The organism is Streptococcus suis (assembly GCF_002960445.1).
GTDB classification, from domain to species: Bacteria; Bacillota; Bacilli; order Lactobacillales; family Streptococcaceae; genus Streptococcus; species Streptococcus hyiners.
Window position 1 is genome coordinate 115344 of the sequence record NZ_POJD01000142.1, and the last position, 115343, is coordinate 230686.

Below are 115343 nucleotides of genomic sequence, written 5' to 3' on the forward strand. Positions count from 1 at the left end.
CAAGAAGGTTTATCTGGCTATGGAACGGATAAATATACCCAATCTGCTATCGAAAAAATTAGACTTGCGACCAACTGTCCTCACGCACAGGTTACTTTTTTGGCAGGTGGTACGCAGACCAATCAAATCCTTATTTCTTCAATGTTAGCTTCTTATGAGGGTGTGATTGCCGCAGATACAGGCCATATTTCTACACATGAGGCTGGCGCCATTGAATTTTCTGGTCACAAGGTGTTGACACTGCCGCATCATGAAGGGAAAATAACGGCAAGCGAGGTTGATAACTTCATCAAAGATTTCTATGCTGATACTAACCATGCTCATATGGTTCATCCAGGAATGGTTTATATTTCCCACCCGACTGAATATGGTACGCTTTATAGCAAAACAGAGCTAGAGGACTTGTCCCAAGTTTGCCGGCAGCACAATATTCCGTTCTTTTTAGACGGTGCTCGCTTGGGTTATGGGCTTGCTGCACGCGATACGGATCTTGATTTGCAGGCCATAGCAGAGCTGACAGATGTCTTCTACATTGGCGGGACAAAACTTGGTGCCTTGTTGGGAGAAGCTCTTGTATTTACAAAGAATAATCAGCCAAAGCATTTTGTATCTATTGTCAAACATCACGGTGCCTTGTTAGCTAAGGGACGATTGATTGGGGTCCAGTTTGATCGATTGTTCACTGATGACTTGTATCTTGAATTGGGGCGTCATGCTATCGCAATGGCAGAGCAACTCACACAGATTTTGGAAGAAAAAGGATTTCAATTCTACCTCAAATCACCAACCAATCAGCAGTTTGTCATCGTCAAAAATGAAGAGTTGCCTAAACTGACTGAAGCAGGAATTGCTTATAGTTTCTGGGAAAAATATGACGAGAATCACAGTATCATCCGCTTTGCAACTAGTTGGTCAACTAACCAAGAAGATATTGATGATTTAAGAAAAATACTTTAGAAAACTAAAAAGAGGCTGGGACAAAAGTCCTGGCCTCACTAGTTTTTTCTAAATAGTTAAACTTGATGCAGTGGTTGAGTGGGCTATCATTCGCTGATGTTATCAGCTTTTATAGTCCTACTCAACTGTGCGGAGCTGGGCTAACGGCTCATCGAACCCTTCGGGTTACCGATTTTTGTCCCACTCTCTTTTCATCTGTAAATAGTGATAGCGATAGACGGTATAGCGTTCAATAAGGCGGTAGCCTATTCCACCTAAAATAGCTTTGATGATAAAGACAAGGTGTTTTGATAGGGGTGCCTGGACAGTCAATCCGAAAAGGATACCCAAGATAATCCAAGCAAGTACCGCCCACCATAACTCTTTGAATAGAGTGTATTGTCCATCTCTTTCTTTGACTTCATTCGATACTCTAACTGCACAGCTAGATAAGATAACTATGGGAAGAAGAGAACTGGTGTTAAACGGTTCTGGTAAAAATGATGCTAGCAGGAAGATTTCAATGAATGAAAATAGCAACAACCAAATTAAAATAGGTATTCTAAGAATAAAACATTTCATACAGCACCTCCTAGATTTAGTATATCAAACCAAGAGCAGTTGTGCAAATATTTATCTGGTTATTCTTGGGAAGAACTTGTGGATGCCAACTTGTACCATAGTAAGTTCTACCTTATTTCTTTGTCTCAGTCTAATTTCCAGTTTTTAAGACAGACTAGAACTTACTTTTGGAATTTAGCATCATAAAAAACCAAGTTTAAAACTATCTTAAAGATTGGCGAAAGGCATGAAAACGTGATAAAATAGGACTATTGCAAACAAAGGAATGAAGAAATGATTTATTTTGACAACGCAGCCACGACCCAGGTATACCCAGAAGTATTGAAGACCTATACGGAAGTGGCAACAAAAATTTGGGGCAACCCCTCTAGTCTGCATAATCTTGGTAGCCAGGCAACACGGATTTTAGAGGCATCTCGTAAGCAAATCGCAGAACTCCTCGGCAAGGACAGCAAGGAAATCTTTTTCACCTCAGGTGGTACGGAAGGTGATAACTGGGTCATCAAGGGCGTGGCTTTTGAAAAGGCACACCTGGGTAAGCATATTATCGTATCAGCTATTGAACACCCAGCCGTAAAAGAGTCAGCTCTTTGGCTCAAAACACAAGGTTTTGAGGTGGATTTGGCTCCGGTCAATGCCCAAGGTTTTGTCGATGTTTCAGCCTTAGAAAGCTTGATTCGTCCAGATACCACACTCATTTCTGTCATGGCCGTCAACAATGAAATTGGTGCTATTCAGCCCATTCAGGAAATTTCACAACTCCTAGCTGATAAGCCAACCATTTCCTTCCATGTGGATGCGGTTCAAGCAATTGGCAAGGTGCCAACGGAAGCGTATCTAACAGACCGAGTTGATTTTGCTAGTTTTTCAGGTCACAAATTCCACTCTGTCAGAGGAGTAGGCTTCGTCTATGTCAAAGCAGGCAAAAAAATCGCTCCGCTATTGACAGGAGGGGGACAGGAAAGCGACAAACGCTCAACCACGGAAAATGTGGCTGGCATTGCTGCAACAGCTAAGGCGCTCCGCTTGACCTTGGACAAGGCAGCAGATAGCCAGAAGCGACTGGCAGCCATGAAGCAAATTCTGGTGGATGAATTGGGGAACTATGCTGATGTGACAGTCTTTTCTGGACTAGAGGACTTCGTGCCCAACATTGTGACCTTCGGGATTAAGAACATTCGTGGCGAAGTCATCGTCCATGCCTTTGAAGACCACCAGATTTATATTTCGACCACATCAGCCTGCTCGTCCAAGGCTGGAAAACCGGCTGGAACCCTGATTGCCATGGGAGTACCGCAGAAGCTGGCTCAAACTGCCGTCCGTATCAGCTTGGATGATGACAACGATATGGGACAAATTGAACAATTTCTCACCATTTTCAAACAAATTTATCAAAACACACAGAAAGTAAGGTAGTATGAACTATTCAGAAATTATGATTCGCTATGGCGAATTGTCAACCAAAGGGAAAAACAAGATGCGGTTTGTCAACAAACTGCGTAACAACATCAAGCACGTCCTTTCAGTCTATCCAGAAGTGACCGTTTATTTTGACCGTGACCGTGGTCATGTCTATTTGAATGGGGCGGATTATCAGGAAGTTTCAGCTTCTTTGAAGAAGATTTTTGGTATCCAAAATTTTGCACCGTCTTATAAGATTGAAAAATCAGTTCCAGCCTTGAAAGAAGCGGTTGTGGAGATTATGCAGTCTATTTACAAGGAAGGGATGACCTTCAAGATTGCGGCACGTCGTAGCGACCACAGTTTTGAATTGGACAGTCGTGACCTCAACCAAGTCCTTGGCGATGCGGTCTTCACAGCTATTCCAAATGTACAGGTACAGATGAAGTCACCAGATATTACCTTGCGGGTGGAAATCCGTCCGGATGCTGCCTATATTTCCCATGAAGAAATCAAGGGGGCAGGTGGTCTGCCAGTTGGAACATCTGGAAAAGGAACGCTTATGTTATCAGGTGGTATTGATTCGCCTGTTGCGGGCTATTTAGCACTGAAACGTGGGGTTGAAATCGAAGCCCTGCACTTTGCTAGCCCTCCATATACTAGCCCAGGTGCTCTTAAAAAAGCACATGATTTGACCCGTAAACTGACAGTCTTTGGTGGCAATATTACATTTATTGAGGTACCATTTACTGAAATTCAGGAAGAAATCAAGGAAAAGGCCCCTGAAGCCTACTTGATGACCTTGACCCGTCGTTTCATGATGCGAATTACAGACCGAGTTCGTGAAGAGCGTGGTGCTATGGTTATTATCAATGGCGAAAGTCTAGGACAGGTGGCAAGTCAGACCTTGGAATCTATGCAGGCTATCAATGCGGTGACAAATACACCTGTTATCCGTCCAGTCGTTACCATGGACAAGCTGGAAATTATTGATATTGCGCAAGAAATTGATACCTTTGATATTTCCATCCAGCCATTTGAAGATTGTTGTACCATCTTTGCACCAGACCGTCCAAAGACTAATCCTAAGATTAAAAATGTCGAGCAATACGAAGCCCGCATGGATGTAGAAGGTTTGGTGGAACGAGCTGTGGCTGGGATTATCGTAACTGAAATCACACCGAAAGAAGAAGTGCAAGACGAGGTCGATAGCCTGATTGAGGAGTTGTTGTAGCATGAATGACTTTCTGGATGGACTTCTCCATGCACTGAGTTGGGATAGTGAGAAAACAAATGTTATTTTAGAAGGTCATTTAAGCTGGCCCTATGTATTGGGAATAGTGATTAATTTTCTTGTCTGCCTTTCGGTGTTTATTCTTGTTGTCCGTTTCTTGGTGAAGAATGTGAAGAAATCTGGAGGTTGGCGTAACTATTGGTCCAACTATTACCAGAACAGTATTTCAACTTTGGGTCGTTTACGATTCTGTTTATCTGTGCCAGTCGCTCTATTGATTATAGTTTGGGCCACCGTTTATTTCCTTGGTTATCGTGTGGTGAATGGGCTGACGCGCTACCACTATTTTACTTCTCAAGAGCTAAGCCCGACTTACGCATTGGTGACTATAAAAGATACCAAAATCGGAAACTATAGAAGTCACTACTCTAAATTAGTTCTTCAGGTGCATATTGCGGGGTCTAGTCAAACGGTTAATGTCAGCAATAGTTCAAAGACAATTGCTCGGTACTTTCGGCCGCTAGAAGGGAATATATATCCTGCACTTGTAGAGGTGAATTCAAATAACGAAATTGTTTACATTTCTAATATACTGATTGATTAGTATAGACGAATTTGGAGAGAAGGAGCGAATGAGATGGATATTATTTCAGATACATTCCATGCTATAGGGGATACATTTATATTACGCAGTCCTTTTGTAAATATTTCGTATGGGGAGCCGCCAACAGTAGGATTTTTAATTGGAATAATAATCAAGCATGCCTTTGCTCCTGTATTTATTTTATTTTTTCTTCTTCCTAAACGGAGAAGTGAATTACCTGCTGCTATTATTAAAAAAGGAAAACAAGTATTTCAAGAGTTACGCTTTGACGTGATGATGTATGTTATTCTGTTCATTTGTATCCTATTGGGGTTCGTTGCTGTCTATGACATTAAGAGGACTTTTTCAGCTCATGCTTATTTTGTCCAGCATCCAGTCGTTGAAAGTAAACAAGGTGTCCTATCTCACTTTTATATCAAAAAAGGTGGCAGTAGAGCAAGTCATGCAGATATTTATTGCTATCTTACGATTGACAATGAACAGATTCCAGTTTATTTTTCGGATGGAAATAAGCGTATAGCCAACGCTATCCTTAAGGATGGAAAGGATTATTATCAGGTCCGTGTCGGGCTTGATAATAATGGTAAAGCTGTCTCGGTCAATGAATTTATAAATAATTAAGAACCCTAAAATCAAAAATGTCGAGCAATACGAAGCCCGCATGGATGTAGAAGGTTTGGTGGAACGAGCTGTAGCAAGGATTATTATCACTGAAATCACACCGAAAGAAAAAGTGCAGGATGAAGTGGGTAGTTTGATTGCTAATTTATTGTAAGGAAACAAAAATATTTTTCAGAAATATAATGAAAATCTAGCGAAAGCTGGATTTTTTGCAACTTGCTCGGAAAAGCAAGATTTGTGTGGTATAATAGTTTTTAACAAATATTTTTTCTAACAAAGGAGGAGTTATGAAAAAAGGAGCCTTAACAGGTCTACTCCTGTTTGGTATGTTTTTTGGTGCAGGAAACTTGATTTTCCCGCCTGCACTCGGTGTCTTATCTGGTGAGAATTTCTGGCCAGCTATTTTAGGATTCGTTGTATCAGGTGTCGGTATTGCAGTCATTGCCTTGATTGTCGGAACATTGAACCCCAAAGGCTATGCACATGAGATTTCACGCAAGATTTCGCCTGCCTTTGCAACGGTTTATCTTGTTGCCTTGTATTTGGCCATTGGTCCATTCTTTGCCATTCCGCGTACGGCTACAACGTCCTTTGAAATTGGTATTGCACCATTGTTGGGTGAAGCAAACCTTGGAATTTGGTTATTTGGTTTTACAGCTCTCTACTTTGTGGCAGCCTACCTGATTGCCCTTAATCCTTCTCAGATTTTGAATAGTATTGGACGAATTTTAACTCCAGTATTCGCTATTTTGATTGTTATTTTGGTTGTTCTAGGAGCTATCAAGTATGGTTCGACCAGTCCTCTGCCAGCAGCAGAAGCTTACTCAGCTGGACAGGCTTTTGGTACAGGATTTATTGAAGGATATAACACTTTGGATGCTCTTGCCTCTATCGCCTTTAGTGTGGTAGCTGTTAATACCTTGAAACAACTTGGTTTTTCAAGCAAAAAGGAATATGTTTCTACAATTTGGTCAGTAGGCCTTATTGTAGCCTTGGCTTTCTCAGCACTCTATGTTGGTTTGGCCTTCCTTGGAAATCACTTCCCAGTGCCAGCAGATGTTTTGGCATCAGATACGAACAAGGGTGTCTATGTTTTATCTCAAGCAACCCAAGCCATCTTTGGACCAAGTGCACAGATTTTCTTGGCTGCGATGGTTATCGTAACCTGCTTCACTACAACAGCTGGTTTGATTGTGTCTTCTGGTGAATTTTTCGCTGAGCGTTTTCCACGTTTTAGCTACAAAGTATATGCGACTGTCTTTACCTTGATTGGTTTTGGGATTGCCAATCTTGGTTTGAGTAAGATTATTGCCTTCTCTATTCCAGTTCTTTTGATTCTGTATCCAATTACTATCTGTATTGTTTTAATTACCATTGTCAACAAATTTGTACCGCTTTCAAAATATGGTATGCAGTTGACAGTTGGCCTAGTAACAGCTTTGTCATTGGTAGAAGTTTTGGCAGGTCAATTTGGTTGGAAAGCTATTTCAACAATCATTTCAGCTCTGCCATTGGCCGGACAATCATTAGCATGGTTATTGCCTGCTCTTGTCGGAATCGTTCTTTCACTTTTCTTGCCAAACAAGCAGGAGAGCGAAGTTTTTGAAATGTAAAAAAATGATACAAAACACTTGCATTTGCAGGTGTTTTTGTTATAATAGGAGTGTTGACTATGCACACCCTGTGCAACCGCACGACTACCGTTTAAGTGGTTCGTCCCACGGTACTAGGCGAGTCTTCACATTAAATTCGGGCAAGGCCCAAAAATCATAGGAGGTGCATAATGAGCACATACGCAATCATTAAAACTGGCGGCAAACAAGTTAAAGTTGAAGTCGGTCAAGCTATCTACGTTGAAAAATTGAACGTTGAAGCAGGTCAAGAAGTTACTTTCGAAGAAGTAGTTCTTGTTGGTGGTGAGAAAACTGTTGTGGGTACTCCACTCGTAGCAGGCGCTACTGTTGTTGGTACTGTTGAAAAACAAGGTAAACAGAAAAAAGTTGTTACCTTCAAGTACAAACCTAAAAAAGGTAGCCACCGCAAACAAGGTCACCGTCAACCTTACACAAAAGTTGTTATCAACGCTATCAACGCTTAATCGCGTAGCTTGAAGCAATCATTACAGAAATTCGGAGGAATAACATATGTTAAACTTGAATCTTGCTAACTTGCAATTTATGGCCCACAAAAAAGGTGGAGGTTCAACGTCAAACGGTCGTGATTCACAAGCGAAACGCCTTGGTGCGAAAGCTGCTGACGGCCAAACTGTATCAGGTGGTTCAATCCTTTACCGCCAACGTGGTACTAAAATCTACCCAGGAGCTAACGTAGGTCGTGGTGGAGATGACACTCTTTACGCTAAAGTAGAAGGCGTTGTACGCTTCGAACGTAAAGGTCGCGATAAGAAACAAGTATCTGTTTACCCAATCGCAAAATAAGTCTGAAAATGGCTTAACAATAGGCTTTCCGAGATTTCGGAAGGCCTGTTTTTTTTGTTTTGATACCCAAGAACATTATAGTAGACGTATTGACCAGTAAATTGACATTAGGAACGGTGAGACTAATGGAATTTACTCATCGTGTTGCATCGAATCTGTGTTATAATAGAAAAATAAGAATTGAGAAAGGGCAAGATAATGAATATTCAACAATTACGGTATGTTGTTGCCATTGCAAACAGTGGTACATTTCGAGAGGCGGCAGAGAAAATGTATGTGTCCCAGCCTAGTCTGTCCATTTCCATTCGTGACTTGGAAAAAGAGATTGGTTTTCAGATTTTTAATCGGACCAGTTCGGGAACCTTTCTAACCAAAGAAGGCATGGATTTTTATGAAAAAGCTCAAGCCTTGGTTAAGGGCTTTGACCAGTTTGAAAATCGCTATTTACAAGCTGAAGAAGGTGAGAAAATCTTTTCTATTTCCAGCCAGCATTATGATTTCTTGCCACCTTTAATTACAACATTCTCTAAGGAGCATCCTCAGTATAAAAACCTTCGAATTTTTGAATCAACAACAGTTCAAATTTTAGATGAAGTGGCCCAAGGATATAGCGAACTAGGGATTATTTATCTGAATGGTCGCAATACAAAAGGCATTATGCAGAAATTGGAAAAGCTCAAGTTAGAAGTGGAGGACCTGATAGCCTTTCAGACCCATATCTATGTCCGTAAAGACCATCCTTTGACAAGCAAGTCTGAGGTTGAGTTGAATGATTTAGTTGGTCTTCCGACGGTTCGATTTACTCAGGAAAAAGAAGCTTATCTTTACTACTCTGAAAATTTGATTGATACGTCAGACTCGTCTGTTACTTTTGATGTAACTGACCGAGCAACTTTGAATGGCATTTTGGAGCGGACCGATGCCTATGCGACAGGCTCTGGCTTCCTAGATAGTGAAAGTGTGAACGGGATTACGGTCATTCCAATTAAAGATCAAATTGATAATCGCATGGTCTATGTCAAACGAGCTGATGGAGAATTAAGCCAATGTGCTTTAGATTTTATTGAAATGATGCATCAATATTTTGATGCGAAGAAAGGTTAGTATGAGAAAGTTTGGATTTCCAATTCTGGCAGTTATTTTGATAGCTGTTGACCAGCTTGTTAAGGCTTGGACAGTTGCCAATATTGAATTAGATACGGTTGAGCCATTTCTTCCAGGATTTATGAGTTTGGCCTATTTACGCAATTATGGAGCGGCTTGGTCCATCTTACAAAATCAGCAGTGGTTTTTCACGATTGTAACAATTGTAGCTGTGACCGGTTTGATTTGGTATTATGTGAAGCAAATCAAGGGTAACCTATGGACCTTGTTTAGCCTGGCTTTGATGATTGCTGGAGCTCTGGGGAATTTTATTGATCGAATTCGTCTTGGTTATGTAGTGGATATGTTCCACTTGGATTTTATCAGTTTCCCAGTATTTAATGTGGCGGATATGTGTTTGTCTGTCGGTGTTGGTATTTTGTTTATTTGTATCATGAAAGAAGAGAGTAATGGAAGTAAGAGTTGAGATTGGTGGCATTCGTTTGGACAAGGCCTTGGCGGATTTGACAGATTTGTCCCGTTCAGTTGCCAATGAACAGATTAAAAATGGTCAGGTTTTGGTTAATGGACAACCCAAAAAAGCCAAATATAGTGTGCAGGCTGGTGACATCCTAACCTATCAGGTGCCAGAAGTAGAAGAAATTGACTATGTAGCGGAAGACATTCCCTTAGAAATTGTCTATCAGGATGCGGATGTGGCTGTGGTCAATAAACCTCAAGGGATGGTTGTTCACCCATCTGCGGGCCACACATCTGGTACACTGGTCAATGCTCTTTTGCATCATGTCAAGGATTTATCAGGCATCAATGGTGTTCTTCGACCTGGAATTGTCCATCGGATTGACAAGGATACATCTGGCTTGCTCATGATTGCTAAAAACGATGATGCTCATACCAAGCTGGCTGCTGAATTAAAAGACAAAAAGTCGCTTCGTAAATATTGGGCAATTGTTCATGGAAACCTGCCAAATGACCGTGGAATGATTGAGGCACCGATTGGGCGTTCTGAGAAAGACCGCAAGAAACAGGCTGTTACAGCCAAAGGGAAAGAAGCTGTGACACGTTTTCAAGTTTTGGAGCGTTTTGGGGATTATACCTTGTTAGAATTGACCTTGGAAACCGGTCGGACACATCAAATACGTGTTCACATGGCTTATATCGGTCATCCAGTAGCAGGGGATGAGGCCTACGGTCCTAGAAAGACCCTAAAGGGACATGGTCAGTTTCTTCATGCCAGAACGCTTGGATTTACCCATCCGAGAACTGGGGAAGTAGTGGAGTTTACGGCAGAAGCGCCAGCTATTTTCCAAGAAACGCTTGAAAAACTGCGTCAGTCAAATGGCTGATGAAAACCTGTTCATCTTGCCCATTTTCCCAACAAATGCTATACTAGTAGACGATAAAAATGTAAGGAGTATGAAAAAATATGGAAACTTTACCAAATTGTCCAAAATGTCATTCTGAGTATGTCTATGAAGACGGCGCCCTTTTGGTCTGCCCTGAGTGTGCTTATGAGTGGAACCCAGCGGATCTAGCTGAGGAAGAAAGTGGACCTGTTGCAATTGATGCGAACGGTAATCGTTTGGCGGATGGCGACACGGTAACTCTGATTAAGGACTTGAAAGTCAAGGGTGCGCCTAAAGACTTGAAACAAGGTACACGCGTGAAAGGTATCCGTATCGTTGAGGGTGACCACAATATTGACTGTAAAATCGATGGTTTTGGTGCCATGAAGTTAAAATCAGAATTTGTGAAAAAAATCTAAGAGAAAGGACTGGTCAATCCAGTCTTTTGTCGTCTTTGAAAGGATAATATGAAGAGTCAAACTATTTTATTCTATAGTCGGTGCTTGTTGGCAGTTTTGGCTATTACAGGAACGGTCTTGGAGATTGTAAAGTACGGTATCGGTATGCTTATGTACTATACGGTGCTTTCAAACCTCTTGGTATCTGTCTTTGCGGTTTATATGGTGCTTGCCATGAAGAAGGGTGAGGATTTACAGGCTCCTCGTTTTCTTCGTATAAAGGCTGCGGTAACCATGTCTATTATGATTACCTGTGTGGTCTATCACTTGATGTTGGCACCTCTTGCAGATGATTTTTGGCGAGTGGAAAACATGCTATGCCACTATATTGTTCCGATTTATTTCTTGTTAGATACCCTACTTGTCGACCGTCAGCAACAGTACAAGTGGTTTGACCCGATTTGGTGGACACTTTTGCCAGTTCTCTACATGATTTTTGGGCTTGTTAATGGTCTTTTTATCAAAATTCCTATCCCTGATGCTAAGGACAGTCCCTTTGCCTATTTCTTCCTCAATGTTCCCAAATATGGATGGCCTTATGTACTGACCTATGCAGGCACGATTTTCGTAGCCTATCTGGTTTTTGGATTTGTTTTGACTGGTGTAAAATCCGTTACTGTCCGTCGTGGTCTGCTAAACAAGTAACATTCTCAGCAAAATCCGAAGATTGTCAATTTTTTTACTGTAAGAATTTGTCTAGGTAGAAAAATTGTGCTATACTTTGCTTAATCAATCCTTTAAATCCTGTCCAGAGAGGCAGACAAGGAGCAACGTGTTAAGCAGGTTAGTCTATATACTAGCCTATATTTTCATAGTCTCCTTGAAAAAGGGGACTTTTTTCTATATTTTTTGGAGGTCTTTATGAAGACAAAAGAAATCGTTGACGATATGACCATGAAACGGGCCATCACCCGTATCACCTATGAAATTATCGAGCGGAACAAAAATTTGGATAATATTGTTCTGGCAGGTATAAAAACCCGTGGGGTATTTATTGCCAAGCGTATTCAGGAAAGGCTGAAACAGTTAGAGGGGATTGATGTTCCACTGGGTGAACTGGATACCAAGCCTTTCCGTGATGATGTAAAAGTCGAAGAAGATACGACAAACATGACTGCTGATGTGAATGACCGTGATGTTATTTTGGTAGATGATGTGCTTTATACTGGGCGAACCATTCGTGCGGCTATTGACAACGTAGTTTCCTTGGGGCGACCAGCTCGCGTTAGTCTGGCTGTGCTAGTTGACCGTGGGCACAGGGAGTTACCTATTCGAGCGGACTATGTTGGGAAGAACATTCCGACTAGCCGTTCGGAAGAAATCATCGTTCACATGGCTGAAATCGATGGTCAGGATTCTGTCCTCCTAGTCGAGGGAGCTTAGTCGTTTATTTTTCAACTCAATATTCTACATCTATATCATAAAGGCAGGTATCGTCATGACAATTACAAATGGTAAAGTTTCACTCAAACACTTGGTTACTATGGAAACTCTTTCAAATGAGGAAGTGCTCGGGCTTATTCAGAGAGGAATTGCTTTCAAAAATGGGGAGCGGGTAGAGTTGGATAGGAAGTATTATGCTTCCAACCTATTCTTTGAGGATTCGACTAGGACCCACAAGTCTTTTGAAATGGCAGAGCTTCGTTTGGATATGGGTATGATTGACTTTGATGCGCGTACCAGTTCGGTCAATAAGGGTGAAACCTTGTATGATACAATTTTGACCATGTCAGCCTTGGGGGTCGACATCTGTGTCATTCGTCACTCTGAAGTAGATTACTACAAGCAGTTGATTGATAGCCCTACCATTCAGACTTCTATTGTCAATGGTGGTGACGGTTCTGGGCAACACCCAAGCCAATCCTTGCTTGACTTGATGACTATATATGAAGAATTTGGAACCTTTGAGGGCTTGAAGATTGCCATTGCTGGTGATATTACACACTCACGGGTTGCCAAGTCCAATATGCAAATTTTGAAGCGTTTGGGCGCTGAAATTTACTTTGCTGGACCAGAAGAGTGGTATGCAGAGGAATTTGATGTTTATGGTCAACATTTGAATATTGATGATATTGTTGAGAAAGTAGATGTCTTGATGTTGCTTCGTGTGCAACACGAGCGCCATGATGGTGATGGTGGTTTTTCGAAAGAAACCTACAATCGCCTTCATGGTTTGACAGAGGAACGTTACAAACGTTTGAAAGATAGGGCTATTGTCATGCACCCAGCCCCTGTCAATCGTGATGTAGAAATTGATGACCATTTAGTAGAGGCACCAAAATCACGCATCGTCCGACAAATGCAGAATGGTGTATTTGTCCGGATGGCGATTTTGGAAGCCATTGTTAATGGTAAGGCTTAAGAATTTATTAGACTTATCTTACTTAATGTCGCCAATAGAGGCGACGAATAGAAAGGCAAGGGACTGGTCAATGGTTGCAAGCAACTCATTTCCCTACGCCTGCCTCTATGGAGGTCAGGCTATTCCTTGCACTAGCTCGAAAATGGATTATTATCGAATCCATTTTCTCACGTCGGTCAGAGCAAGTCGGACTACATGCAAGGCATGTGTCCTTCTACGCAAAGTCCTATGGGACCTTTGCTACCTCTGACACTAGCCGTAAGGTTTACCTAATATCGAGCTAAACCTTACGGCGTCGGACTTATCTTATTTAATGTCGCTCAGAGAGGCGACGAATAGAAAGGAGAAGGGGTGTTCTGTTGCTCGGATTTGTAACTGAATTCGGGCTACGGACTGGGTCAAAAAGATAGTTTTTCCTCGAACGCAAACGTTCTTGGTCAAACTCCTATTTTGACTGTGTCCGTTTAACGCCCTTAATATCTTATTATTATGTCAAAAAGACGTTTAATTTTGGAAGATGGTACTATTTTTGAAGGTGAGGCCTTTGGTGCTGATATTGATGTGACTGGTGAGTTGGTTTTCTCGACTGGAATGACTGGTTATCAGGAATCAATCACAGACCAGTCCTATAATGGTCAGATTTTAACCTTTACCTATCCTTTAGTTGGAAATTACGGGATCAATCGAGATGATTATGAATCCATTAATCCGACCTGTAAGGGGGTTGTGGTTAGTGAATGGGCTCGTAGGGCAAGTAACTGGCGTAACCAGATGACTTTGGATGAATTTTTAAAGGCTAAGAAAATTCCAGCTATTTCTGGAATTGATACACGCGCCTTGACTAAAATTATTCGCAAACACGGTACCATGAAGGCCACCTTAGCAAATGTTGGTGATTCCGTTGAGCATTTGACGGATCAGCTGAGGGCGACCGTTTTGCCAACCAACAACATCCAGCAAGTATCTACCAAAACAGCCTATCCTGCGCCTGGAATTGGCCGTAGTGTTGTGCTGGTTGATTTTGGCTTGAAACATTCGATTCTTCGTGAATTAGCAAAACGCGATTGCAATGTGACGGTTGTTCCTTACGATACGACAGCAGAAGAAATATTGGCTCTTAATCCAGACGGTGTCATGCTGTCAAACGGTCCTGGTAACCCAGATGATGTTCCAGAAGCTTTGGACATGATTCGGGGCATTCTTGGAAAAATTCCAATTTTTGGTATCTGTATGGGGCACCAACTCTTCGCCAAGGCCAATGGTGCTACAACTTACAAGATGAAGTTCGGGCATCGAGGATTTAACCATGCGGTTCGTGAAATTGCGACTGGTCGAGTAGATTTTACCAGTCAGAACCACGGTTATGCTGTTGCTCGTGAAGATTTGCCAGAGTGTTTGATGATTACACATGAGGAAATCAATGACAAATCAGTTGAAGGGGTACGTCACAAGTACCACCCAGGTTTCTCTGTTCAATTCCATCCGGATGCAGCACCTGGTCCACATGATGCTAGCTATCTCTTTGATGAATTTATGGATTTGATGGATGGCTTCCAGGCAAGATAATAAATCTATTGTTTACAATTTAGAAAACACTTTATTGCCGAATGTCAGTTATTTAATGTCAACCTGTGAGTTGACGAATAGAAAGGCAAGGGACAGGTCAATGGTTGCAAGCAACTCATTTCCCTACGCCTGCCTCTATGGAGGTCAGGCTATCCCTTGCACTAGCTAGAAAATGGATTAATGTCGAATCCATTTTCTCACGTCGGTCAGAGCAAGTCGGACTTCATGCTAACGCATGTGTCCTTCTACGCAAAGTCCTATGGGACCTTTGCTAACTCTGACACTAGCCGTAAGGTTTACCTAATATCGAGCTAAACCTTACTGCGTCGGACTTATCTTATTTAATGTCGCTCAGAGAGGCGACGAATAGAAAGGAGAAGATACAGGTTCGAATAAGATTTGATTTTCCTATTCGAACACGCCCTAAGGACTGTGCGAAAAAGATAAACGTCGTCTTGATGCTTGAAGCATCAGCGTCGCGTTTCCTATTTTAGCTTTGTCCTCTTAACGGGCTTTGTATCATACATTATGCCAAAACGTACAGATATTAAGAAAATTATGGTGATTGGGTCTGGTCCGATTATTATCGGTCAGGCTGCGGAGTTTGATTATGCTGGGACTCAGGCTTGTTTGGCTTTGAAGGAAGAAGGTTATAGTGTTGTCTTGGTCAATTCAAACCCTGCGACCATTATGACAGACAAGGAAATAGCAGACAAGGTTTATATTGAGCCGATTACGCTTGAATTTGTCACACGGATTTTACGGAAAGAGCGTCCAGATGCTCTCTTGCCAACTCTTGGTGGTCAGACTGGTCTCAATATGGCCATGGAATTGTCTAAGGCTGGTATTTTAGATGAGCTTGGAGTTGAGTTGTTGGGAACTAAACTGTCTGCAATTGATCAGGCAGAGGACCGCGACCTCTTCAAACAACTCATGGAAGACCTCGAGCAACCCATTCCTGAATCAACCATTGTGACGACAGTTGACGAGGCTTTGGCATTTGCTAAGGAGATTGGTTATCCTGTCATTGTTCGTCCAGCCTTCACGCTGGGTGGTACTGGCGGTGGTATGTGTGCCAATGAAGAAGAACTGCGTGAAATTGCGGAAAATGGTCTGAAATTGTCGCCAGTAACCCAGTGTTTGATTGAGCGTTCCATTGCAGGTTTCAAGGAAATCGAATACGAAGTCATGCGTGATGCAGCTGACAATGCCTTGGTCGTATGTAACATGGAAAACTTTGATCCTGTAGGAATTCATACAGGGGATTCTATCGTATTTGCCCCAACACAAACACTTTCGGATATTGAAAACCAGATGCTGCGTGATGCCAGCCTCAGCATTATTCGTGCCCTCAAAATCGAAGGTGGCTGTAATGTGCAGTTGGCGCTGGATCCACATAGTTTCAAATACTATGTCATCGAAGTAAACCCACGGGTTTCTCGTTCATCTGCCTTGGCATCGAAAGCGACAGGTTATCCTATTGCCAAATTGGCAGCAAAAATTGCGGTTGGCTTGACCTTGGATGAAATGGTGAACCCTGTTACTGGAACAACCTATGCCATGTTTGAACCTGCTCTTGACTACGTTGTGGCAAAAATTCCACGTTTCCCATTTGATAAGTTTGAAAAAGGGGAGCGCCGCCTTGGAACGCAGATGAAGGCAACTGGCGAGGTCATGGCCATCGGTCGTAACATTGAAGAAAGCCTACTCAAGGCCTGCCGTTCCTTGGAAATCGGTGTCTATCACAATGAAATGCCTGAACTCAGTCAAGTGACAGATGATGAATTGGTTGAAAAGATTGTCAAGGCTCAAGATGACCGACTCTTCTATCTCTCTGAAGCCCTTCGCCGTGGCTATACAGTAGAAGAATTGGCTCAGTTGACCAAAATTGATGTCTTCTTCCTCGACAAGCTATTACACATCTTGGAAATCGAACAGGAATTGGCAATCAATCACGATAATATCAACTTATTGAAAAAAGCCAAGAAATACGGATTTGCAGACCGCAAGATTGCAGAACTCTGGGGCAGAACTGAATCCTACATCCGTCAACTGAGAACAGACCACAAGATTGTACCCGTTTACAAGATGGTGGACACTTGTGCGGCTGAGTTCGAAAGTTCAACACCTTATTTCTATTCAACTTATGAGTGGGAAAATGAGTCAATCCGTTCGGAAAAAGAATCTGTTTTGGTGCTTGGTTCTGGACCAATTCGTATCGGTCAGGGTGTGGAGTTTGACTATGCGACGGTGCATTCTGTAAAAGCTATTCAGGCCGCTGGCTACGAAGCCATCATTATGAACTCAAACCCTGAAACGGTGTCAACAGACTTCTCGGTTTCGGACAAGCTTTACTTCGAGCCCTTAACCTTGGAAGATGTTTTGAATGTGATTGACCTTGAGAAACCAAAAGGGGTTATCGTTCAGTTCGGTGGCCAGACGGCCATCAATTTGGCAGAGCCATTGGCCAAAGCAGGCATTCCAATCTTGGGGACACAAGTGGAAGACTTGGACCGAGCAGAAGACAGGGATTTGTTTGAAAAATCCCTGAAAGACCTAGGTATTCCACAGCCACCAGGCCAAACCGCAACCAATGAAGAGGAAGCTCTAGAAGCGGCCCGCAAAATTGGGTTCCCGGTGCTTGTTCGTCCCTCTTATGTCTTGGGCGGTCGTGCAATGGAGATTGTCGAAAATGAAGCAGACTTACGTTCCTATATGAGAACGGCGGTCAAGGCTTCGCCAGAACATCCTGTTTTGGTGGATTCTTATATCGTCGGTCGTGAGTGTGAGGTTGATGCTATTTCAGATGGTAAGGATGTCTTGATTCCAGGGATTATGGAGCATATCGAGCGCGCAGGGGTTCACTCAGGTGACTCTATGGCAGTTTATCCCCCACAAACCTTGTCTAAAGAGGTACAGGCGACTATTGCAGACTGCACTAAACGATTGGCAATCGGTCTTAACTGCATCGGTATGATGAATATCCAGTTTGTCATCAAGGATGAAACGGTCTATGTCATTGAGGTTAATCCTCGTGCCAGTCGTACGGTGCCATTCTTGTCCAAAGTCACAGACATTCCAATGGCTCAGGTTGCAACCAAATTGATTTTGGGACAAAGCCTTGCGGAACTTGGTTACCAAGACGGTCTTTATCCTGAGAGCAAGCAAGTGCACGTTAAGGCACCAGTATTCTCATTTACAAAATTGGCTAAAGTTGACAGTTTGTTAGGACCAGAGATGAAGTCAACCGGTGAGATTATGGGGTCAGACTTGACGTTGGAAAAAGCACTGTATAAGGCTTTTGAAGCAAGCTATCAACACCTGTCTGAGTATGGTAATGTAGTCTTTACCATTGCGGATGAAGACAAGGAAGAAGCTCTTGGACTTGCCCAACGCTTCCATGAACTAGGCTATGGTCTGCTGGCTACGGCAGGTACAGCTACCTATCTGGCTGATAAGGGACTATCCGTGACAACTGTTGGCAAATTGGGCGATGCTGCTTATCAAGATATTCCAAGTCTTGTTCGAGCAGGTAAGGTTCAGGCGATTATCAATACGGTTGGTAAAAAACGGGTGGCGGATGGTGACGGTCAAGTCATTCGAAGCTCTGCTATTGAAGGAGGAATCCCACTCTTTACAGCCCTTGATACAGCAGAAGCTATGATTAAGGTGTTAGAAAGCCGTAGCTTTATGACACAGGCAATATAAAAGTATAAGCAAATTAGCAAGATTGACGACTTCGCAAGAGGCCGTCTTTTTGATATAATAGAGTTGTAATTATAACTAGTAGGATCGGCAAGGTAAATAAGGGAATAAAATGAAAATAGAAAAAATGACAGTAGAAGAGTTTTTACAACTGAAGAAGGATGCTCAGGTATCCTTGCTTCTATTTATTGTTTTTGGAGTTTTCTTGTTTTCAAGTATGTTTTATATTACAGCGATTGGGGCGAGAACACAAATGTACAATTCACTTGTGACGATGGTGTTTCTATCTGTGTTGATGAGTGCAGTCAGACCCTATGTTTTTTCCAAAAATATCTTAGAGAAAAAACAACCTGAGCTGAAACAGTATTCGACAAAGGGCTACTCAGTTTCTAGTGCCTTTCTAAAAAGGGTTTTTCTAGTTTATTCGGTTGCGATTATTGTGGTTGTATTCGGTTTTGCTTCTGCCTACGTAACTCGGGTTGAGACCATCCTTCCCGATGATACTTTACCAAGTCTGGAACAGAAGTCTATTATTGAATTAGAGCTTGAGGAAAATAAATGACAAAGCAAGAATTACTGAATTTTGTGGAAGCTCATCAATCTGAAATAGGGGCATTTACTATTATGCCAGGAAGAAAATTTGGTGGGCAATTTACTCTGGGCTACTATTTTGATGAGGAATCACAAAAATATAAAGTATATGAGGTGAGTGAGCGTCAAGAATTCTGGGTATGGGATGAATTTGATATGGAATCTGAGGCAATAGATAGACTATATCGAAAAATAGTTTTTAGTTTTAATTTAAATGAAAAGCATATTTAGATTTATCCATCGACTCTCTTGGAATTGTAGAGGGCTCTGTTAAGGGACTCCAAAGCCAACTTTCTCACATTGAAGTCTCAAGCCCAAGCCAAAATCAGCTCAACGCTCGTCAGGGTCAGGACTTTGTGGACTTACAAACGGTTGAGTTTGGTAAAATCGCCAGCAAGGTCGAGAATAACATCACGATCAAGATGACGGTTGATGGCGTTGAGCAGAAGATACGAGTTGATGCGATTGGCTTTGATGAGGCAGGCAACATCCGCATTCAGGAATACACAACTGCCCAGAATGGTTTGAAAATCAGTCGTCAGAACCTCTTGGAAGACCTGTCCAAGTACGGCGGCACCATTGTCGGCGCAGGCAAGGGCGACTTTGTCGGCGGTGTTGAGATACCTAAGGGCACACGGATTGATGTCGTGTCGCAGAAGACGGGGAATGTGACGATAGGCTCATCGAATACCGTCTATTCTATACATGACTTTAAAGCTGAGATGGAGCAATTGCCTCATATCAATCTTTCAAAACAGGTTGAAGATGGCTTGGTTAGTACGAAGAACGGGAGCCGTCCGTCACCTCACCATGTTTATTCAGTAGAAGAAATTGCAACTCATCTTGCTATGTTCGATGATGGAGCGGTGAAAGTTATGAGCTTTGAATCATATGATTATGGGGTGCAAAATTATGGTGCGACGATAGGCCATCCTGACGGTCATTATGTAATGCCTAAATTTGTTTATGAAAAAGCTGTAAGGGCATCTAATGGTAATCCAAGAGTTCTAGAGGAACTATTGGGATTAGAACAGGGGTACTAGGAGATAATCCAGTTGTTATTGATATTCAGCGCTAAAAAAACCTCCGGATGCCTTCTGGTAACGAGCCTGGAGCTTGGCAAGGTTTGTGGGAACCTGGAGGCTACACACAGGGAGGGATTCCTGAGGCAGTGATTGATCAACTTAGTGAGTCGGATTATACAATAGACGAAGTATTCAAATAGAAAGGTCAGATATATATGAAAGTGTTACGAGGGACTGACTTTATAATATATGAATTAAATGGGCAATATAGCATTAATTGGTATCGTGGGCGAGAACGATTCTCTTATCCAATAGATGAAGATTTAGTAAAAAAAGCTCTGTTAACATCTAAAGACGGGAAAGAGGTCATGTTTTATGTAGAGCATGGGCGCTGGCCAGAAGAGGATGAGTTAGAGCATTATAATGAATCTAACGTAATTACACATAGAGGGAATAATTTTATTGTCTATGAAGAAAATGGCAAATATGAGATGCACTTTATGACTGGCGGATTTCAAGACCGAGAGGTCATCTATCCTATTTCTAAAGAACTTATGGAAAGAGCTTTTGAGTCGCCTCAAGATGCCTATGAAGTAAAAATTTACTTAATGACAGGCCATTGGCCAGATAAGAGTCAAGACGAATTGGATAGAAATTTCTTAAGACAGTTTCCAGAGCAAATTCTTAAGACCCCGACTATTTCAAAGACTCTCTTTTCAGAGTATGAGTTTACGAAATTATTGAAACAAGCAATTGAAACAGTATTACAGACTAGTAAAATTGACAGCTTAGGAATAGTTGAAGAACATTTGGAACTCTTGCTTCTAGACCCAATCAAGTGGCAGGAAGAAACAGAAATTATTCATTTACAGTTATTGCAAGAAAAGCTGAACAACTACATCCACTTTATCGAAAGTAAGCAGTATGTGGACAGCTACGGGGATGACTTTACAGAAAAAGTTATCAATCTTACTTTCCAGTATGCTCCGTCGGATAACGGTCTTGCTTTCCTTGTGCAAGTTCAAAAAGTTCTACAGCCGACAGATATTCGTTTGAAGGTTGTTGTGCCAGAGTAGAGTTTTAAGTCCAGACAGGGTTACCTTGTCTGGATTTTTTGGTATAATGGGAAGGTAGATTTTTCCTTGATACATAAGAAGCTAAGCTATACTAGGTCTAAAGCGGAGCTGGAGGATGAGATGGAACTAGAAATGCTTTACTTTATTTCTGTTTCGAAACGATGTGAGCAGCTATGCTATTTTTCAAAAACCTCAAGAAAGGTATAAAGCCATCTGGTGTGGTGGATGACCAGATCTGGTCCAACTCCCGCTTCAAGCTGCCGCAGGTTATGTGTTTGGAGGTATAGTGAATACACTATACGATGGTTTAGTACGTAATGATTTGGAAGGGGATAACTGGGCTTTATGGTGAGTATATGTTTTTAAGAAAAATTATTTATATTGGTGAGTCTGAAAATGGTGCAGTTTATTTTGATACGGAGAGGAAATTAGCTCTGTCAGCTCCCAAAAGTCAACTGCTCAATACAGAAGGAGCGGGTAAGGTTAACCGCTTTATCCCTCTATTGGTGGGTTTTCTTATCGTAGGCGGTGGGACTAGTTTTTTTACGGTTGCCAACCCATTTGGAGGTCGTTATAGCTATGGAACTTTGATTTTTTTAGGGTTTGCTTGGCTCTTTGAATTTATTGGTATGGTATGGCTTTTAGAGAGAGCACTTTATAAAAATGTTCAACAAGCACAACCTACCAACCGACAGAACTTTAGGGTAGCAGTTTATAATAATCTAATCTGGCGTAATTTTAGTGATAAAAAGGTGACAACTGGTAAAATAGTAGTTTGTTGGCTTTTTGTATCGATGATATTTTTAGTAAATATTGCTTGTTTCCCTATATTTCAAAATACGATTTTGCCGTTAATTTTGAATAGTTCGAGTATTGGTAGTGAAATAATAATGCTATCATTATTGGGGATTATGCCTTTCAGTTTGGTACTTCTAATCTGGCAAAATAATCCAATACGTTTCATGAATCTTGTAGGTAAATACCAAAAGCGAGAGATTAAATGGGGTAAGGAATCCATGGCTAAAGATTAATTTGTAAGTGAAAAGGAATAGAATATGGCTGAAGAAATTTTGCCGTTAGGCAGTGTCGTTACATTAAGAAATGGAGATGGCACAGAGTTGGTAATTATTGCAAGAGCAAGTATAGTCGTTGAAAATGATGAAGAAATCTATTATGACTATGGTGCGGTTTTGATTCCTCAAGGAATGATGACTCCTGACAATGTTTTCTTTTTTAATAGAGAAAATGTTCAAGAGATTAAATTTAGAGGTTATGAAAATAACGATGAAAAACTATTTTCTAAACAATATAATCAAATGATTGAACATTCTCATACCCCAAAGGAACTGTTTAGTTTACAAGTTGTTAGCCATAAGATCGGAAATGCTAAGTTTTTAGGTAAGGCTGTCAAAGTACTTGATAAGGTCGGAACAGTAATGACTTTTGCCCAAGTCGGATTTGAAGGTATTTCAGGAGGTATCGAAGAATACACTGAATCAAAAGATGTTGGCAAGGCGCTAGGTTTTGGGTGATAGTTTATGAAGAAAAAATCTATTTTTAAAGCCAGTTTTGAAGAGAGTCTCAATCTTGAGGATGATGGATTTTTAAAATTGCAGCAGGATCAACATGATAAAACTGCTAAATATTTTAAAGGTGGAAGGACATCGATGTGGTTTATCATCCGAAGCTTAATTGTAACGCTAATTTGTCCTATTGGATTTAATTTTTCCATGCTAGTTGTTTCCATGATATTTCATGATAGCCAAACTTTAACTATACCAATCGCAGAATCTCCCTCGTTGACGGTGAGTATTTATCTAATCCTTCTCCTAATTTGGCTCTTATTAGTGGTGATCGGAAAGTTTGTTAAACGAATGTACCTTTTTCCTTATCGATATCAATTTCATGCTTTCACATTTATGAATTGGTTTGCATTAGAATTCAATTTAGTATTTAATGACTTCTTGTTACCTGCATTATCATTTTTTGGGGTTATTGCTGTCTATACTTTCATTGGATTTTTGGGCTATTTCATGATTACGATAGAGCTTGGAAACCTTAGAAAACTAATGTACAGAACGGTTAGTGCTCCCAGTTTGATCGATAAAATCGCCAATAAAATTGCTATTTATGGGATGGGAGTCTTAAGTTTGGGCGTCATTGTTAACTTTATTCTGAAAGGAGTGGGAATGAAGTTCGCGACATCAATGACGGCATTGGGTTTTCTGCTTACATGGTTTGTGGGGAATATTGTGATAATGGCAATTACGATTTTCATTGGATTCCCCTACTTCCTTCAGGCTTACTACAAATGGAAATATCCAGAAGAATATCGAGAATGGGAAGGGAAATCCCGTGAAGACTGGTACGGTAAAAGGTATTTGAAAAAACACAAGGAGATATTAGAATAGGATGGTAGAAAAGTGGCAAGAGAATAACAATAAAATTGAAATATTGTATGAACAGTCTAGAAATGCGTCGCCTAAAAAAAGAGGATGGAGCTGGCCATGGTAATGATTTTAAGAACTTTGTTATTCCCTGTTGATAATGGTATGGGAACTGGATTGAGTGGAGATGGATACTCCGCTGAATATGATTTGTGGACTGGTAAAGTTAGATGGCGGAAAGCTGCTGAAGGCTCAATTAGTAAACAACAAGAGCTGACATTCAGACTATTGGTACTATCTTCTATACTTTCTCCAATACTGGTGGCAGGTTTGCTATTATTTAGCAGAAATCTATTTCAGGGGACAAAAATTTTATACATAGATGTAGATAAGTACGCACCAATAATTTTAGGTATTGTTTTATTTTTAGCATTTGAAACTTTGATGCTTGCTATAAGAAGACGCGATCCTATTGTTCAAGTAGAACCAAGTTTAAGAAATCAACATGAGTACTTTGAAAAAATGTTTGACTTTTCAATAAAGAAAAATATTTCAGGAAGAAAAATCCCTCCCTATGTAAGCACATATTTAGCTTCTTTTAGTGCCTTACTATGTATCCCTCTATCTTACTATGTTTACCTAAATCCTGAGAATTTTTCAGACACAAATTATGGTTCCATTGTGACACTTTTAGTGACGAGTGTTTTTGTTTCGTTGCTGCCTAACGTTCTATGGAATCTTATTATTAAGCATATTATTTATTTAAAACTTATTCGTAAAACAAACGGAAAATAACTGGCCTTGCTTTCTTAGTGCAAGTTCAAAAAGCATTACAGTCGACAGATATTCGCTTGAAGGTTGTTGTGCCAGAGTAGAGTTATTTCTACAAAATGAAGACTACATTTTCAGTATTTCTGGTACAATAGACTTATGAAAATAATCGTCACAACCAGTCTTCGAATGAACCATGACCTGATCTTACAGGCTAGGGAAATAGCAGCGCAGCTCAATCTAGACTATCAAGACCGTCGTAAGAGGTCTGTCCGGTCTATTCTAGCAGAAACAGAAGCTGACGCAGTGCTTGTGGTCTATCAGGACCAGCTAGTTTTGGAAGAAAAAAATGGACAACGCTTCTTTTTCCACCCTGACACAGCTATCTTGCGTATCAAGTCTGGAAGGGATCCGCTTTTGGAATTGCTAGGACCTGATAAACATACCGTCCTGGACTGTACCATGGGGCTGGCTTCTGATAGTATTGTCCTAGCTAGTGCGGGTCATCAGGTGACAGCCTTGGAAAGTTCACAGCTTATTCACTTTATGGTGAGCCGAGGTCTGAAAGAGTTTGATAGTGGCAATGACGCGGTTAATCAAGCCATGCGGTCTATTCAGACAATTTGGACAGATAGTTTGACATATTTGAAAGAGCAGGTCGATCTATCAGTTGATATCATTTACCTGGACCCCATGTTTTCGCAAGAGATTACGGAATCGGATAATCTCGACGGACTAAAACCCTTTGCCAATTATTCGGCCCTGTCTGAAGATTTTTTGAAAGAATGCAGGCGTGTGGCCAGAAGAAAAATCATTATCAAGGCTCATTTTAGAGATGAAGTTTTTGAAAAATTCGGCTTTGTACATCATGTCAGACCCAATCAAAAATTTCATTATGGAGAAATCATTTTGGAGGAAAATGATGAAAATTTTAGTAACAGGTTTTGATCCTTTTGGTGGTGAGGCTATCAATCCAGCTTTAGAAACCATCAAGTCCTTACCCCCTACCATAGCAGGCGCAGAGATTATGATTGTCGAAGTTCCGACTGTTTTTGATAAGGCTGCTCGTGTTTTGGAAGAAAAAATGGTAGAATATCAACCTGATGTAGTGCTTTGCATTGGTCAAGCAGGGGGGCGTGTAGATTTGACACCTGAGCGCGTGGCCATTAACCAGGATGACGCTCGCATACCTGACAATGAAGGACAGCAGCCAATTGACAGAACCATCCGTCCAGATGGCCCAGCAGCATATTTTTCAACCCTGCCTATCAAGGCCATGGTCGAAGCCATTCGTTCTGCGGGCATTCCAGCTTCTGTTTCCAATACCGCCGGCACCTTTGTCTGCAACCATCTCATGTATCAAGCCCTATATCTGGCTGAAAAATCCTTTCCTAATACTAAGGCAGGCTTCCTCCATATTCCCTATCTTCCTGAGCAGGTCTTGGACAAGCCAGGTGTTCCGTCCATGTCCCTTGAGGTGATAGTCAAAGGGATAGAAGCGGCCATTTCAGCCATTGTAGCCTATGCGGACAAGGAAGATATCAAAACTGTTGGAGGGGCGACGCATTGATGGATGGAAAATGGCAGAGCAGGCAGCGTGTTGAACAGATGGAAAGTATATTTAATTCCCAAATTCAGCTCGTTTCAGCATTACGAACAATTCTAGAACAGGTTGAAACAAGCCAGCCAGCTTATCTGGAATTACTGGACTATTACCAAAGTTCGACTTTCCTAGAAGATATGGACTTGGCTGATAGAGGGGAATTTAAAAATCTTCCCTGCGGTGTCTTGAGTGAAGATGGTGTCTATAATCTGCTTGTAGATAAAAAAGAATTAGCAGCCAAGCTAAGAGAATGTGCGGCTTTATTGGACGTTTAATGCAATAATGAAAGTCTATGCTAGTTATAGACACAGTTATTTACATAACTTTTATTACGTAAACAAAAACTACCTTCATCTCCATGAGAGTAGTTTTTGTCTTTTCCAGCCATTTTTTGATATACTAGATAGGTTAAAAAATTTAGAAAGGTTCTGTTTTGGGTCATTCCCAAACAGTAGTCAGGTATTCTGGCTAGAGGTATTAGTTTCATGTCTCAAACCCACATTAACGTTATCGGAGCTGGCTTGGCTGGCTCAGAAGCGGCTTATCAGATTGCCAAGCGTGGCATTCCTGTCAAACTCTACGAGATGCGTGGTGTCAAGCCGACGCCCCAGCACAAGACGGACAATTTTGCGGAGTTGGTTTGTTCTAACTCTTTCCGTGGTGATAGTTTGACCAACGCTGTCGGTCTGCTCAAGGAAGAAATGCGTCGCTTGGATTCCATCATCATGCGGGCTGGTGAAGCTCACCGTGTGCCTGCTGGCGGGGCCATGGCCATGGACCGTGAGAATTTCTCCCAAGCGGTTACAGATGAGATTCACAATCACCCACTGATTGAGGTCATTCGTGGCGAGATTACGGACATTCCAGAAGATGCCATCACAGTTATCGCGACGGGGCCTTTGACATCAGACGCCTTGGCAGAGAAGATTCACGCACTGAATGGTGGCGACGGTTTTTACTTCTACGATGCGGCAGCACCGATTGTGGACAGCTCGACCATTAACATGGATTTGGTCTATCTCAAGTCCCGGTATGACAAGGGAGAGGCTGCCTATCTCAATGCTCCGATGAACAAGGAGCAGTTCACCGCTTTCTATGAGGCTTTGATTTCAGCTGAGGAAGCTCCGCTCAATTCCTTTGAAAAAGAAAAATACTTTGAAGGATGTATGCCCATTGAAGTCATGGCCAAACGTGGTATCAAAACCATGCTCTATGGCCCAATGAAGCCAGTTGGTCTGGAATATCCAGAAGATTACAAGGGACCACGTGATGGCGAATACAAGACACCCTACGCAGTTGTCCAGCTCCGTCAGGATAACGCAGCAGGTAGCCTTTACAATATTGTTGGCTTCCAGACTCACCTCAAGTGGGGGGAGCAGAAGCGGGTCTTCCAGATGATTCCAGGGCTTGAAAATGCGGAGTTTGTCCGCTACGGCGTAATGCACCGCAATTCCTACATGGATTCGCCAAACTTATTGGAACAGACCTTTGCGACCAAGAAAAATCCAAATCTATTCTTTGCAGGTCAAATGACAGGAGTAGAAGGCTATGTTGAGTCTGCCGCCTCTGGCTTAGTAGCCGGTATCAATGCTGTTCGTCGCTTCCGAGGCGAAGAACCCGTCATCTTCCCACAGACCACAGCTATCGGAGCTCTGCCATTCTACATCACCCACACGGAAAGCAAGCACTTCCAGCCTATGAATGTTAACTTTGGTATCATCAAGGAACTAGACGGACCGCGGATCCGCGATAAGAAGGAGCGTTATGAGGCAATAGCAGAGCGTTCCCTCAAGGACTTGGAAGAGTTTTTGGGCTACTAAGATAATCAGCTATCCCCAGACACCTCCGGGTGTCTTTTGTGTTATACTGGGATTAGAAGAGCGGAGGAGAAATACGATGCACCACGATACTTGGAAGGGAATTATTCTGCAGAAACAAGGTCTGTTGAAACCCCAGTCTGTTCAGCAAATCTGCCAAAATCTCAATGGTTTGCAGGCTCAGTTTCAGCCCTATGTTCATGTCGGATTTCGTAACCGTATGACAGCGGAGGATTTTCATGAAGGTAGCTGGCAGGAGGAGTTGACACGCCAGTGGTCCATTCGGCGAACGGTTCATGCCTATCTCAAGTCGGAAATTCCCCTCTATATCCACGAGGGGCGGCTGGCCAGCACCGAATACTTAAAGACAGAAGGACGGGACGGGTTTAGCCCACAGACCAAGCAGAAATATCACCAGCTGATTTTAGAAGCCCTTGAGCAAGGTCCTATGAGCCGCGAGGAGCTCAAGGCTCTTTGCCGTGCGGAAAAGATGACGCAGGAAGAGGAGAAGCAGGTCTTCAGCGCTTGGGGCGGCCTTTTTCGCTACATGGTCGAGCGTGGGGAAGTCTATCAGGAGTACGGTGCCAAACGTTTTCACCTTCTGACAGACTTTCAGCCACTTTCACGGGAAAAAGCAGAGCTGGAAATCGCACGGCGGTATTTTTCAGGTTTTGGTCCTGTCAGCTTAGCGGATGCCCGTTATTACTTCAAGGAAAATAAATCTACGGTGCTAGATTGGATGAAACAATTAGATTTGAAAACTATAGAAGTAGCAGGGGAAGAACGTTTTTATCTAGGAAAATTAGAAGAAGCAGAAGTACCAGACTGCCTCTTCATTGCAGGTTTTGACCAACTTTTGCTAGGTTACGAAAAGAAAGCCAATCCCTTCTTTGAGCCCAAGCATATTCGGCAGATTTATACGCTGACAGGCATTGTCAAACCCGTTGTTTTCTACAAGGGACGACTGGTTGCGACCTGGCGGCGAGACAAGGGCAAGATTGAATTGGCTATATTTGAAAATTTGACCAATCGTGAACTGAAAGAACTGGAACGTTACCGTCGAGTCTACGAGGAACGCTTGAAAACTGAGCAAAAATTGTTCGGATAATCCGAAAAATGACGTAAAATAACTAAATTTTCTGAATATTTCAGAAAATCTATGGTATAATACTAAAAACACTGTTTAGAAAGAGATGTCTATGAACAAGTCCTACTTTTATTTGGATATGAAAACCCATGAATTGGAAGTGCCCTTTACTGCTAGAAAACGCCGTGTCCGTGTTTTATTGCCAAAAGGATATGAGGAAGATACGGATAAAACCTACCCTGTTGTCTATTTCCATGACGGGCAAAATGTCTTGTACAGTAAAGAAGCCTTTTCAGGGCATTCTTGGAAAGTCATTCCAACTATCAAGCGAAATCCTGATATTGCAAAGATTATTGTTGTGGCCATTGACAATGATGGTGCCGAACGTATGCACGAATACGCTGCATGGAAGTTTAGCGAGATGGGTATTCCTGGTGTTCAGTTTGGTGGTAAGGGTACGTTATATGCCGAATTTGTTATGGATGTGGTCAAACCTTTTATTGACAATACCTATCGCACCAAGTCTGACAAGAGCCACACAGCCATGATTGGCTCATCACTTGGCGGTAATATCACTCAGTTTATGGGATTGGCTTATCAGGACCAAATTGGCTGTTTGGGAGTATTTTCTTCTGCAAACTGGCTTCATCAAGAAGCTTTTGACCGCTATATTGAGCGACAAGCACTGGATAAAAATCAACGAGTTTATATCTACGTTGGAACAGAAGAAGCAGATGATACCGACAAGACCCTCATGGCAGGTAATATCAAACAGGCCTATATCAATTCCTCGCTGACCTACTATCGTCAATTGATAGCGGGAGGCGTTGATTTGGACAATATCGTCTTGGAAGTTGTTTCTGGTGCCGTCCATAATGAGGAAGCCTGGGCAGCTTATTTGCCAGATTGCTTGCGCTTTTTAAGCGAAAAGTGGTAATGTAAAGAATTAGTTAGGAGAATGAATATGCATGTAGAATTTTTAAGTCACTGGTCTGGCCATCTTGGTCGAGAAATGAATGTGAACAGATATGGTCACGCGGGTATTCCAGTAGTTGTTTTTGCCTCATCAGGCGGTTCGTACAATGAATACGCAGATTTTGGAATGATTGAAGCTTGTCGTGGCTCTATCGAGGCTGGTCATGTTCAATTTTTCACCCTAACCAGTCATGATAAGGAAAGCTGGTTGGCGGATTGGAAATCCATCCATGATAAGGCAGAGGCTCACCGTGCCTATGAGCGTTATGTGATTGAAGAGGCAATTCCGTTTATCAAGCATAAGACAGGTTGGTTTGATGGTATGATGACAACTGGTTGCTCGATGGGAGCTTATCACGCGCTCAATTTCTTCCTCCAGCATCCAGATGTATTTACAAAAGTTATCGCCCTTTCAGGTGTCTATGATGCTCGTTTCTTCAACAACAACCATGATTATGGTCATGATGATGCAGTCTATCAAAACTCACCGTCTGATTACATCTGGAACCAGAATGATGGCTGGTTTATTGATAAATACCGCCAAGCAGACATCATTGTTTGTACAGGTTTGGGCGATTGGGAGCAAGATGGCTTAGACTCATTTTATAATCTAAAACGCGCATTTGAAGAGAAAAATATCCCAGCTTGGTTTGACACCTGGGGCACCGATGTGGCTCACGACTGGGTATGGTGGAGAAAGCAAATGCCATTCTTCCTCCACTCCATCGGACTATAAAAATTAGAAAGGACTGCCTATGAATTATCTCGTTATTTCCCCTTTTTATCCAGAAAATTTCCAACCATTTACCATTGAATTGGCTCAAAAAGAAGGCGTTACCGTTCTAGGTATTGGACAAGAACCTTATGAACAATTACCAGAAGAACTCCGCAATGCTTTGACAGAATATTTCCGTGTGGAAGATTTGGAAAATATCGATGAAGTCAAGCGTGCAGCGGCTTTCTTGATTTACAAACATGGTCCAATTGACCGTGTAGAATCTCATAATGAGCATTGGTTGGAAAATGATGCAGCCCTCCGAGAACAATTTAACATCTTCGGAGCCAAACCCAAACACCTGAAAAAGACTAAATTTAAGTCGGAAATGAAAAAATATTTCAAAAAAGCAGGAGTTCCTGTCGTTCCAGGTGTGGTGGTTAAAACGGAACGCGACTTTGGCAGAGCTTTGAAGAATGTTGGTTTTCCAATGATTGCCAAGCCTGACAATGGTGTCGGTGCATCTGGGACTTTCAAAATCGAAAATAAGGAAGATTTTGATCGATTTGTTGACACTTGGGATAGAAGTACCGTCTATTTCTTAGAAAAATTTGTTAATTCAAGCATCATCACTACTTATGATGGTTTGTTGGACCACGAAGGCAATGTTGTTTTCGAAACAGGCTTAACCTATGTCCACACACCATTGGAGCTTATGTTGTCAAGAAAAGACAACGCCTACTTTATCGAGAAGGAATTAGATCCAAAGTTGGTGGAATATGGCAGAGCTATTATAAAGGCTTTTGGTATGAGAGAGCGCTTCTTCCATATTGAATTTTTCAAGGAAGGTGATGACTATATCGCTATCGAGTACAATAACCGCATGGCAGGTGGCTTTACAGTGGAAGCCTACAATTACGCACATTCTATTGATTTGTTTAAGGATTATGCTAATATTGCGACTGGTGGTACTTTAGAGGATAGAAAATTTGACCCTCAATACTGCTTAGTTGCGACCCGTCGTGATACAACAGACTATGTTCACTCAGCAGATGACATTCATCAGAAATTTGCTGATAAGATTAAGACTGTTAAACGTATGCCAGACGCCTTTGCGGAATTGCAAGGAAATGATGCCTACCTCCTTGTGACAGAGAGCAAGGAAGTGTTGGATGACATGATTGCCTATATTGGTTTAACAAAATAGAATGAATTGAAAGATGCCTAAAATGGTGTCTTTTTTCTTTTCTTACAACCTTGTAAGTTTCTTAATCAGAATTGTAAGAGTGCAGAGGTACAAGATTTTTTATAATAGACTCATAAGAAAACGAAAGAAGGGAATCATATGTCATTCAAATTTTTACAAGCCAAGAAAATGGAAGAAACGCTATTCTCAGAAAAAGAGAGAGCTGAACTCATTGAACAAGCCATGTTCTTGGAAGAGCTCTCCCATGATTTGCAAAGTATGCGATTTATGGCATACTAGAGGGAGACAGAAAAAGTGTTGACCTAGTAAAGAAGTATTATGAAACAGTAAGAAGAAAAGTTAAAAACTATTAGGAGTTTGTATGTTATTAGAAATCAATCATTTAGAAAAAGTTTATCGAACACGCTTTTCAAAAGAGGAAACGCGTGCCTTACAAGATGTGGATTTTAAGGTAGATGAGGGCGAATTTATCGCGATTATGGGCGAAAGTGGCTCTGGAAAAACGACCTTACTCAATATTCTAGCAACCTTGGACAAGCCGACGAGGGGATCTGTTATCCTAAACAATCAAGACATCACCAGTATCAAGGAAAGCAAGCTGGCCGATTTCCGTTTGCGTAATCTGGGCTTTGTCTTCCAAGATTTTAATCTCTTGGACACCCTGTCCATCCAAGACAATATCTTTTTACCTCTGGTATTGGCACGTACCAGCCATGAGGAAATGGAAAAACGGTTGAAAGTTTTGGCGCCAAAACTGCGGATTCAAGATTTGCTGAAAAAACGTCCTTTTGAGCTGTCTGGGGGACAGAAGCAGCGCGTGGCCATTGCCCGTAGTTTGATTACCCAGCCGCAGATTGTCCTAGCAGATGAACCGACGGCTGCCCTAGATTATCGCAATTCGGAAGACTTGCTGAATTTGTTTGAAGCGATTAATCGTGACGGTCAAACCATTCTTATGGTAACTCACTCGGCCAATGCAGCCAGCCATGCCAAACGGGTTCTCTTTATCAAGGACGGTCGCATTTTCCATCAACTATACAAGGCAGGCAAGAGCAATCAAGACTTTGCCAAGGAAATTTCGCTCAATATGTCTGCACTTTTAGGGGGTGAGTAGATGTTTTACCTCAAACTTGCTGGGCAAAATATCCGAAAATCCATGGGTGTTTTTGCTCCCTTTGTTTTAGCTAGTCTTGTGCTATTTACTCTGATTTGTTCCATGTTCTTACTCATGCTCAGTCCAGTTATGGAGACCATGGGCTCTGGTGCCGTTTCTATCGGTCTTGGTGTTGTTGTTCTGACCATTTTCTCGGTCATTATGGAGATTTATAGTTTTAATTTCCTGATGAAACAACGGGCGAGGGAATTTGGTCTCTATAACATGCTGGGGATGAACAAGAAAAAAGTAGCCTTGATAGCCAGCCTAGAATTGATGATGATATTCTTACTGGTTGTGGTTCTTGGTTCTGTCTTAGCTGGTGTGTTCGCAAATGTTCTCTACTTGATTTTTGTCAATCTAACACATTATAGTGATTTGCATTTTGGAATAGCTCCTCTGGCATTTGCCATGACCGCCTTTCTCTTTGCAGGTATCTTCTTTATCTTGGAATTACTGGCTATTCGGACTATTGGCAAGACCAGTCCGCTGATTTTATTCCGAGCTAGTGAAAAAGGGGAGAAGGAGCCGCGTGGGAATTTCCTCTTGGCAGCACTCGGTGTACTTAGCCTAGGGGTTGGTTACTACCTATCACTTTCTTCTCAATCTGCAGGAGTTGGCGTCATCTATCGTTTCTTCATCGCTGTGCTCTTTGTCATCGCGGGGACCTACTTGTTCTACATCAGCTTTATGACTTGGTATTTGAAGGCTCGTCGGAAAAACAAACGCTATTTTTACACGCCAGAGCATTTCATTACCACGTCGCAGATGATTTTCCGTATGAAACAGCATGCAACTGGTTTGGCCAATATTACCCTCTTAGCAGTCATGGCCTTTGTGACCATTGCAACAACGACTTCACTTTATACTGGCATGTCAAGCATGACAAGTGGTCTTTATCCAAAGGAAACATCTATTACCTACAAAGTTGCGGATAGAAGTCAGGGTGAAAGTGCCTATCAGCAATCGGTGCTCAGCCATTTTCCAGAAAAAGCGGAAGATAGTCTGTCCTACCTGACCTACCAAGCTGGTCTGGTCTATGACGGTGGGAAGGAGATTGTCATTAGTCCAGAAACCATTGCCAATCCAGACTTTAGCAAAATAGCCTTTACCTACTTCGTCACCCAAGATGATTTCCGGAAGTTGGGCAATGACCTGCCAGAGCTGGCTGCCAATCAAGTTGCCTTTATCCGTCCAAGTGAAATGCCGTTGCTAGAGAAAGTCACTTTGGGAGATAGTACTTTCGAGAATGTAGTAAATCTTGATACAGCTATTTTCCCTGATATTACTAATACGCTCAATGCTGCCGTCATGGTGGTCAGTGATGATAGTGTCTTGGAAACCATTCGCAGTTACTATGAGTCAAATAATCCGCAAGGCTATCAGGTTAGTCTGGACTACCGTGTCTTTACTGATATGACCAATGAGGAAGTGGCCACTCTTGGTGAGCAGGCAGGCGATGCCTATAATATCAGTGATGCTAATGGAGAATCTTTAGGATACGTCATGCAGAAAACAGACTTTACCAATATGATCATGGGCTTCAGAGGTGGATTTCTCTTCACAGGCTTCTTGTTGGGTATTAGTTTCTTGCTAGGTGCTGCCTTGATTATTTACTACAAGCAGTACTCGGAAGGGCATGAAGACAAGAAATCCTACAAGATTCTACAAGAAGTGGGCATGAGTGCAGCAGCGGTCAAAAAGACCATTAACTCGCAAACACTTACGGTCTTCTTTATGCCACTAGCTATGGCGACCTTGCATTTCGTGATTTCTCTTGTTATGCTTAAGCAAATGCTATTGACCCTTGGTGTCACCTCTTCGCTTATGATTTATACCGTCAGCGGAATTACCCTACTGGCAGTCGCTCTGATTTACTTTGTCATTTACAAGTGGACTAGTCGCACCTATTACCGCATTATTGAACGGTAGAAGAAGTCTCGCCTTGTGCGAGATTTCTTGCATTTTCAGGGAAATGGTGTTACAATGGTAATACCAAAGGAATACTATAAGAGGTAAGAAAAATGGCAGCTATCACATTGAAAGTTTCTGAGCAGGACAAGCTCTTTATGCAGGCTATGGCAAAGTTTGAAGGTGTCAGCTTGTCAGAACTCATTCGGACTAAAACCCTTGAAGCCCTTGAAGACGAATACGATGCGCGTGTGGCTGACATTGCACTTGCAGAATATGAGGCTGACTTGGCAAAAGGAATTGAGCCGATAACACTAGAACAAATGGCTGAGGAGTTGGGCGTTGAGTTATAAGGTTATTTTGTCCGCTAAGGCTCAAAAGCAAATTCGAAAGTTGGATAAAACTGCTGCAAGTTTGATTTTGCGGTATCTTTATAAGCATATTGATGGGTGTGACAACCCCAGACAATACGGAAAAGCCTTGACTACCAATCGTTCTGGCCAATGGCGGTACCGTATCGGTAACTACAGGGTTATCGTCAGCATTGAAGATGACAAAGTGACAGTTACAAGTCTAAAAATGAGAAATGGAAGTATATAGAAAGCCAAGACCTGTGTCCTGGCTTTTGCAGAATGAAGAAGATGAAAAAAGAGAAGATTTATATTGTTGAAGATGATGAGATGATTGTCCAACTCTTGAAGCAACACTTGGGAAAATCTTATCAAGTGGAAAGTGTGCAGAATTTCCGGGCTGTCAGTCAGGAGGTTGCAGAACTCAAACCAGACTTGGTGCTGATGGACATTAGCCTACCCTATTACAACGGTTTTTACTGGACGACAGAAATCCGTAAAACCATGACCATGCCCATTATCTTTATCTCCTCTAGCGATGATGAGATGAATGCGGTTATGGCTATGAACATGGGTGGTGATGATTTTGTGTCTAAGCCGTTTTCTCTGGGGATTTTGGATGCCAAAATCGGTGCCTTTCTGCGTCGGGTTAATCAATTCAGCAAATCAACCGATTTGTCAATTGACCAGTTTCAACTTAGTTTAGACGGGCGATTTTCAAACGAATCGGAACAGGTTCAATTGTCACCTACGGAAACCAAGATTTTGTCCGCCTTGCTAGAAAGACAAGGGCAGATTGTCAGCAAGGAAGAACTCTTGGAAAAACTCTGGGAAAATGAAGAATTTATCGACCAGAACACTCTTAATGTCAATATGACCCGCCTGCGAAAGAAAGTCAATGAATTGGGCTTTAACCGCATTCATACGGTGCGGGGTGTGGGGTACTTGATCAAATGATAGTAAGATTTATCCGAGAATACCGTAGTTTTTATTTCTCCTACATTGTTCTGGCTGGCAGTTTTATCTTGCTCTTCTATCTTTACCAACTACCCTCCGAATTCCTGCAAAACGCTCTGCTATTGTCCCTAACGCTCATCATCCTACTGACAGTGGGGCTTTTCTGGAAGTTTCGCAATCGCATGAGAGCCTTGGAAGACTATGTTCATGAAGAAGCTTTGCCCCTGCTCAATAAGCCTGTGGACCTTGCCTATCTCAACTTGATTGAAGCGGAGAAGGAGGCGACCCGGGAGCAGCTTTTGGTCTATAAGTCACGAGAAGAAGACCTGCAAGCTATGGTCAAAATGTGGTCCCATCAGATGAAAGTGCCGCTGGCTGCCCTGTCTTTGATGAGCCAGACTGACAATCTCAATCAGAAAGAAGTCGATCACCAGCTTTTGCGCTTGGATAATTACATGGCAAATCTCCTCAACTACCTCAAACTGACCAACCATGCTAGCGATTTTCGCTTTGAGCAGGTGGAAGTGAGAGAAGTAGTGGTCGATTTGGTCAAAAAATACCGCAATCAGTTCTTGCAAAAAGAGATTTCGGTGACCATTGATGGAAATTGGCTACTGAAAACCGATAAGAAATGGCTCAGTTTTGCCCTGTCACAGATAATCGACAATGCCCTCAAGTACAATAAGACTGGTGGTAAGGTAGCTATTGAATTGAATGAGGGAATTTCCATTTCCGATACGGGAATTGGCATTTTGGCAGAAGACATTCCACGCCTGTTTGATGAGGGATTTACAGGTTTTAATGGGCGTGAACATCAAAAAGCGACAGGTTTTGGGCTTTATTTGACAAAGCGTGTTTTAAGTCAATTAGATTTAGGCATTAAAGTGGAAAGCCGAGTAGACGTCGGCACCACTGTAACCATCACCAAAGTACAGTAGAAGCTGTACTTTTTCCTTTTGAAAGCGCTTTGATTTTGTGATATACTGAAGCTACTAGATAAATCAGGAGGTTACTATGTCACATCATCATGTTTTGCAAAACGGATCGGATATTCGTGGAATTGCCATCGCTACAGACGAATATGCTGTCAATCTCACTCCACAGGCTACCAAGGAAGTGGTTCGCGGACTTATTCATTGGCTAACTCAGAAGCCTGAACTTGCTCAAGCCTATCAAAAAGGACAACTCAAGATTGGTATCGGTCGAGATAGTCGTCTCAGCGGTCCAGACCTGGTTGCCGCCTTTACAGAAGAAGCGGTGCGTTTGGGCGTTCAGCTGTTCGACTTCGGCATGGCCACTACGCCAGCCCTCTTCATGAGCACCCAGTATCCGCAGTTCAAGTGCCCCGCTGGTGTCATGATCACTGCCAGCCACCTGCCCTATTACTTCAACGGCATTAAGATTTTTTCGGAAAATGGCGGAGCAGAGCATGAAGATATTGACTTCATCCTCGCACACAGTGAAGACTTGCCAGCTTCTTCCCTTGGAAGTGTGACCCAAGCAGACTTGATTACGCCTTATGCCCAAGACTTAGTTGGCAAAATTCGTACCGCTTGTGGCGGACAAGAAAAACCACTTGCCAATCTCAACATAATCGTTGATGCTGGAAATGGTGCAGGCGGATTTTTTGCTGAGAAAGTTTTGGCAGAGCTAGGAGCAGACACTACAGGCTCACAATTCCTAGACCCCGACGGCACTTTCCCAAATCACGTTCCAAACCCAGATAACAAGGAAGCGATGGAAAGCATTCGTCAGGCTGTCTTGAAGCAAGGTGCAGATCTTGGTATTATCTTTGATACCGACGTTGACCGTGCCGCCCTGGTTACCAAGTCAGGTCAAATTCTCAATCGTAACAACCTGATTGCCGTTCTCAGCCAGATTACCCTGGCAGAACATCCAGGAACCAGTATTGTGACCAACTCTCCAACCTCTGAACACCTGAAAGTCTTTATCGAAAGCTTGGGTGGCAAACAAATTCGCTATATTTCAGGCTACCGTAATGTCATTAACCGTGCTATTTCAGCAAACCAAGAGGGAGTTGATTGCCAGTTGGCTATCGAAACCTCTGGACATGCTGCCTTTAAGGAAAATTACTTCCTCGATGACGGGACCTATGTGGCGGCTAAGATTCTCATGCTCTTACCAAAACTGCAAGCGGAAGGCAAGTCCTTGGACGACTTGATTGCCCAGCTTAAACAACCGCTGGAAACCCAAGAAGTACGGTTCAAACTAGAAGCGGCAGATTATCGAGCACTTGGTGAACAGGTGATTGCTGACCTCCGCCAAACCAGCCTCGAAGGCTTTGCTTTTAACCCAGAAAACGAAGAAGGAGTGCGGTTTGACCTGACTGCTCCTTATGGTGATGGCTGGCTCTTGCTCCGTATGAGCCTACATGAACCCCTCTTGGTCTTGCAGGTGGAAAACGACCAGACAGGCCATATTCCAGCTGTTTTACGAACCCTCTCAGCCTTTTTGGACCAGTACCCAGCTGTCAATCAGGAAAAGTTGAAAGAATTGCTATAATTGAAAACACGAGTAAGTTTGAGCTTACTCGTGTTGTTTTGCATAATTAATATTACGTAAATTTATAATTTATCCAGAGCATTTTTTTGCTCATCGTTAACGATATGGGTGTAGAGATCGGTGACCTGGGTATTGGCATGACCCAGCTGGTGACTGACCAGAACTTGCGACTTGGTGGCGTCGTAGAGACGAGTTGCCAATGTGTGACGGAGTTTGTGGGGTGTGACACGTATCTTGAAGTCCGCAGAATACTTAGCAACCATTTTCTCAATGGAAGAAGCGTCGATGCGGTTAGGCAGACCACGGTACTCAGACAGGAAGAAGGCCGTATCCGTTTTCTCAGCCTTGTAGCGTTGCTGACGGATGCTCATGTAGGCTTCTAAGTAAGGCTTAGCAAATCCTGCCACATTGACCGAGTCCCGCTTGCCACCTTTACGGGTCACCTCGATGATCATCATCTTGAGGTTGACATCACGGAGGTCCAGATTGACCGCCTCAGACAGACGAACGCCAGATGCCAAGAGAAGCGCCAAAATCGCCAAGTCGCGTTCCTTGTTTTTTTGGAAGGAGGAGAGGGCACGTTTGGAGAGATTGACCTGGTATTCCTTGTCCACATAGTCCAAAAACTCCATGGTTTCATCGCCCAAAAAGAGCTTCTGCTTGATGTTCTCCGCCCGAGCCGCCAAGGTTTCCTTCTTCTTCTTGGTGGATACCTTCTTCATGACATTGCGGTAGAAGTAGGGCTCACCCTGATCATTTTCCACTTCTTCGGTTAAATACTTGAAGAGACTAGAAAGTGCCGATAGGGTACGGTTAATGGTGGTCTGCGACACACCATTCTGTGTGGTATTGGCATTCAGCAAGGGACGCTCCCGCAGATAAAGAATAAAGGCTTCCATATCTTTTTTGGTCAGATGTTCCAGAATATCCAATGGAATGTCAGCAATCCGTTCCACAGATACCAAATCCGAATCCTGTAACCACTCAAAAAAACGACGGTATTCTTTCAAGTATTCATACAAGGTTGTAAAACTATAAGGCACCGCCAACTTGGACTGATAATATTCCAAAACGTACCAAGGCATGATTTCTTTTAGCTGATCAATTTTTTCCAATAATAACTCGCGTCTCATCATTTTCTCCTGATTTTAGCTATATGAGTAGTATAGCATAATCTTATACAAGTTTCAAGAAAATTATAGTTTTTCGGAAAGATGTATGTGAGCATAGTTATAAGAATAACCAAAAAAAATTTTTTAGGAAAAATCAGCTAAAAATGTACTTAATTCAAGGCTAAACTGGAAATTATAGATACCCTCATTTTTCCATAAAAATGTACTTTATTAACTAGAAAACTGGAAATTTTTTCAAAAGTACATTTTTCTAGTTAATTTGATACCTAAAACTATGTTTTCGGACATTGAGATACCTCCATTTTTTATATAAATTTAAAACAAATCTATACTTTAGACCTGTTTTATTATTTTTTAAATTGAACAAAATGAGCTCGTTTTCCCCAAATTTCAAGTTGAAATTAGCCACCCATAGGAAATTCACTCGATACCCTCCCATTATACCAAAAAAATCCAGGCAAGGTAATCTTGTCTGGATTGGTTTATGGCAACATCTGATAGGATGAGCTCTTAGTTATATCTCTTTTTCTTAATTCCTTTCCGTTCACCAGACTTTCCTCGATGGAATTGGCAATCGACTGGTCTGCTTGACGAAAGGCTTCTGCCACCGTGTTCAAGTAGTTATCCAGCTGCTCAACTGTCGAAACAATCTCTTGACTCACTGACTTAAGCTGACTAGTAGTGGAAGCTACCTTTTCTTTCGAAGCATCATCAGAGTCGAAAAAGTCTGCGCTATCTGCGATCATCCCAGACATATCCACATAGCTGGCTTCGATGCTTGTAAGCTGTTCGGGGTTAATTCTCTTTTGACTACTCATTCTGAAACCTCCTCAGTTTGTTTGAAATAGCGAAGAAAGTCTTCACGACTATTGACTTCATGTGCTTGACCGTCAATGGAGTACTCTACAGGAATAGTCACCCCTTGATAAAGATCTTCTGGCTGGGGATAAAAGAGTTCCAAATTATCCAAAATGGTCGCAATAGACTCGGAATCCTCCAATAGATAGATAGACTCTTTCTCGAGCAGGGCTTGATAGATTTCTGACTCCGTCTGTGCCAAGACCGACCGATCTATGGTACTTGTCTCCGGAATCACAATCTCACCCTCTTCATTGGTAGTCAAGCTAATAGTATTGTCCAGACCGTAAATTGCAATACCTTGGGAATTCAAATTGGTTTCTAGAACAGTGCTTAAGCCCCAGATATCAACAGGAAATTCTGTTGGTTCTTCCACATTCTCAAAAACCTCCCCTGTTTTAATATCTAAATAAACTGATCGTTTGGATTCACGGCCTTCCCCCACCTTACGGATAACTAGTCGGAGAACTATCTGATTGCCTAGCTGAGATATTTTTCGCCCTCTACTATCATAAATATAGTCTTTATCAAAGTTCTGGATCGCTTGATGGATATCAATCTCTTTTTGACGAATATCACCCTCTTCAGAAGTGTATACGATAAGTTTAAGATACTCTCCATCCTCCAGTTGATGCCTATCAAACGCTACTTCTCCCAAAAATCCTTGTTTCACAGAGCTCGATTCAGGAATCTCTTTCAAGCGAAAAGAAAGATAGGTGATATAGCCATTCAATGATTCAGGCCATTCTTCTTGATTGACATAGGGAGAGTATGCCAGACGTTTGTCAACTTCTTCCTTGGGAGTAGCTTCCCAGGTGATGAGGGCTGATGAACGCCCTTTCAAAAACTGGTAATCCTCTATGTAACTATCCCAGCTGGTATAGTCATAGTCCTTATTTATCTTACTGTCCTTGTAGAAATAGTAGCCCAGTCCAGAGACTAGGATAAAAACAGCACCCATGACGAGTAGAATAAGTTGTCGCTTACTAATTCTCATCCTACTGACCTCCTTCCTCCTCAAGAATATCGTACTTATTCTCAAGATAGTCCAATATTTGTTATCCTTATTTCTATAAAATTATACCATTTGTTAATAACAAAATACAATATATGATAAAAATTTGTGTAGAGAATTTACCAATTAGAGGAAACATCAAAATATATTGGAGATTTTAATAAATAATAACTGAGGGTGGATGAAATACCACTTATTTCACGCTATGTTGGTATGTCTTCAAATACCTACTATCTCATAGAAAAAAATAGCATTACCCCAAAAAAATCCTTTATAATAATATAATGCGACCGAAAAAAATGTACTTTTGAAAGTGCAGAACTTTATCAAATTGTGGATGATAAATGTACTTTTCAAAAGAGATATCAAGAATAAGATAAACTAATCATTATGTACAATAAATAACCCTATTCAAAAGTACAAAATAAAAATAAAGTACATTTTTCAATCAATGTACTTTATGCTTCTATCCCAGTATTATCAAGGGTTTAGACCATGTTAGGTCAATTGTTCATAAATTTTTGGTTTTCAACAACCCGCATATGCTATAATACAAACAAATACGAAAGGATGTTTTATGCTAGATTTTGTTCCTGTCAGTCCTGATAATTGGCGAGTTCCGTTATCTGTTTCTCCTGACCAAGCGGAGTTTGTCGCCGACAAGGTAACAACCTTGGCACGTGCCTTTACTTATCGAATGTTTGATAGTCAGGCTTATTTGATTTACCAGCAAGATTGTCCGATTGGCTTGATTTTATACCATGATTTTCCTGAACGACAAGCCTATCTCATCTCTGAATTCTTTATTGATACGAATTTCCAGCGACAAGGTTTGGGTCGTCAGGCTATGACACAGTTGCTGGAAAAATTCCGCTCAGAAAGAAAATTTTCAGCTATTCAGCTCTGTATTTTATCTCAAAACACCCCAGCCAAAGCCTTGTATGAATCTCTGGGCTTTGTTGAAACTGGCGAATACGATGAAGACGAGATTGTATTGCGACTAGAATTCTAAAAAAAAATTTACACAATATAAATTATGTAAACATAATTAGCTTCTTTGACTGAGCTGCAGGATTAAATCCATAGCTGTTTTTCGATTTCGGAAATAAAGTTTTATTCCACTCGATTTTAAGCGTTTGGTAAAGGCGCTTTGGCTCAGTTTCATCTTCTCGGCAATTGGCTTTTGCTTAAATTCTTCCTGATAGATTTTATTGCTGATTAAGAATTCAAACAAGTCTGTTTGTGAACTATTCCAAGTAGCTTTGATAAAATCACTTGAAGTAAGTAAAGGATTGATAACACGGTCGATTTGCTTGTATTCAGAAGAAAAAACAACTAGGCTACTACCATAATCATCCTTATCTTGAATGACCTTTATCGCTTTCTGCGCTTCCCAATAAGCAGGTCCATCCACTCCAATGCTTTGTTTGGGGTCGATGGCTGTTAAAATTTCCCCCAGGCCAATACCAAATTTAATTTCTAGCTGATCACGAAAGGCCAGTTGAATTTGGTCAATCATCAAAAAAATATACGGGCTAGGCTTGCATAGAGCTTGAAACTCATCTCCCTTTGTAAGGGTAAATGGCGATGCCAAATTCTGGGAAAAAGAATAATTGATACTATTCAGCTGCTGTTTTAGACCTTCTATAGTGTTTGAACGCTGAGAAACCTGTTTTGAATGGATAATATTTCCTATTATTGCGATATAATTCATGACTTGTCCTTTGTTTATCATTATTTTCTATTTTAACGGACATCACGGAAAATGTCTAGTATGAGGGATTTTTTAAAACTTTCCTTTATAACGGAAATTTAGAATGCAAAATAGCGCTCTTTTCTACCATCCTACTCCTATTTTCTAGTGCTACAACTTAACCACTTCGAACAAAAAAAGTAAAAAGAAGAGATTATTTTCTCTTCTTTTTGGCTTTCTTGATTTTATTGGCTTGGCGTTTCATGGATTGTTTCATAGCAAACTCACCAATTTTACCTTTCAGACCGCCTCCAAACATTTGAGACATGTCTGGCATACCAGCCCCTCCCATTAGTTGGCTCATATCAGGCATTCCTGCACCGCCCATCATGTCTTCAAGAGCAGACATATCCATGCTGTTCATATTTGGCATATTTTTAGGAAGATTATTTGGGTTAATACCCATTTGCTTCATCATCTTGCTCATATCACCAGACATGACGCCTTGCATCATGGTTTTGGCTTGGTTGAAATCCTTGATAAATTTATTGACTTCGACAAAGCTATTTCCAGAACCGTTAGCAATACGACGACGACGGCTAGGTGTTAACAAGTCAGGATTTTCACGTTCTGCTGGTGTCATAGAGGATACAATTGCTCGTTTTCGTGCAATTTCTCGCTCGTCAACCTTTAAGTTGGCAAGGGCTGGGTTACCAGCCATACCTGGAATCATCTTCAGCAGGTCTTCCATTGGTCCCATATTTTGAACTTGGTCCAGCTGGTCGATGAAATCGTTGAAATCAAAGGTATTCTCTCGCATTTTCTCAGCGAGTTCCAGTGATTTCTTCTCATCGTATTCTTTGCTGGCTTTTTCAATCAAGGTCAGCATGTCACCCATACCTAAGATACGAGAAGACATACGGTCTGGGTGGAAGGTTTCGATGTCGGTGATTTTTTCACCAGTACCGGTGAATTTGATTGGCTGACCAGTAATGTAACGGACAGACAAGGCTGCACCACCACGTGTATCACCGTCAATCTTAGTCAAAATCACACCAGTAATAGCCAATTGTTCATTGAATTCACGCGCAACGTTGGCAGCTTCCTGACCAATCATGGCATCGACAACCAAGAGAATTTCATTTGGTTGAGCAAAGTCTTTGATTTCTCTCAATTCGGCCATAAGAGCTTGGTCAATCTGCAAACGACCGGCCGTATCAATCAAGACATAGTCATTATGATTGGCTTTGGCTTGCTCCAAACCTTGACGAACGATTTCCAGCGCAGGGACCTGATTGCCTAGCTCAAATACAGGTACATCAATTTGTTGACCAAGGGTCTTCAACTGGTCAATGGCAGCTGGACGGTAAATATCCGCAGCAATCAAGAGAGGACGAGCATTCTCTTCCTGCTTGAGTTTGTTGGCCAGCTTACCAGTAAAGGTTGTTTTACCCGCACCCTGTAAACCAGCCATCATGATGATGGTTGGAATTTTTGGTGACTTGATAATGTCAGACGTTTCGGACCCCAATACAGCTGTCAATTCTTCATCAACGATTTTGATAATTTGTTGAGCGGGGTTCAGGGTTTCAATGACTTCGTGACCAATGGCACGTTCACGTACTTTTTTAATGAAATCTTTTACAACTGGAAGAGCAACGTCGGCTTCTAGTAAGGCCAGACGGATTTCCTTGGTTGCTTCTTGGATATCACTCTCAGAAATTTTCCCCTTACGACGTAGGTTTTTAAAAACACTCTGCAATCGTTCTGTTAAGCTTTCAAAAGCCATATACTTCTCCTCTTACTCTCTATTATCAATGCTGGTTAAAATGGCGATTTGCTCCTTCAAATAAGCATCTTCTGGATACTTAGTGAGTATTTCATCGAAAATCTGACTACGCACTACATAGTCAGAATACATATGCAGCTTCATCTCATAATCTTCCAGCAATTTTTCTGTTCGTTTAATGTTATCATAGACCGCCTGACGGCTAACTTGAAATTCCTCAGCAATCTCAGCCAAGCTATAATCATCTGCATAATACAGCTCAATGTAGTTCATTTGCTTATCTGTCAGCAAGGCTGCATAGAATTCAAACAAGGCGTTCATTCGGTTGGTTTTTTCAATTTCCATAAGGTTTATTATATCAAAAATTCCGTCTTAAATAAATAGAAACATCTGCTTCCGTACCTAGAAAACAGATGTAGTTTACATAATTTATATTACGTCATACAATCGAGCATAGAGCTACTAATTATTCTCCAGATAAAACTCGAACCGTTCACCAACATACTGGCTATTGACATACTCAAAGGCTTGACCGTCTTCCAGATAAGAAACCTGTCTTAAAGCTAGAATAGCTTGATTTTTCGAAATTTCTAAATATTTGGCAACCTTCTCATTAGCCAATCTGGCAAAAATGGTTTGTTTACTTGTTCCGATCCGATAGCCATTATCAATAAGGGTTTTGAAGAAATGGTTGGTCACATCTTCCTTGGGAACGTTTTTAATCAAGCGTTCCGGAATGCTGGCTACCTCATATACAACAGGGACATTATCAGCATAGCGAACCCGCTCCATCCGAATAACGTATTCCCCCTTACCTAAAGCAAGCTGTTCAACTTCTTTCTCATTTGGTTTGGTACGAGTATAAGACAACAACTGACTGCTCGGCATTTTCCCTTGGAGTTGTACCAATTCAGTAAAAGAGGTTGTTCCACGCATCTTTTCTTGGACCCGAGTGCTTGCCACATAGGTTCCTGAACCCACCTTACGTTGAAGTACCCCTTCTTCGACCAGCAGGGTAATGCCCTGGCGCAAGGTCATACGCGAAACGCCAAACTCATCAGCCAAATCGCGTTCACTGGGTAAGCGTTGTCCAACTGCCCAAACTCCCTTGTCAATCTGTTCTTTTAATTTATCATGAATGGTAATATATGCTGCTTTCATCTGACTAGCCTTTCTTACTCCTAGTTTATCAAAATATCCGAAATTTGACCAATCTAGACCGATTTTTATCTGCAAAAACTTTCTAGACAAACAATCATCTGAATTTCCCTATAACAAAATCAGTAAAAAACAGAAAAAAACGAACGCTGTTTTTTCAAAAATCCGCCATAGTTTGCAAAACAGATATTTAACAAATATAGTTTGGAAAATGTTCGTTTTTATGATAAAATAAGTAACAGTATTTGAATTATTTTCAAAACGAAAGGGAAAAACATGACAAAACAAGATGTCCAAAAAATTATTGTATTGGATTATGGTAGCCAGTACAATCAGCTCATCTCACGTCGCATTCGTGAGTTTGGTGTCTTTTCTGAATTGAAAAATCACAAGATTACTGCTGAAGAAGTTCGTGCCATCAATCCGATTGGTATCGTTCTCTCTGGTGGTCCAAACTCTGTCTACGCTGAAAATGCCTTTGATATTGACCCAGAAATCTTTGAATTAGGAATTCCTGTCTTGGGAATTTGCTATGGTATGCAGTTGATTACGCATAAATTGGGTGGTAAGGTACTGCCTGCTGGCGAGGCTGGAAACCGTGAATATGGTCAATCAAACTTGCAATTGAAAGCTGAATCAGCCTTATTTACAAACACACCTGAAGAGCAATTGGTTCTGATGAGTCATGGTGATGCCGTAACGGAAATCCCAGAAGGTTTCCACTTGGTTGGTCTATCCGCTGACTGTCCTTTTGCTGCTATTGAAAACACTGAACGCCGTATCTACGGTATCCAGTTCCACCCAGAAGTTCGTCATTCGGTATATGGCAATGACATTTTGAAAAACTTTGCTTTTGGTATCTGTGGAGCTAAGGGCGACTGGACCATGGAAAACTTCATTGAAACTGAAATCGAAAAAATCCGCCAAACAGTTGGCGACAAGAAAGTCTTGCTTGGTTTGTCAGGCGGTGTAGATTCATCAGTTGTTGGTGTCCTTCTTCAACGTGCTATCGGCGATCAATTGACCTGTATCTTCGTTGACCACGGTCTTCTACGTAAGAATGAAGGCGATCAAGTTATGGAGATGTTGGGCGGCAAGTTCGGCCTCAATATCATTCGCGTTGATGCAGCTAAGCGTTTCTTAGACCTACTTGCTGGCGTATCTGACCCTGAAAAGAAACGTAAAATCATCGGTAATGAATTTGTTTACGTCTTCGACGATGAAGCGAGCAAGTTGACGGATGTTGAATTCCTAGCTCAAGGAACGCTTTATACTGATATCATCGAGTCTGGTACCGACACGGCTGAGACCATCAAATCTCACCACAACGTTGGCGGTCTTCCTGAAGATATGCAGTTTAAGTTGATTGAACCGCTCAACACTCTCTTCAAAGATGAGGTACGCGCTTTGGGTACTGCTCTTGGGATGCCTGAGGAAGTTGTATGGCGTCAGCCATTCCCAGGACCAGGTCTTGCTATTCGTGTCATGGGTGAAATCACAGAAGAAAAACTCCAAACTGTTCGTGAATCTGACGCTATCTTGCGTGAGGAAATTGCAAAAGCAGGTCTTGACCGCGATGTGTGGCAATATTTCACGGTAAATACTGGCGTTCGCTCCGTAGGTGTCATGGGTGACGGTCGGACCTACGACTACACAATCGCTATCCGTGCTATCACTTCTGTCGATGGAATGACTGCTGATTTCGCAAAACTACCATGGGAAGTCCTTCAGAAAATCTCAGTCCGCATCGTAAACGAAGTTGACCACGTTAACCGCATCGTCTATGATATCACAAGCAAACCACCAGCAACAGTTGAGTGGGAGTGATAGAGCCTGGGGATAGGCTCTATCAGCCAGTCCATCAAGACTGTTTTACTCGGCGCATGAAAACAAGAGAGCGTCGCTAGTCTGGGGATAGACTAATTTACCCAGCGCTATAGAAGAAAGAATAACTACAACCCGTAGAAAGCTAATTTCTACGGGTTTATTGTAACTAAATTTCCCCTATTTCTACTTGCTTCAATCATTATTATTTGAAACTATAGATACATAGAAAAAGGCAATTATTATACATTCGTACTGTATTTATTGTCCAATGTAATAGCTAGACCAGACTTTGTCGCCTATGATCATCTCTATCAAAACAATCTTAGCTTACGACTGATGAAGTCAGTCTTTGGCATTCTCTTGGTCTGCTACACGGTCAAAAATCCAGAAGAGTATGAAAAGAACAGATCCATGTTTGACCTGCAAATCTTTGAAGGGTTTGAACCCAATGCACTGAGCAAGAGTCAGAAATAATCTACTGTCCATCCCTACTCTCCTTTCGTTGGGATGGACTTTACAGCTTTTTTGTTTAACGAATTAAACTTTTGTCTGGATTTGAAATATTTTTTTTGCTATACTAATCATATGAAAACTATGACACTTGGAAAATTGCTCGCATTACCCCATTTTCATCATTTTTATAACCTGCCTATTAGTGAAAATTGGGAAGGTCCTGAAAATTATATAGTTGTTTTTGAACAGAATGGTCAAGCTGTATTTGTTGATTTGAATAGTGAAGTTGGTCACACTCACGAGGCACGTTTTGCTAGTCATTTTCATAAAGACAATCTTTTGGTTGGTTTGGGGGCTGTTCCTGTCAGCACCTGGCCTACTTGCCAAATCCTTACCATAGAGAAAAATAGCAATCAGAGGGGGATTGCCCTTGCTAACTTAGTTGAACATTACGGACACCTATCTGTTTTTAAGGAAATAGCAGAGCAGTATCGACTACGTGAACGTTCAACGATTTATGACCCCTACCGCTATTCCTATACCGTTGATGAGAAGAAAATTGACAAGACCAGTCAATTAAATCTGGTACCCCGTAAAGAATACGAAAAAATTAGAGATTTTCATCCATTTTTACAGACAAATAGAGGAAATGTCTATGCTGTACCTTGTTACTACAAGGACAATAAAAGAAATCGAGAAACAAAAATCTATATCATGGGCTGGTATTTTTACGAGAAACAGTTAAAAATATCCTGGAAACCATCTCATTCCAGAAAAAGTCGATGGCGTTCCTCAATAGTTTCGGTAGATAAGCTGTCTGAACGCTACTTTTTCCAAGGAGAACTTTATAAGAAAGGCTCCTTTCCCATTTTCTTGGATAATCTCATCATACAAAACAAAAGCTACCAAAAACGGTTAGACACAGAATTCGCCGCCTTCCTCAGTATCATAGAAAAACAAAAGCAAGAAGCCAAATTGCGCATAAAATAAGGCTGAGCCTAATGGGCCCAGCCTTATGATGCCAAGATATGTACCTATCCCTAGGGTTGATAGACAATCTGATAATTAGCATTGACAATCACACCATTTTGATAGACAGAATAGTGAGTGTTGTCATTGCCTTCTAAGACATTGTATGGAATGGTTTCCGTCCGTGTATAATTCCCTTCTATTACTCGCCAATTATTCTCGCCAAGAATAGAATTAGCATATTCGATGGTCTTTGGACCGCTTTCTAGTTGAATACCAGTTTCTGTATTCTTGAGAGGATCTATACCCTCGCTAGACGTATTGCTGACACGGTAAAAGGCATCTACATCCAGTTCTGCTGCTCCAACCTTTGTCAAAATGCGATCTCGTGTTGTATCCGTCGGATCACTTCCAGCTGAGTAAAGTGATTGGCTAAGTAAGGTATCTTTAGGCAACATCATCAAACTCACTTCACCGATATTATTATCAATGTAGCCCGTTTCAAAAATACCATCCGTAATTTTTCCTCGTCCCAACAAATTTTGGCTTTCATCAACCAATCCTTTTATATTAAAGACGAGAGTTTCTCCACTGCTATTTTGCCAGGTTCCAATAATGCTATCATAGTTTCCTTGCATTAAAGAATCAATATCCATAGATAATATTGCATCCATCTCTACTGAAGTAGAGGTTGTGTTATCACTACTAAAAGAACTTGAAGTGCTATTTTCACTACTAGTAGTAGTCGAACTTGTCGCTGAACTAGAACTTACTTGATTTTTATTTGGACTACAGGCAAAAAGAGTAGTCAGTGTCAGAATGCTTACTAAAATTAATGGGTAGTTCTTTTTCATATTGTTCTCCTATTCTCTATGAATGGTGAAGCCAGTGGCCTGCTTAGTAGCCATAATGGTCATATCTGAAATCTGAACGTGCTGAGGCTGATTGGCTACAAATAAGGTACAATTGGCAATATCTTCAGCTTGTAGGGCATCAATCCCTTGATAGACTCCTGCTGCCCTTCCCTTGTCACCATGGAAACGAACCTGACTAAAGTCAGTTTCAACAATACCAGGTTGCAGAGTTGTGACCTTGATATTTTTATCGATTGTATCAATCCGAATGCCATCTGACAGGACCTTAACAGCTGATTTTGTAGCAGCATAGACCGCTGCACCAGCATAGGCATAAATCCCAGCAGTAGAGCCAATATTGATAATATGTCCCTCATTATTTTCAACCATTTGAGGTAAAATCTGGCGTGTAACAGTTAATAAGCCCTTTATATTGGTATCTATCATGGTCATCATATCGGTTAAGTCATAGTCTTGAAATTTATCCAAGCCCAAGGCTAGACCTGCATTGTTCACCAAGATATGAACCTGCCCCACTTCTTGCAGTATCTTTTGACAAGAAGCAATAACTTGGTCGTTTTCTCTAACATCAAAAGAGTATACGTAAACCTGCACCCCGTATTTTTCTTCAATCTCACATTTTATTTCATTTAATTTATCTTTTCTGCGTCCAGTAATGATGACATTGTCACCATTCTTAGCGAAAGCGTAGGCGATGGCTTTCCCAATGCCACTGGTTGCACCAGTAACCATACAATTTCTCATATCGATCATTCCTCATTCTGTCTATACAATCATTATATCATTTTTTAGTAAGAAAATAAAAACAACCAAGAAATTTTCTCGATTGTTAAAAGATGTTCATCAAACGCATCAGGTGCATATTAAAGCGAACCTGTCTGGCGTAGTAAATATTTCCACCATTTACATAGAGTTTGCCACCGTGGAGGAGGGCAATTGGATGATAATAGGTATAGGTTTCTCCACTTGTATTTCCAAGACTAGGAGCTACTACTGTTTTTGAATATTCTTCAGCTAGAGCTAGGGTATGCTCGCCGCCGTTTTCAGCCACAAAATCAATATAAGCAGGTCCGAAATTGTAGGCTTGGACAGCAGTCCAGACCTCAACTCCTTTTTCCTCTGCTAAGCGTAAATTTTCTGATAAATAGACTATTCCTTGGCGGATACTTTCCTTACTATCTGTAATGGTATTTGTATAGCCTGTTGCAGATTCACTGGACTGCATAACATCTGCTTCTCTCCCCTTGGTTTCTGTGTAAATCATTGCCAAGACAAGTTCTTCATTGGCCCTGGTATCGTTCTCTGCTAGAACTTCTTGAACCATAGCCTGGTAGGTCATAACTTGCTTGACATCCTGATAGGTCTGGAAGGTTTTTACTAGTAGAAAAGCAAGGGCGATAAGGCTAATCGCTCTTATTAGTTTTTTCATTTATTTGCTCTTTATGTCTTCGATATTTTTGATTAGAATGGAATAAGTTCCATTATCATTTTGGATAAACTCTACAGATTCAGCGTCTTGATAGACGGCATTAGGAACAATCAACTCAATGCCATTTGAGAGCGAAAGTTTCTGGTTCTCAAACTTTTTCAGTTGACGACTGTTGTCAATCTCATCGAAGGAAATCTTATCTGGAATGACTTCTTTTAATTGATCAACAAAATTCAAACGAGCAGTTAGATTGTTATCAAAAAGCTGGTCTGCTAATTTTTCAGGAGATAGTTCATTGTCCTCTTCCAAATGATTGAAAATAGCAGACTTGACCTTGGACTGAAATTGGAAATCTCCTTGGTGAAAATTGTCCGCAATCTTTTGTGCGGTCTGTTCAACTGCTTTGATGGATTTCTTGGCAGAAATGGCTGGCGTGACCTGCAAGAGATTATCTGAAAAGTAATGAAGAAAGGCTCCATTATGCTTAATTCTCTTTTCAATCAAATAATACTTGCGTGTCTGTAGATTGATGATTAAGGCTTCATCTGGTGTAGAACCTGCTCCTGGTAGATTGTTTTGAGTGATTTTAAGAGGACTATCACTTTCTGAACCAACGTGGGCCAGGTTTTCACGCAGGGCAATTCTTAGAAAGGCGAAATGCTCCACACCATTTCTCTCAAACTCAATGAAGATTAAATCATTGGTCTTGAGATTTTCTGAAATGGAAAATTCTTCTTTCCAGAGGCCAGCAATCTTGACAGAATTGGTCAGTAAATCCTCTTTTAAGTAATCAAGAAAAGGACTATCTGGCTCAAACTGTCCGGTTTTGGCTTCATCAGAAAACACACGCTCGATTTTCTTGCGCAAGTATTCTTCAATTTTGGGGCTGACAGTCAAAAGCTGGTCGGCAAGGACCAGCTCTGTGTCATCAGGACTAAATTGATGTATAATAGCTTTTTTTACAAATATATCCATTATAAACCTTCGTAAAGCGGGAATTGATCTGTCAAAGTACGAACTTCTTGACGGACTTCTTCAAGAACTGCTTCGTTTTCAGCATTTTCAAGTGCTTTGATAGTCAATTGAGCAACCTTACGTGCTTCTTCTACCCCAAAACCACGGGCAGTAATGGCTGCAGAACCGATACGGATACCGCTGGTCTTAAATGGTGAGAGTTTTTCGTAAGGGATTGAGTTTTTATTGAGAGTAATATTTACTTCATCTAGGAGATGTTGAGCAACCTTTCCGTTTTCAACGACTTTGGTCACATCAACTAAGAAGAGATGGTTATCTGTTCCACCTGTGATGACCTTGAAATTAGGGTTGGCAAGGAAGACTTCTGCCATTGCCTTGCTGTTATCAATAATTTTCTGAGCGTAATCTTTAAAGGCTGGGTCTAAGACTTCTTTGAAGGACACAGCTTTCGCAGCGATAACATGCTCAAGCGGACCACCTTGGATACCAGGGAAGATAGCTGAGTTAATTTTCTTAATGAGCGCTTCATCATTGGTCAAAATCAAACCACCACGAGGTCCACGGAGGGTTTTGTGGGTTGTAGTCGTTGTGATATGAGCATGAGGAACTGGGTTTGGATGGAGGCCAGCTGCTACAAGACCAGCGATATGGGCCATATCCACCATCAATTTAGCACCAACTGCGTCTGCGATTTCACGGAATTTTGCAAAATCAATGGTACGAGCATAGGCTGAAGCACCTGCTACAATCAGTTTAGGCTGCACTTCTTTTGCCTGCTCTAAAATAGCATCATAGTCAAGCAAACCAGTTTCTTCGTCAACGTTGTAAGCCACAAAGTTATAGGTTTGTCCTGAGAAGCTTACTGCAGCACCGTGGGTTAAGTGACCACCGGCTGACAGGTCCATACCCATGACAGTGTCACCTGGCTCGATTAAGGCCATGTAAGCCGCGCAGTTGGCTTGGCTACCTGAGTGTGGCTGAACGTTAGCATACTGAGCACCAAAGATTTCTTTAGCACGTTCAATAGCAAGACTTTCGATGACGTCAACGCACTCTGTACCACCATAGTAACGACGACCTGGATAGCCTTCGGCATACTTGTTGGTTAAAATAGAACCTTGGGCAGCCATAACGGCTTTAGTCACTACGTTTTCAGAGGCAATCAATTCAATATTGTTTTGCTGGCGTGCTTCTTCTGCTTTAATAGCCTCCCAAACTTCTTTGTCGAATTCTTTGAAATCTACTTTGTCAAAAATCATTTACGGTACTCCTTTATAAGTGCTTGATAAAACAATAGTGCAGTTTGTCAGATTTATATCCCAAATGCTCGTAAAAACACTATGCTTACTTGCAGTTTCAGTATAATGCGACTAAATCAACTATTCAAATTCTATCTCAGGTACTTCTTTCATGATAGTTTCACGACTAATCGCTCCCTGGCGTAAAATTCGTGCTTTTGGTCCAGAAAGGTCCAAGATAGTAGAATCAATGCCCGTTAAGGCATTGTCATCAGCCACTCCTTCCAATTTTTCAGAGAATTGTGATAGAAGTTTGGTAAACTCTTTTCCACTTTCTCGCCCCGAAACGTTAGCAGAAGGTCCGATTAAGGGACCAGTTTCCCTAATCAACTGAAGGGTTTTTTCGTGATTTGGCAGACGAAATCCAACGGTATCCAGTCCAGAATTAACCCAAAAAGGAACGTTCTTGTTTGCTTTAAGGATAATCGTTAGCGGTCCTGGCATAAACCTATTATACAGTTTTTCCAGAAAAAAGGGTGGATTTTGACTGAAAAAATAGATATCGTTCAGATTTGAAACATTTAAGTTCATGGCCTTGTCCCTAGGACGTTGTTTCAACTGATAGACACGATTGACTGCATCTTCATTCAAGGCTTGGGCAAAGAGGCCATAGACAGTTTCAGTCGGCAAAACAACAGCCCCACCACTTTCGAGGATTGTTCGGAGTTTATCCAATGTCATCTGCCACAACCTTTCTATCCTGACCGAATTGGTCTTTTATAACGCGAACACGCTTTTCGGGAAAATGCAGGGACAGTAAGTCTGTTAAGGCCTGCCCTTGCTTGTAGCCAATTTCAAAGTAGAGTTTTCCATTTTCCTTCAAAAATGTCCCTGCCTGCTCCGCAATTTGTCGATAGATGGCCAGCCCATCTTCTTCTGCGAACAGGGCTAAATGTGGTTCCGATGTTAAAACATTGGCTCCAACTTCGTCCTTGTCGTCTGGTGAGATATAAGGTGGATTGGAAACAATGATATCAAATTGACCTGTCACAGCTTGCAAGACATCCGACTGTATGAATTGAACAGAAACCTGATTGCTTCTTGCATTTTCCTGAGCCACTGCCAAGGCATCTTCTGAAATATCTACTGCTACCACTTCCCAATCAGGTCTAGCTTTTGCAAGGGAAATTGCAATAGCACCGCTTCCTGTACCGATATCTAAGATACGCAAACCTGCTCTGCTATTTTCCTGCAAAATCAAATCGACCAATTCTTCCGTTTCTGGTCTTGGAATTAAAACCCGCTCGTCCACCGCAAACTTCAAGTCGTGAAAATCAGCCTTGCCGATAATGTACTGGGCAGGTCGGTGCTGGGAGAGTTGCTGAAAAATATGGTTTAGTAGCTCTTGGTCAGCTGGACTAACTTCCTGGCGGAGCAAGAGGAGAAATTCCGTAAAGTTCAGTCCTTTTAAGCCTCGAAAGGTGAAGGACAGGGACTCTGCCTCTTCACCTATTGCTACTAATTCTTCTTCGTATGCTGCAAATAATTGAGCGTAATTCATTATTTGTTAAGCTCTTCTAGTTTTTGCGTTTGATCGTAGAGTACAAGGGCATCGACAACTTCGTCCATCTTACCTGACAAGATGGTATCGAGCTTTTGCAAGGTCAAGCCGATACGATGGTCTGTCACACGGTTTTGCGGGAAGTTGTAAGTACGGATACGCTCTGAACGGTCACCAGTACCGATGGTAGATTTACGCTCTGCATCCTGCTCATCTTGGGCAATTTGGGCAAAGTGGTCAGCTACACGGGCACGGATAATCTTCATGGCCTTTTCACGGTTTTTCTGCTGAGTCCGTTCTTCCTGCATTTCCACCTTGATGTTGGTTGGCAAGTGAACGATACGTACGGCAGTCGCAACCTTGTTGACGTTCTGTCCACCAGCACCAGATGCGTGGTAGATATCAACACGGAGGTCTTTTGGATCGATGTCATATTCCACTTCTTCGACTTCTGGCATGATGAGGACAGTTGCTGTTGAGGTGTGGACACGACCTTGGCTTTCTGTCACAGGGACACGTTGGACACGGTGAGCTCCTGATTCATACTTGAGTTTTGAATAAACGGATTGGCCAGATACCATGGCAACCACTTCCTTGATACCACCAACACCGTTATATGAAGCCTCCATGACTTCAAAACGCCAGCCTTGACCTTCTGCATATTTTTGATACATGGTCAAAAGGTCACCAGCAAAGAGGGCAGCCTCGTCACCACCTGCAGCACCACGGATTTCCAAGATGATGTTTTTGTCATCGTTAGGGTCTTTTGGCAAGAGAAGGATTTTCAACTTTTCTTCGTAAGCCTCTTTATCAGCCTTAGCTTGTTTGAGTTCTTCCTTAGCCATTTCCTCCAAGTCAGCATCGCCAGAAGATTCTTTGATCATCTCTTCTGCATCGACAATGTTTTGAAGTACATTCTTATATTCACGGTAGGCTGTTACTGTATCACGAGTTGCCGCTTCTTCTTTGGACAACTCCATAAAACGCTTGGTATCGCTGACCACATCAGGGTCAGACAACAATTCACCAAGTTCCTCGTAGCGATCTTCCACCGCCTGTAATTGATCGTAGATGTTCATAAGATTAAGATATTAAGGGCGTTAAACGAACAAAGCAAAAATAGGAGTTTTGACGAAGGACGAAAGCGTCCTAGGAAAAACTATCATTTTTGCACAGTTCGTAGCCCGAATTCAGTTCCTTTCTAAATATTTGACCGAACACACTTCTAGTTAGCTTGTAGGGCGTGTGCAGTTCTATTAAGATACAAAGCCCGTTAAACAAGCACAGTCAAAATAGGAATTTTGACCAAGTGTTACAAACACTTGGAGAAATTATCTTTTTGACACAGCTTGTAGGGCGTGTTCAATTCCATTGAGATATTCATGCCGTTAAGCGACTCAAAGGAAATTAGGAATTCTGACGTGGAAACTTCGATTTCTAGAAAGAATTATCTATTTCCACAGAGTCGTAGGCGTATTCAGTTCTGTTCGTATTGTCACAGGACTCAGCTAGAACAGGCACAGTTCGTAGCCTGTTTTCGGTTTTTCATAAATCGTGCCTTCAGCCTTTGATTTAAAACCTTAGTTACAGTTCAATTTCCGGCGAAAAATAATGTTTGCGGCAAACCGGGATGTAGGTTTCATTTCCACCGATTTGAATTTGAGCGCCTTCATAGGTTGGCTTACCATCTTGCGTTCGCAAAACCATGGTGGCTTTCTTGGAACAATATTGGCAGATTGTTTTAATCTCATCCAATTTATCGGCCAACAGCAACAAGTGTTGGGAACCTTCAAACAGTTCATTTCGGAAATCATTTTTTAGACCAAAGGCCATAACTGGAACATCCAATTCATCTACCACTCGTGCCAAGTCATAGACATGGTGGCGACGAAGGAATTGGGCTTCATCAATCAAAACACAATAAGGACGAGGTTCCATTTTCTGAATGTAACCAAAGATGTCCATCTCATCATCAATTGCTACTGCTTCACGTCGCATACCAATACGACTTGAAACAACACCAAAGGCATCGCGGGTATCCAAGGCAGAAGTCATAATGACGACAGGCTTACCCTGCTCTTCATAGTTATGGGCAACTTTAAGAATTTCAATGGTTTTACCAGAATTCATCGTCCCATATTTATAGTATAATTGAGCCACTTTTCACTTTCCAATCTTAAAATTTCACTCCTTCCATTCTATCATAATTTGACCATTTAGGAAATAGAAAAACAAGCCCGATTTGAGCTTGTTTGATATTAGGACCAAGGTAATGATAAGAAATTTCCGACACACTCAAAAATAATTTTAGCAACTTTTGGTTTCCACTTGTATAGCATGACACATCCATAGATTAAGCTGAAGAAGGAGAATGTGATCAATAATGGGCCTTCCCATACACTTTTGGCAAAAACAGTTGCCACTAGATACAAAAACAGACCGGCAAGCAGGAATGAAAACACCATACGATAAACATAGTTCATAAGCCAACACCTCCTATGTACGTGTAGAATAGCACAGATTGTAAGCGATGTCAATTATTTACTTATAGAAAGCAGGTGAAATTTATGCTATACTGAAACTAGCAAAATAAAGGAGAAACGATATGCCATTTGTACGTATTGATTTGTTTGAAGGACGCACGGAGGAACAAAAGATTGCCCTTGCGCGTGAAGTAACAGAGGTTGTATCCCGTAATACCAACGCGCCAAAGGAAGCCATCCATGTCTTCATCAATGACATGCCTGAAGGAACCTACTACCCACAAGGCGAAATGAAACGCAAATAAGAGAAAACACTCTTGCAACTAGATGCAGGAGTGTTTCTTTGTATCAAGATTATTTCTTATCGTCTTCATCCATGCTGAGAACGCTGAGGAAGGCTTCTTGTGGTACTTCTACGGAACCGATTGCCTTCATCCGTTTCTTCCCAGCTTTTTGTTTTTCTAGGAGTTTACGTTTACGGGAAACGTCACCACCATAACACTTGGCCAAAACGTTTTTGCGAAGGGCCTTGATGTCGCTACGAGCAACGATTTTCTGACCGATAGCTGCTTGGATTGGCACTTCAAATTGCTGACGAGGGATGATTTTCTTGAGCTTGTCCACGATGATTTTCCCACGTTCGTAGGCAAATTCCTTGTGTACGATAAAGCTGAGTGCATCGACCTTGTCGCCATTGAGGAGAATATCCATTTTCACCAGCTTAGATGAACGGTATTCCGAAATCTCATAGTCGAAGCTGGCATAACCACGAGTGGATGACTTGAGTTTATCAAAGAAATCAAAGACAATCTCCGCAAGCGGAATTTGGTAGATGACATTGACACGATTATCATCGATATAATCCATGGTTACAAAGTCACCACGCTTGCGTTGAGCCAATTCCATGACTGCACCGACATATTCCTGTGGTACCATGATTTGTGCTTTAACGTAAGGCTCCTCAATATTGGCAATCTTAGTTGGGTCTGGGAACTCTGACGGGTTGGCCACATCAATAGACTCTCCGTCTGTCATATTGACATGGTAAACTACCGACGGAGCTGTCATGATCAGGTCAATGTTAAACTCACGCTCAATCCGTTCTTGGATAACATCCATGTGCAAGAGCCCCAAGAAGCCACAACGGAAACCAAAGCCAAGGGCCTGCGATGTTTCTGGTTCAAACTGCAAGCTTGCATCGTTAAGCTGGAGTTTTTCTAAAGCTTCACGGAGGTCATTGTACTTGTTGGAATCGATTGGATAGATACCTGCAAAGACCATTGGGTTCATCTGCTTGTAGCCTGCAAGTGGCTCGCTGGCAGGATTTTCAGCCAAGGTCACCGTATCACCGACACGGGTATCTGCAACCGTCTTGATAGAAGCTGCGATATAACCAACGTCACCAGTCGCTAGGTAATCACGACCAATTGCTTTTGGTGTGAAAATCCCCACTTCCGTCACATCGAAAGTCTTGCCATTGCTCATCATCTGGATGGTATCGCCTGGTTTTACCACACCATTAACGATACGAACTTGCAAGATAACGCCACGGTAAGGATCATAAACTGAGTCAAAAATCAAGGCTTGAAGCGGTGCAGCGACATCACCAGTCGGTGCTGGAACTTTCTCTACGATTTGCTCCAAGATTTCCTCAATACCAATACCAGCCTTAGCCGATGTTGGTACAGCTTCTGAGGCGTCCAAACCAATCACATCTTCAATTTCCTGACGGACACGTTCTGGGTCTGCTGCTGGTAGGTCAATCTTGTTAATGATTGGTAGGATTTCCAAATCATTATCCAAGGCCAGATAAACGTTAGCCAAGGTCTGTGCTTCAATACCTTGAGCCGCATCCACCACCAAGATTGCTCCTTCACAAGCTGCAAGAGAACGAGATACTTCATAGGTAAAGTCCACGTGTCCTGGCGTGTCAATCAAGTGGAAAATGTAGGTTTCCCCATCTTTAGCCTTGTAATTGAGCTGAACAGCGTTCAATTTGATGGTAATACCGCGTTCACGCTCCAAGTCCATGCTGTCGAGTAACTGAGCCTGCATTTCCCGACTGGAAACTGTTTCTGTTTTTTCAAGAATGCGGTCAGCCAAGGTTGATTTTCCATGGTCAATATGGGCAATAATGGAGAAATTACGGATTTTCTCCTGTCGTTTTTTCAATTCTTCTAAATTCATGTTTCTTCCTCTACAAGAGTATTACTCTTTATTATATCAAAAATCCTAAGAACTTGCCATAAGAAAAACACCTAGAAACTAGGTGTCTGCTCTGCTATTTCCCCAACCATAAGGCGATTTCACGGTGAGCAGCTTCTATGCTGTCAGATCCGTGAACAACATTTGCCACAATACCATCTATGGGTGCAGTGGCGAAATCTCCTCGAATGGTTCCAGGTAGGGCATTGACTGGATTGGTAGCCCCCATCATATCTCGCCAAGATTTGACGACTTCCGGTCCTTCTAAAATCCCAGCAATGACTGGTCCGCTGGTCATGTAGTCAACCAAGAGCGGAAAGAAAGGTTTGTCTGTTAAATGCTCGTAATGTTGAGCGACCAAGTCCTCCGTCGCTGTCATCATGTTTAGATCACGAATGGCAAATCCACGACGTTCCACTCTGCTGAGAATTTGCCCCACCAGTCCACGTTTGATAGCATCAGGTTTGATAATGAAAAATGTTTGTTCCATAAAAACCTCCTAGATCTCACTCAGGATAGCATCCCAAGCCTGGTCATAACCATGGCGGGTTTCGGATGAAAAGACGACAAACTGGTCATTTTTATCGAAATCCAATTTCTTTTTGATAATGGATTCATGCTTGTTCCATTTACCACGTGGAATTTTATCTGCCTTGGTCGCAACGATGATGACTGGAATTTCATAGTATTTTAAAAACTCATACATTTGGACATCGTCAGCCGATGGCTCGTGGCGCATATCAACCAAGCTAACGACCACGCGTAAATTATCGCGACTGGTCAAGTATTCCTCAATCATCTTGCCCCATTTAGCACGCTCAGCCTTAGAAACCTTGGCATAGCCATAGCCTGGCACATCGACAAAACGGATCTTGTCATCAATATTGTAAAAGTTTAGCTGCTGAGTTTTACCAGGTTTACCTGAAGTACGAGCTAAATTTTTTCTTCCCAAAAGGGTATTGATAAAGGAAGATTTTCCAACGTTTGACCGACCAGCCAGGGCGATTTCAGGAATATCGTCATCTGGGTATTGGGCCTTTGAAACTGCACTCAGCAGAATTTCAGCATTGTGTGTATTGATTTCCATTCTTTACCTCTCATAAATAAGGGGGAGAAAGCTAATTGCTTATCACCCCTAATGATCATTTTTAGGCAGTTTCTAGCAATGGCTTTTCCTTGCCATCTACTGCTGCTTTTGTAACACGAACACGTTTGACCTCATCTTGACTTGGAACTTCAAACATGACATCTAACATGGTTTCTTCGATAATAGAACGAAGTCCACGCGCTCCTGTTTTCCGCTCAATCGCCTTCTCAGCAATGGCCAACAAGGCATCCTCGTCAAAATCCAACTCTACATCATCGTAAGACAAGAGGGTTTGATATTGTTTAACCAGAGCATTCTTAGGTTCCGTCAAGATACGCACCAAGTCCTCGGTTGTTAACTGGTCTAAAGCTGCAAATACAGGTAGACGACCAATCAACTCTGGAATGATACCAAACTTTTGAATATCATCAGCAATGATGTGTTGCATGTAAGACTCTTTTTCATCAATGGCACGATTGTTTTGACCGAAACCGATGATTTTCTCACCTAGACGTTGCTTGACAATTTCCTCAATCCCGTCAAAAGCACCACCTACGATGAATAAAATGTTTTTGGTATCCACATGGATCATTTCTTGGTTAGGATGCTTGCGTCCGCCTTGTGGTGGCACGCTGGCAACTGTTCCCTCAATGATTTTCAAGAGAGCCTGTTGGACACCTTCACCCGAAACATCGCGGGTAATGGACACATTTTCACCTTTTTTGGCAATCTTATCAATTTCATCCACATAGATAATCCCTCGTTCTGCGCGGTCAATGTTAAAATCCGCCGCCTGCAAAAGCTTGAGGAGAATATTTTCTACGTCCTCACCGACATAACCCGCCTCAGTAAGAGCGGTCGCATCCGCAATGGCAAATGGAACATTCAGACTTTTGGCTAAAGTTTGAGCCAAGAAGGTCTTACCAGAACCAGTTGGACCAATCATAAGGATGTTTGATTTTTGCAAATCAACATCGTTCTCATCACGGTTATCTTGGAAATTTATCCGCTTGTAGTGGTTGTAGACTGCTACTGCCAAGGCGCGTTTAGCACGGTCCTGTCCGATAACATAATTGTTTAAAATATTGAGTAATTCCTGTGGCTTTGGAGTGTCAGCCAGGTCAGTCAATACTTCTTCTGCCAATTCTTCTCGAATAATTTCCTGAGCCAGCTCCACACATTCATTACAGATGAACACATTGTTTCCAGCGATAATTTTTTTAACTTCTTCTTGATTTTTCCCGCAAAATGAGCAATAAATTAACTCATGGTTATGCTTAACAGCCATTTATCTCCTCTTTCATATCTCTTATCTAAACAAAAATCCATATACAGCATGGATGCTATTGACTAAATTGGTAAAAGCGTTCAATAGAAACAAAATCGCTAAACCAAATCTTTTCTTTTTAAAGGCTTGAATTGCACAAAGAACACAGATTCCACATAGAAATGCTGTAAACAAACCGAATAAACTTCTCTCCATGCCTAACCATCTCTTCTTTCATAGGTTTTTATTGTAAAATCATACGGGTTTTTCTCGTCTTTTGGACGTAAATTGGCGCTTTGTAGCTGAAATTTCTCCATAGGAAATGCTTTCGGAAAATACACATCGCCATTAAATTGACCGTGAATATCTGTCACTATTAAAGCTTCAATGTAAGGTGCAAAAGCAGTAAAAATTTGTCCCCCACCAAGCACAAATAGAGTATGCTCCTGTTTGTGATACCAATCTAGGACATCTTCCACACTGTGTAAAATGGTAACACGTTCACACTCTAGTTGATAGGTTTTATCTGTAGTCAAAACGATGGTGTGACGATTGGGAAGAGCACGTTTACCCATGCCGTCGAAGGTTATACGTCCCATCACCATCGTGTGACCTGTTGTCGTTTCTTTGAAATGAGCAAAGTCAGCTGGCAATGACCAAGGAAGTCTATCACCTTTTCCAATCAATCCATTTTCATCTTGAGCCCAAATGGCAACAATCTTTTTAGTCATTTTCTCTCACTTTCCGTCCTATCATTCTATCAAAAAAACATGAAAAATGCACTTACCAAGTAGGCCAAGCGCAAATTTTATAACTAGAACCAATTCCTCAATTTTATATATTCTTGATAGACGAAACTCTACTTACTACTGTTTATTAACTTAAATCGCTAAATCGAACTTCAATTGCTCCAACACTTTAGGAAAGTGTTGAAGGTTGGAAAGCGAAACAGTTCGGGGAACTGTTTCAGCCCGAGCTTATAATTAAAGAAGCGAGGTAAAAGAACTAAGTTCTTCACTGCTAATCCAGTTAAATCGCCAAGTCAAACTTAAGTTGCGGTTTAACTGGATTGTAATCCACCAACTCAAAATCTTCTGCCTTAATATCAAAGAAATTGGTACCATCTGGAACATTGAGGACCAAACGTGGCTCGATTTCTGAAGGTGTACGACGGAGCAATTCTTCAGCCTGTTCAAACTGATTGTCATAGATATGAAGGTTGTTGATGAAATAGAAAAACTTCCCAACCTTCCAGCCAAAATGCTTGGCAATCATCATTTGAAGAGCGACATACTGCATGGCGTTGATATGGTGAGCCACTAACATATCATTGGAGCGCTGAGTGAGGGTTGCATCAAGATAAATCTCTCCGTCCACTCGGCGAACATCAAACATGGTCTGGAAGGCGCATGGCAAAAGACCTGCGGATTGGTCGAAGGCCTCGTAATCCCACAAAGAAATCACATTGCGACGGTTCCAGGGATTTTCTTCCAATTGCTTGAGGATTTTGGAAATGATGTCATGTTTTTTAACAATTGCACCATAGCGTTCACCGATGGTCCCTGTTCCATCTACTTCCCAGTCATTCCAATATTGAACGCCGTATTTTTCCTGCAAGACAGACAGGTCATTGGTCTGGTCTTGGTAAATCCAGAGAATTTCCTTAATAGCTGATTTAATCGGAATTGGTCTTAGTGTGGTAATAGGAAACTCCCCCTTGGCCAAATCATACTCAGCAAAGGCACCAGTAATATACTTAGAATTAGCAACGTTTCCATCCTTGTAACGTGGACGAGCATTTTCTGAAAAAACGCCCTCTTCCATAATCTTACGAATGTTCTCTTTAAAAATATTATCTGCTTTAGTCATGGTTTTAGTATAGCAAATTCTAGCAAAAAACTCCAGTTTTGCACCGGAGTTCTCATTTGAAAAAAATTGAAAAGAAATCAAGTTGGAATAAACCAGATAGGGCAGTTACTAGACTGAACAGTATAAAATACAAAGCAACTAAGGTGACACTCAACAATATCTGACGAACATTTTTCGTATAAATTGCCGTTGGTAAGCTGGCTAGTCCGAAAAATGGAATGATGAAAAATGTCAGCTTAAAATTCACATTTAAAATACCAAACCACTGGCCTATTGGTAAAAATAGCATAGCAATGAGAAAAGCAGTAATGCTATAGAGGACAATATTTAGCCGTCTTAATAGGGTCATATTCATAAATAACTCCTTCTATGGACCGAAGAGAACATAGCCCAAGCCAAAGAACAAAGGAAAGGAAATGATCAATAGAATACTGATGATACCCGTCCAAAGTTTTTTGTAATAGATTGACAAGATGAGAATGAGCGCCCCAAATATTGGCAAAATCATCATGGTCGCTACAGAGCCCCAACTAGACGGGAAAAACCAGTCACGAATCCAGTTATCAAGGAAAAAGGCAGATAGCAAAATCAACAGACCAACGATAGTTAGATAATCAATCAGTTTAGATATGTTTACTTGTTTCATAAACCGACACCCCTTTCTCTTTACACTTTCATTGTACACTTTTTTACCGTTTTTTCAATATATGTATATAGAGAAACTGTGACGGCGGAATCGAAAAAGGGCTCTATAATTTCTGTAGTGGGTAAATCCACTGTAGAGATTATGGAGCCTTTTTGAGTATAGAAAAAAGTCCCATATGCCCTATAATGAAAAGCGACGAAACTCACATTAGAAAGGGTTCATATGGAACAACTAAATCTTATCACAAATCTTCTCAGAATTAAAGACAAAAATATTGTTATCACTGATGAATATGATATGGGAACTCACTTAGAACTCCACGGTCACTTGGATTACACAGCCCCTAAATGCCCTTCCTGCAAGGGACAAATGACAAAATACGATTTCCAGAAAGCCTCTAAGATCCCCTACCTAGAAACAGCTGGCTATCCCTTACTTATCCGACTTAGAAAGCGTCGCTTCAAGTGTAAAGATTGCGGAAAAATAGCGGTTGCTGAAACTCCTCTTGTCAAGAAGAACCACCAAATCTCTGTCGCGGTTAACCAGAAAATCGCCCAATTACTCATCGAAAATCAAGCAATGACACATATTGCACACAGGCTATCAATTTCAACATCGTCAGTTCTGAGAAAGCTCAATGAGTTCAAGTTTAAAACAGATTGGAATACCTTACCTGAGATGATGAGCTGGGACGAGTATGCCTTCAAGAAGGGGAAAATGAGCTTCATCGCTCAAGATTTCGACTCCCTAAATGTCATCACCATTCTCGACGGAAGAACTCAAGCAACCATCCGAAACCACTTTCTACGCTATCCTAGAAAGGTTAGAAATCGGGTCAAAGTGATTACCATGGATATGTTTAGTCCCTATTATCAACTTGCTAAACAGCTTTTTCCGAATGCAAAAATTGTACTCGACCGCTTTCATATTGTTCAACACCTTAGTCGTGCTATGAACCGTATTCGTATTCAAATTATGAATCAATTCGACAGAACATCGCAGGAATACAGAGCCTTGAAACGCTACTGGAAATTGATTCAACAGGATAGTCGTAAACTCAGCGATAAACGATTTTATCGCCCTATGTTTCGAATGCATTTGACTAACAAGGAAATCCTAGAAAAACTCCTGTCTTTCTCCGAGGAACTACGACAGCACTATGAACTCTATCAGCTTCTCTTATTTCATTTCCAAGAGAAGAACTCAGACCATTTCTTTGACCTAATTGAACAAGAAATAGCCACTGTTAATTCTATTTTCCAGACGGTATTTAAGACATTTCTAAAGGATAAAGACAAGGTTTTGAATGCACTAGAATTGCCTTATTCAAACGCCAAACTGGAAGCTACCAATAATCTCATCAAAGTCATTAAGAGAAATGCCTTTGGTTTCAGGAACTTTGAAAATTTTAAAAAACGCATTTTGATTGCTTTGAACATAAAGAAAGAGAGAACGAATTTCGTCCTCTCTAGGTGTTAGCTTTTCATCTACCCACTACAGTTGACAAAGAGCCCGAAAAAGCAGGGGAATGCCCTGCTTTCATGAACCTAGTTATAACCTAGAGCAAGCTTATACTGCTTGCGTGCCTCTGAATAGCTAAATTTGTTAGCATAGTCAAGAATCGTCTTAGACAATTCCTGCCGATCTTCTAAAGGTAAATTTGCTAGATTTTTCAAGACCTTGACAAGATCTTCTACACTATCAAAACCACATTGTTGATAGATACCTAACTCTTCTAAGACTTGATTATGGCCATAATCAACCCTGGAAAGGATAGGAATCAGTCCTTGACCAAGACACTCTACCATGGCGTTGGCAAACATTTCTGTTTTTGAACAAGAAAGATAGCCTACGTATTGATTACGTTGGATAGTTACACTTGGGACAAACCCCTTAAATATGACATTCTCGGGGATAACATTCTCTTCTTTAAAAGCTTGGATTTCTTCGAATAGACCTCCGTAAATGTGAAGCTCTAACTCTGGTAGAAATCGCATAGCTTCTACAGCCATAGCTATTCGTTTACCTTTACTGAAGTTTCCAACAAGGAGTAGCTTATTGGTAGACAAGCCTATTGGAAGTATTGGAGTAATGTTTACCGCAGTTGGTGGTAAAAATGTAGCTGTAACTCCCTCTTCAGCTAAGTTTGGAATGATGTATGGACTCGCTACATATATTTCCCTATCCAGGACAGTTGTGTAGGTTTCTCGGCTATTAACAGCCTCTACATGGTTATAATGTAGCACATCTCTATACCGAGCACCTACAGATTTACAATAGTCTTTTATTTTTTGTGAAGCAGCTTGAAGCTGGTCATTCAAAACAATATCCTCGTCAGGATTGAGGTTCTTAATCAGGTAATGAAGGAAGAGGTCGTCCGGAGTAATGAGACAATCTTTCCAATAATAATTACAGATATCCTTACCAATCAGTCCCCTAAGGGTCGTTTCTCCCGACCTATTCAGATACTCAAAACGGCCATCAGCATAACTAATATAAAACGGTCGTTCATGAACAGTAGTTGTAGCAATATGAACCAAGGAGAGGCTACGTTCAATAATAATGCTAACAAACCTTGAGGAAGTCAAGCTAACATTGAAATAGCCAGTATCTGTTGTATAGATTATCTCATTAGAGCCGATTTCTTTTTTACTCTCCCATGAAATCCCTTTAGCCTGCAAATCTTCTTCAAAGTCTTGGAGACTATAGTTGAAAATCTCAACATCAATATCAGAATAAAGGTGAGGCAGAATTACAACCTGGTCAGGGTTGAAACCGATATGGCGCATTTGTTCGCGCCAATAGGGAGCAGAATAAGGATTTGGTACAAGAAGTTTATTTGCGATACCTAAATCATTTAGAACATTTTGTCGAAATACTTGAGAGGTCTCGTAGCCAAAGGACTTATCCGTTAGCCAGTAGCGTAATGTATAAACCGTCACCTTTTTCTCCTATTACTTTAAAAGAATAATCAAAAGGATCTAGCGATAAAACAAGATCCTTTTGAAAACTACAAATTTGCCAAAATTGAAAATCTAGGCCGCAACTGTAGACTGAGTAAGACCGATTGAATCATATTCAACAGTCGGTGTCACAGACAGACTTGCTGGTTTGTAATAGTAGGTTATAATTGTCTCCCCTTCTTTTACATGTCCAACCTCTACAACATCTACATGGCTAAAGATATAAGGAACTTTTGGTGCTTCCTCTGTGATTTCTTTTGTATAGGTGTAGGAATAATATCGAGTCTCGTAATAATTTTCCCCCACTTTATCTTGTCTTGTTCCGTTAAATCGTTCTACTTCTGTAGCTGGGTCGAAACCACGAGCAATTGCTTGCTCTCTATAATCAATATTTTGATTCATTGCAGGCGCATCAGATTTTGCAACGTATGCAACAAATGTTTTTGTACCTTTAACAATTGTGTTATTTACAATTTGCCCTGTAGCACCCGTAGTAGTATCCAAAAATTCAACTGGAGAAGTAAGCATGCCAGCAATTACTTTATCTTTTGCTGCTTTATCAAGTGTAGTATTGTACAACAAATAGGTAGGTGTGGTAACAGTCTTAGTGTCCACAATAGAGCCATCTGCTCCCTTGATTGCAGTGGTTTCCACTGTTGCAACAAGTTGGTTATCTACAACCTTAGTAGATGGAACAATTTCCTCACCCGTCACTTCATTGACATAACGCGTAATCACTGTTCCTCGAATTTCTTTAGTAGAAGCCTCAAGTTTACGATAGATATAGGTTACATAAGTTGTACCTTCTGTAACTGATTCAACTTCAGCCCCGTCAATTCCTGCTAGAACATAAACTCCATCATTTGTTGTGATTCGTTCTTCCTTAACAGTAGCAGCATTGTAAATACCACCAATATTTTCTACTTTTGTATCTCTATCAGTTGGTACACCATCGATATAAGTTCTATTGACAGTCGTCCTAGTCACAACTCGATCAGTTACTAACGAAACTTCTGGTTTCAGTGTATTCCCTGCTTCGTCTTGGTAGCGAACAATAACTGACCCTTTAGTTTCTGTAACTTCTTCTGTTTCAGTTCGAGTATTGTTTTTAAGTTGATAAACAAATGTTACATCGGTTGTGCCAACCTTCAAAGTACCTTGGCTTGGAGCAGAATTTTCAGCTAAACCTTTGAATGCATAATTATTGTTGTTAAAGGTAATTGCATCCTGTCTAATACTATCCGCATTATAGGTTACACCAGTCGGAGTCGTTGTCGTCTGAATTTCCTCGACCCCATCAGTAGTAATGCTGGTACGAGAAATAATGTTTACAGCACCGCTAAGCAATTCTTTAGATGGAGCAATTGGTGTACCTTCTTCATCTACAAAGTGCACATTTACTGTACCTGTTTCTTGTACTGGATCAAGAACTTTGCGAATTACTACAGGTTGAGCAACCTTACGGTAAACATAGCTTACTGTTGTGTCGCCAGCAACAACTTTACCAGTTTCATTTCCTTCAACAGCCACAAACTCATATGTGTCGCCATTGTACTCCAAGACAGCTGCCTTGACTGCTGCTGCATTATAGGTTGCATCGCTGACTACTTTATTTTCTTTAATTTCTTCGACACCGTCAGTGGTTACCTTAGTACGGAAGGTTGTAGAAATAACAGCACTTACCAATTCCTTAGAATCTGCAAGTTTATTACCAGCCTCATCGACATAATGAACAGTAACCTTACCGGTTTCTTGGATTGGATCAAGCTCTTCACGAGTGACAACCGGTTGAGCAACCTTACGGTAAACATAAGTAACTTCTGTCTCACCAGCTACTACTTGGCCAGTTTCATTTCCTTTAACAGCCACAAACTCATATGTGTCACCATTGTACTCCAAGACAGTTGCCTTAACTGCTGCTGCATTATAGGTTGCATCGCTGACTACTTTATTTTCTTTAATTTCTTCGACACCGTCGGTGGTTACCTTGGTACGGAAGGTTGTAGAAAGAACTGCATTTACCAATTCCTTAGAATCTGCAAGTTTATTACCAGCCTCATCGACATAATGAACAGTAACCTTACCGGTTTCTTGGATTGGATCAAGCTCTTCACGAGTGACAACTGGTTGAGCAACCTTACGGTAAACATAAGTAACTTCTGTCTCGCCAGCTACTACTTTGCCAGTTTCATTTCCTTTAACAGCTACAAACTCATATGTGTCACCGTTGGATTCAATGGTATTTACTTTCAGGGCAGCAGCATTATAGTCAAGATCATTTGGTACAGTATTTTCTTTAATTTCCTCTACACCGTTTACAGTCACTTTAGTACGATAAGTAGTAGAAACAACAGCATTTACCAATTCTTTAGAAGCAGCTATTGTATTGCCCTCTTCGTCAACATAGTGAACTGTAACCTTGCCCTTATTCTCCTGTGTCTCAGTTGTCAAATCAGCTGAAGGTAGAGTGTTAGGGCTTGTAGGTGTTTCTGCAGGTACAGATGCGATTTCTGGATAATAGCCAACATATTCCCAACAAGTATCTGTTGCAGGTGTATGAGTAAAGCGAGCATTTAATTGCAGTTTGACATTTTCAACCAAATCAAGGAAGGTTGATGAATTGGCGAGAACCGGTGTAGAAACTCCGATACTTCCTGCAACCAATAGAGCAATAGCTACATGTTTGCCTGTTTTACGGTTCTTAAACAATAAGTAACCACCAAATGTCAACATACCCAACCCTGCAATAGCAATAGTTTTTGAGCTAGCAGAGCCTGTTTTTGGCAAAATAGACTGTACAGATTTCGCAGGAATACCAGTTATCCTCGATACTGTCTGAGCAACAGTTGAAGGTGTTTCCGCTTTTGGTGTGACTGTTACTACAGGAGCTACTGGAACTTGTGGTTCAACTTGAGGTGTACCAGGAACAACTGGGATTTGTGGAACTTGTGGCGTGCCAGGAACTACTGGGATTTGTGGAACTAATGATGGTAGGGTTGGTAGGATTGGTTGTATCGGCTCAGGATCCACTGGAACAACTTGGCAACTACCAGAAGGTTTATATACGGCAACAAAACCAGTAATCCACTCAAAATTCCCTGTCTCTGGATTGATCCAAGAAAGCTGTTCATCAATATTACCTGATTTAATTCGTGCCTTTTGCTCCACTGTTAAATCATTGAAATTTACTCTACTAATCGTGGCATCTACCGTGCGATTCGTTTGCACTACTGCAGAATTAGTAGTCTCATTCGCAGAAACCAATGATGAACCTGCAAGGACGCCAACTGTACCTAGTAGTGCCACTCCAAGTCCTTTGACAGCCTTATGTTTTCGAAATCCATACTTATGTTTTTTTTCCATAAATTTTTCTCCTAATATGATATCATGTCAGTTACTATAAATAGACAGTACTTACATAGTCATTTTATTACATATTTCAGATTTTTTCAAGTGATATTAAAAGATTTTTTTTGAATGTTCAGTTCTTACTGCTTATCGCATAACCTAACCAAAACCATCTACGTAGTTGATTTACAATGATAAAGAAAACGCTAAAAAAGCAGAGTTCCCCCTGCTTCAGTCATTATTTCAAAACCAGTGATGCGGCACCAAGGACACCAGCATCATTGCCACGAGTTGCCAAGACAATCTGCGTGCTTTCCTTGATTTGTGGGAAACTATTTTCAGCAAAGACCTTGCGAACACCGTCCAACAGGAACTCACCTGCTGCAGACACACCGCCACCCAGAACAATGTAGGCTGGATTGAGCACAGCCGCAATATTGGCACAAGCCACACCGAGATATTCTGAGAAGTGACGGTAGACAATGAGTGCTAGGTCATCTCCTTCTTTTGCTAAGTCAAAGACATCTTTAGCCGTCACATCCTGACCATCATCAATCATCTGTTTAAGCTTAGCATCTCCAGCGTATTGATCAGCATAGCGACGGCTGAGGTTGACAATACCTGTCGCAGAAGCCACAGTTTCCAAGCAACCTTTTTTACCACAGGTACAAGCAAACGGAGCTTCAAAATCAACTGTGATGTGTCCTAACTCACCACCCGCACCTTTGACACCACGAATGAGGTTGCCAGCAGCGATAACACCACCACCAACACCAGTTCCAAGGGTCATAAAGACAACGTTAGGATTGTTGTTCCCAGCACCAACCCACTGCTCACCAAGGGCAGCTACATTGGCATCGTTGTCGATAAAGAATGGTAAACCGAGCGCAGTTTCAAACTGTTCTTTGACCAGCTGCAAGGTCTTCCAGTTTAGGTTATAGGCTCCAATAACCGTACCAGCTTCACTATCGACGACACCAGGTGAGCCCATGCCGACACCTAAGAAATCATCTTTTGTCAAACCATGGGTTTCAAATCGCTGCTTGATACTGTCAATAATATCAGGAACAATGTGACTTCCCTCATCCAAAATATTGGTCTTGATAGACCATTTTTCTTGAATCTCACCATCCGTTGTCAAAATCGCCAACTTAACTGATGTACCACCTAAGTCAATACCAATAATTTTTTTTGCCATAATGTTCTCCTTGCGTGTATATTTCCTTTATTATACCACAACGCAAAGGTTTGCGTAAAGCCTTTTCATAAATTTGTACGGATAAAAAAATTGCTCTATCGAAAGAGATAGAGCAAAATCAAAAATTGAATATGCAAAATAAAGCGACCAATGGAAAAGAGCATGACAGTTGTAAAATTGCTACCTTCCTTAGTTCCATTATAGAGAAAAAGAGTAGAAATAAAGGTAAATCCCAGAGCAAAGCCCACCATTTGTACATCGTGATAGGCCTGACTGTAAAAATAGAGTGAAACAGCTAGCAAGAGCATGGATAAAACCGTCAAGATTAAGCGCAAAGCATTCATTTTTTTGGTCATAAAATAGCTATAGAGGGCTGCACCCAAGGTCACCAAGAGATAGATGACCATATAAGACATGACAAGAACTTTCATCTAGCCCTCCAGTTCGCTCAAATACTCATAGCGCTCGTATTTTTCCAAGAGCAGATCGTTTTTCTCATCCAATTCCTTCTGCAAATCGGATAATTTTGTAAAATCACTACCACAGGTCAGCATTTCCGCCTCGATTTCCGCAATCCGCTCCTCCAAGCCAGCAATATCCTCTTCGATGGTCGCCCATTCCTGCTTCTCAAAGTAAGACATCCGCTTCTTGGTTTCTTTTACTTTCTCGGATTTCTCCTTTGGTTTTTCCAAGGAAATGGCAGAGCTGGAAGCCAGAAAGGCCTTCTCATCCAGATAGTCAGTGTAGTTGCCAAAGAAGATCTGAATGCCGTCGTCTTCAAAGGCCAAGATTTTGTTAGCCACCTTGTCCAAGAAATAACGGTCGTGACTGACGGTAATGACCGGACCAGCAAAGCCCTGTAAGAAATGTTCCAAGACTGTCAATGTCGCTATGTCCAAATCGTTAGTCGGTTCGTCCAGCAAGAGAACATTTGGCCTTTGTAAAAGAATTTTCAGCAAGTAAAGCCGCTTCTTCTCCCCGCCTGATAACTTTTCAATCAGTGTACCGTGGGTATTGCGAGGAAAGAGGAATTGTTCTAAGAGTTCAGCAATTGAAACCATACCAGATGTTGTCTTTGCCTCTTCTGCCACTTCCTGCAAGAAATTGATGACCCGCTTGCTTTCGTCCAAGCCCTTGATGGTCTGAGAAAAATAACCGATACGGATGGTTTCCCCAATATCTACCTTACCGCTGTCTGCCTGCAAATCACCTGCGATTAGATTGAGTAAGGTTGATTTTCCTTTTCCGTTATCACCAACAATGCCAATACGATCCTTGTTTTGAATGAGCAAGTTAAAATTAGATAAAATTGGCTTGTTTGGATAGGAAAAGCTGACATTTTCAAAGTTGATAACTTTTTTACCGATACGAGAGGTTTCAAAATTGATTTCCAGTTCGCTATCGTCAACCTTGTGGGCCAAGTCGCCTTTCAAATCATGAAAACGATTGATACGAGCCTGTTGCTTGGTAGCACGGGCTTGAGGTTGGCGACGCATCCAGGCCAACTCTTGTTTGTAGAGTTGTTCCTTCTTGTGACGAAGGGCGGCATCTCGCTCGTCCTGCTCTGCCTTCAAGCGAACATAGTCCTGGTAATTGCCCTGATATTCGGTCAAGCTAGCGCGGTCCAATTCAAAAATCCGTGTTGCCACATTGTCCAAGAAATAGCGATCGTGGGTGATAAAGAGGACAGATTTCTTGGTATTTTTCAAGAAAGTGGTCAACCACTCAATAGTATCAATATCCAGGTGGTTAGTCGGTTCATCTAGTAAGAGCAAGTCAGCATTGCCAAGGAGGACTTGAGCCAATTGCACTCGTCTGCGCAGACCGCCTGACAATTCGGCAACGGTCTTGTTAAGCTCTGTTAAGCCAAGTTTGGACAGAACGGTCTTGACCTGGCTTTCAATCTCCCAAGCATTGAGAGCATCCATTTCTGCCATAACCTTTTCTAGTCTGGCTTGACTGCTTTCATCATAGTTTGACAAGAGCCGTTCATATTCACGGATTAACTGGGTTTCCCGTAAATCCGAAGACAGAACAGTATCTAAGACAGTTTGGCTTTCATCAAATTCAGGCTCTTGGGTTAGGTAAGAAATTTTGTAGGCATTCTTCGTCTGGAAAGGGGACACATCACCATCAAAGCCAATTCGACCAGAGAGGACATCCAGGAGCGTAGTCTTTCCAGTACCATTGACCCCAATAATCCCGATACGGTCGCTTTGGTGAATAATAAACGAAAAGTCTGCAAAAACCGTCTTATCACCGACAGACTTGGTCAGGTGTTCAACGATAAAATCACTCATTGTCTAATCTCCCTTTTACAAATGTCTTAATCGCTTGCTCTTCGTTTTCTAGCTGTCCTTCCACAATCTGAAATTCTACCTCTTTGAGCAAATTGCCCAAGACAGGACCAGGTTTGAGGCCAAATGCCTTCATCAGATGACCACCATTGACAACAATTTCATGCTTGTCGTGGATGGTCAATGCTTGATCAATTTGGTCAATTGCTTCAAAATCAGTAACAAAACCTTGTGCCTGACGGAGTTCCTCTACCAAGTACAAGAAGTCTTTGCCATACTTGAAACAGATTTGCTTGGTGACTGGACCTGCTTGGCGGAGCTGATAAATCTCTACCAACTTGACCACGCTACGTTGGAAATCATTGCTGGTTTTCCATTTTTTCAGGAAGGATTTGATGTTATCAATACCTAGGCAGACAAAGAGCAGACCCCAAGCTTGTTCAGAAGTTGAAAATTGGAAATCTTCTGCCAGATTGGTCAGCATACTTTCAAGCTTTTCACCCTTGTCTGCTAGGTCAGGCAAGAAATTGTAGGCCTTGGAATCAATCAGAGCACGCAAGCCTTTTCGCCAAAAATCCGCCATCAAGAGTTTATCAAACTCGATAAAGCTACGTTCCACCGAGATTTTTTCCAAAAGCGGTGCAGTTTCCACCATAGCTGTGAAGGTCGTCGGCTCAATCTCAAAGTCCAAGGTCGCAGCAAAACGAAAACCTCGCATGATACGGAGGGCATCCTCGTTGAAACGTTCCGATGGAATACCAACAGCACGCAGAGTGCGGTTTTCTAAGTCAGTCAGCCCATCAAAGAGGTCCACGATTTGAGCCTCTTCATCAAGGGCAAAGGCATTAACCGTGAAGTCGCGACGTTTGAGATCCTCTTCCAAGGAACGCACAAAAGAAACCTGACTGGGACGACGATAGTCTACATACTCTTCCTCTGTCCGAAAAGTCGTGATTTCATACTCCTTTTTCCCCTCTAATACTAGCACCGTACCGTGTTCAATTCCGACATCAATAGTCCGTGAAAAGATTTGTTTCGTTTCCTGAGGGTAGCTGGAAGTGGCAATGTCGACATCATGAATAGGTCTGCCCAAAATGGCATCCCGCACTGAACCGCCAACAAAATAGGCCTCGAAACCTGCAGCTTTAATTTTCTCTAAAATCGGCAAAGCCTCCTGAAACTCAGAAGGCAGATTGTTTAATTTCATAATAAGTGTTCCAAACCATATACAAGTTGTGAGCGTTTAACCACCTCTTTAATGCCGAGGTTGACACCGCCCATAAAGGAAATACGATCGTAAGAGTCATGACGAATGGTCAAGCCCTCACCCTGTGCCCCAAAAATCACTTCCTGATGGGCAACAAGACCTGGCAAGCGTACTGAGTGGATACGGAAACCGTCAAATGCTGCACCGCGAGCACCAGCAATCAGTTCTTCTTCATCTGCTACCCCTTGAACTTGTGACTGACGGACTTGGGAAATGAGTTCGGCCGTTTTGACAGCCGTACCACTCGGTGCATCCTTCTTCTTGTCATGGTGCAGTTCGATGATTTCAAGATTTGGGAAATACTTGGCTGCCTGTGCTGCAAATTGCATGAGCAAGATAGCGCCAATAGCAAAGTTAGGAGCAATCAAGCCTCCCAAGCCCTTCTCAGCAGACAAGGCAGTCAATTCTTCAATTTCCTCAGGGGTGAAGCCCGTTGTTCCAACCACAGGAGCAAAACCGTTTTCCAAGGCAAAACGAGTGTTTTCATAGGCAAATTTTGGCGTTGTAAAATCCACCCAGACATGAGCGTCTAGGCCAGCCACTTCTTCTTTTGACTTGAAAACAGGAACACCATCTATTTCTGTTTCTGTCGCAAATGGATCTACCAAGGCAGCCAAACGAAGTTCTGCGTCACCCTTGACCATCTCAACAGCCGTTGAGCCCATTTTGCCTTTGAATCCTGCAATAATTACCTTAATTGTCATGCAAACTCCTATTCAATGATGGGAGAAATACCAAAGGCCACTGCCCCTTCTCCCAAATGTGTACCGATAACTGAACCAAATGATACAATTGGCAAATCACTACCCACTCCTGCTTCTTCTAACTGTTGTTTAAAGTTTTCAGCTTTTTCAGGCGCGTTGGCATGAATGATGGCAATTTGGTAGTGACCATTTTTCGTTTGTTCTTGAAGAATTTCTAACAAGCGCTTGATCGCCTTTTTCTCAGTCCGAACTTTTTCATAAACTTCAATCTTACCTTCACCTGTGAAGTATAAAATTGGCTTGATACTCAAGAGATTACCTAACAAGGCTGCACCATTAGACAGGCGACCACCTTTTACTAGGTGATTAAGGTCATCAACCATGATGAAGGCTGTAGTCTGGCCAATTTCTTGGTTCAATTTGCCAATAATTTCTTCAAAGCTCTGACCTTCATCGGCCCATTTGAGTACATTTTCAACCATCATACCTAAAGGTGCTGAAGTTATTTTTGTATCTGGGAAGGCAACCGTCAGGCCTTCATATTCTTCTGCCAGATACTGGATATTTTGGTAAAAACCGGAAATACCTGACGATAAGAACAAGCCTAGCGCGTGCGTATAGCCTTTTTCTTTCAAACTTGTCAAAATGTCGTCCAACTCCATCAAACTTGGTTGGCTGGTCTTTGGTAAATCCTTTGATGAGGCCATTTTTTGATAAAATTCCTCAACGGTCAAATTTTGACCTTCGATATAATTGACGCCATCAATGTTGACTGGAATATTTAAGACAAACAAGTCCTCGCGTTCTATCCCTAAAACAGCCGATGAGTCCGTAATAACTGCTAATTTCATATTAAAACTCCAAATTTACACCTGGTGCATCAAAAGCAATTTCTGTAACATCATAGGTCATGCGTTTCAACATATCCAATAGTGGCTCAACTAATGTCCGTTTTTCTTCCTCTGTAAATTCTGTCGGTTCATTGACGTAACGACCCTGAAGATGAACGGCTTGGCTCATAGCACCAGAAATAACAAAATGGTTCAAAACAATGATGAAACGCAAAATAGTAATCATTGATGTTTTATTTTCTTCTTCATTGCGTTCAAGTAGTTGGAAATCAACATTTAATTTCGTTTCTGGAACCCCATTTTCCTTTTCCCAAGCATGATTGCGGGCATCAAAGTGATACTGATTGACAAATTCTTTTTCGCGAATGATTTCCATGTCTAATTTCTCCTATAAACAATACTATGCTTATTATATCACAGTTCAAGGGAGAATTGGGAAAAAATAAAAGGAAGAAGGCGAAAATACTATCTTTCAACTTCTTCCCAAAAGGTAATGAGAATTGACCTCGGTCAATCTGTAAATATGGAGGAGGTAAAACTATCCGTTAATCCGACATAGGCTTTCAAAATAGCATCTTTCAAACCTTGGCGATTAAATCCTGCTTGCTTATTCTTAGCGGCCTGATAATCTTTATCAACTGCCTCCGCCATCAGCCTACTCAGCGTTTCAATATTATCTATTGTTTCAGTCTGACCATTGAAGCTAATCGTGATGGCTTTCAGTCTATCCTTCTTATCCCAGCGTTCTTTATACATAGCTTTTTTGAAGCTTGCATAATCCGTAAATTGTCCAGCAAATATTTTTTCAAAAATAAACTGATCAGATAGTAGACGACCTGCCGCCTCTGCTTCCGCTTTTAGCTTGTCTGTTGCATAAGGAATAAAGCCTTCTTCCCAACCTTTTGCTGCTAATAGCTCCAAGGCCGTCTTACGGAATTGTAAACCACCAACAGTACCACTATTATTTTGCAAGCCTGCATAAATTGGATAATAGAGCGGTACGAAATAATAGTTCTTCAAATTTTCGCGTAAATAGTCTTGTTCCAGCAAAAGTGAGGATTTAGCAACTAGTGCATGGTCAATCGCATCGTTGATAGTGGTAATGTTCAAGTTAGCCAGTTCCTCATTACTCAATTTCCTAATACGATCATGAGTATTTTGATAGCTAGGAAGCTGATTGGTAGGTGCTTCAGTGGCTGGGACCAACTCTATCTTGTTAAAGAAGTAAGGATAAGCCTCTTTCCCCTTAGTGGCAATGGCTTGGATTTCGACTGCATCCAAGAGGTAGGTCACATCAAAGACTCCTTTTAGATAGGTTTGTAAATCCTCTTTTGTTTTGAAGCGACTACTTGAAACATTGTGTGGGGTATTTGGACTATGTTCATTCATGAAATTAAAGCCATAGTAATAAATACCTCCACCAGCTGATGACTGCAACAAGCCCATAGCATAGGATTCTGCATCTTGACCAGGACGACGCTTATGACCATCCAACATGATGGTTTCATCATAGTTATGGACCAATTCATGACTCATAGTTGAATCCCCTAGATCAGATAACATGTCCCGATTTGAAAATTTCACAAAGGTTACTGTATCTGAAAAGGCACTATCTCTTGATTGTCTATGCCATTCATTCAAGGCACCTGCCAACTCCTGAACATAGCGGTATTCCTGATCATATTTACCAGCCCACCGCCGTTTATCAGCGTGGTCTTCAAATGCATTTGAATCCTTGATCCAGTAACCATCCCAAATTTCAGTTGAGCGTTGGATAAACTTATCTCTCAGATTAGAATCTGCCATTTGATACCACATATCCAAAAAGTCACCTAATCGTTTCCCGTGTTTCGGTATCAGACTTGTCTGTACTGTCTTAACTGCTTGGTAATATTGTTCTGGATTGGTCTTTTTCAAAGCCGTATCCACATATCTTCCGTAACCACCAAAGGCTACTGTTGCCATTGAGCTCATTACGAAAATATCATCCTTCTCCTTGATATTAAGCAATGGCAAGTAGTATTTTTCATAACGTGGAATACGTCCCAAATGACTATATAGACTGGTGTCAATGCTCGAGTTTGCATTGGATGGAATTTCATAAACAAAGGCATTGGTCGCTTCTTTAAACCACTTCCTTGAATCAGTTTCTCCCAAGAACAATTTCTTATTGTATTCCAAGAAATCACGAACTGTTCCAAGTTGACTAGAGAGTGCTCCAAAACGTTCCTTATGAATGGCTGCATTATTGGCAAGTGTTAATCTGTCAAAATACATATCTTCGTAGCCATTTTGCGAAACATAGAACTGATCATCATGCTTGGTGAGTTTATCCGTAAATGACCTCAACCAGCCTAGAGTATCTAATTGACGCTTATAGAAATCCGCATGATGGAGCACAATATTCTTGATATTGGTATCTCCATATTTAATACCATATAGCCTATTGAGGTAGGCAAGAGCGAACATAATTTTTTCTTTATCTGCCAAGAATTCTTTTTTAATGACATCCCTGACAGCCTTGCTTGTGGTATCAACTACCTGTCTATTGGCCAGCAAACCTTTGATATGGACTTCGAGATTGTCTTTAACTTCTGCAAAGGATTCATCTAAATACAAGTCTTTTAGTTTGGCGGTCTTGTCTGCAGTTTGGATATGTAAGATGTCAGCCATCTCTTGGCTGTCAAGATCAACCTGAGAAAATGCTGTCACTAGTTCATCAATGAGACTGGTTTCCAGAGATAGTAATTGTTCTGGTGTATAGAGGAGTTGTTCACCTAAGCGGTATTCAACAACCTTGGTATTGCCGTACTCTCCCTTAAATACCAAAGGTAGAGTTTCTGAAGTTCCATCTTCATAATGGATCAGTAATTTGGTCAAGGAAGCGTGTTGGTCATAGATATTTGTTGCTACTCCATCCTCATTCAAGGTCAGAACTGACTGGATAGGCTTGCTATAGAGATTACTTGCTTCATCAATCAAGTTACCATATTTAACAATCGTATTCCGGTCATAGAATGGCAACAACTTAGACGTGTTTTCATAGGCAGTTCTTCGTTTAGCCTGAGCATTTTGAACCTGGTTATAATCGATGGTCTGCACTGAATTCGACTGACTGTCGCTATTTTCCTGTCCTGTTGTGGTTGGTGTTGTTGGAATTCCCCATGCCTTGATTTTCTCTAGCACGGTTTCTTGAGAAAGGCTTGTAGACTGAATGGTAGGATTTGGTTGGCCTGTTGCATGACCTTCAACACTATAAATATTGGTTGGCATTGACCCGTGTGTAGTATATAGATTTTGTGCCGAAGCAATGATACCTCCATCGGTAACAGATACACCTGTTGCAATATTATTCAAGACAGACATCCTAGCTGTACCTACAAAACCTCCAGTATCAGCAGGTGCTGTAGCCTGGATATTTCCTGTAACATAGGCATTGGTAATCGTAGATAAAATCATATCCGAAGTGACACCACCAATTTTTTGTCCGCGGCCACTTGCTGTCTTAGCATCAATTGCCACATTAACCCTTACCTTGTCAATGGTTGAACTATTTAGTATTCCTGTAACACCACCCATATAGTAGATTTCATAGCTTGCTGTATTATTTAATCTGACATCGATGATGGAATTGCTAATGCTTGTACCATTTGTTGCTTCGTAAACCAAACCAGCAATATTTTGTTTGGCCGTAATATTTCCTGAAACAGTGACCTTATCAATGGTAGCCTTATCTGCTTTTTTTGCTAAGGCAGCTACTGCTGTTTGATCATTTACAATGGTCACATCTTTTAAGGAGATATTTTCGACCCTAGCATTCTTAAGAGTGCTGAAAAGCGGTCTATCTAACTGTAAAATCGAGTAGGCCTTTTGCCCACCTAGGCTCTTCAGACTTCCAGTAAATTCTTTGGTAACGTAGGTGTCAGTCGAAACCTCCTTATCAACAACCATATCAGCAGCTAGATAATAAGTGCCACTAGGATTGTTATTGATAGCATCTACTAATTCACTAAATTTACTGTAGGCCCCCTCTTGCAAGACAAGTTTATCAATCATAAAGGTATGATTTTCATCAAAACCATTATTATTATGGTTAAACTTAACCAATTTCGGATGAATAATATTTACCATAATCCCCTTGTCAGCATTCTCAAAGCTATCAACTGGAAGATAAATATCTTTGTTGTTTACAGTAGAAATCTTAACAAGGTAGTTTTCTGAAGAAATTGGAGCGCTAGTCAAGGCTGTAATCCTTGTTTTCTCGCCAAATTCATCAACTTGATACAGCTCAATACTATTGTAAGATCGAAATTCCAGCAACTTATTCTCTAGTTCAAATTTTTCTGTTCTGAGCTCTTCTTCCACATCATCACTACCTAAATTATAGGTAAATCGTGTTTTTACTTCATAGTCAGTGTTCAGCAGCAAGTCGGCAAATGGAACCTTGTATAGCTCTTCTTGTGTTAGAATTTCTTTTTCTGTGACTAATTCATCCCCTTTGTATAGAGATACCATAGCCTTGACAAATGTAGAATCATTGTCTATCAAAGTATAGCTTACTTCTACACTCCTATCATCTACATTTTCTTTAAGAATTGATAAAACTAACTCCGGTTTGGTTTTAATAGGTTCTTCTGGTTCTTCCGTTACTGGAGAACTTGGGACAACTGGCTCTGTTGGTGCCTCAGGTAGAACTTCATCTTCTGTTGATGGTGGGACGGGAGCTTCTGGCTGTTCAGTAACTGGAGTAACTGGGACTACAGGCTCTGTTGGTTCCTCGGGTAGAACTTCGGCTTCTGTTGATGGTGGGACGGGAGCTTCTGGCTGTTCAGTAACTGGAGTAACTGGGACTACAGGCTCTGTTGGTACTTCGGGTAGAACTTCATCTTCTGTAGCTGGTGGAGCCGGAGTTTCTGGTTCGTCCGTTACTGGGTCACTTGGAGCGACGGGATCCGTTGGAGTTTCTGGAAGAACTTCGGCCTCTGTTGATGGTGGAACGGGAGTTTCTGGAGCTTCTGGCTGTTCAGTAACTGGGTCACTCGGAGCAACTGGGACTACAGGATCTGTTGGTTCCTCGGGTAGAACTTCGTCCTCTGTTGATGGTGGAACGGGAGTGACGGGGACTTCTGGTTGTTCCGTTATTGGTTCACTTGGAACACTTGGGACTACAGGATCTGTTGGTGCCTCAGGTAGAACTTCATCTTCTGTTGATGGTGGAACGGGAGTTTTCGGTTCTTCTGGTTGTTCCGTTATTGGTTCACTTGGAACACTTGGGACTACAGGCTCTGTTGGTGCCTCGGGTAGAACTTCATCTTCTGTTGATGGTGGGATGGGAGCTTCTGGTTGTTCCGTTATTGGTTCACTTGGGGCAACAGGCTCTGTTGGTTCCTCGGGTAGAACTTCGCCCTCTGTTGATGGTGGAACGGGAGTGACGGGGACTTCTGGTTGTTCAATAACTGGAGAACTTGGGACTACGGGCGCTGTTGGTTCCTCAGGTAGAACGTCGGCTTCTGTTGATGGTGGTGCCGGAGTGACGGGAGCTTCTGGCTCGTCCGTAACTGGGGCAATTGGGACAACGGGATCTGTAGCTTCCTCATGTAGAACGTCGTCCTCTGTAACTGGTGGTGCCGGAGTGACGGGAGCTTCTGGCTGTTCAGTAACTGGAGAACTTGGGACAACGGGATCTGTTGAGTCCTCGGGTAGAACTTCGGCTTCTGTTGATGGTGGAACGGGAGCTTCTGAATGCTTAGATATTCCCTCAACCAATGTATTTGGCAATATCAATTCGCTTGGCGACTTCTGTTCACCAGCATTTGCTTCTGTTACTGTGATTGTCTCATAATTGACATCCCCTTCTAAAATAAAACCTACAAATTCATGTTGATCTATAGAAATCACTGCTTGTGGCAAAGCTTCACCTATGGCAAGGGTAAATTGTTTATCAAAACCTGAGAGGCTACCTGTAGAAATTGCAGCCACTGAAAGACTACCTGTAGCAGTTAAAATAATCAGACTTCTAACAATTCGTTTTTTCCTATCTTTTGTAAGAGATAGACCGATAATCAATAGTCCTAAACCAACCAGACTACTTGTAAAAGTCGGTATATCTCCTGTTTGAGGCAAATTTGTCTTTGGACGATAGACCATATAGTAAGTATGGGTATCCCCAACCTGCCTTGCTGGAATGGTCGCTTGAATTCGTGCCTTCTCATCTGATGTCAGTTCCGAATAAAGGACATACTTATAGGAAATCTGTTCTCTTGCTACATTTGTATGGGCAAGAGCAGTCAATTCTGCTTTAATAGCCAAATTTGGTACAAAAAATAAGGCGGCAGTCATACCAATAATAACTGATGCAACGCCTCTATTAAATGTACGAATAGAAAACTTATTTTGCTTTTCCTTCCAAAACATATGAAGCTCCTTCGTTTGTTTCTTCTTACTTAAAAGTATAGCACATTTCTCTAATAATATACTGTTTTAAATTAAATAAAATATCTCAATATACTATATATGATATTCTTTACATAATTATTTATATTTTAATCTAAATACAGAATTTTCCAGATAAAAAAACCTTGCCCGAAGACAAGGTTTTAATCTTATTTAGCTTGACGAAGAGCTCCGTAGAGAATACCTGAAACTACTGCACCAATCAATACATAAAGGATGTAAAGCAATGGATTTGAAGTCAAAGCGATAACGAAGATTCCACCGTGCGGAGCCATCAATTGGATACCTGACAAACCTACCAAGGCACCTGCAAGGGCAGAACCTGCGATAAAGCTTGGGATTGCACGAGCTGGATCAGCAGCACCAAATGGAATGGCACCTTCAGTGATGAATGACAGACCCATAACGATGTTTGTCAAACCTGAGTTACGCTCTTCTTGCGTGAACTTGTTCTTGAACAAGAGAGTTGCAACGAATACTGCCAACGGTGGAACCATACCACCTGCCATAACTGCCGCCATCGCTACAGAACCACCGTCTGCAACAGTAGCTGCAAGGGTACCCGTACCGAAGACATAGGCTGCCTTGTTAACTGGACCACCCATATCGACTGCCATCATACCACCGAGGACAAGTCCAAGGAGAATAGCAGAGCTACCTTCAAGACCAGCAAGGAAGTTGTTCATGCCAGTGTTAATTGCAGCCATTGGGATATTGACGAAGAACATCAAGAAACCAGTGATAGCTGTCCCCAAAAGTGGCAAGAGCAAGATAGCATTCAAACCTTGGAGTGATTTTGGCATGTTACGCAAAGCATTGCGAAGAACAAGAACTACACCACCAGCAAGGAAACCACCAACAAGGGCACCCAAGAAACCAGATGATACACCTGCAAGAGCAAGGGTTTCTTCGCCACCAGCTGCGTAAGGAATTTTACCGAAAGCAAGACCGCTACTAGCAATTGCACCAGCTACGAAACCAGCAACCAAACCTGGTTTTTCAGCGATTGAGTAAGCAATGTAACCTGCAAGAAGTGGCAACATGAAGCCAAAGGCTGCTCCACCAATCTTCATGAACATAGCAGCAATTTCATGGTAAGAACCAAGACTACCAAGACTATCTTGTGGCACACCCAAGGCACCATCAAATAGGAAAGCAAGGGCAATCAAGATACCGCCACCGATAACGAATGGCAACATTTGAGAAACACCACTCATCAAGTGTTTGTAGAATGCTTTACCAAGGCTGAGTTTTTCTGAAGATTCCACAGTAGCTGTTCCTTCTGACGCTGTGTAGGCTGATGCTTTACCGTCCAAGATGATGTTAATCAATTCTTCTGCTTGTTTGATTCCAGCTGCAACTGGACGAGATACCAAAGGTTTGCCATTGAAGCGAGGCATATCAACAGCCTTATCTGCTGCGATGATTACACCTGCTGCATTCTTAATGTCTTCAGCGGTTAGTTTGTTACCAACCCCAGACGCACCGTTTGTTTCAACCTTGATGTCAACACCCATCTCAGCAGCTTGCTTCTTAAGAGCTTCTTCTGCCATGTAGGTGTGGGCAATACCTGTTGTACATGCTGTAACTGCAACGATAAATGGACGGTCGCCACTTGGAGCGGCAACCACTTCTTCAGCCGCTTTATCTGCTGCTTCTGCTGTATCGAAGACTGCAATCACTTCTTCAGGATTTGTTGCCGCACGAAGTCTATCAGCAAAACCAGCTTTCATCAAGTATTTAGACAATTCCGCAAGGGCAGCCAAGTGGGTGTCGTTAGCACCTTCTGGAGCCGCAATCATGAAGAACAAGTCAGTTGGTTGACCGTCAAGACTTGCATAGTCAACGCCCTTGTTTGATTTAGCAAAGAGAACAGTTGCTTCTTTGACAGCCGCATTCTTAGCGTGTGGCATTGCAATACCGTCGCCAAGACCTGTTGTTGTCTGTGCTTCACGGTTCATAATACCTGTTTTGAATACATCAAAATCAGTTACGTATCCTTTTTCTACCAAGCTAGCAATCATTTCATCGATGACTGCTTCCTTGCTTGTCGCTTGCAAATCAAGCAACATGACATCTTTTTTCAAAACGTCTTGAATTTTCATAGTGTTTCTACCTCAACTTTTTCATAAGTTTCCTTAATAAATTCGATACTTGCCAAATCATCTGAAAAGGCTGTTGCCGTACCGCAAGCAACTCCCCATTTAAGGGCTTCGATTGGATCTTGTGAGCGAACGTATTCGCCAGTAAACCCTGCCACCATGGAATCTCCAGCACCGACAGAATTTTTCACCATTCCCTTGATTGGTTTGGCAAAGTAGGTTGCTGTCGGAGTAACCAACAAAGCCCCATCCCCTGCCATAGAAATGATAACGTTCTGAGCTCCCATATCTAAGATTTTCTTAGCGTAGGTTTCAATGTCAGCTATCCCCTTCAATTCAACATTGAAAATAGCTTCCAACTCGTGGTTATTTGGTTTAACCAAAAGCGGTTGGTAAGCAAGTGAATCCAGAAGAGTTTGCCCTTCAAAGTCACAAACTACTTGAGCCCCTGCTTTTTTAGCCACTGGAATTAGCTTATTATACACTTCATTTCCAAGGCTAGCTGGTGCTGAACCAGCAAAGACAACTGTGTCATCTTTAGTCAAGCCAGCCAAAACCATTTCTAGTTCTGCCAACTGTGTATCTGTCACAATCGGACCCAAACCGTTGATTTCTGTTTCTTGGTCGGCTTTGATTTTCACGTTAATCCGCGTATCTTGGTCCACCTGAACAAAATCGGTATCAATGCCTTCAGCAACCAATCCATCTTTGATGAACTGACCAGTGAATCCGCCAAGGAAACCCGTTGCTGTATTCGGATAGCCCAATCGCTTCAAAACACGACTAACGTTAATTCCCTTACCGCCGGCATACTTATCGTCGCTCTCCATACGATTGACACTGCCAGTTTCAACTCTATCAAGTCGAACAATGTAGTCAATAGCTGGATTGAGCGTAACAGTATAAATCATACCTCGATTACCCTCGTTTTCTCTTTTATGATGTCCAACAAACTGCTCTCCGAAGATTGACAGATAATATTGGCTTTTTCGATGGCTGCAACCTTGGCAAAGGAGAATTGACCAATCTTCGACGCATCTGCTAGAACATAGCTTTCTTTTGCATTGTCTATGATAGTACGTTTGATGGTCGCTTCTTCAATGTCTGGCGTTGTAAAGTAGTTTTTATCAATACCATTCATTCCCAGAAAGGCCTTATCAAAATTGAGCTGTCGAATTTGTTCCAAAGCCAAGGCACCTACTGAAGCATCGGTTGATTGTTTAACAAAACCACCTATAATAATGGTCTTTATCTTGCGTTCAACCAACTTGACAGCATGGTGAATGGAATTGGTCACGACTGTTAGATTTTCCTGTTGGAGATAGTCAATCAAGACACCGGTTGTCGTCCCTGCGTCTACAAAAATCACATCGCCGTCCATGATTAACTGTGCTGCTCTTTCAGCAATCATCCGTTTTTCTTGAACGTTTTTGACAGATTTTTCCAGAATGGATTCTTCCAGTTGCAAATTAGCTGGTGCTTCCGCACCGCCATGTACTCTTCGAAGTTTTCCTTCATTTTCTAACTCGTCCAAATCCCTACGAACAGTGGATTCAGATGTTGCTAGAATGTCAACCAATTCTTCCAAGCGGACAAATTGTTGTGCTTGAATGCGTTCTAATATGACTTGCTTGCGTTCTGATTTGAGAATGTCCAACACCTCCTGCAATCGTTTACAAAAACCATTATACACTAAAAACCATCATTGTCAATCATTTTCTGGCAAAATCTTTCAAAAAATGTCAATTTTCTTCAAAAAAGAACAATCTCTTACGAAATTGTTCCCCTCTCTATCATTGATTTGACCATCTCTTTAAGCATAGCCATCTCTTCTGGCCGGCCAATGGACAGTCGAATGTAACCTGCTAATTTCCCTGTTGGATAGTACTTGAAATTCCAATCTTTTGCCAAAGCTTGCCGGTGAAACACTTCTGCCCACGGTGCCTTAAAGGTCACAAAACTGGTCTGACTTGGCAGGACATGACAATCTTCTAATTGTTCTAAAAAAGCAATCATTTCTTGACGCAGTTTGACAATTGTTTCAACCGTTTCTGTTACTTTATCTTTGTAATCCAAGGCAACTGTAGCCATATGAGCCGTTAAATTGGATAGACTAAAAGGTGGAATGACCTTGTCCAATTCATAAATAAGCTCTTCACTTCCAACCGCAAAACCAACTCGCAAACCTGCTAGACCAAAGGCCTTGGAAAGTGTACGCAAGACCAAAACATTCTCATATCCTTCAAGGCGACTGATGAAACTTTCAACTTCTGCAAATTCAATATAGGCCTCGTCAATAACCAGCAATCCCTTGAAAGAGCTCGCTAGCCTTTCCAAATCTTCCATAGAATAGGCAACCGATGATGGATTATTGGGATTGGAAATCATGAGAATTTTTGCATTGGTTTCCTGAGCACGCGCCAACAAGTTGTCAACTGGCAAAACCAAGGTCCCATCTTTCTCTTCCAAGTCAATGGCTTCAAACCGACTACCGTGCATCTGGTTGTAGGTTTCATACATGAAGAAATCAGGATTGACCGTCAAGAATGTATCTTCCTTCTCCATAAAGGTGGAAACAATCATATGAATGAGGTGGTCAGAGCCAACTCCCACCGTCACCTGTCTGGGATTTACTCCAAGATAGGTCGCATATTTCTCAATCAGATTTGAGTATGTATTGTCACCGTAAAAGCTCAATTGACCAACTTCTAAGCTCTCTAAGGTCTTTTGCGGTAAAAAGGACCAATCAATAATGCGATTTTCATTATTTCCCAAGTCAAATCTAGCCTTATGTTTTATTTTATAAGGTTGGTAGTCTTCAAATACCTGACGTTTCATAATTTTCTCCTTTGAACATGAAAACACAGTCTAATCAACTGTGTCTTCTGTCTTGATTTTTTCAAAAATAGTTAACTCTTCAGCTGTAAAGTTATAATTTTCTAACAAGTCTGGACGACGTTGATAGGTTTTTCGTAAGCTTTCTTCCAGACGCCATTTTCGAATATTTTCATGGTGGCCACTCATGAGAACATCTGGCACTACCATCCCTCGATATTCGTAGGGACGAGTGTACTGAGGATATTCCAGTAGACCAGAAGAAAAACTATCATCCGTATGGCTGACTTCCTTGCCAATGACCTCTGGAATTAAACGAACAGTAGCATCAATCATAGTCATGGCTGCCAATTCGCCCCCAGTCAGAACATAATCTCCAAGAGAAATCTCGTCTGTCACCAAGGTCTTAATCCGCTCATCATAGCCCTCGTAATGACCACAGATAAAAATCAACTGCTCTTCCTGTGCCAATTCTTCTGCATAGGCCTGATTAAAAGTTCTACCAGCAGGATCTAACAAGATAACACGGGGCTTGGTTTGTTCAATGCTATCCATGGTGTCAAAAATCGGTTGAGCTCGGAGTAACATGCCTTGTCCTCCGCCATAGGGTTCATCGTCCACATGGCGAGCCTTTTCAGCTTTCTCACGGAAATTATGGTAGTTGATTTCCAGCAAGCCCTTGTCACGCGCCTTGCCCACAATAGAATGTTCCAGCGGAGCAAACATTTCTGGGAAGAGGGTCAAAATATCAATTCTCATCGTCCAAGCCCTCGAGCAGTTCCACATCTACGCGATTGTTTGGAATATCAATGTTTAAGACAACGGGCGGAATGTAAGGCAAAAGCAGGTCTTTCTTCCCTTTGCGTTTGACCACCCAAACATCATTAGCACCAGGTTGCAAGATTTCCTTGATTTGTCCAATCAGTTGGTCATTTTCATAAACATCCAAACCAATAATTTCATGATAATAAAACTCACCATCTTCAAGGTCGGACAAATTTTCTTCCGCAATTTTCAAACTAAAGCCCTTGTACTTCTCAATATCATTGATGTGGTACATACCCTTGAACTTGATAATATCAAAGTTCTTAGCCTTACGGTGACTAGCAATTTCAACTTCCATGACAAACTGGTCCTTGTCATTAAACAAGGCCAATTTCGCCCCTTTTTTAAAACGTTCTTCTGCAAAATCCGTTACAGACAAAACACGCATTTCTCCTTGCAAGCCTTGGGTGTTAACAATCTTACCTACGTTAAAATAATTCATAATTTCTCCATCTGATTTTCTATCCTTTTATTTTAACATGATGAGGTTATTTTCTCAATAATAAGGCAAAAAAAGAAGGAGATAGGATTGTTAACCTACCTCACTTCCATAAATACTTAATCTTGTTTATAGAAAACCTCGTTTGCAACCTCTTCTGCAGAAAGTAGTCCTTGACTGATAAATAATCTATTTTTAGTCGTATCGCTTAAATCTGTTTCCCCAGTGTATGTAAACTCAATGGCAACGCCTGCGGGAATAACTCTAAGTCCTGCACCGTACATACCAAAACGATAGCCCCCAACTGCTATACCGTTTGAATCGATTTCACGAATGGTTAGGTCGCTATCCTCCTCATTAGTAACCTTCCCTGATGAATCAATAACCAAGACAGTCCCTTTGGCATTTGCCCAAGTTCCAGCAATAGTTGAGAAATCACCAGCTAACAGCCCCTGCATATCAATAGTAGGTGCAGATGTATTTTCTTGCACTGCTACAACTTTTTCCAATTTAGTCCATGAAAGCGTGCTTAAATCGACAACTGTGGCAGATGAAGGATTGGTCGCCCCTTCTGCCTGTAGGGTCAGTTGACCTGCAGTAGAGTCATATTTATAGTTTCTAAAACTACCAGCCGTTTCTAAAGAGTAACTTCCATCTTCAAGTGGCCACAGGGTTACTTTTTCACCAATCTCTGGACCTTGCTGACGGAACTGATCAACCAGTCTTATCAACTGTCCGTCATTCCCTACAGTATATAGGTCGATGAGGACAAATTGAGAACTCGTCGATAAGGCAAGAGCTAATTCATCTACACCATCTTTATCAAAATCGTTTTGGACATAATATGCTCCAGTATAAACAGTTGGATATTGTTTAATCCCATAAAGAAGACTACTCACCTCATCACGATTTAGGGCTGAAAGTTCCAATCCCAAACTTGCCTGATAACGGTCGATAACCTTTTGATAACTAGAATAATCCACCTCTACCGTCTTCGTTTCCGACTGACTTGAAGTTGTTGAACTCGATGTTGCTTGTGAACTTGATTGACTGGTTACAGCCTTCTCTTGCTTCACTTCACCCGATTTACACGCAGTCAAAAGCACTACAGAAAAAAGTAATAGAAATTTCTTCATTTTCATATAACCTCCAAATATAGTAGTAAATTTCCAAAGCTTGAAAAGCTACTTATCTTAAGTTTAATATTTTGGGAATATTTGTCAAGGTAAATGTTAAAAAATTTAAATTTAAAAAGCCGGATTACTCCGACTTCTACTAGTCTATTAACTCAGACAGAGGCTTTTTAGTTCTGACCGTCAGTTCATAGGGAAATTCCAAATAGGTCTTGCCATTTTTTTCATAAAGATAGGCCATTTTATTCTCGGGTTGAAAGGTTAGTTGATAATATTCCTTTACCCCGACTGGCTGGTCATGGTTGCTTGCATTTTTGAAAAGATAGGGATGGATTTGGGTAAGCTCCGATAGAAAATCGCTCATTTCGCTACCTTCCAAAGTTTTTATCTCTAATCTATCTTGGTTACTGATTACAATCTGGTCAGCTTGAGGTAAACTAATTTCAGTTTTCCTCACAACTTGATAGCCAAGCAAGATGCAGATACCGGATAAAATAACAAAAATCAACCATCTCTTTTTCATGTTAGTACCTGACTTTTTTAGTAAATTATATCAAGCTCAGAAAATCTGTCAAGCAAAAACATAGAAATCTATTGAATACTAGCAATTTTCTTCAAACGCAATCTTAGGGCAATCCCGCAAACAAATATACCGCTAATCAGACCGATCCAATAGGCTTCTGGTCCCAGCTGGAAAAATCTTTCCAGGAAAAATGCAACCGGGAAGGTCATGGACCAATAAGCAACCAAACCAAGTACAAATGGAACAGTTGTATCCTTGTAACCACGCAAAATTCCTTGAATTGGTGCTGTATAGGCATCTGCCAATTGGAACATGAGGGCAAAGCTTAGAAAATGTGAGGTCAGTCGGACAAAGTCTGTATCATTTCCGTAGAGAAAGGCAACTTTGGAGCGGAAAAAATAAAGGAAGGTTAAGGTCAGACCTGCAAAGCCTAACGCTACCAAGCGTCCCAAACGGCTGTAGGCTTTTACATCTATAGGTCGTTTTGCACCCACTTCATAGGCAACCACAATAGCCAAGGCTGAGGATACCGATGATGGAAAGGCATATAATAAGGTTGCAAAGTTCATGGCCGCCTGATGAGCCGCGATAATCTGAGCAGAAAATTTTGCCATGTAAAGGCCAACTACTGCAAAAATAGCCACTTCTGCAAAGACTTGCAAACCAATTGGCAAACCAATTTTCAAGCCTTCCTTCAATAAAGAAAGGTCAATCGGACTCCACCGCCAAATCTGATAAGAAGAAATGGTCTTATTTTTGCACATGACAAGGACAATGACTAGCAACACAGCCCAGTAAGCTAAAGCAGTGCCCAATCCAGCACCTGCTCCGCCCAGGGCTGGTAGGCCCATTTTCCCGTAAATCAAGAGATAGTTGAAGAGGCTGTTAAAGGGAACCAAGAGCAACATGAGGTACATGGAGAGTCGGGTCAAGCCCAAGGCGTCGAAAAAGGATCGACAGACACTGAACAGTAAGAGGGGCAAGATACCGATGGAGATATAGTAGAGGTACTGCCGACCGACCTGAAAGACAGCTTCGTCCAAGTCGAAACGAGCCAGAGCCGGAACGGCAAAAAGATAGACCAAGAGTAAGAGGATTGCCGTCAGTCCAAGGGCCAAATAGACAAACTGATGAAACTCTTGTCGAATCTTTGACTTCTCTCCTTGTCCTAGATATTGAGCAATGATTGGAACAAGCGCAGATACGATCCCCGTCAAAAATGAGAACAGGGGATTCCAAAGACTTGTCGCCATGGAAACACCTGCCAAATCCATAGTACTGTACTGACCAGTCATCATAGTATCAATGAAGGATGCCGAGTAATTAGCAAATTGATAAATTAAAATAGGCAAAAATATTTTGATAAAGAGCCAGAGTTTCTCTTTGTTATTTCTTGTTTGGTACATACTTATTCTCTTTCAATTTTATATAAATATTGTAACAAGAAAAGGACCCGCATTGCAAGTCCTCTTTGACTAGATAGAATCCCCATTCCAGATTGAATTTTTTACAATTACATAATCAACGTGCTTCAAGCTGGTCATGTCACGACCGCCAGCATAAGAAATGGATGATTGCAAATCTTGCTCCATTTCAATCAGCGTATCTTTCAAGTGGCCTTTGGCTGGCAGGAGAATTTTTTTACCTTCTACGTTCTTATAGGCTCCTTTTTGGTATTCAGATGCAGAGCCGTAGTATTCCTTAAACTGTTTGCCGTCTACTTCTACTGTCTTTCCTGGGCTTTCGATGTGACCAGCAAAGAGCGAACCAATCATAACCATGCTAGCACCGAAACGGATGGATTTGGCAATATCTCCGTGGGTACGGATACCACCGTCCGCAATAATCGGCTTACGAGCAGCTTTTGAACACCAACGAAGGGCAGCCAGCTGCCAACCGCCTGTACCAAAACCAGTTTTGACCTTGGTGATGCAGACCTTACCTGGACCAATTCCAACTTTTGTTGCATCCGCACCGGCATTTTCCAACTCACGAACAGCTTCAGGTGTGCCGACATTCCCAGCAATGACAAAGGTATCAGGCAATTCTTTCTTGATATGCTTGATCATTTTAATCACGCTATCCGCATGACCATGCGCAATGTCAATGGTAATAAACTCAGGCGCGTCAGCTTTTAAACTAGAAACAAAGTTATATTCATAGTCTTTCACACCAACCGAGATAGAAGCAATCAAGCCTTGGTCATGCATGCGTTTCACGAAAGGAATACGCCCCTCTTCATCAAAACGGTGCATGATGTAAAAATAGCCATCTTTTGCCAACATCTCTGCTACATCTTCATCCAAAATCGTCTGCATATTGGCTGGAACAACTGGCAATTTAAAAGTGTATTTTCCGAGTGTTACAGATGTATCTGCCTCTGAACGACTATTGATGATACATTTGTTTGGAATGAGCTGAATATCTTCGTAGTCAAAAACTGGTGTTTCATTAAACATGAGCTTCTCCTCTGTTCGTTTTTAAATGATTTTTATATTAGGAAATACTAGTTTGTTCGTTTTTCCTTTGTTTACAATTATTATTTTAGAACATTGTTTGGTTTTTGTCAATATGCTTTACATATCATACATAAACGTTCGTTTATTATCGTTTTATAGAAGTAAAACGGGATTGAATATTCGTCAAATTCCGTTTTAGAAGACATTCTATTGAATATTTCAAAAAACGTTCTGATTTTACTGGTTAATTTAAAAAAGAAAACGAAAAAAATCTTCAAAAACTGAAGATTTTTAATCAAATTCATATAATTGTGGAAATTTTTCACACTCAGGATTTTTAGGATGGCAGACTTCTCGTCCAAAATAAATCATAGCCTGGTGGGCTGGCAGCCAGAGTTCTGGTGGTAAGACCTCCATGACCCGCTTTTCCGTTTCCTGAGGAGTAGCCGATTTTTTGACAATGTCGTGGTGTTTGCAGATCCGACCCACATGGGTATCGACTGCGAATGCAGGAATGCCAAAACCGACACTCAATACCACATTGGCCGTTTTTCTCCCCACACCGGCTAAGGCTTCTAATTCCTCCCGTGTCTGTGGGACAATGCCATCATGTCGGTCCAACAACTGCTGGGCACATTCTTTCAAAAACTTGGCCTTATTACGATACAAGCCCAAGCGAGAAATGTAGGGCTCGATGTCCTTCACCTCTGCTGCTGCCATGGCTTGAGGTGTTGGAAAGGCTGCAAATAGACCTGGGGTAGCCTTGTTAACAGCAGCATCCGTTGTCTGAGCTGACAAAAGTACTGCGCAGACCAATTCAAAATGGTTGCGGAAATCCAAACTAGGTTGAGCATCAGGGTAAAGGGCGATGATTTCTTCAATAACTTTTCTTGCACGTTTCTTTGATAATACCATATGTCCATTATAGCATGAAAAAGAAGAATTTTCTAAAAAGTAACTTGCGAATTTGTCCCGTTCTCATGCTATAATAATCTATAGAAAGGAGTTGACTATCATGGATTTACAAGAACTTTGTAGGCAGGTCATTCAGGAACGACCTAGGAACAGCCACAAGGGAACCTTCGGCCGTGCCTTACTGATTGGTGGACTTTACCCTTACGGTGGCGCCATCATCATGACTGCCCTAGCCACTGTCAATAGCGGAGCTGGCTTGGTTACTGTCGCTACTGAAAAAGAAAATATTCCAGCACTGCATAGTCACCTACCTGAAGCCATGGCCTTTTCAGTTGATGACAAAGACTTACTCCTAGCAAATATAAAACATGCTGACCTGGTATTGATTGGTCCGGGTTTGGGGGACAATAGCCGAGCAGAAAACCTAGTTGACCTTGTACTTGAAAATGTGTCAGAAAAACAAATTCTTGTCCTGGATGGATCTGCCTTGACCTTGATAGCCAAACAGAACAGGAAAATTTTTCCCTGCAAACAAGTTATCCTAACACCCCACCAAAAAGAATGGGAAAGATTGTCTGCCATCCCCATTGACCGACAAACAAGCCAGACCAACCTAACCGCCTTAAGAGAGTTTCAAGAACAAACCATTTTAGTCGCTAAGAGTTTTATGACACAAGTACTTCAAGCAGACCCCGAACAGATTACTCCCATCAAAGCAGGTGGTCCCTATCAAGCAACTGGAGGGATGGGCGACACACTTGCTGGTATGGTAGCAGGCTTTGCCCTACAATTTCCTCATGTAGGACTATATGATAGAGTTGTGACTGCCACCTACCTTCATTCCTACATCGCTGACCAACTAGCCCAGCAATTCTATCTTGTAAAACCTACAGACATTTCGAAAGAAATTCAGAAAATGATGAAAAATTTTCAAACCAACTAGAGATGATAATAAAAGTCCTTCCCAGCAGGTATCCCATTTGCAGCATATAGATAATCAATAGAAAACAGTAAAACCACTAGTTCAGAATTGTCCTAGTGGTTTTTTGTCTTATTTCCGATACATCTTGAACTGGAGATAAAGGTCATTGTACATTCCCAGCATCTCTTGTCCGAGGTTATCATAGACTTCCATCTTCTTCATGGTTTCTTCTGAAGGATAGAAGGATTCATCGTTCTGAGTTTCTTCATCCAACATGGCTTTTGCTGCAGGAATTGGTGTTGAGTAACCAACATATTCAGCATTGCGAAGCGCATTTTCGGGACGGAGCATGAAACTCATAAAGGCATAGGCACCGTCCAAATTCTTGGCAGTTTTTGGAATGACCATGTTATCAAACCACAGGTTAGAACCTTTTGACGGCACAACATAACGCAGGTTCTCATTGCCATCCAACATTTCACTAGCTTCACCAGAGAAGGATACTGCGATAGCTGCCGCATCCTGTATCATGTAACCCTTGATTTCATCAGCAACAATGGCCTTGACATTTGGAGTTAGATTATAGAGATGTTCCGCAGCTTTTTCGATTTCAGCTGGATTTTTGGAATTTAGACTATGCCCCAGCGATTGCAAGCCAAATCCCATGACCTCACGGACACCATCAATCAACATGATATTGTCACGGTATTCTTCAGACCATAAATCTTCCCATTCCTGAGGAGTATTTTCGACCATGGTTTCATTATAAACAATTCCTAAGGTACCCCAGAAATAGGGGATGGAATAATCATTGTTCTTATCAAAACTCAAGCCCATGAATTGTGGATCAATATTTTCCAAACCTTCAATTTTCGACTTGTCCAATTTGATGAGCATATTCTCTTCGGTCATCTTGGAAATCATATACTCAGATGGAATAGTCAAATCATAGGTTGTACCACCCTGCTTTATCTTAGTGTACATGGATTCATTGGAATCAAAAGTTTGGTAATCCACCTGAATACCTGTTTCAGCAGTAAATTCTTCCAGTAATTCTGGGTCAATATAATCTCCCCAGTTATAGATAACCAACTTATCCGTCGTTCCTTGAGTTGAATCAGCTTCTAATTTACTGGAAATTCCCCAAAGAATGAGAATAATAGCAATAATTCCTAGGAAAAATGAATATAAACGTTTCATTAGTTGGCCTCCTTTTCACGCGAGATGAAATAATAACCCACTACCAATAAGATTGAGAAAAGGAAGACAAGGGTTGACAGGGCATTGATTTCCAAAGAAATCCCTTGACGAGCCCGTGAGTAAATCTCTACAGATAGGTTTGAGTAACCATTTCCCGTTACAAAGAAGGTCACGGCAAAGTCATCCAAGGAATAGGTAAAGGCCATGAAATAGCCTGCAATAATGGCTGGTGTCAAATATGGCAACATGATTTCTTTCAGCATTTGTGGCTGGGTTGCACCCAAGTCATAAGCTGCTGAAATCATATCTGCATTCATTTCCTTCAATCGAGGCAAGACCATCAAGACGACAATCGGAATGGAGAAGGCAATGTGACTCAGCAAGACAGAAACAAAGCCTAATTGAAAACCAATCATAGTAAAGAGAATCAGGAAACTTGCCCCAATCATAACGTCTGGTGCTACCATCAAGATATTATTGACAGACAGCAAGGCATTTTGGAAACGAGGTTTTGCCTGATAAATATAGATGGCACCAAATGTTCCGATAAGGGTCGCAATCAATGAACTCAAAAAAGCCAAGAAAAAAGTTTGTGCCAAAATCAACATCAGACGGCTATCACCAAGCATGGATGAAAAATGGTCCAAGGTAAAGCCTGTAAAGCCATTCATATCTCCACCTTCATTGAAAGCGTAGAAAATGAGATAGAAAATGGGCAAGTAAAGAAGGAGGAAGGCAACTGTTAAGTAGATATTTGCAAATTTCTTCATTATTTCTTCCTCTCTTTCGTCATCCACATAATCAAGAGCATGGCCAAAATCAAGACCACACCTATGGTTGAACCCATTCCCCAGTTCTGCGTGGTGAGGAAATGTTGTTCGATAGCTGTACCAAGTGTAATCACTCGGTTACCACCAATCAAACGGGTCAACATAAAGAGGCTCAAACTTGGAATGAAAACCGCCTGGACACCAGAACGGACCCCATTCATGGAAAGAGGAAAAATAACTTTTGTAAAGGTCTGCCAAGAAGTTGCCCCCAAATCACGACTAGCATTGATGAGATTTTTATCCAAATCATCTAAGGCGTTAAAGATCGGCAAAATCATAAACGGAATCTCGATATAGGCTGCAACTGCAATAAAAGAGAAATCCGTGAAGAGAATTTGCTGGGCACCCAGACCAATAAATTCTAAGAACTGGTTAATAGAACCATGTTGACCAAAAATACCAATAAAGGCATAGGCTTTTAGCAAGAGATTGACCCAGGTCGGCAAAATAATGAGCATCAGCCAAAGCTGTCTATGCTTGAGCTTGGTCAAGAAATAGGCAGTTGGGTAGGACACCAAAAGCGTTACCAGTGTAATAATACCTGCGTAAAAAATGGAGTTAAAACTCATTCGCAGATAGGTCATATTTGGCGAATTGAAGTAGGTTTGATAATTAGCCAGAGTGAAATTACCATGAATATCAAAGAAAGATTTGAAGATAATCAGGGCAACAGGTGCGAGTACAAAGAGAAAGACCCATAGGGCATATGGAATTGCAAAGAGCCTAGAGGTTTTCTTCATTGCGTTCCTCCTCGATGGCATTGATCAAACCATCTTCCACTTCTTCCACTTCCACATATTCTTCAATCCGGGCATCGAATTCTTCCTCTGTTTCATTGAGACGCATGATATGAATGTCTTCTGGTTCAAAATCCAGACCAATCACTTCTCCCACAATGGCCTTACGGGTTGAATGAATCATCCACTCATTACCAAGGTCATCATAAGCAATGATTTCATAGTGAACCCCACGGAAGAGCTGAGTATCGACTTTTACCTGCAATTTACCTTCTTCTGGAAGGGTAATCTGTAAGTCTTCGGGACGGATAACGATTTGAACTTCTTCATTTGGACGCATACCACCATCCACAGCTTCGAAGCGTTTGCCGTTAAATTCAACTAAATAGTCTTTAATCATGCGACCAGACAGGATATTGGACTCGCCAATAAAGGTAGCAACAAAATGGTTGATTGGCTCATCATAAATATCCACTGGCGTTCCTGACTGTACAATCTCACCTTCATTCATGACGAAAATCCAGTCACTCATGGCCAGTGCTTCTTCTTGGTCATGGGTAACAAAGACAAAGGTAATCCCTAGGCGTTGTTGCAATTCACGCAGTTCGTACTGCATTTCTGTCCGCAGTTTCAAATCTAGGGCTGATAAAGGCTCGTCTAGTAAGACAACGCGGGGCTGATTGATGATGGCGCGAGCAATAGCGACACGTTGCCGTTGACCACCAGACAATTTCTGAATGGAGCGTTTCTCGTAACCAGAAAGTCGGACCATTTGAAGAGCCTCTGTCACACGGCGTTCGATTTCAGCCTTGTCAACCTTACGCAATTTAAGAGGAAAAGCCACATTCTCAAAGACAGTCATGTGTGGGAATAGGGCATAGGATTGGAAAACGGTATGGACATCCCGCTTGTTGGTCGGAACATCGTTAATCCGTTGACCATCCAGATAAATATCACCTGAACTTGCATCCAATAAACCAGCGATAATGTTCAAAATCGTTGATTTACCTGAACCAGAAGCTCCTAATAGGGTATAAAATTTACCCTCTTCCAATTCAAAACTAATATCCTTTAATACAGTTGTTCCACTGTCTTCAAAAACTTTTGAAACGTGTTTAAATTCAATAATTGGCTTTTTCAATTCTCATAAATTCCTTCTTTTTAACAGAGCCAGATGGCTAGAGTTTATCAGCTGGGTCGCCGATAATACGCACTTCTCTCTCCAGCGTAACGCCTGAAGATTTTTCAACAACTTCAATCACATGAGCAATCAAATGTTCATAGTCCATTGCCGTACCATCAGCAACATTGACCATAAAACCAGCATGTTTTTCAGATACTTCAACACCGCCAATACGGTAGCCTTTCAAGCCAGCTTCCATGATTAACTGACCAGCAAAATGACCTGGAGGGCGCTTAAAGACTGAACCACATGATGGATATTCCAATGGCTGTTTCAACTCACGCAAATGGGTCAAACGAGCCATTTCATTTTGAATAACAGGGTGATTACCAGGTTTTAGGGCAAATTTAGCAGATAAAACAATGGCACCATTCTCTTGTAAAATAGATGAGCGATAGCCAAAACGCAACTCACGGTTATCCAAGGTTTCTACATAACCTGCAGGGGTCAAAATTTGAGCAGAAACCAGAATATGAGCAATTTCTCCACCATAGGCACCAGCGTTCATATAAACCGCTCCACCAACACTACCAGGAATACCACAGGCAAATTCAAATCCTGTCAAGGAATGAAAAAGCGCAACCTTCGTTGTTTCAATCAAATTAGCCCCTGCTTCTGCTTCAATCGTGTAGCCTGAAACAGTGACAGAATTGAGTTTATCCATACGGATTACAAATCCGCGAATACCACCATCGCGAACGATAATATTACTGGAATTGCCCAGTACCTGCCAGGGAATATTTTCTCGCTTAGCAAACTCAACAATTCGAACAATTTCATAGCGGTTACGAGGAAATGCTAGGTAATCAACAGCACCTCCAACTTTTGTATAGGTATATTCTTTTAAGGGCTCATCGAAGCGAATGTCAATCCCATCCAACTCAAGCCTAATTTTATCTTTCATCATCTTCTCATTTCAATTTAAAATATACAGGTCATATTATACCAAAAAACAGCTCAAAAAACGAATATAAATCCAGTTTCTAGGCAGAAATTTTTACAGAAAAAATCAGCTCCCGTGGAGCTGAATATTATATCACTTGAATACCCTTTGTATCCACCTGAAGAGGATGAACCGTTCCATCCAAGTCTAATTGCTCAAGGGCTGTTACAAGGGCAGCTTCCTTATCCTTTGAAGTCAACACCATGACAGTTGGTCCTGCACCCGATAGATAGGTTGCGTAGGCTCCCAGTTCTTGTGCTGTTTGCTTGATTGGACAAAATTCTTTGACCAACAATTGCCGGAAGGGTTCGTGAAACATATCTGACTGAATGGCCTTACCAGCCTTCTCCAAATCACCAGCCATCAAACTAGCAACAGCCACATTGGAAATGGCGCTAGCAGCTACCGCTTTTTTGTAGCCCATTTGTGAAGGTAGAACTCCACGACTTTCAACTGTGCGCAATGGGTAGTTTGGAATGAAGGCAACAAAACTTGCCTCCGGAAACTCTGTTACTACAGCCTGTACCTTCTTATTGACATAGCTAGCAATAACCAGATTACCGTAAATCGCAGGAGCCACATTATCAGGATGACCTTCGATTTCAGTAGCCTTTAACAATTTTTCATCTGCAGTCATATTCAAGCCAGCCAGTTGATTGGCCAACTCGATACCTGCTACAATAACTGAACTCGAAGAACCCAAACCACGCGCTAAAGGAATATCACTAAACATTTTAATCCGATGAGGCTGGAGGTTTTTAGATACCTTCAAAGCAGTTTTGATAAGAAGATTGTTCTTATCTGACGGCACATGGTCAAGATTGTGTTCGATGACCCACTCATCCGTCTGCTCTAAAACTTCAATGGTCAAGTATTTTGAAAGGGCAACACCAACTGAATCAAATCCTGGTCCGAGATTGGCAGATGTTGCAGGGATAATAATTTTCATACCTTATTCTCCCAATACCTTAAATGTATTTAAGACTGTAAAGTCTGATTCTTGAGCCAATTTAGCAGTCACATTTTCTAATTGTGTCTTGCTCATTTCATGAGTTACAATGACCAAGCGAGCAGTTTCACCATTGGCAGCTTGTTGCAGAATTTGCTTAAAGGAAATCTCCTCAGAATTGAAAATCTCTGCCAAACGAAGCATTTTTCCATTCTTATCTGGTGCAACAATTGAGAAATAGTACTCACTTTTAACATCGCTTGGAGCAGCTAATTGAAGCGGACGGCTGTATTCGTTAAAGGCTTTGCCGATAGTCTTATCTTTCAAACGACGAACGATACGGATAATATCTGCTGTAACACTTGTTGCAGTCGGCTTTTGACCTGCACCTGGTCCATAGTACATAGATTGGCCGATACCGATTGATTCCACAAAGACAGCATTCATCACACCATTTACGCTAGCCAGTGGATGATTTTTCGGTAGGAATGTTGGGGATACCTCGGCAGAAATACCTGTGGTGGTTTCTTGAATATCTCCCACTAGTTTGATGACATAGCCCAATTCTTGTGCCACTGCCACATCCTCTGGCGTGATATTTGAGATACCCTTGTGAGCCACATGTTCAAAATCAACTGTCATACCAAAGGCAAATTGACTGAGGATAACTGCCTTGTAGGCTGCATCAATTCCCTCAACGTCATTGGTTGGATCTGATTCTGCATAACCAAGTTCCTGAGCTGTTTGAAGAGCTTTTTCATAGGTCCAGCCTTCATCCACCATCTTGGTCAACATGAAGTTTGATGTACCATTCAAAACACCGAGGATACGAGTGACCTTATCAGCAGCCAAAGAGTTGACCAAGGTACGCAAGATTGGAATACCGCCCGCTACAGCAGCCTCATAATAAAGTGCCAGCCCCTTTTCTTCAGCCAAGGCACGTAATTCGCTACCATGAACCGCCAACAAGTCCTTGTTAGCAGTAACAATATGCTTACCTGCTTCCAAGGCTCGAGTGATGAAGGTTTTAGCAGGTTCGATACGTCCCATCAATTCAACGACGATAGCAATTTCTTCATCAGCTAAAATCTCGTCAATATTTGTAACAAAATTATAGTTATGTCCCGCAGCCAACAAGCGTTCTTTCTCTGCATCATCTTTGACAAGAACTTTTGCAACCTCGATACTGTCCTGCGCTGCCTTTTCAATCTTTTCTGTATTCTCAGCTAATAAAAACGGCACGCCACTTGCAACTGTACCAAAACCTAATAATCCAATCTTAACTACCATGTGATCTCCTTTAGAAAGTATTTCTCCTATTATAGCAAATTGGCTAACCATTTGGCAAAAAATTTGATATAATCGTTATATACATATTTATAGGGAGAATTTCTCATGAAACATTCCAGACTGAATACTCTGAATAGAAAACAAAAGCGAAAAAGAAAGACTAGAATTGAGCGTTTCTTAGACCTACTCCCCCTAATTGTTTTGTTTACCATACTTGGCTTCCTCATCTTTCAAGTCGCACAACAAATGACTGTAAAACAAGCTAGCACTTATTCCTCCAGCACACAGATAAAAGAAACTACAGCTACTACAACATCCAACACTTCTAGCTCAACTGCTATTACTTGGGAAGTTCAGTCTGAACCTGTCAAACTGCCTATTCTCATGTACCATGCCATTCATGTCATGGCGCCTGAGGAAGAAGCCAATGCAAATTTGATAGTAGATCCAGTAACATTTGAAAGTCACCTCAAAGCCTTACAAGAGGCAGGCTATTACACCCTTTCACCTGAAGAGGCCTATAAGGTGCTCACGGAAAACGTTCTACCAGCTGGGAAAAAAGTGGTCTGGCTAACCTTTGATGATAGCCTATGGGATTTCTACAGCCATGCCTACCCTCTGCTCAAGCAGTATCAAATGAAAGCAACCAACAATGTCATTACAGGTTTTACGGAATATGAACAGGCTGGACACCTGACCATTGAACAAATTAAGGAAATGCAGGCTGCTGGTCTGTCCTTCCAAGGCCACACTGTCAACCATCCTGACCTGGAATATAGCAGCATCGAAACACAAACAGATGAACTAACTGCATCCAAGGCCTATCTAGATAGCCAATTAAATCAAGAAACCATCGCCATTGCCTATCCAGGTGGACGCTATTCAGCTGATACAATTGCTTTGACTGAGCAAACTGGCTACAAGCTTGGCGTGACAACTAATAACGGCTTGGCTTCAGCAAGTGATGGGCTACTGACCCTCAATCGTGTTCGAATTCTACCAACTACCACAGCAGAAAATCTACTAGCTGAAATCGCCTATTAAGTACGAAACTCCCCTGTCTTCACTGACAAGGGAGTTCGTTTTTTATTTGGATTGACTAAACTGACTTTGATACAGATTATAATAGAAACCCTTGTCCGCCAAAAGACTTTCATGGTTACCTTGTTCGATGATCTGTCCATCTTTCAAGACCAAAATCTTATCAGCTTCTTGAATAGTTGATAGACGATGGGCGATGACAAAACTTGTCCGCCCCTTCATCAAGCGTTTCATGGCCTTTTGGATGAGGAGTTCCAAACGGGTATCGACTGAAGAAGTCGCTTCATCAAGGATCAGAATAGCAGGATCCGCCAACAAGGCACGCGCAATGGTCAAAAGCTGTTTCTGACCTTGGGAGATATTGCTGGATTCCTGGTTCATTTCCATATTATAACCGCCAGGCAGGGTACGGATAAAGTGGTCAACGTTGGCAGCTTTGGCAGCTTCCACAATTTCCTCATCTGTCGCATCCAGACGACCAAAACGTAAGTTTTCCTTAATGGTCCCTTCGTAGAGCCAAGCATCCTGCAAGACCATACCAAATTGACTACGGTAGGATTGACGCGAAATATTTCGAATGTCCTGACCATCCACTTTGATAGAACCTGATGTCACATCGTAGAAACGCATGAGAAGATTGATAAGGGTTGTCTTACCTGCTCCTGTTGGTCCAACGATGGCCACCATTTCACCTGGTTGAACATCTAGATTAAAGTTTCGGATGAGGGGCTTATCTTCTGAATAGCCAAATTCGACCTGTTCAAAGCTGACTTGTCCAGTCAGACTTTCTGTCAACTCAAGCGCATTGGCGTCTTCTTCATCAAGCTCGTCTAAGACTGAAAAGATGCGTTCAAGGGAAGATTTGGCAGACTGCAACTGGGGAGCCAACTGGGTCAAGGTTTGGACGGGTTGAGAAATCTGCCAGACGTATTGGACGAAGGCCTGCATATTACCTACTGTCAATGTACCTGCAAGTACTTTCAGACCAGATAGCAAGGCAACGACGACATAGGCGATATTGGACAAGCCATGAACCAGGGGCATGAGCAAGCCAGACATGAAACTAGCCTTGAAACCAACTTCCTGCAAGTCAGCAGTTATCTGGCGAAATTCTTCTGTAGAGATTTCTTCACGGCCGTAGAGCTTGAGGACGTTGAAGCCTGTGAGATTTTCTTGGACAAAGCCGTTCAAACGACCGAGGGCATCCGCCTGCTGTTTGAAATACGGCTGGGATTTGCCCATGACAAACTTGGAACCAAAATAAGTCACAGGAACCAAGGTTACGACTACGAGAGCTAATGACACATCCAACCAGAAACACATGAAAATGGCTAGAGAGAGGGTCAAGACAGCATTAACCAACTGAAGAAAACTTTGCTGTAAGGCATTCGAAACAGTTTCCACATCGCTGGTAAAACGCCCCAGCAGGTCGCCATACTGGTGCTTGTCAAAGTAAGAAACAGGAATTTTGTTAATCTTGTGGCTCAAGTCCTGACGCAATTCCTTTGTTGCACCCTGCACTGCTTTTGTCATGAAATAGTTGGAACCATAGGCACCAATTTCATACATAAGGGCACGGAATGCGTACAGGCCAAGCATGATAGCGATATAGGAAACATTTATCTGCGCCCCCTCTACCCCATTAGCAATATCCAGCAAATTCTTGGTCAATTCTGTAATGATAAGCCCTAGTACAAAGGGTTCTAAGGCATTCATGACTGCGCTGATGGTCTTTAGAAAAACAGCTAAAAATACAGAAGATTGGTAACGACGCAAATAGTCCCAAACACGAGTAAATACTGATTTATTCTTCATAATTCCTCCTATTCTTCTGCCAGAGATTGACGGTTAAGCTGAGAATTGGCAATTTCACGATAAATCTCATTGCTTTCCATCAATTCATTGTGGGTACCACGACCAACGATTTCACCTTCGTTCAGCACGATAATCTGGTCTGCATCCATAATGGTTCCGACACGCTGGGCCACAATTAGGACCGTCGCATTTTCCGTCACTTCTTTCAAACGACTCCGCAAAATTGCATCCGTCCTGTAATCCAAGGCAGAGAATGAATCATCAAAGATATAAATATCGGGCTGCTTGACAATGGCACGGGCAATAGACAAACGTTGCTTTTGACCACCAGACAGGTTGCTTCCCCCCTCTGCCAAGTGGGTGTCAAACTGCTCTTCCTTGCTCTCGATAAAATCTTTGGCCTGGGCCACATCCGCCGCCTCATGCAACTCTGCCAAACTCGCGTCTAGCTTACCGTATTTGAGATTTTCCGCGATGGTTCCGGTAAATAGCAGAGCTTTCTGCGGAATAAAGCCAATCTTACTACGGAGTGCCTTTAGATTGTAACGTCTGACATCCACACTATCCACCAAGATTCGACCTAGAGTTACATCATAGAAACGCGGAATCAAGTTGACCAAGGAAGATTTACCAGAACCAGTCGAACCAATAAAGGCAATGGTTTCACCTGGCTTAGCTTTGAAGGAAATATTGTGCAACACAGGCGACTCTGTTTCACCAGGGTAGGCAAAGGTCACATTTTCAAATTCTAAGTAACCACGAGTGTCTGTTTCAGTTATGCCGTCTTCATTCTTAGAAATAGAGATAGGCATGTCCAAAACTTCTTGAATTCGCTGACTAGACACTGACATCCGTGGATACATGTTAAACAAGTTAGCAAAGAGCAAGAATGAGAAGAGCGCGTGGAAACTGTATTCGATAAAGGCTACCAAATCCCCAATCTGCAAACTGCCATCTTTCAAAGGAGGCAGGGCAAACCAGACAATAGCCACAATCATGGCAATGATAATCTGGACAAAGAGTGGCTCTGTCAGACCAGTCAGGTTAAAGAGTTTTTTGGATGTTTCAGTATATTCTTCATTGACCTCTGCAAAACGAGTTTCTTGGAACTCTTCACGCGTAAAGGCACGAATGACACGCAAGCCCATGAGATTTTCACGAACATACTGGTTAATGGTATCCAATCGTTTCTGTTGCTTTTCAGAAAGAGGACGAGTTTTAGTGGCTACATAGAAAATAACAAAAACCAAAAATGGCATAGCTACTGCTACTGTCCAGGCCAAGCTCGGACTGGTTACCAAGGTCATGAAAACAGAAGCAACCATCATCAAAGGTGTGATAATTCCCAGTTTCAGTACCATCTCCGCAAACTGCATCAAGACAAAAGCATCATTGGTCATGCGAGCAACTAGAGAAGAAACACCAATCTGCTCATATTCATGATGAGAATAGTCCTGAATTTTCTCATACAGATCATTTCGAATATCTTTAACAATATTGGTTGTCAACTGTCCAGCTGCGTAGGCTAAAGTTACTCGTCCAACAATACCAAGCAAGACAATCAAACCCATCATTCCTGCCCAGTAGTAAAGCTGTCCAACATCGTTTTGTGTAATCCCTTGATCAATCATTCTTGCCAAAAATGTCGGCAGGCCCAGGTTTACCACTACAAATAAGAAGGCTCCCAACAAGTCCAAGGCAATCCACTTGGGATATTGTTTCAAATAGGTCCAAATCAGTCGCATAAATCCACCTTTCTATTTGCCGCTTCACTGAGCGACAGAAAATATATCAATCCCTAACTTTAGATGTATAAATCTAGTAAGACTGAGGGTTTTCCTACACTCTCATACGTCAAAATAACAAGAGTAAGGTAAATGACGATAAAAAGGGGCCAGGCCCCTTTGTCTAAGTTAAAAGCCACCATACGGTGACTTTCTTATTCTTTCTCGTCGATCACTAAACGAACTTTTTTATCACTTGTTGGAACAGAGTAGACAATCGTTCTGATTGCAGAAATTGTGCGTCCTTTTTTCCCAATGATACGTCCAATATCAGATTTATCCAAATCCAAATGATATTCTAAAAATTCAGGTGTATCAACAATTTTAATTGTCAAGCTATCAGGCTGTGAAATCAAAGGTTTCACAATCGCAATAATGAGATTTTCAATCATGTCCATAAGTGTTCTCGCTTACTGTTCTTATTTAGAGAATTTTTGCTCGTGGAATTTCTTCAATACGCCAGCGTTTGAAAGAAGGGCACGAACTGTATCAGATGGTTGTGCACCTTTTGCCAACCACTCAAGTACACGCTCTTCTTTAAGAGTTACTGAGTTTTCAGCCAAAAGTGGGTTGTATGTACCAACTGTTTCGATGAAACGACCATCGCGTGGAGCGCGTGAGTCTGCAACGTTAATACGGTAGAAAGGTTTCTTTTTAGAACCCATACGAGTCAAACGGATTTTTACTGCCATTTTAAAATGTTCTCTTTTCTTTAATTTTTTATTCGGTGAAATAGCAGAGCTATTTAGCACATGTTCTATTATAACACACTCTAAGCAGGTGTCAAGAAAAAAACTTGACAGATATTAAAAAAATCCATCCAACTTAAGATTGATTGGAAATAGTATGATTTATTCATATGATTAAAAAGGATTATTTGCTCCTTTTCAGACAAAAAGAAAAACCGCTACTCCGAAGAATAGCGGTTTAATCATGTTTTTAAGCTACTTGAGTAGTTACTCGATTATTTAAGAGTAACTGTTGCATTTCTCTCTAAACCCTTACAAATCAAGGTTTATATATTTAAATTGTATAGTTGGTGGGGTCTTGGTGGGGTCTCAAACCTGATTTAACCAAGTAATTTGTAATATCATTTCCACCTGTTGCTTTCTTGCTCGCATAGATATGCGAGTAGGTATTCAATGTTGTTGCTTTGTCGACTCGACCCGAGCGAGCTGCGACAAATAGAACATCTTTCCCAAGCTCATTTATCATAAATGAATCGTGAGAGTGTCTCAAACCTTTTCCAGTGATTGCAGGAACTCCCACAATTTTTGCTTGCCGTTGTAAAATTCTTGTCAGTGTTGTCTTGTGTAATGGTACTTCCATTCTAGCAAGAACAAAATCAGAATCCTGATTGTTAACTTGAATTTCTCTCCATGCCTCCAATATTTCAGTAGTCATATCATCAAGTTCAATAAACCTCATTCCAGATTCCGTCTTGGTGCGTTCTTTACGAACATAGCTTCCATTGCCCAAATCTTCCAAGGTTGATTGAACATGTAGCAGTTTCTTAGACAAATCAATATCCGACCAAATCAGACTTAATCCTTCTGATACTCGAAGACCTGTCATAAAGTAGAGCCACACTATCATATGTTTGTACCGTCCGTCATAGGTGGTTACATCAAATGAAGAGACAATTTTTTGAAAATCTTCAAATGTCCAAAATTCTGTTTGGCTACGCTCTCCTTTAATATTATCTAATTTCCCACACGGGAAATCATCTATATATTCCAATCGTTCTGCATAGCCCAAAACTTTCTTGAATCGGCTCCATACACCTCTAGCATAGTTCGGAGAAAAATTTTCTTGAAGATAGATTCGGAATCTTTCACAATCCCTGACTGTAATATCAACTAACTTCTTTTTCGGAAACCGTTTCTTGCATAAGTCAAAAGCTGGTTGAGCTGTCCTGTAGGTAGAGCCTTGAACAATTTTGGAATAATAAGGAAGAAAGACCTCGTCCATAAATTCCACAAATGTCAAATCGCATTCTTTTGCTTCAGCAAGTTTATTATACTCAACACGGATTCGACATAGCTCATCAAAAGCCTGTTTTTCAGACTTAAACGGATTTCCGTTCTTATCCTTATAACTTTTAACACGTCTCCGTTTGCCTGTGATTGGGTCTTTTGAAAATTCTGTTTGGTAATAGATATTACCGTTTTTGTCTTTAGAAACACCTTTATATTTATTATTAGCCATTAGCTTCAAGCTCCTTTCCGTTGAAAGGCAACTCAAAGCCCAGCATTTCTTCTACTATATAAGCAGGTGCTAGGTTCAATCTCACATTGTCAAAGGGCGATTGGGTTAATTTTACCATATTATCCGAAGTTGCGCTAGTTTCAATGAATAATTGAACAGCAATTGCCTTTGCTTGTCTAATAATGTCTCTAGCCGTATGTTCTGGAAATCCTAAATTCATTAAATCTTTATGATTAACTGTCTGCTTCTTCATTCTCAAAATCTTCTTTTATATTTTTACTTCTGATTTTACTCTTTATCACTGTCTCTGGACTTGTTTCTTGAAGGAGTTCATTCTGGTCGTTTTCCTTTAGATTATAGATTGAGACTGTAGGGGAAAATTTTTGTGTTTCAATGTCTATCTCCCCTGAAATGAATGCGGGAGTAAAGTCCGCTAAATCTTGGTCTGAGAGATTTAAAAAGTCTACCTCAGGTTGTTTCAATCCACGACTAACAAAATAGCGCGGCTGTTTGTAACCTGTTGGGATTGCCATCAGGTCTTTGGTTATGTACTTGGAAATATAGTTCGCTGTCTTGGCTCGGTCTTGTATGTGAGATACGGTACTAAATCCATTTTTCCAAGTTGGTGCATTGTAAATTTGAAGGCCACCTTTTTTAATGAGCCGATTCGTTTTCGGATTTCTAGCCTCAGCTAGTGGTGGATTAAATCCTTTCGTGATACCGTGGAAATGGATCCGTCCACTCTTATGTAGCTCTGCCACAAAGATGTAGTCGAATTTTCCATACGTTTCACGTTGATACTTGAGCCATGCTCTCAGCCTCTGCTTGGCATAAGGATAATCTCTAGAATCAACTTTTTCATCGTTAAATGTTAGTGTCCAAAAGAGGTCAAAATCATTAGATTGGCAATAGTAACGAATTTTCCGTCTAATTTTCTGTGCTTGCTGGTACTGATAGATTTCTTCCTCGTCTGGGTCTCGGACTTTTGGCTCAATATTTTTTACTGTAGGTGGTCTTGGCTTTTTCTTGATTTTTTGATACTTGATAATCTCCACATGGTCTGGGAATCTTATCCTTTTCGCGTTGTACTCTTCTGACAAGTCATAATGACCCGCCTTTCATATAGTTACTTGTTTTTTTTCAGCCTATCTTGGCTGTCTGTCAAGTAGGACAGCCAAGAATCCTCTAGTTGTTTTGAGTTTCGGAACGGTGCATGCACCGTTCCGATTTCAATACACGTAGGGCGCCTTTGAATGGCAACTGTCTGTCATTATAATAAGGTGTTTTAAAGACTATTGGGTGTTCCAAACCTAAGCCATCTAGGAAGACGACACCCTCATATAATGTACTATCTGCACTAGGCAAATCATTTTTACTAACGTTAAAAATTTCAGTTGCCTGTGATTGGCTGATACGCCCCAAAGCTATCCTAAGTCCAAGTGAATCCCGTGCCTCACTTGGTAAAATGGAAGTCGGTATCATCTGCCCAGATACGATAACAAAGATAGAAGCCTGACGACCCTTGACGATTAAACTCATCAATTTGGCATAAAATTGAGGATACAATCTTTCTGCAGGCTTTCTCAGTTTGTCTTCAGCCTGTATTGTTGTGACCAATGCTAAGTACTCATCAATAACAAGTAGAATTTGTCCCTTATGGAATTTCTCATTGTGTGTCAAGTCTTCCTCGCTATCAACATCAGCTGTTAAATCTTTATATCTCTGATTCATCAGTTCTTCTAGTGTTGAAATCATTGAAAATGCTTCATCCCCTGTCACTGCAACATCTCCGATTATTGACATGGCTTGGCTGAGATAAGCACCTTTACCATCAATGGTAAAGATTTGGTTTTTCTTATTATTGATGAGAAAGGCAAGACTGAGGTACTTTAATAGTGAACTTTTACCAGAACTTGTCGGACCGACTACAAGCCCCATTGGTTGCTTAGTCGTCCAGTTCAATCGCTCTGTTAATCTGATATTCAGTTCCTCAGATTCCTTGAAATCTTCTCGCCCTTTGATATGGAGTGCTTTATCTGGCTGATGAGATTGTATGATTTTGACAAAGCCATCTCCTACATGGTATTGCTCTAAAAACCATTTGTCCCTCGTTTCTTTTACAAAATAGCTAAGTAATGCCTGCGGAATTTCCTCAGCTCTGTATTTTGTAACGTGCCCCCCTTGATAAAGGGTCACAATTGTCATACCTGATTCCAAGTAATACTCCCAACGGATTGACTGAGTGCTATCAATATCAGACTTGTGTTTGCGGAGTATATCGCTTTCTTCAGAAAAATCTTTTAATAAAGTAGCTATTTTCCATTTTTCAAAGGGAGAAAAACGAGAATGTAACCAAATCCAAAGTATGGATAAGACCACTTCAATAGTTAGAATAATAGCTGTGATGTTCATTACTTGCCAGTTGACTTGGGAATTGTTCCAGTAGGAAGTCATCGTAGCAATGAATCCTATTATGAACTGGCCGACTAGGCATATTCCACCTATAAGAAAGACTCGATTTCTCCGTTGCGCTTTCGTTCTGCTGACTTTTATGTGAGTGACCTGCTGATTTCTGATACCAAACAGGCTCAACCATTCTTTTAGTAGTTGTTGTAGAGTCATTAGTGACCCTCATTTCTTCTTTTAACTTAAAACCCACCCCTATCCCGTTAATCCTATAGTTGTTATTTAGCCTGAGTTTGTGCCACCTTGAGCTGGTTGATAATCAGTTTGAGACCACCCCAACTTCCAGAATTTCCACGACTAACCCATTTAAGTGCTACCTCTGATTGTCGCACATCCAGAAGTTTTCCAACCAATTCTTGAACATTGACCTGAGCCATAGTTGCTTTATCAGGAGAGATGAACTCAACAGTAATTGGTGTAATAGTATCCGTTTCGATACCTTGGCTTTTCAGGAGTTGATAGGTTTTGTAGTCAATTCCAGTAATGACAATTTTTGCGATAGAATTCTCTATTGCATTTCCTTGCGCATCTCGTTCTTGGCTAATACGGGCGCCTGTAACAACGATAGCGTCAGGTGCAGAAACTGCAGATACAGGAAAACGAAGTTCTCCAAGTTTTGTTGAATTTAATGAAATTTTACTCATTTTCTATACCTCTAAAATATTCTTCTATTGTCTTCTGTCAATAGTACCAGTTTTGTTGAATGCAAAAAACCAATACTTGAATTTGAGATATTTTCATTTTGGAAAATTCTCTTTTCAATTGTATTGGTTTGCTTACTTATGGTGTGCCTACTAAATTTGAGCTACTAAGAGGGCTGACTATGGTTTGGCTAACTAAGAGGAGCTACAAATCTGATTCACATAAAGGGTTGATTTATTTGATTCACTAATTTTATTTATATAATTAGTATAACATATTTACTTAAATTTGTCAAGGGGGTATGGCAGACATGAAAAAAAGAGGCTGTTTCGCCTCTATAGTTCTATTTAGATTTAGTCAGCTCCTCATACATCTCAAAGAGTCTTGCCACGGTCTCACTTTCGGTCAACCATGTTTTCTTGCCATCGACTTCTTTGGTCATGCCGTAGGCTCTCATAACTGCCTTGTCGTTTTCTTGGTGGGCTTTGACTAGGGCTGGTGGCATAGCTACATCGTCATAGAGGTCAGCTAGGCTATTAGTAGGAAACTGAGCTCTTGCTTCTAAAATGCCTTGAGCAGTTTTTTCAATGGCTTGTCGGTCTTGGTCGAATAAGGTCAGCCACGGGAAGTTATTGTAAACAGCTGGGGTGTAACGATACCTATCTTCTAACCGTCCAGCAACAGTTCGCATCCATGCCATATGCACATTTGAAGTCAAGACACCAAATATGTATAGTGAGGTTTCTGGTATCATATACAATAGGTTGCTAACGATAATATCCTTACTTAAAAGACCTATTGGAATGTATCGTCGGCGTTCAGAAGAAACCTCTGGAACAGCGATATAGTCCACTTCAGGTTGACGGATTTGAGTAAAGAGCTGAGGAGTTAGAGCCTGCTCTTGGACAGACTTGGTCGGGCTTGCCTGCCTCATCTCACGTACAGCTTGAAGCCTCTCTAGAAGTTCAGGCACTTTCCTGATAAGAGCTGGGTCAGCATTCATCAACCAGAAGCAATAACGTTCTTTCTTATTTATCAATTCGTTTGAACCCATATACGGTCGAATAAGTGTAGCAAGCTCTGGATATTTCGCTAGAAGTTCAGCCTTTTCATTGGCCGACAAGATGAGATTACCACCATCTGTCGGCTGACTTCCCTTTGTCATAATTGGCATGACAGGGTTGAGTGGCTTGCCACGAGACTGGATAAAGTAGTTGTCTCCCTTAACCAGATAGGCATTGATATTGTCACAAAACTCTAGTGTATCAGCACCAAACAACAGCTTGTTTTTCTTGGTTTTATAGGCTGAAAAACCAATAATAACAACCGAAACCCCAGCTTTCTCCTTAGCCTCACTTGTCCATTTAAAGGACTGGTAGGCAAACTGGATTTCAACACCCTTGGAAAAGAGGTATTCCCAAAGCGTTCTGACTGCTTCGCCTTGGACTATGGAGTTGGTAGAAACAAATGCTGTTGTGATTTGGGTTCCCTGCATAAGAGTTGTCGCCTTAGCAAACCAAGCCGTTACAAAATCTAATTTTCCATGTTTCTTATGGTCGTTAAAGGCAAGTGCCAATCCCTCTTTTTGTTCCTTGGTTTGCCATTGGTGCCCAACAAACGGCGGATTTCCGATGATGTAGCTGAGTCTGTCTTTATCTACAACCATCTCCCAGTCTGTTGTCAGAGCATTACCGTGGACAATATTGGTATAGGATTTCAAAGGCAGAAAGTCCAGCTCGGCATAGACGATTTCTTTGGTTACTTCAAGCATTTGGCTTTCAGCAATCCAAAGAGCCGTCTTGGCTACTGACACAGCAAAGTCGTTGATTTCTATACCGTAGAACTGATTGAGTTTAACCTTGACCAAGTCCAACTCCTCAACGTCTAGTCTGACCGTATCGCCCATATAGAGTTTGATAGCTTCATTTTCCAAACGACGGAGGGAGATATAGGTTTCTGTCAAGAAGTTTCCAGAACCGCAAGCAG

General features: G+C 41.5%; 113 protein-coding genes, 1 pseudogene and 1 other annotated feature (2 of these 115 cut by a window edge). Of the genes and pseudogenes, 49 read left to right on the plus strand and 65 right to left on the minus strand.

Annotated features, from left to right (window positions below):
- Positions 1–957, plus strand: partial view of a threonine aldolase family protein gene (locus tag C1G53_RS04370; RefSeq protein ID WP_105117821.1) — the 3' portion only. The gene continues 72 nt to the left of window position 1, outside the view; 957 of the gene's 1029 nt are visible here — the last part of the coding sequence; its start codon lies beyond the left edge, outside the window; its stop codon occupies positions 955–957.
- A gap of 165 nt (positions 958–1122) precedes the next feature.
- Here the strand turns inward: C1G53_RS04370 and C1G53_RS04375 are convergent, their stop codons facing one another.
- Positions 1123–1518, minus strand: a complete 396-nt coding sequence (locus C1G53_RS04375; RefSeq protein ID WP_105117822.1) for a hypothetical protein — start codon at positions 1516–1518, stop codon at positions 1123–1125.
- Positions 1519–1791: 273 nt separating this feature from the next.
- Between C1G53_RS04375 and C1G53_RS04380 the strand changes: the two genes are divergently transcribed.
- The 41 genes and pseudogenes from C1G53_RS04380 to C1G53_RS04580 all read left to right on the plus strand — a co-directional run bounded on the left by C1G53_RS04380 (position 1792) and on the right by C1G53_RS04580 (position 38505).
- Positions 1792–2934 (plus strand): cysteine desulfurase family protein, encoded by a 1143-nt coding sequence (locus C1G53_RS04380; RefSeq protein ID WP_105117823.1) that lies wholly within the window; start codon positions 1792–1794, stop codon positions 2932–2934.
- A gap of 1 nt (position 2935) precedes the next feature.
- Entirely contained in the window at positions 2936–4153 is a 1218-nt protein-coding gene (gene thiI / locus C1G53_RS04385) for a tRNA uracil 4-sulfurtransferase ThiI (protein WP_105117824.1), read from the plus strand.
- Position 4154: 1 nt separating this feature from the next.
- Entirely contained in the window at positions 4155–4757 is a 603-nt protein-coding gene (locus C1G53_RS04390) for a hypothetical protein (RefSeq protein WP_105117825.1), read from the plus strand.
- Positions 4758–4790: 33 nt separating this feature from the next.
- Positions 4791–5378, plus strand: coding sequence for a hypothetical protein (locus C1G53_RS04395; RefSeq protein WP_105117826.1), 588 nt, complete (start codon positions 4791–4793; stop codon positions 5376–5378).
- 1 nt (position 5379) lies between these two features.
- A pseudogene (locus C1G53_RS04400) lies at positions 5380–5532 on the plus strand (tRNA 4-thiouridine(8) synthase ThiI); the annotation flags it as partial.
- Positions 5533–5665: 133 nt separating this feature from the next.
- A complete protein-coding gene (gene brnQ / locus C1G53_RS04405) occupies positions 5666–6991 on the plus strand; it encodes a branched-chain amino acid transport system II carrier protein (RefSeq protein ID WP_105117827.1) in 1326 nt (441 codons plus the stop codon).
- A gap of 64 nt (positions 6992–7055) precedes the next feature.
- Positions 7056–7126: a sequence feature (ribosomal protein L21 leader region), on the plus strand.
- A 35-nt stretch (positions 7127–7161) separates the two neighbouring features.
- On the plus strand, positions 7162–7476 hold the full coding sequence (gene rplU / locus C1G53_RS04410) for a 50S ribosomal protein L21 (protein ID WP_002941330.1): 315 nt from the start codon (positions 7162–7164) through the stop codon (positions 7474–7476).
- A gap of 46 nt (positions 7477–7522) precedes the next feature.
- Complete coding sequence (gene rpmA, locus C1G53_RS04415; RefSeq protein WP_009909754.1) at positions 7523–7816, plus strand: 50S ribosomal protein L27; 294 nt, start codon at positions 7523–7525, stop codon at positions 7814–7816.
- Positions 7817–8014: 198 nt separating this feature from the next.
- The gene (locus C1G53_RS04420) at positions 8015–8920 is read left to right on the plus strand and encodes a LysR family transcriptional regulator (protein ID WP_105117828.1); all 906 of its coding nucleotides are present in this window, start codon (positions 8015–8017) and stop codon (positions 8918–8920) included.
- Between the two features lies 1 nt (position 8921).
- Complete coding sequence (gene lspA, locus C1G53_RS04425; protein ID WP_105117829.1) at positions 8922–9386, plus strand: signal peptidase II; 465 nt, start codon at positions 8922–8924, stop codon at positions 9384–9386.
- Positions 9370–10266 carry an RluA family pseudouridine synthase gene (locus tag C1G53_RS04430; protein ID WP_105117830.1) on the plus strand — a complete coding sequence of 299 codons (897 nt, stop codon included), beginning with the start codon at positions 9370–9372 and terminating at the stop codon, positions 10264–10266. Before lspA ends, C1G53_RS04430 begins: the two co-directional genes overlap by 17 nt.
- An 80-nt stretch (positions 10267–10346) precedes the next feature.
- A complete protein-coding gene (locus tag C1G53_RS04435; protein ID WP_105117831.1) occupies positions 10347–10685 on the plus strand; it encodes a zinc ribbon domain-containing protein YjdM in 339 nt (112 codons plus the stop codon).
- Positions 10686–10733: 48 nt separating this feature from the next.
- Positions 10734–11369 (plus strand): Pr6Pr family membrane protein, encoded by a 636-nt coding sequence (locus C1G53_RS04440; RefSeq protein WP_105117832.1) that lies wholly within the window; start codon positions 10734–10736, stop codon positions 11367–11369.
- A gap of 216 nt (positions 11370–11585) precedes the next feature.
- Positions 11586–12107: a bifunctional pyr operon transcriptional regulator/uracil phosphoribosyltransferase PyrR gene (gene pyrR, locus C1G53_RS04445; protein WP_105117833.1), complete on the plus strand. Its 522-nt coding sequence runs from the start codon at positions 11586–11588 to the stop codon at positions 12105–12107.
- Between the two features lie 55 nt (positions 12108–12162).
- Positions 12163–13086, plus strand: coding sequence for an aspartate carbamoyltransferase catalytic subunit (locus C1G53_RS04450; protein ID WP_105117834.1), 924 nt, complete (start codon positions 12163–12165; stop codon positions 13084–13086).
- A 489-nt stretch (positions 13087–13575) separates the two neighbouring features.
- Positions 13576–14652 (plus strand): carbamoyl phosphate synthase small subunit, encoded by a 1077-nt coding sequence (locus C1G53_RS04455; protein WP_105117835.1) that lies wholly within the window; start codon positions 13576–13578, stop codon positions 14650–14652.
- A gap of 528 nt (positions 14653–15180) precedes the next feature.
- A complete protein-coding gene (carB, locus tag C1G53_RS04460; RefSeq protein WP_105118119.1) occupies positions 15181–18360 on the plus strand; it encodes a carbamoyl-phosphate synthase large subunit in 3180 nt (1059 codons plus the stop codon).
- A 109-nt stretch (positions 18361–18469) separates the two neighbouring features.
- Positions 18470–18919 (plus strand): hypothetical protein, encoded by a 450-nt coding sequence (locus tag C1G53_RS04465; protein WP_105117836.1) that lies wholly within the window; start codon positions 18470–18472, stop codon positions 18917–18919.
- Entirely contained in the window at positions 18916–19179 is a 264-nt protein-coding gene (locus C1G53_RS04470; RefSeq protein ID WP_105117837.1) for a hypothetical protein, read from the plus strand. The genes C1G53_RS04465 and C1G53_RS04470 overlap by 4 nt, the downstream gene beginning before the upstream one ends.
- 125 nt (positions 19180–19304) lie before the next feature.
- Positions 19305–19991 (plus strand): hypothetical protein, encoded by a 687-nt coding sequence (locus C1G53_RS04475; protein WP_105117838.1) that lies wholly within the window; start codon positions 19305–19307, stop codon positions 19989–19991.
- Between the two features lie 197 nt (positions 19992–20188).
- Positions 20189–21049, plus strand: a complete 861-nt coding sequence (locus C1G53_RS04480) for a DUF6572 domain-containing protein (protein ID WP_202821172.1) — start codon at positions 20189–20191, stop codon at positions 21047–21049.
- A gap of 356 nt (positions 21050–21405) precedes the next feature.
- Positions 21406–22080 (plus strand): hypothetical protein, encoded by a 675-nt coding sequence (locus C1G53_RS04485; protein ID WP_105117840.1) that lies wholly within the window; start codon positions 21406–21408, stop codon positions 22078–22080.
- A 24-nt stretch (positions 22081–22104) separates the two neighbouring features.
- Positions 22105–22581: a DUF4176 domain-containing protein gene (locus C1G53_RS13310; RefSeq protein WP_238139104.1), complete on the plus strand. Its 477-nt coding sequence runs from the start codon at positions 22105–22107 to the stop codon at positions 22579–22581.
- Between the two features lie 6 nt (positions 22582–22587).
- On the plus strand, positions 22588–23460 hold the full coding sequence (locus C1G53_RS04495) for a hypothetical protein (protein ID WP_105117841.1): 873 nt from the start codon (positions 22588–22590) through the stop codon (positions 23458–23460).
- Positions 23461–23556: 96 nt separating this feature from the next.
- Positions 23557–24231 carry a hypothetical protein gene (locus C1G53_RS04500; RefSeq protein ID WP_105117842.1) on the plus strand — a complete coding sequence of 225 codons (675 nt, stop codon included), beginning with the start codon at positions 23557–23559 and terminating at the stop codon, positions 24229–24231.
- A 135-nt stretch (positions 24232–24366) separates the two neighbouring features.
- Entirely contained in the window at positions 24367–25155 is a 789-nt protein-coding gene (locus C1G53_RS04505) for a class I SAM-dependent methyltransferase (RefSeq protein ID WP_105117843.1), read from the plus strand.
- Entirely contained in the window at positions 25130–25777 is a 648-nt protein-coding gene (gene pcp / locus C1G53_RS04510) for a pyroglutamyl-peptidase I (RefSeq protein WP_105117844.1), read from the plus strand. The genes C1G53_RS04505 and pcp overlap by 26 nt, the downstream gene beginning before the upstream one ends.
- Complete coding sequence (locus C1G53_RS04515; protein WP_105117845.1) at positions 25777–26085, plus strand: DUF4298 domain-containing protein; 309 nt, start codon at positions 25777–25779, stop codon at positions 26083–26085. Before pcp ends, C1G53_RS04515 begins: the two co-directional genes overlap by 1 nt.
- Positions 26086–26295: 210 nt before the next feature.
- Positions 26296–27630 (plus strand): methylenetetrahydrofolate--tRNA-(uracil(54)-C(5))-methyltransferase (FADH(2)-oxidizing) TrmFO, encoded by a 1335-nt coding sequence (gene trmFO / locus C1G53_RS04520; RefSeq protein ID WP_105117846.1) that lies wholly within the window; start codon positions 26296–26298, stop codon positions 27628–27630.
- 76 nt (positions 27631–27706) lie between these two features.
- Positions 27707–28735, plus strand: coding sequence for a DNA glycosylase AlkZ-like family protein (locus tag C1G53_RS04525; RefSeq protein WP_105117847.1), 1029 nt, complete (start codon positions 27707–27709; stop codon positions 28733–28735).
- A 91-nt stretch (positions 28736–28826) separates the two neighbouring features.
- Positions 28827–29651, plus strand: a complete 825-nt coding sequence (locus C1G53_RS04530; protein WP_105117848.1) for an alpha/beta hydrolase — start codon at positions 28827–28829, stop codon at positions 29649–29651.
- Between the two features lie 27 nt (positions 29652–29678).
- Positions 29679–30425: an esterase family protein gene (locus tag C1G53_RS04535; RefSeq protein ID WP_105111804.1), complete on the plus strand. Its 747-nt coding sequence runs from the start codon at positions 29679–29681 to the stop codon at positions 30423–30425.
- Positions 30426–30444: 19 nt separating this feature from the next.
- The gene (locus C1G53_RS04540; protein WP_105117849.1) at positions 30445–31611 is read left to right on the plus strand and encodes an ATP-grasp domain-containing protein; all 1167 of its coding nucleotides are present in this window, start codon (positions 30445–30447) and stop codon (positions 31609–31611) included.
- Between the two features lie 138 nt (positions 31612–31749).
- The gene (locus C1G53_RS13150) at positions 31750–31890 is read left to right on the plus strand and encodes a hypothetical protein (protein WP_105117850.1); all 141 of its coding nucleotides are present in this window, start codon (positions 31750–31752) and stop codon (positions 31888–31890) included.
- Positions 31891–31972: 82 nt separating this feature from the next.
- The gene (locus tag C1G53_RS04550) at positions 31973–32725 is read left to right on the plus strand and encodes an ABC transporter ATP-binding protein (RefSeq protein ID WP_105117851.1); all 753 of its coding nucleotides are present in this window, start codon (positions 31973–31975) and stop codon (positions 32723–32725) included.
- A complete protein-coding gene (locus tag C1G53_RS04555; RefSeq protein ID WP_105117852.1) occupies positions 32726–34696 on the plus strand; it encodes an FtsX-like permease family protein in 1971 nt (656 codons plus the stop codon). It abuts the gene before it with no gap.
- Between the two features lie 92 nt (positions 34697–34788).
- A complete protein-coding gene (relB, locus tag C1G53_RS04560) occupies positions 34789–35028 on the plus strand; it encodes a type II toxin-antitoxin system RelB family antitoxin (protein ID WP_105117853.1) in 240 nt (79 codons plus the stop codon).
- A complete protein-coding gene (locus C1G53_RS04565; RefSeq protein ID WP_105117854.1) occupies positions 35018–35275 on the plus strand; it encodes a type II toxin-antitoxin system RelE family toxin in 258 nt (85 codons plus the stop codon). Before relB ends, C1G53_RS04565 begins: the two co-directional genes overlap by 11 nt.
- Positions 35276–35316: 41 nt before the next feature.
- Complete coding sequence (locus C1G53_RS04570; RefSeq protein WP_105117855.1) at positions 35317–35982, plus strand: response regulator transcription factor; 666 nt, start codon at positions 35317–35319, stop codon at positions 35980–35982.
- The gene (locus tag C1G53_RS04575; RefSeq protein ID WP_105117856.1) at positions 35979–36920 is read left to right on the plus strand and encodes a sensor histidine kinase; all 942 of its coding nucleotides are present in this window, start codon (positions 35979–35981) and stop codon (positions 36918–36920) included. The genes C1G53_RS04570 and C1G53_RS04575 overlap by 4 nt, the downstream gene beginning before the upstream one ends.
- A gap of 76 nt (positions 36921–36996) precedes the next feature.
- Complete coding sequence (locus C1G53_RS04580; RefSeq protein ID WP_105117857.1) at positions 36997–38505, plus strand: phosphomannomutase/phosphoglucomutase; 1509 nt, start codon at positions 36997–36999, stop codon at positions 38503–38505.
- Positions 38506–38567: 62 nt separating this feature from the next.
- Here C1G53_RS04580 and xerS read toward each other — a convergent pair whose 3' ends face one another.
- The 3 genes from xerS to C1G53_RS04595 form a co-directional block, all read right to left on the minus strand.
- Positions 38568–39638: a tyrosine recombinase XerS gene (xerS, locus tag C1G53_RS04585; RefSeq protein ID WP_105117858.1), complete on the minus strand. Its 1071-nt coding sequence runs from the start codon at positions 39636–39638 to the stop codon at positions 38568–38570.
- A 482-nt stretch (positions 39639–40120) separates the two neighbouring features.
- Positions 40121–40456 (minus strand): hypothetical protein, encoded by a 336-nt coding sequence (locus tag C1G53_RS04590; RefSeq protein ID WP_105117859.1) that lies wholly within the window; start codon positions 40454–40456, stop codon positions 40121–40123.
- Positions 40453–41493 (minus strand): hypothetical protein, encoded by a 1041-nt coding sequence (locus tag C1G53_RS04595; RefSeq protein ID WP_105117860.1) that lies wholly within the window; start codon positions 41491–41493, stop codon positions 40453–40455. The genes C1G53_RS04590 and C1G53_RS04595 overlap by 4 nt, the downstream gene beginning before the upstream one ends.
- A 595-nt stretch (positions 41494–42088) precedes the next feature.
- On the opposite strand from C1G53_RS04595, the gene C1G53_RS04600 reads away from it, so the two are divergent.
- Positions 42089–42523: a GNAT family N-acetyltransferase gene (locus C1G53_RS04600; RefSeq protein ID WP_105117861.1), complete on the plus strand. Its 435-nt coding sequence runs from the start codon at positions 42089–42091 to the stop codon at positions 42521–42523.
- A 36-nt stretch (positions 42524–42559) separates the two neighbouring features.
- On the opposite strand, the gene C1G53_RS04605 is transcribed toward C1G53_RS04600, so the two are convergent.
- From C1G53_RS04605 to C1G53_RS04620, 4 genes are all read right to left on the minus strand, one after another.
- Complete coding sequence (locus C1G53_RS04605; protein ID WP_105118120.1) at positions 42560–43225, minus strand: SatD family protein; 666 nt, start codon at positions 43223–43225, stop codon at positions 42560–42562.
- 193 nt (positions 43226–43418) lie between these two features.
- The gene (gene ffh / locus C1G53_RS04610; RefSeq protein WP_105117862.1) at positions 43419–44993 is read right to left on the minus strand and encodes a signal recognition particle protein; all 1575 of its coding nucleotides are present in this window, start codon (positions 44991–44993) and stop codon (positions 43419–43421) included.
- Positions 44994–45005: 12 nt separating this feature from the next.
- Positions 45006–45338, minus strand: a complete 333-nt coding sequence (locus tag C1G53_RS04615; RefSeq protein WP_105117033.1) for a putative DNA-binding protein — start codon at positions 45336–45338, stop codon at positions 45006–45008.
- 117 nt (positions 45339–45455) lie between these two features.
- On the minus strand, positions 45456–46154 hold the full coding sequence (locus tag C1G53_RS04620) for a GntR family transcriptional regulator (protein ID WP_105114737.1): 699 nt from the start codon (positions 46152–46154) through the stop codon (positions 45456–45458).
- A 273-nt stretch (positions 46155–46427) separates the two neighbouring features.
- Between C1G53_RS04620 and guaA the strand changes: the two genes are divergently transcribed.
- Positions 46428–47978, plus strand: a complete 1551-nt coding sequence (guaA, locus tag C1G53_RS04625) for a glutamine-hydrolyzing GMP synthase (protein WP_105117032.1) — start codon at positions 46428–46430, stop codon at positions 47976–47978.
- Between the two features lie 342 nt (positions 47979–48320).
- Here the strand turns inward: guaA and C1G53_RS13070 are convergent, their stop codons facing one another.
- The gene (locus tag C1G53_RS13070; RefSeq protein WP_161941371.1) at positions 48321–48464 is read right to left on the minus strand and encodes a hypothetical protein; all 144 of its coding nucleotides are present in this window, start codon (positions 48462–48464) and stop codon (positions 48321–48323) included.
- A 21-nt stretch (positions 48465–48485) separates the two neighbouring features.
- Here C1G53_RS13070 and C1G53_RS04630 point away from each other — a divergent pair, with 21 nt between their 5' ends.
- Entirely contained in the window at positions 48486–49421 is a 936-nt protein-coding gene (locus tag C1G53_RS04630) for a hypothetical protein (RefSeq protein ID WP_161941372.1), read from the plus strand.
- A gap of 50 nt (positions 49422–49471) precedes the next feature.
- Here C1G53_RS04630 and C1G53_RS04635 read toward each other — a convergent pair whose 3' ends face one another.
- The 10 genes from C1G53_RS04635 to C1G53_RS04680 all read right to left on the minus strand — a co-directional run bounded on the left by C1G53_RS04635 (position 49472) and on the right by C1G53_RS04680 (position 57961).
- Complete coding sequence (locus C1G53_RS04635; RefSeq protein ID WP_105117038.1) at positions 49472–50254, minus strand: DUF6287 domain-containing protein; 783 nt, start codon at positions 50252–50254, stop codon at positions 49472–49474.
- A gap of 9 nt (positions 50255–50263) precedes the next feature.
- Positions 50264–51019, minus strand: a complete 756-nt coding sequence (locus C1G53_RS04640; protein ID WP_105117039.1) for an SDR family NAD(P)-dependent oxidoreductase — start codon at positions 51017–51019, stop codon at positions 50264–50266.
- Positions 51020–51104: 85 nt separating this feature from the next.
- Positions 51105–51704 (minus strand): lysozyme family protein, encoded by a 600-nt coding sequence (locus tag C1G53_RS04645; protein WP_105117040.1) that lies wholly within the window; start codon positions 51702–51704, stop codon positions 51105–51107.
- Positions 51705–52679 carry a nucleoid-associated protein gene (locus tag C1G53_RS04650; protein WP_105117041.1) on the minus strand — a complete coding sequence of 325 codons (975 nt, stop codon included), beginning with the start codon at positions 52677–52679 and terminating at the stop codon, positions 51705–51707.
- Positions 52679–53938 (minus strand): serine hydroxymethyltransferase, encoded by a 1260-nt coding sequence (glyA, locus tag C1G53_RS04655; RefSeq protein ID WP_105117042.1) that lies wholly within the window; start codon positions 53936–53938, stop codon positions 52679–52681. Before glyA ends, C1G53_RS04650 begins: the two co-directional genes overlap by 1 nt.
- Positions 53939–54058: 120 nt before the next feature.
- Positions 54059–54658 carry an L-threonylcarbamoyladenylate synthase gene (locus C1G53_RS04660; protein ID WP_161941374.1) on the minus strand — a complete coding sequence of 200 codons (600 nt, stop codon included), beginning with the start codon at positions 54656–54658 and terminating at the stop codon, positions 54059–54061.
- Complete coding sequence (gene prmC, locus C1G53_RS04665) at positions 54645–55478, minus strand: peptide chain release factor N(5)-glutamine methyltransferase (protein ID WP_105117043.1); 834 nt, start codon at positions 55476–55478, stop codon at positions 54645–54647. Before prmC ends, C1G53_RS04660 begins: the two co-directional genes overlap by 14 nt.
- Positions 55478–56557 (minus strand): peptide chain release factor 1, encoded by a 1080-nt coding sequence (prfA, locus tag C1G53_RS04670; RefSeq protein ID WP_024400561.1) that lies wholly within the window; start codon positions 56555–56557, stop codon positions 55478–55480. Before prfA ends, prmC begins: the two co-directional genes overlap by 1 nt.
- A gap of 505 nt (positions 56558–57062) precedes the next feature.
- Positions 57063–57638 (minus strand): thymidine kinase, encoded by a 576-nt coding sequence (locus tag C1G53_RS04675; protein WP_105117863.1) that lies wholly within the window; start codon positions 57636–57638, stop codon positions 57063–57065.
- 98 nt (positions 57639–57736) lie between these two features.
- Positions 57737–57961, minus strand: a complete 225-nt coding sequence (locus C1G53_RS04680) for a hypothetical protein (RefSeq protein WP_105117045.1) — start codon at positions 57959–57961, stop codon at positions 57737–57739.
- Positions 57962–58083: 122 nt separating this feature from the next.
- Between C1G53_RS04680 and C1G53_RS04685 the strand changes: the two genes are divergently transcribed.
- A complete protein-coding gene (locus tag C1G53_RS04685) occupies positions 58084–58266 on the plus strand; it encodes a 4-oxalocrotonate tautomerase (RefSeq protein WP_002934978.1) in 183 nt (60 codons plus the stop codon).
- A gap of 49 nt (positions 58267–58315) precedes the next feature.
- On the opposite strand, the gene lepA is transcribed toward C1G53_RS04685, so the two are convergent.
- From lepA to C1G53_RS04730, 8 genes are all read right to left on the minus strand, one after another.
- Positions 58316–60148 carry a translation elongation factor 4 gene (gene lepA, locus C1G53_RS04690; protein WP_105117864.1) on the minus strand — a complete coding sequence of 611 codons (1833 nt, stop codon included), beginning with the start codon at positions 60146–60148 and terminating at the stop codon, positions 58316–58318.
- A 94-nt stretch (positions 60149–60242) separates the two neighbouring features.
- Positions 60243–60656, minus strand: a complete 414-nt coding sequence (gene ndk, locus C1G53_RS04695; RefSeq protein WP_105117865.1) for a nucleoside-diphosphate kinase — start codon at positions 60654–60656, stop codon at positions 60243–60245.
- A 9-nt stretch (positions 60657–60665) separates the two neighbouring features.
- Positions 60666–61253, minus strand: a complete 588-nt coding sequence (yihA, locus tag C1G53_RS04700) for a ribosome biogenesis GTP-binding protein YihA/YsxC (protein ID WP_100881361.1) — start codon at positions 61251–61253, stop codon at positions 60666–60668.
- 61 nt (positions 61254–61314) lie between these two features.
- Positions 61315–62541 (minus strand): ATP-dependent Clp protease ATP-binding subunit ClpX, encoded by a 1227-nt coding sequence (clpX, locus tag C1G53_RS04705; protein ID WP_105117866.1) that lies wholly within the window; start codon positions 62539–62541, stop codon positions 61315–61317.
- A gap of 197 nt (positions 62542–62738) precedes the next feature.
- Entirely contained in the window at positions 62739–63251 is a 513-nt protein-coding gene (locus C1G53_RS04715) for a dihydrofolate reductase (RefSeq protein ID WP_024388115.1), read from the minus strand.
- A gap of 298 nt (positions 63252–63549) precedes the next feature.
- Complete coding sequence (locus C1G53_RS04720; RefSeq protein WP_105117867.1) at positions 63550–64389, minus strand: thymidylate synthase; 840 nt, start codon at positions 64387–64389, stop codon at positions 63550–63552.
- Positions 64390–64441: 52 nt separating this feature from the next.
- On the minus strand, positions 64442–64744 hold the full coding sequence (locus tag C1G53_RS04725; protein ID WP_105117868.1) for a hypothetical protein: 303 nt from the start codon (positions 64742–64744) through the stop codon (positions 64442–64444).
- Between the two features lie 12 nt (positions 64745–64756).
- Complete coding sequence (locus C1G53_RS04730) at positions 64757–65035, minus strand: hypothetical protein (protein ID WP_105117869.1); 279 nt, start codon at positions 65033–65035, stop codon at positions 64757–64759.
- 222 nt (positions 65036–65257) lie between these two features.
- On the opposite strand from C1G53_RS04730, the gene C1G53_RS04735 reads away from it, so the two are divergent.
- Positions 65258–66514: an ISL3 family transposase gene (locus tag C1G53_RS04735; RefSeq protein ID WP_105114567.1), complete on the plus strand. Its 1257-nt coding sequence runs from the start codon at positions 65258–65260 to the stop codon at positions 66512–66514.
- A gap of 68 nt (positions 66515–66582) precedes the next feature.
- Here the strand turns inward: C1G53_RS04735 and C1G53_RS04740 are convergent, their stop codons facing one another.
- The 21 genes from C1G53_RS04740 to nth all read right to left on the minus strand — a co-directional run bounded on the left by C1G53_RS04740 (position 66583) and on the right by nth (position 95347).
- Positions 66583–67977, minus strand: a complete 1395-nt coding sequence (locus tag C1G53_RS04740; protein ID WP_105117870.1) for a glycosyltransferase — start codon at positions 67975–67977, stop codon at positions 66583–66585.
- A gap of 93 nt (positions 67978–68070) precedes the next feature.
- The gene (locus C1G53_RS04745; RefSeq protein WP_105117871.1) at positions 68071–71361 is read right to left on the minus strand and encodes an LPXTG cell wall anchor domain-containing protein; all 3291 of its coding nucleotides are present in this window, start codon (positions 71359–71361) and stop codon (positions 68071–68073) included.
- A gap of 223 nt (positions 71362–71584) precedes the next feature.
- Entirely contained in the window at positions 71585–72544 is a 960-nt protein-coding gene (locus C1G53_RS04750; protein ID WP_105117872.1) for an ROK family glucokinase, read from the minus strand.
- A 95-nt stretch (positions 72545–72639) separates the two neighbouring features.
- Positions 72640–72975, minus strand: a complete 336-nt coding sequence (locus C1G53_RS04755) for a hypothetical protein (RefSeq protein WP_105117054.1) — start codon at positions 72973–72975, stop codon at positions 72640–72642.
- Positions 72976–74844, minus strand: coding sequence for an ABC-F family ATP-binding cassette domain-containing protein (locus C1G53_RS04760; RefSeq protein ID WP_105117873.1), 1869 nt, complete (start codon positions 74842–74844; stop codon positions 72976–72978). It abuts the gene before it with no gap.
- Positions 74837–76048, minus strand: coding sequence for a CCA tRNA nucleotidyltransferase (locus C1G53_RS04765; protein WP_105117874.1), 1212 nt, complete (start codon positions 76046–76048; stop codon positions 74837–74839). Before C1G53_RS04765 ends, C1G53_RS04760 begins: the two co-directional genes overlap by 8 nt.
- Positions 76045–76812, minus strand: a complete 768-nt coding sequence (gene dapB / locus C1G53_RS04770; protein ID WP_105117875.1) for a 4-hydroxy-tetrahydrodipicolinate reductase — start codon at positions 76810–76812, stop codon at positions 76045–76047. Before dapB ends, C1G53_RS04765 begins: the two co-directional genes overlap by 4 nt.
- An 8-nt stretch (positions 76813–76820) precedes the next feature.
- Positions 76821–77663 carry a DegV family protein gene (locus tag C1G53_RS04775; RefSeq protein ID WP_105117876.1) on the minus strand — a complete coding sequence of 281 codons (843 nt, stop codon included), beginning with the start codon at positions 77661–77663 and terminating at the stop codon, positions 76821–76823.
- Between the two features lies 1 nt (position 77664).
- Complete coding sequence (locus C1G53_RS04780) at positions 77665–78039, minus strand: DUF1149 family protein (protein ID WP_105117059.1); 375 nt, start codon at positions 78037–78039, stop codon at positions 77665–77667.
- A gap of 134 nt (positions 78040–78173) precedes the next feature.
- Positions 78174–84077 (minus strand): ZmpA/ZmpB/ZmpC family metallo-endopeptidase, encoded by a 5904-nt coding sequence (locus C1G53_RS04785; protein WP_105117877.1) that lies wholly within the window; start codon positions 84075–84077, stop codon positions 78174–78176.
- Positions 84078–84265: 188 nt separating this feature from the next.
- Positions 84266–86221, minus strand: a complete 1956-nt coding sequence (locus tag C1G53_RS04790) for a PTS fructose transporter subunit IIABC (protein ID WP_105117878.1) — start codon at positions 86219–86221, stop codon at positions 84266–84268.
- Positions 86218–87129, minus strand: a complete 912-nt coding sequence (gene pfkB, locus C1G53_RS04795) for a 1-phosphofructokinase (RefSeq protein ID WP_105117879.1) — start codon at positions 87127–87129, stop codon at positions 86218–86220. Before pfkB ends, C1G53_RS04790 begins: the two co-directional genes overlap by 4 nt.
- Positions 87126–87875 (minus strand): DeoR/GlpR family DNA-binding transcription regulator, encoded by a 750-nt coding sequence (locus tag C1G53_RS04800; protein WP_105117880.1) that lies wholly within the window; start codon positions 87873–87875, stop codon positions 87126–87128. The genes pfkB and C1G53_RS04800 overlap by 4 nt, the downstream gene beginning before the upstream one ends.
- A 113-nt stretch (positions 87876–87988) precedes the next feature.
- Positions 87989–89056, minus strand: coding sequence for a pyridoxal phosphate-dependent aminotransferase (locus C1G53_RS04805; protein WP_105117881.1), 1068 nt, complete (start codon positions 89054–89056; stop codon positions 87989–87991).
- A 30-nt stretch (positions 89057–89086) separates the two neighbouring features.
- Complete coding sequence (trmD, locus tag C1G53_RS04810; protein WP_105117882.1) at positions 89087–89812, minus strand: tRNA (guanosine(37)-N1)-methyltransferase TrmD; 726 nt, start codon at positions 89810–89812, stop codon at positions 89087–89089.
- On the minus strand, positions 89802–90320 hold the full coding sequence (rimM, locus tag C1G53_RS04815; protein WP_023370422.1) for a ribosome maturation factor RimM: 519 nt from the start codon (positions 90318–90320) through the stop codon (positions 89802–89804). The genes trmD and rimM overlap by 11 nt, the downstream gene beginning before the upstream one ends.
- 116 nt (positions 90321–90436) lie before the next feature.
- On the minus strand, positions 90437–91459 hold the full coding sequence (locus tag C1G53_RS04820; protein WP_105117883.1) for a DUF6287 domain-containing protein: 1023 nt from the start codon (positions 91457–91459) through the stop codon (positions 90437–90439).
- A gap of 133 nt (positions 91460–91592) precedes the next feature.
- A complete protein-coding gene (locus tag C1G53_RS04825; RefSeq protein WP_105117884.1) occupies positions 91593–91973 on the minus strand; it encodes a DUF5301 domain-containing protein in 381 nt (126 codons plus the stop codon).
- Between the two features lie 68 nt (positions 91974–92041).
- Positions 92042–93379, minus strand: a complete 1338-nt coding sequence (locus C1G53_RS04830) for an MATE family efflux transporter (protein WP_105117885.1) — start codon at positions 93377–93379, stop codon at positions 92042–92044.
- A gap of 69 nt (positions 93380–93448) precedes the next feature.
- Positions 93449–94432: a GMP reductase gene (gene guaC, locus C1G53_RS04835; protein WP_105117886.1), complete on the minus strand. Its 984-nt coding sequence runs from the start codon at positions 94430–94432 to the stop codon at positions 93449–93451.
- Between the two features lie 291 nt (positions 94433–94723).
- Complete coding sequence (nth, locus tag C1G53_RS04840) at positions 94724–95347, minus strand: endonuclease III (protein ID WP_105117887.1); 624 nt, start codon at positions 95345–95347, stop codon at positions 94724–94726.
- A 100-nt stretch (positions 95348–95447) separates the two neighbouring features.
- Here nth and C1G53_RS04845 point away from each other — a divergent pair, with 100 nt between their 5' ends.
- Positions 95448–96290 carry an NAD(P)H-hydrate dehydratase gene (locus C1G53_RS04845; protein WP_105117888.1) on the plus strand — a complete coding sequence of 281 codons (843 nt, stop codon included), beginning with the start codon at positions 95448–95450 and terminating at the stop codon, positions 96288–96290.
- Between the two features lie 108 nt (positions 96291–96398).
- Here C1G53_RS04845 and C1G53_RS04850 read toward each other — a convergent pair whose 3' ends face one another.
- The 7 genes from C1G53_RS04850 to C1G53_RS04880 form a co-directional block, all read right to left on the minus strand.
- Complete coding sequence (locus C1G53_RS04850) at positions 96399–97469, minus strand: ABC transporter substrate-binding protein (protein ID WP_105117889.1); 1071 nt, start codon at positions 97467–97469, stop codon at positions 96399–96401.
- Positions 97469–98239 (minus strand): ABC transporter permease, encoded by a 771-nt coding sequence (locus C1G53_RS04855; RefSeq protein WP_074391154.1) that lies wholly within the window; start codon positions 98237–98239, stop codon positions 97469–97471. Before C1G53_RS04855 ends, C1G53_RS04850 begins: the two co-directional genes overlap by 1 nt.
- On the minus strand, positions 98239–99039 hold the full coding sequence (locus C1G53_RS04860) for an ABC transporter permease (RefSeq protein WP_024400543.1): 801 nt from the start codon (positions 99037–99039) through the stop codon (positions 98239–98241). The genes C1G53_RS04855 and C1G53_RS04860 overlap by 1 nt, the downstream gene beginning before the upstream one ends.
- Positions 99023–100177, minus strand: coding sequence for an ABC transporter ATP-binding protein (locus C1G53_RS04865; protein WP_105117890.1), 1155 nt, complete (start codon positions 100175–100177; stop codon positions 99023–99025). Before C1G53_RS04865 ends, C1G53_RS04860 begins: the two co-directional genes overlap by 17 nt.
- Before the next feature lie 37 nt (positions 100178–100214).
- Positions 100215–101123: a UDP-N-acetylmuramate dehydrogenase gene (murB, locus tag C1G53_RS04870; RefSeq protein ID WP_105117891.1), complete on the minus strand. Its 909-nt coding sequence runs from the start codon at positions 101121–101123 to the stop codon at positions 100215–100217.
- Between the two features lie 127 nt (positions 101124–101250).
- Positions 101251–102111 carry a homoserine kinase gene (gene thrB / locus C1G53_RS04875; RefSeq protein WP_105117892.1) on the minus strand — a complete coding sequence of 287 codons (861 nt, stop codon included), beginning with the start codon at positions 102109–102111 and terminating at the stop codon, positions 101251–101253.
- A gap of 3 nt (positions 102112–102114) precedes the next feature.
- The gene (locus C1G53_RS04880; protein WP_105117893.1) at positions 102115–103401 is read right to left on the minus strand and encodes a homoserine dehydrogenase; all 1287 of its coding nucleotides are present in this window, start codon (positions 103399–103401) and stop codon (positions 102115–102117) included.
- A 105-nt stretch (positions 103402–103506) separates the two neighbouring features.
- Between C1G53_RS04880 and C1G53_RS04885 the strand changes: the two genes are divergently transcribed.
- Positions 103507–104445: a polysaccharide deacetylase family protein gene (locus tag C1G53_RS04885; RefSeq protein ID WP_105117894.1), complete on the plus strand. Its 939-nt coding sequence runs from the start codon at positions 103507–103509 to the stop codon at positions 104443–104445.
- A 42-nt stretch (positions 104446–104487) separates the two neighbouring features.
- Here the strand turns inward: C1G53_RS04885 and C1G53_RS04890 are convergent, their stop codons facing one another.
- The 10 genes from C1G53_RS04890 to C1G53_RS04935 form a co-directional block, all read right to left on the minus strand.
- On the minus strand, positions 104488–106257 hold the full coding sequence (locus tag C1G53_RS04890) for an ABC transporter ATP-binding protein (protein ID WP_105117895.1): 1770 nt from the start codon (positions 106255–106257) through the stop codon (positions 104488–104490).
- Positions 106258–106265: 8 nt separating this feature from the next.
- On the minus strand, positions 106266–108002 hold the full coding sequence (locus C1G53_RS04895; protein ID WP_105117896.1) for an ABC transporter ATP-binding protein: 1737 nt from the start codon (positions 108000–108002) through the stop codon (positions 106266–106268).
- A 194-nt stretch (positions 108003–108196) separates the two neighbouring features.
- Positions 108197–108439: a KH domain-containing protein gene (locus C1G53_RS04900; protein WP_002940680.1), complete on the minus strand. Its 243-nt coding sequence runs from the start codon at positions 108437–108439 to the stop codon at positions 108197–108199.
- A gap of 21 nt (positions 108440–108460) precedes the next feature.
- Positions 108461–108733, minus strand: a complete 273-nt coding sequence (gene rpsP, locus C1G53_RS04905; protein ID WP_024392238.1) for a 30S ribosomal protein S16 — start codon at positions 108731–108733, stop codon at positions 108461–108463.
- Between the two features lie 331 nt (positions 108734–109064).
- Entirely contained in the window at positions 109065–110249 is a 1185-nt protein-coding gene (locus C1G53_RS04910; protein ID WP_105111798.1) for a tyrosine-type recombinase/integrase, read from the minus strand.
- A complete protein-coding gene (locus C1G53_RS04915) occupies positions 110242–110502 on the minus strand; it encodes a DUF3173 family protein (RefSeq protein ID WP_105111797.1) in 261 nt (86 codons plus the stop codon). The genes C1G53_RS04910 and C1G53_RS04915 overlap by 8 nt, the downstream gene beginning before the upstream one ends.
- A complete protein-coding gene (locus C1G53_RS04920; protein WP_105117897.1) occupies positions 110483–111349 on the minus strand; it encodes a rolling circle replication-associated protein in 867 nt (288 codons plus the stop codon). Before C1G53_RS04920 ends, C1G53_RS04915 begins: the two co-directional genes overlap by 20 nt.
- Positions 111350–111434: 85 nt before the next feature.
- On the minus strand, positions 111435–112703 hold the full coding sequence (locus C1G53_RS04925; RefSeq protein ID WP_238139106.1) for an FtsK/SpoIIIE domain-containing protein: 1269 nt from the start codon (positions 112701–112703) through the stop codon (positions 111435–111437).
- Between the two features lie 230 nt (positions 112704–112933).
- Positions 112934–113359 carry a hypothetical protein gene (locus C1G53_RS04930; protein ID WP_105111960.1) on the minus strand — a complete coding sequence of 142 codons (426 nt, stop codon included), beginning with the start codon at positions 113357–113359 and terminating at the stop codon, positions 112934–112936.
- Positions 113360–113700: 341 nt separating this feature from the next.
- Positions 113701–115343: the 3' portion of a DNA methyltransferase gene (locus C1G53_RS04935; RefSeq protein WP_105117899.1), read on the minus strand. Its footprint extends 1144 nt past the window's final position; 1643 of the gene's 2787 nt are visible here — the last part of the coding sequence; the start codon falls outside the window, past its right edge — the gene reads right to left on this strand; it ends in the stop codon at positions 113701–113703.

Coding starts and splice junctions, on each gene's coding strand:
- C1G53_RS04640 (WP_105117039.1), bottom strand. CDS start 51,019: ATGAGAAATTGTATGGTTACTGGTGCAACCAGTGGCATTGGGAAAGCC.
- brnQ (WP_105117827.1), top strand. CDS start 5,666: ATGAAAAAAGGAGCCTTAACAGGTCTACTCCTGTTTGGTATGTTTTTT.
- C1G53_RS04465 (WP_105117836.1), top strand. CDS start 18,470: ATGAAAATAGAAAAAATGACAGTAGAAGAGTTTTTACAACTGAAGAAG.
- C1G53_RS04390 (WP_105117825.1), top strand. CDS start 4,155: ATGAATGACTTTCTGGATGGACTTCTCCATGCACTGAGTTGGGATAGT.
- C1G53_RS04750 (WP_105117872.1), bottom strand. CDS start 72,544: ATGGCAAAAAAAATTATTGGTATTGACTTAGGTGGTACATCAGTTAAG.
- C1G53_RS04605 (WP_105118120.1), bottom strand. CDS start 43,225: ATGAATTATATCGCAATAATAGGAAATATTATCCATTCAAAACAGGTT.
- C1G53_RS04790 (WP_105117878.1), bottom strand. CDS start 86,221: ATGAAAATTCAAGACGTTTTGAAAAAAGATGTCATGTTGCTTGATTTG.
- C1G53_RS04735 (WP_105114567.1), top strand. CDS start 65,258: ATGGAACAACTAAATCTTATCACAAATCTTCTCAGAATTAAAGACAAA.
- xerS (WP_105117858.1), bottom strand. CDS start 39,638: ATGAGACGCGAGTTATTATTGGAAAAAATTGATCAGCTAAAAGAAATC.
- rpmA (WP_009909754.1), top strand. CDS start 7,523: ATGTTAAACTTGAATCTTGCTAACTTGCAATTTATGGCCCACAAAAAA.
- nth (WP_105117887.1), bottom strand. CDS start 95,347: ATGGTATTATCAAAGAAACGTGCAAGAAAAGTTATTGAAGAAATCATC.
- yihA (WP_100881361.1), bottom strand. CDS start 61,253: ATGGAAATCAATACACACAATGCTGAAATTCTGCTGAGTGCAGTTTCA.
- ndk (WP_105117865.1), bottom strand. CDS start 60,656: ATGGAACAAACATTTTTCATTATCAAACCTGATGCTATCAAACGTGGA.
- C1G53_RS04680 (WP_105117045.1), bottom strand. CDS start 57,961: ATGAACTATGTTTATCGTATGGTGTTTTCATTCCTGCTTGCCGGTCTG.
- C1G53_RS04595 (WP_105117860.1), bottom strand. CDS start 41,493: ATGAGAATTAGTAAGCGACAACTTATTCTACTCGTCATGGGTGCTGTT.
- trmFO (WP_105117846.1), top strand. CDS start 26,296: ATGTCTCAAACCCACATTAACGTTATCGGAGCTGGCTTGGCTGGCTCA.
- C1G53_RS04430 (WP_105117830.1), top strand. CDS start 9,370: ATGGAAGTAAGAGTTGAGATTGGTGGCATTCGTTTGGACAAGGCCTTG.
- C1G53_RS04620 (WP_105114737.1), bottom strand. CDS start 46,154: ATGAAAGCAGCATATATTACCATTCATGATAAATTAAAAGAACAGATT.
- C1G53_RS04600 (WP_105117861.1), top strand. CDS start 42,089: ATGCTAGATTTTGTTCCTGTCAGTCCTGATAATTGGCGAGTTCCGTTA.
- dapB (WP_105117875.1), bottom strand. CDS start 76,812: ATGACAATTAAGGTAATTATTGCAGGATTCAAAGGCAAAATGGGCTCA.
- C1G53_RS04650 (WP_105117041.1), bottom strand. CDS start 52,679: ATGGATATATTTGTAAAAAAAGCTATTATACATCAATTTAGTCCTGAT.
- C1G53_RS04845 (WP_105117888.1), top strand. CDS start 95,448: ATGGATTTACAAGAACTTTGTAGGCAGGTCATTCAGGAACGACCTAGG.
- C1G53_RS04915 (WP_105111797.1), bottom strand. CDS start 110,502: ATGAAGAAGCAGACAGTTAATCATAAAGATTTAATGAATTTAGGATTT.
- C1G53_RS04615 (WP_105117033.1), bottom strand. CDS start 45,338: ATGGAAATTGAAAAAACCAACCGAATGAACGCCTTGTTTGAATTCTAT.
- C1G53_RS04435 (WP_105117831.1), top strand. CDS start 10,347: ATGGAAACTTTACCAAATTGTCCAAAATGTCATTCTGAGTATGTCTAT.
- pcp (WP_105117844.1), top strand. CDS start 25,130: ATGAAAATTTTAGTAACAGGTTTTGATCCTTTTGGTGGTGAGGCTATC.
- C1G53_RS13150 (WP_105117850.1), top strand. CDS start 31,750: ATGTCATTCAAATTTTTACAAGCCAAGAAAATGGAAGAAACGCTATTC.
- C1G53_RS04885 (WP_105117894.1), top strand. CDS start 103,507: ATGAAACATTCCAGACTGAATACTCTGAATAGAAAACAAAAGCGAAAA.
- C1G53_RS04485 (WP_105117840.1), top strand. CDS start 21,406: ATGTTTTTAAGAAAAATTATTTATATTGGTGAGTCTGAAAATGGTGCA.
- C1G53_RS04570 (WP_105117855.1), top strand. CDS start 35,317: ATGAAAAAAGAGAAGATTTATATTGTTGAAGATGATGAGATGATTGTC.
- C1G53_RS04580 (WP_105117857.1), top strand. CDS start 36,997: ATGTCACATCATCATGTTTTGCAAAACGGATCGGATATTCGTGGAATT.
- lspA (WP_105117829.1), top strand. CDS start 8,922: ATGAGAAAGTTTGGATTTCCAATTCTGGCAGTTATTTTGATAGCTGTT.
- C1G53_RS04480 (WP_202821172.1), top strand. CDS start 20,189: ATGAAAGTGTTACGAGGGACTGACTTTATAATATATGAATTAAATGGG.
- C1G53_RS04715 (WP_024388115.1), bottom strand. CDS start 63,251: ATGACTAAAAAGATTGTTGCCATTTGGGCTCAAGATGAAAATGGATTG.
- C1G53_RS04895 (WP_105117896.1), bottom strand. CDS start 108,002: ATGCGACTGATTTGGACCTATTTGAAACAATATCCCAAGTGGATTGCC.
- carB (WP_105118119.1), top strand. CDS start 15,181: ATGCCAAAACGTACAGATATTAAGAAAATTATGGTGATTGGGTCTGGT.
- C1G53_RS04765 (WP_105117874.1), bottom strand. CDS start 76,048: ATGAAATTAAACAATCTGCCTTCTGAGTTTCAGGAGGCTTTGCCGATT.
- C1G53_RS04455 (WP_105117835.1), top strand. CDS start 13,576: ATGTCAAAAAGACGTTTAATTTTGGAAGATGGTACTATTTTTGAAGGT.
- C1G53_RS04470 (WP_105117837.1), top strand. CDS start 18,916: ATGACAAAGCAAGAATTACTGAATTTTGTGGAAGCTCATCAATCTGAA.
- C1G53_RS04525 (WP_105117847.1), top strand. CDS start 27,707: ATGCACCACGATACTTGGAAGGGAATTATTCTGCAGAAACAAGGTCTG.
- C1G53_RS04550 (WP_105117851.1), top strand. CDS start 31,973: ATGTTATTAGAAATCAATCATTTAGAAAAAGTTTATCGAACACGCTTT.
- C1G53_RS04450 (WP_105117834.1), top strand. CDS start 12,163: ATGACAATTACAAATGGTAAAGTTTCACTCAAACACTTGGTTACTATG.
- C1G53_RS04805 (WP_105117881.1), bottom strand. CDS start 89,056: ATGAAACGTCAGGTATTTGAAGACTACCAACCTTATAAAATAAAACAT.
- C1G53_RS04745 (WP_105117871.1), bottom strand. CDS start 71,361: ATGGAAAAAAAACATAAGTATGGATTTCGAAAACATAAGGCTGTCAAA.
- ffh (WP_105117862.1), bottom strand. CDS start 44,993: ATGGCTTTTGAAAGCTTAACAGAACGATTGCAGAGTGTTTTTAAAAAC.
- glyA (WP_105117042.1), bottom strand. CDS start 53,938: ATGATTTTTGACAAAGTAGATTTCAAAGAATTCGACAAAGAAGTTTGG.
- C1G53_RS04530 (WP_105117848.1), top strand. CDS start 28,827: ATGAACAAGTCCTACTTTTATTTGGATATGAAAACCCATGAATTGGAA.
- thiI (WP_105117824.1), top strand. CDS start 2,936: ATGAACTATTCAGAAATTATGATTCGCTATGGCGAATTGTCAACCAAA.
- clpX (WP_105117866.1), bottom strand. CDS start 62,541: ATGGCTGTTAAGCATAACCATGAGTTAATTTATTGCTCATTTTGCGGG.
- C1G53_RS04575 (WP_105117856.1), top strand. CDS start 35,979: ATGATAGTAAGATTTATCCGAGAATACCGTAGTTTTTATTTCTCCTAC.
- C1G53_RS04645 (WP_105117040.1), bottom strand. CDS start 51,704: ATGAAAAAACTAATAAGAGCGATTAGCCTTATCGCCCTTGCTTTTCTA.
- C1G53_RS04930 (WP_105111960.1), bottom strand. CDS start 113,359: ATGAGTAAAATTTCATTAAATTCAACAAAACTTGGAGAACTTCGTTTT.
- C1G53_RS04375 (WP_105117822.1), bottom strand. CDS start 1,518: ATGAAATGTTTTATTCTTAGAATACCTATTTTAATTTGGTTGTTGCTA.
- C1G53_RS04515 (WP_105117845.1), top strand. CDS start 25,777: ATGGATGGAAAATGGCAGAGCAGGCAGCGTGTTGAACAGATGGAAAGT.
- C1G53_RS04535 (WP_105111804.1), top strand. CDS start 29,679: ATGCATGTAGAATTTTTAAGTCACTGGTCTGGCCATCTTGGTCGAGAA.
- C1G53_RS04505 (WP_105117843.1), top strand. CDS start 24,367: ATGAAAATAATCGTCACAACCAGTCTTCGAATGAACCATGACCTGATC.
- prmC (WP_105117043.1), bottom strand. CDS start 55,478: ATGAATTACGCTCAATTATTTGCAGCATACGAAGAAGAATTAGTAGCA.
- C1G53_RS04380 (WP_105117823.1), top strand. CDS start 1,792: ATGATTTATTTTGACAACGCAGCCACGACCCAGGTATACCCAGAAGTA.
- guaA (WP_105117032.1), top strand. CDS start 46,428: ATGACAAAACAAGATGTCCAAAAAATTATTGTATTGGATTATGGTAGC.
- C1G53_RS04900 (WP_002940680.1), bottom strand. CDS start 108,439: ATGGACATGATTGAAAATCTCATTATTGCGATTGTGAAACCTTTGATT.
- C1G53_RS13310 (WP_238139104.1), top strand. CDS start 22,105: ATGGCTGAAGAAATTTTGCCGTTAGGCAGTGTCGTTACATTAAGAAAT.
- C1G53_RS04830 (WP_105117885.1), bottom strand. CDS start 93,379: ATGTACCAAACAAGAAATAACAAAGAGAAACTCTGGCTCTTTATCAAA.
- C1G53_RS04785 (WP_105117877.1), bottom strand. CDS start 84,077: ATGTTTTGGAAGGAAAAGCAAAATAAGTTTTCTATTCGTACATTTAAT.
- trmD (WP_105117882.1), bottom strand. CDS start 89,812: ATGAGAATTGATATTTTGACCCTCTTCCCAGAAATGTTTGCTCCGCTG.
- C1G53_RS04855 (WP_074391154.1), bottom strand. CDS start 98,239: ATGAAGAAATTTGCAAATATCTACTTAACAGTTGCCTTCCTCCTTCTT.
- C1G53_RS04880 (WP_105117893.1), bottom strand. CDS start 103,401: ATGGTAGTTAAGATTGGATTATTAGGTTTTGGTACAGTTGCAAGTGGC.
- C1G53_RS04420 (WP_105117828.1), top strand. CDS start 8,015: ATGAATATTCAACAATTACGGTATGTTGTTGCCATTGCAAACAGTGGT.
- C1G53_RS04635 (WP_105117038.1), bottom strand. CDS start 50,254: ATGAAAAAGAACTACCCATTAATTTTAGTAAGCATTCTGACACTGACT.
- C1G53_RS04395 (WP_105117826.1), top strand. CDS start 4,791: ATGGATATTATTTCAGATACATTCCATGCTATAGGGGATACATTTATA.
- C1G53_RS04500 (WP_105117842.1), top strand. CDS start 23,557: ATGGTAATGATTTTAAGAACTTTGTTATTCCCTGTTGATAATGGTATG.
- C1G53_RS04860 (WP_024400543.1), bottom strand. CDS start 99,039: ATGAAGAAAACCTCTAGGCTCTTTGCAATTCCATATGCCCTATGGGTC.
- murB (WP_105117891.1), bottom strand. CDS start 101,123: ATGAAAGATAAAATTAGGCTTGAGTTGGATGGGATTGACATTCGCTTC.
- C1G53_RS04850 (WP_105117889.1), bottom strand. CDS start 97,469: ATGAAACGTTTATATTCATTTTTCCTAGGAATTATTGCTATTATTCTC.
- C1G53_RS04730 (WP_105117869.1), bottom strand. CDS start 65,035: ATGAAACAAGTAAACATATCTAAACTGATTGATTATCTAACTATCGTT.
- C1G53_RS04555 (WP_105117852.1), top strand. CDS start 32,726: ATGTTTTACCTCAAACTTGCTGGGCAAAATATCCGAAAATCCATGGGT.
- C1G53_RS04720 (WP_105117867.1), bottom strand. CDS start 64,389: ATGACTAAAGCAGATAATATTTTTAAAGAGAACATTCGTAAGATTATG.
- relB (WP_105117853.1), top strand. CDS start 34,789: ATGGCAGCTATCACATTGAAAGTTTCTGAGCAGGACAAGCTCTTTATG.
- C1G53_RS04775 (WP_105117876.1), bottom strand. CDS start 77,663: ATGAAATTAGCAGTTATTACGGACTCATCGGCTGTTTTAGGGATAGAA.
- C1G53_RS04780 (WP_105117059.1), bottom strand. CDS start 78,039: ATGGAAATCATTCGCGAAAAAGAATTTGTCAATCAGTATCACTTTGAT.
- C1G53_RS04755 (WP_105117054.1), bottom strand. CDS start 72,975: ATGAAAGTTCTTGTCATGTCTTATATGGTCATCTATCTCTTGGTGACC.
- pfkB (WP_105117879.1), bottom strand. CDS start 87,129: ATGATTTATACTGTTACGCTCAATCCAGCTATTGACTACATTGTTCGA.
- rpsP (WP_024392238.1), bottom strand. CDS start 108,733: ATGGCAGTAAAAATCCGTTTGACTCGTATGGGTTCTAAAAAGAAACCT.
- C1G53_RS04540 (WP_105117849.1), top strand. CDS start 30,445: ATGAATTATCTCGTTATTTCCCCTTTTTATCCAGAAAATTTCCAACCA.
- prfA (WP_024400561.1), bottom strand. CDS start 56,557: ATGAACATCTACGATCAATTACAGGCGGTGGAAGATCGCTACGAGGAA.
- lepA (WP_105117864.1), bottom strand. CDS start 60,148: ATGAATTTAGAAGAATTGAAAAAACGACAGGAGAAAATCCGTAATTTC.
- C1G53_RS04630 (WP_161941372.1), top strand. CDS start 48,486: ATGGACTTTACAGCTTTTTTGTTTAACGAATTAAACTTTTGTCTGGAT.
- C1G53_RS04440 (WP_105117832.1), top strand. CDS start 10,734: ATGAAGAGTCAAACTATTTTATTCTATAGTCGGTGCTTGTTGGCAGTT.
- C1G53_RS04685 (WP_002934978.1), top strand. CDS start 58,084: ATGCCATTTGTACGTATTGATTTGTTTGAAGGACGCACGGAGGAACAA.
- pyrR (WP_105117833.1), top strand. CDS start 11,586: ATGAAGACAAAAGAAATCGTTGACGATATGACCATGAAACGGGCCATC.
- C1G53_RS04495 (WP_105117841.1), top strand. CDS start 22,588: ATGAAGAAAAAATCTATTTTTAAAGCCAGTTTTGAAGAGAGTCTCAAT.
- C1G53_RS04660 (WP_161941374.1), bottom strand. CDS start 54,658: ATGACATTGGATAAACTCCGAACAATCCTCGAAAGTGGTGGGGCTGTT.
- C1G53_RS13070 (WP_161941371.1), bottom strand. CDS start 48,464: ATGGACAGTAGATTATTTCTGACTCTTGCTCAGTGCATTGGGTTCAAA.
- C1G53_RS04725 (WP_105117868.1), bottom strand. CDS start 64,744: ATGAATATGACCCTATTAAGACGGCTAAATATTGTCCTCTATAGCATT.
- thrB (WP_105117892.1), bottom strand. CDS start 102,111: ATGAAAATTATTATCCCTGCAACATCTGCCAATCTCGGACCAGGATTT.
- C1G53_RS04825 (WP_105117884.1), bottom strand. CDS start 91,973: ATGAAAAAGAGATGGTTGATTTTTGTTATTTTATCCGGTATCTGCATC.
- guaC (WP_105117886.1), bottom strand. CDS start 94,432: ATGTTTAATGAAACACCAGTTTTTGACTACGAAGATATTCAGCTCATT.
- C1G53_RS04910 (WP_105111798.1), bottom strand. CDS start 110,249: ATGGCTAATAATAAATATAAAGGTGTTTCTAAAGACAAAAACGGTAAT.
- rimM (WP_023370422.1), bottom strand. CDS start 90,320: ATGAATTATTTTAACGTAGGTAAGATTGTTAACACCCAAGGCTTGCAA.
- C1G53_RS04890 (WP_105117895.1), bottom strand. CDS start 106,257: ATGAAGAATAAATCAGTATTTACTCGTGTTTGGGACTATTTGCGTCGT.
- C1G53_RS04760 (WP_105117873.1), bottom strand. CDS start 74,844: ATGAGTGATTTTATCGTTGAACACCTGACCAAGTCTGTCGGTGATAAG.
- C1G53_RS04590 (WP_105117859.1), bottom strand. CDS start 40,456: ATGAGTAGTCAAAAGAGAATTAACCCCGAACAGCTTACAAGCATCGAA.
- rplU (WP_002941330.1), top strand. CDS start 7,162: ATGAGCACATACGCAATCATTAAAACTGGCGGCAAACAAGTTAAAGTT.
- C1G53_RS04820 (WP_105117883.1), bottom strand. CDS start 91,459: ATGAAAATGAAGAAATTTCTATTACTTTTTTCTGTAGTGCTTTTGACT.
- C1G53_RS04925 (WP_238139106.1), bottom strand. CDS start 112,703: ATGACTTCCTACTGGAACAATTCCCAAGTCAACTGGCAAGTAATGAAC.